Below are 113,743 nucleotides of genomic sequence, written 5' to 3' on the forward strand. Positions count from 1 at the left end.
CCGGGCTTTTCTGGCGTACCGCCACGAGCATTGGCTAGCCTGGTTTACGGCCGCATTGCAGCGTCACGGCGGCGCGAGCACTGGCTTGGCCGCGCTGGTCCCCACGCTGGCCGAATGGCTGGGCAGTGCTGATTATCGCGGTTGTGCCTTTATCAACACGGTAGTGGAACTGGGCGGCAGCTTGCCCGATGCAGTAGATATCGCGCGTGAACACAAAGCGGCGATGACGCTGGCGATTGCCGCTTTGCTGCCGGATACACCATCGCGTCTGGCCGATGCCCAAGCCGCTGCCCAAGCGGTTGATGGTGCCATTGTGCGGGCCCAGATTGATGCCGCGCCGGATGACGCGCTCAATGCTCTGGCACGGTTGTTAGCCGGTTTGGGCAACTAGCCGGGTACGGTTTGGTTGCTGACAAAAGTGTTGCAAAATCAGCAACTTCTCTCCGGTTTTTGCCGCCATCGGTAGCCGATATTCGGCACACCAAACCCAAGTGGTTCTATTGCTCGGCAATTCAGTCATTTTCGGTCACGTTGGTATGTTTGTATCGGCCCGTGTCTGAATGCGGGTTGCCGATTCTATGGCGTAGCAACGCGCAATTCCTCCATCTGCATGTGGTCTGCTTGCCCCCAAAAAGCCCTGTCATGGCTGGCATTGACGCCGTCCGGTGGGTCGCGGTTAATGGCAGCACGCCGAATTTCTTACAAACCCGGCGCATATCTGTCAACCGCATGGAACCTGCCTGCGAGCAGGCAGCATTTCGCGACCCAGAGACGCAAAAGCGTCCGTTCGATAGCAAATACCAACTAACTGGATGGAGATTTTCATGCTACGCATCAACCGGATGGCCTTGGCCGTCCTGCCTGCCGTATTGGCAACCTCATTTGCATTTTCTGCGACCCCGGCTTGTTCGACTGCCTGGAATGCCACTACCGCTTATGTTGGCGGTAACAAAGCCAGCTTCGCCGGGGTGAATTACACCGCCAACTGGTGGACTCAGAACCAGGAGCCGGATACCAACAACGGCGGTAGCGGTACCGGCCAACCGTGGACCTCGAACGGTGCGTGTACCAGCGGGACGCCGACGCCGACGCCGACGCCGACACCGACGCCCACACCCACACCCACACCCACACCCACACCCACACCCACACCCACACCCACACCCACACCCACACCCACACCCACACCGACGCCAACGCCAACGCCAACGCCAACGCCAACGCCAACGCCCGCACCGACACCAAGCGGTACAGCGCCCAAGTTCATCGATAGCCCGTACAAAGACGTCACCGTCAATACAGACTGGAACACCGATGGCATGCGTAGCAAGAATGCAGCTGGCACGGTTGTGAATGTCACCAGCGCCATGCCGTCCAACTTGTCGACACTGACCTGGGCCTTTGTGACTGGCGAGTGCGGTTCCACTTCGCCAAGCCCGGTCGGTGAAAACCTGGCCGGTATGCTGCCAGCCACCTTCTCTGCCACCAACGTGCCGATGTTTACCGGCGCGGGCAAGAAGTATGTGGTGTCCACCGGCGGTGCTGCAGGCGTCTTCAGCTGCGCCACGGATGCAGGCTTTACCACCTTCATCAACAACTACTACTCGGCCAACATGATCGGCGTGGACTTCGATATTGAAGCCGGTCAAACCCAAGCCCAAATCAACGCCCTGGTTCAACGCGTGATTACCGCGCAAAAGACGTGGCCTGGCCTGCGCTTCAGCTTCACCATCGCTACCTTGGCAACCAGCCCGTCCGGTGCCACCGTTGCGACGGATATGGGTGCCAGCTCGCCTAATCCGCTGGGTGACGAAGGCATCATGGTCATGAACGCCATCAAGAACCTGGGCCTGACCAACTACACGGTCAACCTGATGGTGATGGATTACGGCAATCCGGCATCCAATGGCGTATGTGTGGTGAGCGGGGGCAAGTGCGAAATGGGTCAGTCTGCGATCCAGGCCGCAATGGATCTGCATAACTTCTACAAGTTGCCGTACAACCAGATTGAACTGACACCAATGATTGCCGCGAACGACACATCGGGCGAAACCTTCACCCTGGCTGATACTGACGTGATGTCGACCTTCGTGATTCAGAACGGTCTGGCCGGTGTGCATTACTGGTCGTTTGATCGCGATGTGGCCGGTACCAACGGTCAGAGCAATCTGTCGTTTACCAATCGCTTTGTGAGCGATCTGGGTCAGTAATCTGGCGATCCAGGTTATTCATGTTCCAAATAAAATCCGGCGGACATTCCGCCGGATTTTTTATTGATGTTTGCGGATAAACGCCCAACGACTGACACACCGGTTTTTCTTCAACCGTATAACTCTCTAGAATGACGGCAACATAAAACAAAGGTGTGCCATGTCGGAAAACCCTCTCAGCACCAACATGACACGCGCCGGCACGGTTGCCGCTAGTGACGATGCCGAAATGTTTGAACTGGCGCCGGTTTCGCTGTGGCTGGAAGACTACAGCGACTTGCGTGCGCTGTTTGCCCGCTGGCGCGAAGAGGGCGTAACTGACCTGCGCGAATTCTTTCGTGAAGACTCGAGCCGCGTTGCGCAATGCTCGGTGTGCATTCGGGTGGTCAAGGTCAACCGCAAAACGCTGACTTTGTTTGAGGCAGAAAACGTTGAACAACTGATCGGCGGGCTGGATCGGGTGTTTCGCGACGACATGCTCAAAGAACACCTGGAAGAACTGATCCAGCTCTGGTCCGGCCAGTTGCAGTTCTTGAGCCAGACGGTCAATTACACGCTCAGCGGACGGCGGCTGGACGTATTGCTGCGCGGCACGGTATTGCCCGGCCACGAACAAAATTGGGATCGGGTGCTGGTCGCGGTGGAAGACATCACCGAACTGGAGCGCGCGCGGCATCGGGTCGCGGTCGGCGCGCAATACGCTCGCGGCTTGTTTGAGCACTCCCCGGTATCGCTGTGGGTAGAAGATTTCAGCTCGGTCAAAACGCTGATCGATGAAATCCGCGCTCAAGGCATTTCGGATTTGCGGGTATTCACCGACGTACACCCGGAATTTGTCGAGCGCTGCATGGAAGAAATCCATGTGATCGATGTTAACCAACACACCTTGCAAATGTTCTGCGCGCCGGACAAAAAGACCTTGTTGAGCCGTCTGCGCGATGTGTTTCGCGATGACATGCGCCCGCATTTTCGCGAGCAATTGATTGATTTGTGGGACAACAAACTGTTTCAGCAGCGCGAAGTCATCAATTACTCGCTGGAAGGCAACGTGGTGAACGTGCATCTGCAGTTTTCCGTGCTGCCTGGCCACGAGCAGAATTGGGATTTGGTGTTGGTGGCGCTGACCGACATCACCGCCCGCAAAAAAGCCGAAGCGTATCTGGAGTTCCTCGGCAAACACGACGTGCTGACCAAACTGCGCAATCGCTCTTTCTACATTGATGAGCTGAACCGGCTGGAGCGCAAAGGCCCGTTCCCGGTTACGGTGATCATTGCTGATCTGAACGGCCTGAAAAGCATTAACGACCAGCTAGGCCATGCCAGTGGCGATGCCATTTTGCGCCGGGCGGGCGAGGTGTTTGCCAAAGCGGTGGAGGCGCCGCAATACGCTGCGCGCATCGGCGGCGATGAATTCGCCTTGCTGTTGCCCGGCGTGGATGAGCGCGGCGGCGCGGCAATGGTAGAAAGCATCCGGCATTTGATCGATATGAATAACCAGTTTTATCCGGGCGCGCAACTGAGCTTCTCGATCGGCGTGGCCACTTGTCATAGAGGTGAACGGCTGGAAGCTACCGTGCAGCACGCCGACTTGTTGATGTACGAAGAAAAACGCGCCTTTTACGCCAACACGCCTGAAGACCGGCGCGGCAACAAGCATGTGGATTGATGCGCTTTAGCCAGACAGGAAGGGTGGAAAAGATGGCTCAGGCCAATGAACAGCAACTGCCGCAATTGCGCCAGCGCATCGACGCAATCGATCAGCAACTGGTGAGTTTGCTGGCGGAGCGCTTTGCGATTACCCATAACGTGGGGCTGATCAAGAAAACGCAGGGTTTGCCTGCGGTCGACGCTGAGCGAGAAGCCCGACAAACCGAGCGCATCGTGCAACTGGCGCGGGATAACGGCCTGGACGAGGCGTTCGCCATCAAGTTCTTGCGCACCATCATTGATGAAGTAGTGAGCAATCACCAGAAATTGTGACTGGTTTCAGGCGTGGTGTATTTGAACGGAGATATGCATGCCGAAGTATCGATTGGCGCAACTGAATATCGCCAGCATGAAAGCGCCGCTGGAGTCCCCGGTCATGGCCGATTTTGTGGGGAACCTGGAGCGCATCAATGCACTGGCGGAGTGTTCTCCTGGTTTTGTCTGGCGGCTCAAAGATGAAGAGGGCGATGCCACTGCCGTTCGGGCATTGGGGGATAACGTGCTGGTCAATATGTCGGTGTGGGAAGACGTAGCGTCACTGGCCCAATACGCTTTCAAATCCGCTCATGTCGAGATCATGCGCCGGCGCAATGAATGGTTTGAGCGCCTGGATCGGGCTTATATGGTGTTGTGGTGGGTGGATCACGACCACATTCCGACATTGGCCGAGGCAGCCGAGCGGCTGGCTTATCTGCAAAAGTCCGGCCCGACCGCACACGCGTTTGTCTTCAAGAACGCCTTCCCCGCACCGGATGGACAAGGGCTGGCAGGGGCGGCTGAAGAGACCCGCGACTTAGCCTGCCCCGGCACCTGACGCTCGCCTTCGGGCCGTGGTGCGGGTGCCCAAGCGTTCAAATGTTTAATTCAAATCCTTGGCCTTTTTCTGCGCCTGATCTTTCACATCGCCCAGATCGTCAAAGAAATGATCGGTAGGCTGGCTCGGCAATAACCTTGTTGGCAGCAGTTGCAGGTTGGCGTTGTACTCCACATCGGTGGTGAAGGTGTGTGCATCGCGGTAGTTGGTGGTCAGCAAAATCAGGCAAAGCACGGCTACGCCGACACCCAGCATTGTGCACAGCTTGCTGCGACTGAGCGCGGTGGCCAGCTTCAGATGCAGATAGCCCAAACCAAATACCAGCACCAGCCACAACAGGCTCGTCACCGCACCCACAGAAAGCGTGTCGGGCCAGAGGTAATCCAGCCGGATATCAATGGCTTCGGTTATGACGCCCAGAATGGTCATGATGGATGCGAGCGAGATGTACTCGAACAGCACGGCACGGTGATTGAGTAATCTGGCCAGCAAGGCCCAGGCGCTGGCCCACAGCAGGGCGGCGAAGCCAACGCTGGCTGCGGTGACGATCAGGTCGGAGGTTTTGACCAGATTGGCCTGATCCAGAAAACTGCTCCAGGTTAGCAGTCCGATATTGATGGCCAGCAAGGCCAGCATGATCCACAGATTGCCCAGCAACTCCATCAGCCGCCACAAAAAGCCGCCATGCAAGACTGTTGGCGCGACTGCGGATGCAATACTGCGAAACTGCAAAATGGTGCGGCCTACCCGCAAACGCTGATCTGCGGCGATGGTGGATTCCTGGAAACGCGCACCGGCATTGCCGGTGAAACTGCCGTTTTCGCTACCCAGATCCACCACATGCCAGCCGTTATCGGCCGCTTCAATTTGCAGATGACGTGGCGATACCGCGTCATCGTCGAGGATCAACTCATTGCTGTAATCGCGACCAATGCGAATGGGGAAATCCGTGAATTTCTGCCGATGGGTGACTTTGCCCCGGCGATCCAGGATTTCCAGGATTAGTGGTTCGCCCATGCCGTTGCACCCAGAAATTTGCGGGCCAGTTTGACCGCGTTGTTATAACTGATGCCACCCACCACCAGGCGATTGATCAGACCATTTTGCGATTGGTCCAGCGTGGCGCTCATCATTACCGCATCGTACAAACCCGGCAATTTACGATAAGCGCGCAGGCAAAACACATTCTTCAGCGGCAAGCCGTCTGGCTGATGCACAAACGCGGTCTTGCAACTGAAGTTGCCGACGTCCTCGCGGGTGGCGTCTGGCAAGGGTGGATCAACGCTGAACAGCCCGCCGTATAAATGGGCAAACTGCTGATCATTCAGCCCTTTGCTTTGCACATAACTGCTGCTGTAGTACACCGTGCCGGTTTCGTATTCTTCGGTCAGAAAGATCGAACTTTGCGAGCCGCAACGCATGGTCTGCGCCGTATAACGTTTGTCGTCGCCGCGTATCTCGTTGCCCCAGCAGCGAAAGAAATCCGACCAGTCACGGGCTGTGCGGTAATGACCCACGCTATCCAGTTTTAGCGGCGCTGCCAGCAGGCGCGCGACCACGGCATCTTGCGAGGCCAGCAATTGCTGGTCGACCAGTTTGAGCATCTGGGTGGAGGTGGTCATCGGCGGGTTGGTGCTTTGCTGCAACAGCGCGACCGCATATTTGGCGGGGACCAGAAAGCCGACATCGTTGCCTGAAGTGGCAACGTTAATGCCAATGACCCGACCGGCTTCGGTCACCGTGGGGCCACCGCTCATGCCGGGGTTGATAGCACCGGTAAAGTGGATTTGCTCACGCAGGCTTTTGTCGATCAGCCCGTTATACAGGCCGCGAACGATGGTGAAATCCAGATCCAGCGGAATGCCGAACGAGTACAGCGTGGTGCCTTTATCCAGCGGCCCGGCATCCAGCTCCAGGTGAGTGGGCAACGGCGTGGCAATCTTCAGCAACGATAGATCGTGCACCACGTCAAAGCCGATTACAGCCAGCGGTACCACGCTGCCGTTGGCACGGACGGCCTCAGCGCGGAACCATTCCGGGTGCCACGCCAGTGACGAGATCACGTGAAAGTTGGAAATGATGTGGCCCGCATCATCCACTGCAAAACCGGTTCCCAGCGCTGAACGATTGTTGCTGCGCTTATCCATGATGCGCACTTGCACCACGGCATCTTTGTACTGGCGGAACACTTGCGAGGTATCGGGCGAGACGGTCTCGGCGCGGCTGACCGACGCGACCACCACGGTGAGCAGGAACAGGCAAACGGCAAGCAGGTTCGGGAATTTATTCAAGATATAGGCAGGCATTTGAGAGGACGCACAAAGGCGCCGGGCGCGGGCCATATTACCCGCGTGTCATCGGTTACGCGACGCGTCTTTCACGCGTTGTCACCAAACCACAACGGCTGTCTGACAGTAACCACTGCCTGATAGCCAGGAAGCGCAATACGTGAGTTGAGACCGCCATGCTGGCAATGCGTTCAAAGCTACACAATTGAGCCTCCAGGCTTGGGAAAACCGAGGTTTCATGCGGGCTTGCCGCAACACAGCGGCGCTTGGGCACACGGCAGTGGACGCGCATGTTACGCAACGGCTAGAGTGGCGGTCTTGCCGAATCCTCCACGAGAGCATCATGCAATCGAGTTTTTCTTTTACCTGTCGCGTGTGCGGACAAACCCATGTCGGCCAGCCAGGTTTTGAATTTGCCGTGCCGTATCACTACTTCAACCTGAGCGATGAACAAAAGAGCAGCATCGCGCAGATTGACTCTGATTTTTGCAAGATCGACCACGGCCATCAGGTTGATCATTTCGTTCGCGGCGTGCTGGAAGTGCCAGTGCAGGGCACCGAACTGATGTTCAGCTGGCTAGTCTGGGTGGCCGTCGATGCGCAAACCTTTGCCGAACACCAGACACGCTTGACCGCGCCGGGCGTGGACGTAGTGCGTTCGGGCTGGTTAAGCAACCAGTTGCCCGGTTATCCGGATACCTTGGGTCTGCTGCTCAATGTGCATCCGCGCCCGCACGGTTTGCGTCCGGCGCTGATCTTGCAGCGCACTGCCACCCAGGCCACGCACCCGCTGCTGCACGATCAATACGGCGGCTTCAGTCAGGACCGCGCCCAGACCATCGCCGAGCATCTGGTACATGGCACCGGCCAGGTCGCACCGGCTGACGGCGCGCAATAAATCTGACCACGCCAGGGGCCGATCTACGCACAGCTGCGGGTCGGCCATATTGGCCCCGATATCGCCGCTGGCGCTACGCCGGATGCACCAAAGCTCGCGATTATGCGATGCCGTCCCAGGCTGACCGCATATCGGTGGGCGAGCGGCAACTGGTTGTTGCAGGGCCGATACCCGATTGCATGCAGTTCCCACGTGCACTGCAGAAACTGGCAGCATGTGTTTGCAAGCCGCAAATAAAAATGACGCTAATCTGCCAGGCTGGGGACCGCAAGAATGGGGCAGCAAGAAAAACGCAGCGCGCGACGAATACCAATCAATTGCGAAGTCAAACTACGCTTTCACGATCACTCGCCGTCGCAATATGGCACCTGCACCGACCTCAGTGTCGGCGGCCTGACCGTGCGCACCAGTTACGTACCGCAGCTGGATGAAGTGTTCGATATTGTGGTGATGCCGCCACCAGTGGGCGGCGGTTCGCGCACGCCATTCGCCGCTACCGTCAAGGTGCGGCGCTGCCATGAGATCGAGCGCGGCAAGGAATACGAACTGGGGCTGGAGATTACGCAGGTGCTGCAGTAATCAGGTTTTACCAAACCCGCAGCCGTCGCCGTGTAGCCCGGATGAAGCCCTGGCGAGAATCCGGGGTGTCCATGCATAAAGGGGCTGCGGACTCTGGCATTTGCCATCATTGCATCCCGGATTCTCGCTGCGCTGCATCCGGGCTACGACTTCTTTAATCACTATGAGGATGGCTGTTCAGTGTGCCGAATTGTCGGAGGCACGTTCGGCACATTCACGAGCGCGTGCCAGTAACAACACTTGCTCGCGACTATTGCGGGTGAGTTCTGCGGCGCGTTTGAACTCAGCGCTGGCTTCGGCAAATCGCCCCAGTTTGCAGAGAAAGTCTGCACGAACGCTGGGCAACAAGTGATAACTGCGTAACGACGGTTCATCCAGCAAGGTGTCGACCAGTGCCAAGCTTGCCTCTGGCCCGAAGGCCATGCACAGCGCCACGGCCCGGTTCAGCTCAACCACCGGTGAAGGAGAAACCTGGGCCAGCGCGTCGTACAAGGCGGCAATGCGTTCCCAATTGGTTTCGTCTGCGGTGAGCGCCCGCGCATGACAGGCGGCAATGGCGGCCTGCAAGGTGTACGGGCCGAGCATGCCGCCGAGTATTTCCGCTTGCCCCAACGCGGCCAGCCCGCGCCGGATCAGCAATTGGTCCCACCTTGCGCGGTTTTGCTCCAGCAGCAAGATTGGCGCGCCATCAGGCCCGATGCGGGCGCGCGAGCGTGAAGCCTGAATTTCCATCAAGGCGACCAGCCCATGCACCTCGGCTTGCATCGGTGCCAGCCCGGCCAGAATGCGCCCCAAGCGTAGCGCTTCGTCACACAGCGCCGGGCGCATCCAGTCGGCACCGGCGGTGGCGGCATAGCCTTCATTGAAAATGAGATAAATCACCGCCAAGACCGACGCCAGGCGCTCGGGCAGGGCTTCGGCAGTGGGCACTTCAAATGGCACGCGTGCGGCGGTGAGGGTGCGTTTAGCCCGGACAATGCGCTGAGCGATAGTGGGTTCGGGTACCAGGAATGCACGGGCGATTTCGTCGGTGGTCAAACCGCCCAGTAACCTGAGCGTGAGCGCGACGCGCGCTTCGGGCGATAACACCGGATGGCAGGCAGTGAACACCAGCCGCAGCAGATCATCGCCAATGTGATCATCGAGTGCGTCAGCGGCATCGGCGCGCAGTAATTCCTGTTCAATCTCGAGTTCGCGGCCGAACTCTTCATGCTTGCGTTCCAACAGCTTGTGGTGGCGCAGCCGGTCCAGCGCGCGGTGTTTGGCCGTGGTCATCAGCCACGCGCCGGGGTTGTCCGGCACACCGCTTTGCGGCCATTGTTCCAGCGCAGTGACGAGCGCATCCTGGGCCAGTTCTTCGGCCAGGCCCACGTCACGCAGCATGCGCGCCAAGGCGGCGATGATGCGGGCAGACTCAATCCGCCACACCGCCTCGATGGCGCGATGCGTTGTTACCACTGTGCTCAAGCGTGGGCCTCAGCGGCTGCGGCAAAGTTCTCCATGGGCGACGTGTCATACATCAGCCGGATATCGCAGCGACCTGGTCCGGCCAGTTCCATAAAGCGTCGATTCCAGTACAAGGCCTCGTCTTTGGTAGCGACCTGAATAATGGCGAAGCCGGCAATCAACTCTTTGGTTTCGGCAAATGGGCCATCAACCACCGAAAGTTTGCCGTTGTGATAGTGCATCTGTGCATCTTCGGCAGAGTTTGGCAACAAGCCGTCGGTGGCCAGCATCACGCCCGCTTTAACCATTTCGTCAATTAATGCGCCCATGCGGACATTGTCTTCGTCGCAAGGGACGTCGCCTGCCTGCGGTTGCTGGTCTGGGGTGTAAACCGAGAGATAACGCATTTCAGTACTCCTTCAGAGTGCGAAGAGTGTGGCGGGGCGCTTTGAGACCCAGCCGCGTTTACTTTTCTGCTGCTGCCTTCAGATTGGCCAGACCCGTTTCAAAGTCAGCGCCAATCATCTTGTCCATATTGAAAAACACCCCCATGACTTTGGCGATAAACTGCATTGCTCCGCTCATCGCCCAGGTCACTTCGGTGCTGTCGCCTTGGGTTTTCAGGGAAAATTCAGCCTGGTTATGGGCTTCAAAAGGTTTTAGAAAATCCAGCTTGATGACGATTTGTTGTGTCGGAGTCGCGGTGGTGATTTCCATCCGCCCAGCGCCTGCCTTGCCTTTACCGTCCCACTCGTAGACTGAACCCACGCCACTGGGCGCACCGCTGAAAGTACGCTTCATGTCCGGGTCCAGATGTTCAAAGGGTGACCATGCACTCCAGCTATGAAAGTCATTGATCAGCGCGAAAATTCGCTCTGGCGGCGCTTTAATGGTGACTGTGCGCGCTATCCGGAACGAATCGGGCTGGCGGACGGCGAGCACGAGGACGAACACGACGATCAGCAGAATCAGAACCAGAATGCCTTTGAACATGTTTTCTCCGGGGGAATGTTTGATTTTGTAATGATGTTTAGCGGGCGGGCGCTTAGCCGTTTTTGGCCGACTCGGCACGTAACCGCACTTCTGCTTCTTGCAGTTCGGGCGTAAAGGCTTCGCCGAAATCTTGCGGATCGAACACCTGGCGGATTTCGATTTCCGAATCGCCTGGCATCGGGTTCGGACAGCGTTTGATCCACTCGATGGCTTCTTCTCTGGACTTCACCTCCCACAGCCAGAATCCGGCAATCAGCTCTTTGGTTTCGGTAAACGGGCCGTCAACCACTGTGCGCTTGTCGCCAGAAAACAGCACTCGTGCGCCTTTGGAGCTGGGATGCAGACCTTCTCCCGCCAGCATCACGCCCGCTTTGACCAGTTCCTCGTTGTATTTGGTCATGGCCGTGAGCAACTCGGTATCTGGCATCACGCCGGCTTCAGAATCCTTGGTGGCTTTAACAATCACCATAAATCGCATGTTGTTTCTCCTGATTTGAAAGAAAAGGGGTAACGAGCAGCTTCATGTGGTTTGAAAACACCTTGTTTTGGCCGCTGTTATAAGTACGACGAACCAGCGCCACGCAAATCGACACGACTGCGGTTTTTTTTTTCGTGGGCAGGTCATTCGGGGCATTTAAATCTCTGATTTATAGCGTGATGTAACTACATCTGCCTGGTCGGCTGCATACGGAATGGCTGGTTTTACGCTGCTGGTTCTTGCGCTTTGCGGCACCGTTTCTCATGCGGATGCATTTTTTTATCGTGTCTGGTCGTGGGTGGCGGTCGCGGCGAAGCCAGACAAACTGCGGTTGACTACCCCATTCATGCTGCTGATGTTGAAAACAAAGAACCGGTCGAAAAGCAAGCAGGAAAAAAAGACGACAAGTCGGTAATCAACGTGGTGAAGGCGCCAGCCAACCCGGCTTTGGGGCAAAAGAAAACGGGCGCAGTTGCGCCCGTTTTCTTTGAGCTGCATATCAGGTACGCCAGCAAAAGCGATTCGAAATTGGTTATATGAGCCTTCCGAGTCCTCACGCGCATCTCGCTTCCCTGTTTAGAGATCGATGCGCAACTCGCTGTGCCAACGGCTGGCATAGGGGAGCATGAACAAGTACAGACCCGTGAGCAAAAGCAAGGCGAGCGAAAGCAACGGCGAATAGGTGATCCAGGCCGCTGGTTGCCCTTGCGTTCTCACCGCGAAATTGGCGACGACAGTCAAAGTAAAGGCAATCGATAACCAACGGGGAATCTGCCGGATCAGGCTGCTTGACCAGTTGGCCAGTTGCTTCGCCGCCGGTGTCATTGACGCACCTCGATCATTTTCCAGCCGTTACCGGACGGGTCGCGAAAGCCGGCGTCCACGGTGCCATAGCGATCCATGGGCTCCTGCGTAAACTCGACGCCCTGGGTTAGCATCCGGTCATAAGCGGCGCGGCAATTGTCCACGGCCAGCACCAGAGAGGGCATTGCACCTTTGGCCACCATTGCGCGCAACGTCTGTTCTGTCGCGGCATCGTGCATGGGCGAACCTGGCGCAAACAAACCGAGCTGAAATGTTGGCTGATCTGCCGCTTGTATCGTTAGCCAGCGAAAATCACCGTTGCGCACGTCCGTATGTACGCGAAACCCCAGCTTGTCTACATAGAACGCGAGCGCTTCATCCTGATCTCGCACGTATATACCCACCATCTGGATCCACTGACTCATTTTGCACCTCCGTTGGTTGAGGTTCTTTTATACGTCCGGCTGGGCGGCGTCGCTTCTCCAAAACTGAGATTGTGAGGTTGGGCCGGTGTGCCGCGCTGAGAATGCAGAAGGGCACGCTGCCAAGTTCGCGTGCTGCAGCGCGTGCGCGGGCGCGGATTGTGCTCGGCTTTTCGTCGGTGATATCACGGAAAACGCGCCCGAACGTGCCCAGACTTTGCCAGCCAGTCTGAAAAGCGATCTCGGTAATCGACAGGTCACTATCGCGCAGTAACGTCACAGCCCGTTCAATGCGCCGGGTGAGCAAATAGCGGTGTGGCGGCACACCAAAGGCGTCTTTGAACGATCGCGCGAAGTGGGCTTCACAAACATGGCTCACGCTGGCTAATCGCCTGATTGGCCAGGCCTCGTGCGAGGCAGCATCCATACGGTCTTTCGCCCGCAACAATCGACGCAATAACTCGGGGTCCTGGCTCGCAGTCTCTGTACCCATGCTGTCTTCCGGTTCTCCAATAACAGATATTTGAACCGCTTGTACTGGCCCGGTCAATGCGCCGGAGTGAAGCGCTTCTGCCCGACGTGAACAGGTGTGGTTTAACGTTGATCTTCTTTGCATTCCTCATAAATTGATAGCTGGAGCGGTAAAGAAATGCCGGGTTAGCGCACGTACGAGCGGCCCCTGTTCGCTTGCTGCTTGACCTTGCATGATATTTCCATAATTATGGAAATATGGAAAATAAAACCGCTGTCCAATCTCTCGCTGCGCTGGCACAGGAAACCCGTCTGACCATCTTTCGCCTGCTGGTGGGCGCGGGCCCGGACGGGTTGGCGGCAGGGCGCATAGCCGAAACGCTAGGTCTGGCTGGAGCGACGCTTTCTTTTCACCTGAAAGAACTGTCACGGGCCGGGTTGATCTCCAGCCGCCAGGAAAGCCGCTTCGTGTACTACTCGGCCAACTACGCTGCCATGAACGAGTTGCTGGCATTTCTGACCGAAAACTGCTGCGGTGGCGCGCCTTGTGGCATTGAGGCAAGCCTTGCAACGGGTAGTGGTTGCTGCTGATTCCTGCTCAAAATCCCTGGTTTATTGTCTGGAGTAATTGAATGTCCGCCCAATGTGAAGTCATCGGCAAGCAAGCTGCCGGTGCACCGCTCAGTGTATTCGAGCGCTATCTGACCTTATGGGTTGCCATCTGTATCGTGGTCGGGATTGCACTGGGGCAAGGTTTGCCTGGCGTGTTCAAGGCCGTGGGCGCAATGGAAATCGCCAAGGTCAATCTGCCGGTGGGCTTGCTGATCTGGGTGATGATTATCCCCATGCTGCTGAAAATTGATTTCAGCGCATTGCATCAGGTGCGCGGTCACCTCAAAGGCATAGGCGTCACGCTGTTTATCAATTGGTGCGTCAAGCCGTTCTCGATGGCGTTTCTGGGCTGGCTGTTTATCCGCGTGCTGTTTGCCAGATGGCTACCCGCTGGCCAGATCGACAGCTACGTTGCCGGTTTGATCCTGCTGGCTGCTGCGCCGTGTACCGCAATGGTGTTTGTATGGAGCCGCTTAACCGGTGGTGATCCGTATTTCACGCTGTCGCAAGTCGCGCTCAATGATCTGATCATGGTTTTCGCCTTTGCGCCGCTGGTGGGGCTGTTGCTGGGCGTATCCAGCATCACCGTGCCGTGGGCCACGTTGCTGACTTCCGTCGTGCTGTACATCGTGATTCCGGTACTGCTGGCTCAGGTGATCCGCAAAGTGCTGCTGGCTAAAGGTCAGGCAAGTTTTGATGCTGCCATGAGCACGATCCAGCCGTGGTCGATCAGCGCCTTGCTGGTCACATTGGTTTTGCTGTTCGCCTTCCAGGGCAATGCCATCATCCAGCAACCGCTGGTCATTGCACTGCTGGCTGTGCCAATTCTGGTCCAGGTGTTTTTCAATTCTGCGCTGGCGTACTGGCTGAACCGCAAAGTGGGCGAGAAACATTCTGTGGCGTGCCCGTCGGCATTGATTGGCGCATCCAACTTCTTCGAACTGGCCGTCGCTGCGGCGATCAGCCTGTTCGGCTTTGAATCCGGCGCAGCGCTGGCTACGGTGGTCGGCGTGCTGATTGAAGTGCCCGTCATGCTGCTGGTGGTCCGCATCGTGAACGGCAGCAAACCCTGGTATGAGCGCGGCCTGCGCGCTGCCCGCTAAACCCGCAATTTCAACGGAAAAAGCACCATGAGCAACATCACCATTTATCACAACCCGGCCTGCGGCACCTCGCGCAACACGCTGGAACTGATTCGTAATAGTGGCGAAGAACCCCAAGTCATTCTCTACCTGGAAACCCCGCCGAGCCGGGAGAAACTGGTTGAGCTGATCGCGGCCATGGGGATTAGCGTGCGTTCTTTGCTGCGCAAACAAGGCACGCCATATGAAGAACTCGGGCTGGATGATGCCAAATGGACTGATGATCAATTGATCGACTTCATGTTGGCGCACCCGATTCTGATCAACCGCCCGATTGTGGTCACGCCGCTGGGCACCAGACTGTGTCGACCTTCCGAACTGGTGCTGGATATTCTGCCAGGCCCGCAACGAGCCGCTTTCAACAAGGAAGATGGCGAAGCGGTGGTTGATGCTCAAGGCAATCGGGTCAGCAAATCTTCCTGAGGTAGCATCGCCGGACTTTCGGTTGGCCATTGCCACTTGATTGGGGTGAAACCGATTTCGATCAGACAAGGCCGGTGCGAGGGGGCAAGGATGGTTCTTTGTCCTGTCCCCGCCACGGCCCTTTCGCCTGATGGATGACATGGCGGAAAGCGGAAATTTTTCCAATACTGCATTGGACGCTTGGGCTTATTGATGCATTTTTGCTTGTGTCGCGAGAACGGGTCCCACGTTCCGGGCAAGAGGAGCTACAAGCATTGCCAAGAGTCCGAAACGAGCCCGCTATATTGTTCCAGGGATATTTACAACGATGTGTGTAGTTTACACCTGTGTTGGGTGCGGCCCTGCCAGCTGCCGGATCATGGGTGCAACAATGAGTATTGAATATGGATTTTTGCTAACCGGTTAATTGCAAGATCTGCAGTTTTATTTCATTCCGAATACAGATTCCACCGGAGAATTTCGATATGAAATATAGGCGGGAAATAGACGGACTTAGAGCGCTAGCCGTTGTTCCAGTCATCCTTTTTCACGCAGGTTTTCAGTTTTTCAGCGGTGGCTTCATCGGAGTTGATATATTCTTTGTTATTAGTGGTTATCTTATTACCACCATTATCATCGCCGAGCTCGATACCAAAAGTTTTTCCATCATCAAATTCTATGAACGCAGAGCCAGGCGCATCTTGCCAGCTCTGTTTCTTGTGCTTTTCACTTGTATTCCGTTTGCGTGGTTGTGGCTTTTTCCACCAGACATGAAAAAGTTTTCTCAAAGCCTGATTGCAGTCTCCACTTTTTCATCCAACATTTTTTTCGGTTTTACCGGCGGGTATTTTGACCCGGCCGCAGAACTAAACCCGTTACTGCACACCTGGAGCTTGGCCGTAGAAGAACAGTTCTACGTTTTTTTTCCCGTTTTTCTTCTGTTAACCTGGGGTTTGGGTAAACGTAATATTCTAATTCTTTTGTCTCTTGTGTTTGTTGTCAGTTTGGTTCTGGCGCAAATTTATGTTTTCAAGCAGCCAGTGGCTGCTTTTTATTTGCTGCCAAGCAGAGGTTGGGAGCTGTTGGTTGGAGCGTTCGTTGCATTCTATCTGGCCCATCCCAAAAACGCAGCCAATGAAACAAATGAAACGTTCGTCAGCCATGTCGGGAGCCTGGCAGGGCTGGCTCTTATTGTGTTTTCAATATTCTATTTCGACAAGACCACTCCTTTTCCGAGCATATATACGCTTGTACCCACAGTGGGTGCCGCGCTTATCATTTTGTACAGCACACCAAAGACTTGGGCTGGCAAGATATTGGGAACCCCTTTGTTTGTCGGGATTGGCTTGATCAGTTATAGCGCCTATCTCTGGCATCAACCCATATTTGCGTTTGCCAGATATATTTTTCTAGACAGGCCCAGTGCTGGCGTGATGTTATTCCTTACTTGCATCTCATTTTTCCTCGCTTATTTTGGATGGCGGTTTGTTGAAGCGCCTTTCAGGAACAAGCAAAGAGTCAAACGTAAAACAATTTTTACCTATGGAATTGTTTTAAGTGTGAGTTTGATTGTATTTGGCTCATTGGGTAGTTTCAGTAAAGGGTTTGAAGGCCGTCTTCCTTATAGCAGCAGGGATCTGATGGTCTTCGGAAAGCCCGTCACATTTTTGGCGATTCATAGCTCCGACAGTAGCTGCCGGGACCTGCTGGGACTGTCCGCTTTGCCAGAGGAAGTTTGCGTGGCTAACTCAAAGAGTCCGCAAATCATGTTCGCAGGCGATAGCCATGCTATGGCACTTTATTCTTCCATATATGGCAAACAGTTTGATTTGAATTCCGTGTTGATATCCGGATATTCCTGCCCATTGTATCCAAATTTAACCTACATTCCCTCGTTTAAAAATTCTTTTGGCAACACCTGCACGGGTATTGCCAATGAAGTATTAAATGCAGCAAAAAAAATAGACTCGATAAAAGTAGTTGTTCTGGTTAACTACCATGTTGATGGGCAGGACGCGAGGTTTTCTTACTATCTGCACGGCAAGCACATATCCAGCGATGAGGCCTTTATCGCCGGAAATGATTTTCTTGTAAATGAACTCCTGAAGCTGGGGAAGAAGGTTGTGTACTTTATTGACGTTCCCCATTTGAAGATTGATCCGAGGTTTTGCCTGCAAAAACTCCCATATTCCTTCAGATTGGCCTCGGACTCTGGCTTGTCCAGAGAGTGTTCAATTACCAAAGAAGAAAATGAACAGGTCCGAAAGGAATACGTAGGCGAGGTGTTGAAGGTCAAGAGTGAGAATCCAAAGATGTTGATCTTCGACCCGGCTTCCTATTTTTGCACGGGCCACTATTGTAATTTCAGGGACGGTTATAAATCACTCTACAGCGATACTCATCATGTCAGCCTGTTGGGCTCAATGGACATCCTTAACGTCATGAGGTCCGATGGTTTGATCGATCACTAGGCTATCCTCACGGTTCACGGTCAGTCCGACCGCACGGTGGTCGTCGGGCATCCCGCCCATGGATGCCGCCAATGTTTCAATTGTTAACAAAACCCGCAATATCGAAATTTCCGGTTAACAAGCACACGGTTCAATGGCTGCGGTTCGTTCAAACCAAGAAACACATCGAAACCGAGACGAGGAGTCACCATGAAGACCAAGTTGAGCTTGATTGCGTTGGCGACGTTGCTGGCTGCTGGCGGTGCTAACGCCGCGCTGCTGCGTATTGCTTGTGGTTCTACCGGCGGTGAGCTGGAGCTGTGCAAGACATCCGTGAATGAGTGGGCCAAGAAAACCGGCAACGAAGTGCTGGTGGTTACACCGCCTAACGATTCCAACGAGCGCCTGGCTCTGTACCAGCAGATTCTGGGCAGCGGTTCGGACAAAATCGACATTCTGCAGATTGACGTGGTGTGGCCTGGCTTGCTGGCCAGCCATCTGGTCGATCTGAAGCCTTATTCCAAAGGCGCGGAAAAAGAGCATTTCCCCAGCATGATTGCCAACAATACGGTCAACGGCAAACTGATGGCGATGCCCTGGTTTACCGATGCGGGCCTGTTGTACTACCGCAAGGATTTGCTGGAAAAATACAACCTCAAACCGCCCGTTACCTGGGATGACATGGCTGCTGAGGCCAAAAAAATCCAGGACGGTGAACGCGCTGCCGGTAACGACAAGATGTGGGGTTACGTGTGGCAAGGTCGTGCTTATGAAGGCCTGACTTGTGATGCTGTGGAATGGGTGTCCAGCTACGGCGGCGGCAATATCGTTGAGCCAAACGGCAAGGTATCCATCAACAACCCGCAAGCAATCAAAGCCATTGATAGCGCGGCAAAATGGGTTGGCACCATCTCGCCGAAAGCTGTGCTGAACTACGGTGAAGAAGAAGCCCGCGGCGTGTTCCAGTCGGGTAACTCTGTGTTTATGCGCAACTGGCCATACGCCTGGGCGCTGTCGCAAAAAGACGAAAGCCCGGTCAAGGGCAAGGTCGGTGTGATGGCTCTGCCTAAGGGTGGCGCCAATGGCCGCAACGCCGCAGCACTAGGTGGCTGGCAACTGGCCGTTTCCAAGTACTCCAAGAACGCCAAACTCGCGGCCGATCTGGTGATGTATCTGACCAGCCCGGAAGTGCAGAAGATGCGCGCGGTGAGCAACGGTTATAACCCGACCATTGCGTCACTCTACAAAGATCCGGATGTGCTTAAGGCCAACCCGTTCATGGGCGACCTGTTCAGCACCTTTACCAGTGCTGTGGCACGGCCTTCTTCAGTCACCGCATCCAAGTACAACCAGGTTAGCAACCAGTTCTGGAATGCTACCCACGACGTGCTGTCCGGCAACTCCAATGCGACCGACGCACTGGGCCGTCTGGATGCGTCGCTCAAGCATATGGGCCCCTGGAAGTAAGCACGCCCAGCGTGCGGTGAGGGGCGAAGTGTGAGAGGTGAGGGAAAGGCTGCAGTGTGTATCGCACGCTGTGGTCAGCGCCCAAGCCTTGCACACGGCGATTTCAGCGTTCCCGTGATCGGCACTGCCATGCTGATGACGGGGAGGTGACCCCTCACTCCATTTATCCCGATTTATCGGGGCACACCTCTCTCTTCACAGGTGACCTATGGATGATTCGCTCATCGCCCGTGCCCGACGGCGGCAAGCTTACTGGCTGGTGCTGCCCACGGTGATCGTGTTGGCGGCCATTGCTGGCTGGCCGTTGCTGCGCACCATCTGGTTCAGTCTGACCAACGCCCAGTTGTCCGACATGAGCGCCCGCGAGTTTGTCGGCCTGGCCAACTATATCGGCGAAGCGGGCGTATTGCGCGATGGCGAGTGGTGGCATTCGGTATCCAATACGCTGTTCTTCGCCATTATCTCGGTCGTCCTGGAAAGCCTGCTGGGTCTGGGCGTGGCTCTGCTGCTCAATACACCATCGCGTATTCAGGCGCTTTTGCGCGCTGCTGTGCTGGTGCCGTGGGCGATTCCAACAGTTGTTTCGGCCAAGATGTGGTCGTGGATGCTCAATGACCAGTTTGGTGTCGTTAACGCCGCGCTGCAAAGCATGCATTTGATCTCGACACCATTGGCTTTTACTGCTGATCCGCATCTGGCTTTCCCGACCATCATCATGGTTGATGTCTGGAAAACCACGCCATTCATGGCCTTGCTGATTCTGGCCGCGCTGCAACTGGTGCCCGAAGACTGTTACGAAGCCGCCAAAGTTGACGGCGTGCCGCGCTGGCGCGTGTTCCGCTACATCACCTTGCCGCTGATCATGCCCGGCATTCTGGTGGCGATGATTTTCCGCACGCTCGATGCCTTGCGCGTGTTCGATCTGATCTACGTGATGACCTCCAACAGCCACGTCACCAAGAGCATGTCGGTTTACGTGCGTGAACAACTGATCGACTTCCAGCAAGTGGGTTACGGCTCTGCCTCGGCCACGCTGTTGTTCCTGATCATTGCGCTATCCACCACGATTTACATGGTGGGCACCCGCCGCCGCATGGAGAACGCAGCATGAAGAAAAATCCATTGATGGTGCTGGGGTTCTATCTGGCTTCGGCGCTGGTGCTGTTCTTTTCGTTGTTCCCGTTTTACTACGCCATTGTCTCGTCCCTAAAAAACGGTAGCGCCTTGTTTTCCACCTCGCTGTGGCCCGCGCATCCTTCACTGGCCAACTACATTGCCATTTTCAAAGAGCAGTCATTTGGCGCCAATTTATCCAATTCGCTGTTCGTCGCGACGGGCGTGGTGGTGTTCTCGCTGCTGTTATCCATGCTGGCCGCCTATGCATTGGGCCGCGTGTCGTTTCGTGGTCGCGGTACTTTGATGATGTGCATTTTGAGCGTCTCGATGTTCCCGCAAGTGGCGCTGTTGTCTGGCCTGTTCGAGCTGATCCGCACGCTGGGCTTGTACGACAGCCTGTGGGCGCTGATGCTGGCCGATCTGATCTTTACGTTGCCGTTTACCGTGTGGGTGCTGGTGACGTTCATGCGCGATCTACCCAAAGAAATTGAAGAAGCCGCGGTGATGGATGGCGTTGGCATCTTTACGCTGATCTTCCGTATCTTTTTGCCGCTGCTATGGCCCGCGTTGGTGGCAACCGGTTTGTTGGCCTTTATTGCGGCGTGGAATGAGTTTCTGTTTGCGCTGACGTTTACCTTGTCCAACGAAGAACGCACGGTGCCGGTGGCGATTGCATTGATCTCGGGCGGCAGCAGTTTCGAATTGCCGTGGGGATTGCTGATGGCAGCTTCGGTGATCGTGACTGTGCCGTTGATTGCGCTGGTGTTGATTTTCCAGCGGCACATTGTGAGCGGGCTGACGGCGGGGGCGGTGAAGGGGTAGGGCGAGTGCTACCGACCTTCGGGTTTCGACTTCAAAGCATGTAATGCATTCCCGTAGCCCGGATGAAACGAAGTGAGAATCCGCGGTTGCGAGGCATCAACAATCCACAGACATCTGAATGCGTGGATATGGCCACCCCGGATTGCTACGCGAACCCGGGCTACAAAAGTGCCGTATCCGCAGGCACTCAAGATTCAGTAGTGACTGACCAAACAGCAAAAACGCAGCTACCAGGAGAAAACAACATGTCTCAAGCAACATTGTCCCAAACCGCAACCAACTGGTGGCGCGGTGCGGTCATTTATCAGGTTTACCCACGCAGTTTTCAAGACAGCAACGGCGATGGCATTGGTGACTTGCCGGGCGTAACGGCCCGTATGGATCACATTGCCAATCTGGGCGCGCAAGCGGTGTGGCTGTCGCCGTTCTTCACCAGTCCGATGCTGGATTTTGGCTACGACGTATCCAATTACTGCGATGTCGATCCCATCTTCGGCACGCTGGCCGACTTCGACCAACTGGTGGCCAAAGCGCACAGCCTGGGTCTGAAAGTGTTGATTGATCTGGTGCTGAGTCATACCTCCGATCAACACCCCTGGTTCAAAGACAGCCGTAGTAGCCACGATAATGCGCATGCCGATTGGTATGTGTGGGCAGAGGCCAAAGAAGACGGCACGCCGCCCAATAACTGGCTGTCGATTTTTGGTGGTTCGGCGTGGCAATGGGATACCCGCCGCCAGCAGTATTACATGCACAACTTTCTGACCAGCCAGCCCGATCTGAACTTCCATTGCCCGGCGGTACAAGACGCGCTGCTGGATGTCGCAAAGTTCTGGCTGGATCGAGGTGTCGACGGTTTCCGGCTGGATACGGTCAATTTCTACGTGCACGATCAGCAACTACGCAACAACCCGCCAATGCCGCGCAGCACCATCTCCAACACCGCGCCCATGGTCAATCCGTACACCCGCCAGCAGCATGTGTACGACAAAACGCAGCCAGAGAATCTGTTGTTCCTGCAACGCCTGCGCGCATTGACGGACCAGTACGACGACATCACCACCATTGGTGAAATTGGCGACGATCATCAATACGAAACGCTGGCCAGCTACACCGAGGGCAATAACCGCCTGCACATGGCGTATGTGTTCGCGCTGCTGACTGATATGTGCAAACCGACGTATCTGCATGGCGTGCTGGCCGAATATTTGCGTGACGCTGGCAATGCCTATGTCTGCTGGTCACTGGGCAATCATGATGTGCCACGGCTGGTGTCGCGCTGGGCCGCGTTGGGTGGCGATGAACGCCAACGCGCGCATTTGCTGGCAGCGTTCTTGCTGTCGTTGCCAGGCGCTGTGTGTATTTATGAAGGCGAAGAGCTGGGCCTGACCGACGTCGATGTGCCATTTGAACTGCTGCAAGATCCATACGGCATCACCATGTGGCCCGAGTTCAAAGGCCGCGACGGTTGCCGTACGCCAATGCCGTGGGATCACTCGGCCAATCTGGGTTTCACCACCGGCAAGCCGTGGCTGCCGCTGGGCGAGGATCACACTCATCGAGTGGCGAGTGACCAGCAGGCCGACGCACAATCGGTGCTCAACGATTACCGCCGCTTTATTGCCTGGCGCAAGACTCAGGGGGCGCTATGCCAAGGCAATCTGACCTTGCTGCCTGCGCATGAACAAGTACTGGCCTTTGTGCGGCAAGCGGGCGATGAACGCCTGCTGTGTGCGCTCAATTTGTCAGACAAGCCAGCCAGCTACGCTTTGCCTGCAGGCGTGCAAGCAACGGACTTGATCGGCCACGGCTTCACCGGCCAGATCAGCAATGGTCAGATCGAACTGGCACCGTTGCAAGCCTGCTTCGCCTCGGTGCCCGCGAACGCGTCACTTCAAGGACAAACAGCATGAGCCATATCCAGCTAAAAGGTCTGCAAAAACGCTTTGGTGATACCGCGGTGTTGGCGGATGTGGATCTGGATATCAAACACGGTGAATTCTGCGTATTTATCGGGCCGTCCGGCTGCGGCAAATCCACGCTGTTGCGGATTATTGCCGGGCTGGAGGCACCCAGCGGTGGCGACATTTTTATTGGCGATGTGCGGGTGAACGATGTATTGCCCGCCAAGCGCGATATCGCCATGGTGTTCCAGAGTTATGCGCTGTATCCGCATATGACCGTGGAAGAGAACATGGCCTTTGGTTTGCGCCATCTGAAGTTGCCCGAAGGCGAGATCGAACAGCGCCTGACCACGGCTGCGCAGGCGCTTAACCTGACCAATCTGCTCAAGCGCAAACCCAAAGAGTTGTCTGGTGGGCAACGCCAGCGCGTCGCCATTGGCCGCGCCATCGTGCGTAAACCCAAGGTGTTTTTGTTCGACGAGCCGCTGTCGAATCTGGATGCCGCACTGCGCGTGAAAACCCGCGTGGGCATTGCCAAGCTGCACCAGGATTTACCGGACGTCAGCATGATCTACGTGACGCATGATCAGGTCGAAGCCATGACTTTGGGCGACAAAATCGTGCTGCTACGCCCGCTGTCGGGCAAGGATGACTTGCCCAGCATCGCGCAGGTGGGGCATCCGCTTGAGCTGTACCACCATCCGGCCAATTTGTTTGTCGCCGCGTTTATTGGTTCGCCCTCGATGAATTTTATGGAAGGCGTGGTGCGCGGCATCAATCTGTCCAGCGTGGAAGTCACCGTTGCCGGGCAGGAATTGTCTGCGGCAGTAGAAGGCGGCGGTTTGGGCGTGGGCACCAAGGTGACGTTGGGCATTCGCCCGGAACATATCCAGGTGGGCAGCGGCGCGCTGAGTGGCAAGGTGGTACACGTGGAGCCGCTGGGAGAGCACACCTATCTACACCTGGAAACCGCGCTCAGTGGCCAGTCGTTTATTGCCAAAACGGCGCGGGAAGATGTCAAAGTCGGCGATGTTTTGCCATTTACCTTGCCCGCCCATGCCATGCATTTATTCGATGCCAAAGGCGATGCGCGCACGCGGATTGCGCAGCCGGAAATGGCCGTGTGATATCACGTGGCTGGACAGGATTGGACGTGACGATCAGACAGCACCTGCGGGTGCTGTTTTTTTGGACGGGAGAGAGCCCAGTGCGGCGGACAAGAAAGGAGCAGTGATCAACAGCTTTGAACGGCAGGCGGCACAGCCTGTGACTGCCGGTCGTCCCCGTTGGAGGTTCGAGCCCGGGACAGGCTGTTGATCACTGCGAAAGCGCAATCGGCTTTCAGACAATTTGCGAATGACGCGTTGCCAGTGCTACAGCCAGACCAGCCTGGCAACGCGGTTCCCGGCTGGTCCTTGGTGCCCTTGTCGCGTGGTTTGCAGCGGGCACTGAATAGTGCAGGGTGGATGGTGCTGGATATCCCGATTCAACGAGATGATTCCACCCTGCAGTCACGCTAAAACCCGCTTATTTGCACAGATTGAAAAATACTTCGTTCCACTTCAGTTCGTTCTTGAATGCGCCAATCTCGGTCTTGGCACCGATCTGCAGATACTCAATGCCGGTGATTTCGGCAAACAGGCGCAATTGTTCTTGCGACACCGCTTGCGTGTACACGGCGTGGTGCGCGCCACCGGCATAAATCCAGGCGGCAGCAGAGGTGGCCAGGTCTGGCAATGCTTTCCACACGGCGCGGGCGACGGGCAGGGCGGGCAGCGGCTTGGGTTGTTCCACGGTTTCCAGATCGCTGGCAATCAGGCGGAAGCGGTTGCCCATGTCGATCAGCGTGACGTTGATGGCCGGACCAGGTTTGGCGCTGAACACCAGGCGTGCCGGATCGGCTTTTTTGCCGATGGACAACGGTTGCACGTCCAGCAACGGTTTTTCTTCTTTGGCAATGGATGGGCACACTTCCAGCATGTGCGCGCCAATCACCAGTTCGTTGCCAGGCGTGAAGTCGTAGGTGTAGTCCTCCATGAACGAGGCGCCACCGGGTTGACCTGCGCCCATCACCTTGAGTGCACGCAGCAGCGCGGCGGTTTTCCAGTCGCCTTCGGCACCAAAGCCATAGCCTTGTTGCATCAGACGTTGCACCGCCAGACCCGGCAGTTGTGTCAGGCCGTAGAGGTTTTCAAAGGTGGTGGTAAAGGCATGGAAACCACCTTTATCCAGGAAGTGCTTGATACCCAGTTCAATGCGCGCGGCATCCAGCAGATGCTGGCGCTTGTCGCCGCTGTTTTTGACCGCGTCAGACAAGGTGTAGCTGGATTCATATTCCGCGATCAGCGCGTTCAGTTCTTCTTCGGTGACGGCTTCGACCGATTTGACCAGATCGCCCAGACCATAGGCGTGCACCGCGTAGCCAAACTGGATTTGCGCAGCAACCTTGTCACCCTCAGTCACCGCCACTTCGCGCATATTGTCGCCAAAGCGGGCCACTTTCAGGTTCTTGCTGTCGTACACCGCAGCGGCAACGCGTATCCAGTCACCCAGCTTGGCAGCGACCGTCGGGTCTTGCCAGTGGCCAACCACGACGTTGTATTGCTTGCGCATGCGCGCGCCGATGAAGCCGAATTCGCGGCCGCCGTGGGCGGTCTGGTTCAGGTTCATGAAGTCCATGTCCATGGTGTTCCATGGCACCACGGAGTTGAACTGGGTGTGTAGTTGCATCATTGGTTTTTCGAGCACCGACAAACCGGCGATCCACATCTTGGCCGGGCTGAAAGTGTGCAGCCACGTCACCATACCGATACAGTTTTTGGCGTAATTGGCATCGCGGCAGATTTGCAGAATGCCTTCTTGCGAGGTCACTGTGTCTTTGAGTACCAGCTTGATCGGCAGATTGCCTTCTGCGTTCAAACCTTTAACGATGCGCTCGGCATTGGCGGCCACTTCTGCCAGAGTTTTCTTGCCATACAAATGCTGGCTGCCGACGACAAACCAGACTTCCAGTTCTTTGAAGAATTCCATTACATGTTTCCTTGAAGATAAACGGTGGCGTCAGGCAGCGCGCCGGGGGAGTTGTTCGGGAGCCGGGGTTACTGGCGCGTCGGTTGCTGGTGTGGCTTCGGTTTTGCTCTGGCCGTAATACGCACCGGCGCCGTGTTTGCGCAGATAGTGTTTGTCCAGCAGGTGATCCGGAATGGCGTGCTGGCTGGCGTTCAGCATCAGCGTGAACAGCGCCATGCGGGCGACTTCTTCCAGCACCACGGCGTTATGTACGGCGGCATTGGCGTCTTTGCCCCAGGCAAACGGCGCGTGTTCGCTGACCAGAATGCCGGGAATGGCCATTACATCGCCGTCGCCAATGGTCTCGATAATGACGCTGCCGGTATTGGCCTCGTAGGCTTGTTCAATCTCCGCCGGGGTGAGCGGCCGGGTGCAGCGAATCGCGCCGTAGAAATAATCGGCATGCGTGGTGCCCAGCGCTGGAATTTCCCGGCAGGCTTGCGCCCAGGAGGTGGCGTGCGTGGAGTGCGTGTGCACGATGCCGCCAATCTGCGGATAGCGGTTGTACAGCGCCAGATGCGTAGGGGTATCGGATGACGGGCGCAAACTGCCTTCAATGCGATTGCCCGCCAGGTCCAGCACCACAATGTCATCCACCGTCATGGCGTCATAACTCACGCCGCTGGGCTTGATCGCCACCAGGCCAAGCTCGCGATCAATACCGCTGACATTGCCCCAGGTAAACGTCACCAGGCCATGCTTGGGCAGCGCCAGATTGGCCTGCAGAACCTGTTGTTTGAGGGCGGTGAGGCGATCCATCTCAGACCTCCCCGGCGGCTGGGGCATATAGCGGCTCGGTGGCCGCGCCCCATTGCAGATAGCGTTGATACAGTTTTTCGTATTTGGGTACGTTGAGCGGATTGGGCGTGTAGGTTCGCTCGATCTTGCTGGCCATTGCCGCTTGCGCTGTCGCGACATCCGGGTGAATGCCAGCTGCAACGGCACCAAAAATCGCTGCGCCCAGAGCACAGCACTGGTCCGAGCCGACCACATCCACGTTGCGGTTCATGACGTCCGCACATACCTGCATGATGGTGGGCGATTTGCGGGCAATGCCGCCCAAGGTCAGCACGCTATTTACCGCGACTTGCTGCTCGGTAAAACACTCCATGATCGCCCGTGCGCCAAAGGCGGTAGAGGCGATAAAACCGCCAAACAGGGCCGGTGCATCGGTGCCCAGATTGACGCCACTGACCACACCCTTGAGGCGCTGGTTGGCAAATGGCGTGCGGCGGCCATTGAACCAGTCCAGCACCAGCGGCAGATGATCCAGATTCTGCTGTGCGGCCCAGGCTTCGGTCAGTGCGGGCAGCAAGGAGGATTGCACTTTGGCCAGTGGTTCTGCCAGTTCGGGCTGTTGCTTGGCGGCCAGTTGCAGCGGCCACGACAACAGGTTGCCAAACCAGGCGTACATATCGCCAAATGCCGATTGGCCCGCTTCCAGCCCGATCTTGCTTGGCAAGACGCTGCCATCCACCTGACCACAAATCCCGGCAACGGCGCGCTCGCCAATTACGCTGTCATCCGCAATCAGGATGTCACAGGTGGAAGTGCCAATGACTTTCACCAGCGTATGCTCGCCTGCACCGGCACCGACTGCGCCCATATGGCAGTCAAATGCGCCGCCAGAGATGATCACGTGCTCTGGCAGTTCCAGTTTGCGCGCCCATTCGGCGGTGATGCGGCCAACTGGCACATCTGCGGTCCAGGTATCAGTAAACAGCGGGTAATCCAGCTCTTCGACCAGCAGCGGGTCGAGTTCCTTGAGGAAACTCTTCAGTGGCAAGCCGCCCCATTGTGGGTGCCACAGCGATTTATGCCCCGCTGAACAACGCCCGCGCTTGATATCGGCGGGGCGGGTGGTGCCACTGAGCAAGGCAGGCACCCAATCGGCCAGTTCGATCCAGTTTTGCGCCGCTTTGGCGACCGCAGCGTCTGCCCGCGACACATGCAAAATCTTGGCCCAGAACCATTCAGACGAATAAATCCCGCCGATGTAGCGCGTGTAATCCGGATACACGCCGCGCTCCGGACCACTTTGCGCCAGCGCGGTAATGGCTTCAGCTTCGGCAATGGCGGTGTGGTCTTTCCACAGCACGAACATGGCGTTGGGGTTGTCGGCGAATTCAGGCGTAAGTGCCAGAACATCGCCCGCCGCGTTGATTGGCGCGGGTGTGGAGCCGGTAGTGTCTACGCCCAGCCCGACAATGCCAAGCCGTTGCGCGGGGCTGAGTTGGGCCACCACGCCTTTCACCGCAGCCTGCATTGATTCGATGTAGTCGAGCGGGTGATGCCGAAACTGGTTGTCGGTCGGGCTGCAAAACTCGCCCCTGGACCAGCGCGGGTAGTACGCGACCTCGGTAGCCAGCTCGGCACCACTGTGGCAATCCACCGCCAGCGCGCGTACTGAATCACTACCAAAGTCCAGACCTATGGATATATCAACTGACATGTTGGATTGCGCCTTTCGGGGTCGTATTTCAGGTTTTCCCGAAGAATAGGGCGCTGGCGGTTCAGCTCATAAGGAAACGCTGGTCGAGAATATGGACTAATCGCCTTAGTGTGGTTTGCCTGTTGAATCGACATGGACAAACCCGAACAATCTTGCCGAATGCATGGATTTATCGGCTAATGTGTAGTATCGAATGAATCGCTACGAAATAGTCGGCCATATAATCCGTCCAGCTTGAGCCTGCAGCCCGGTTTTTGACTCTGCAACCCAATAAATGCTGCGTTGCAAGGCTTGATGGCTGGAGTTTGTAAGTACGGTATTCCAGGTACGACACATAGCGAAACGCAAATATAACGGAGTCTGATATGAACAAAATGGTCAAATTGCTCACACTGAGCTGTGTAATGTTCGGCGCGATCGGCAGTGCATATGCAGCAGAAAAACTCGGCTATCTGGTCAAGCAGCCAGAAGAGCCCTGGTTCCAGACCGAATGGGCCTTTGCCGAGAAAGCTGGCAAAGATATGGGCTTCGATGTCATCAAGATTGCCGTACCTGATGGCGAAAAAACCCTGAACGCCATTGATACCCTGGCTGCCAGCGGCGCCAAGGGCTTCGTGATCTGTACGCCTGATCCAAAGCTTGGCCCGGCGATCATGGCCAAGGCCAATTCCCTGGGTCTGAAAGTGGTGACCGTGGATGACCAGTTCGTGAACGCCAAAGGCCAGCCAATGACCGAAGTACCGCTGCTGATGATGGCCGCCACCAAAGTGGGTGAGCGTCAGGGTCAGGAACTGTACAAGGAAATGAAAAAGCGGAACTGGAACGTCAAGGATACCGCCGTACTGGCGATTACCGCCAACGAACTGGATACCGCGCGCCGCCGTACTGATGGCTCAATGAACGCTCTGAAGGCAGCGGGTTTCCCGGCAGGCCAGATCTTCACCGTGCCAACCAAATCCAATGACATTCCTGGCGCGCTGGATGCAGCCAACTCCATGCTGGTGCAACACCCCAACGTGAAGAACTGGCTGGTGATCGGCATGAACGACAACACCGTGCTGGGTGGCGTGCGCGCTACTGAAGGCCAGGGCTTCAAGGCGGCCAACGTGATCGGTGTCGGTATCAACGGTGTGGATGCCAAGACCGAACTGGGCAAGTCTGCTGCGACCGGTTTCTACGGCTCCTTGCTGCCAAGCCCGGACGTGCACGGTTATCAATCCATCAAGATGCTGCATGAGTGGACTGCCAACGGTAAGGCTCCGACCAAGTTCACTGAAGTGAGCGACGTGGTGCTGATTACCCGCGACAACTACAAAGAAGAACTGAAGAAGAAGGGCCTGTAACAAGTGTGAGGTGCAGGGCGTAGGGTTTGCGGGCTTTGCCTGCGAACGCGGATATTGCGTGCGCATGAATGCGCACCCTACGGGCCTGGGTTCCCGCCTGCGCGGGAATGACGAAATGAAAAGGTTTGTCTGGCGTAGGGTGGATTCGCCGCGTGGCGGCAATCCACCGTTGCCGTGATGGGTTGCCGTTTCCGAAAGGCCGGAATATCAAATCTACCCAACCCGTCCGCCGGATCACGGGTTTGCATCTTGTAATGACTTTGCCCTGATTCTTTGAAAAGAGCTGTCCCATGACCGATCTTCCCGATTCATACCTGGTATTTCGCAATATCAGCAAGGTGTTCCCCGGCGTGAAAGCGCTGCAGGATATTTCTTTTGGCTGCGAGCCCGGTTCGGTCCACGCGCTGATGGGCGAAAACGGCGCGGGCAAGTCCACGCTGCTCAAGATCCTTTCCGGCATGTACCAGCCCAGCGGCGGACATCTGGAAATCGCCGGGCAACCTGTCGCCTTCAATGGTGCGATGGACGCATTGCGCGCGGGCGTGGCGATCATTTATCAAGAATTGCATCTGGCACCGGATATGTCGGTGGCAGAAAACATTTATCTGGGCCAGTTGCCGCATCGCTTTGGCGTGGTGGACCAGCAACGGCTGCATGCCATGGCGGCAGAAAAACTGCGCTATCTGGGCATGGATATCGACCCCGCGACCCCGTTGCGGCACTTGTCGATTGCGCAATGGCAGATGGTGGAAATCGCCAAGGCGCTGACCCGCAACGCCAAGATCATTGCGTTTGATGAGCCAACCAGTTCGCTCTCGGCGCGTGAAATAGAACAACTGTTCCGCGTCATCAACGAACTCAAGGCCGAAGGCCGGGTGATTCTGTACGTCTCGCACCGCATGGAGGAAATCTTCCGCATGTGCGACGCGGTCACCATTTTCAAAGACGGCCGCTACGTAAACACCTGGAAGGACATGGCCAACGTGACGCACGACCAACTGGTACAAGCCATGGTTGGGCGCGACATCGGCGACATCTACGGTTATCGCCCACGCGAACATGGCGAAGTGCGGCTGGAAGTGCGTGACCTGCTGGCGCCGGGCCTGCGCGCGCCCGCGTCGCTCAATGTCAAACGCGGTGAAATCGTCGGCCTGTTTGGTTTGGTGGGAGCAGGGCGTTCCGAGTTGATGAAAGGGATTTTCGGCGGTTCGCCGGTGTTCAGCGGCCAAGTGCTGCTTGACGGCCAGCCGGTGAAAATTCGCCGCCCGGGTGACGCGATTGCCGCTGGCATCATGCTATGCCCTGAAGACCGTAAAGCCGAAGGCATCGTGCCGGTACATTCGGTGCGCGACAACATCAATATCAGCGCCCGCCGTGGCACCGTGCGCGCCGGCTGCCTGGTGAACGAAAGCTGGGAGCGCAGCAACTCGGCCAAGATGGTCAAAGAGTTGAACGTCAAAACCCCCAGCGACGAACAACTGATCATGAATTTGTCGGGTGGCAATCAGCAAAAAGCCATTCTCGGGCGCTGGTTATCCGAAGACATGAAAGTGATGCTGCTGGACGAACCCACGCGCGGGATCGACGTGGGCGCCAAGCACGAAATCTACCGCGTGATATACGACCTGGCCGAGCACGGCATCTCGATTCTGTTTGCCTCCAGCGACTTGCCCGAAGCGCTGGGCTTGGCGGACCGCATCATCGTGATGCGCGAAGGCCATATCGTGGGCGAACTGGATCACGACACCGCCACAGAACAAAAAGCGCTGGCGCTGGCCATGTTGCGTCAGCCCGAAACCTTGCCAGGCCACAGCGCCGGGCAGGATGCCAACCCGATTCAAGTACCGGTTTGAAAGGTTTAAAGGAAAGCAAAATGTCCAAAGCAACGATTAATCCTGTCAGTCCTGGCGTGGCCGTGCCGGAGATTACCCTGGCGCCTGGCCGCACCGTGTTTGCCAAAGTGTGGGACAAATACGGCATGTTGCTGGTGTTCCTGGTGCTGTTTATTGCATGTTCGGCGCTGGTGCCCAATTTCCTGAGTTTTCAGAACATGCGTGGTCTGGGACTGGCTGTGTCACTAGCTGGCATGGTGGGCTGCGGCATGTTGTTCTGCCTGGCTGCCGGTGACTTTGACCTGTCGGTCGGGTCCGTGGTGGCGTGCGCCGGTGTGGCCTGTGCCACGATCATCAACATGACCAACAGCGTGACGATGGGGATTCTGGCAGGTCTGGCGACCGGGTTGGTGTTCGGCTTGCTCAACGGCATTATCGTGGCGTGGTTGGGCATCAACGCCCTGATTACCACGTTGGCCAGCATGCAGATCGCCCGTGGTATGGCGTACATCATCTCCGACGGCAAAGCGGTGGGCGTTTCGGAGGAAAGCTTCTTTACTCTGGGCAATACCAACTGGCTTGGCCTGCCAGCGCCGGTGTGGATCACCATCGCCTGCTTTGCCGTGTTTGGCTTCGTCATGCGCCGCACGTTGTTTGGCCGCAACACGCTGTCGATTGGCGGCAACGAAGAAGCTGCGCGACTGGCAGGTGTGAACGTGGTGCGCAACAAGATCGCCATCTTTACCTTGTCTGGCGTGATCTCCGCCTTTGCCGGTGTGGTGCTTGCTTCGCGTATGACTTCCGGTCAGCCGATGACGTCGCTGGGGCTGGAACTGACAGTGATCTCGGCTTGCGTGCTGGGTGGTGTTTCGCTCAAAGGCGGCGTGGGCAAGATCAGCTATGTGGTGGCTGGCGTGCTGATTCTGGGCACCGTAGAAAACGCCATGAATCTGCTGAATATCTCGCCGTTTGCCCAATATGTGGTGCGTGGTCTGATCTTGCTGGCGGCGGTGATTTTTGACCGCTACAAACAAAAATCCAGGTCTCGCGTCTGATGCGTTGTTTGCTTCACCGGTTGCAGTTGATCTGACGCAGCCCGGCAGGCCAGAGCCTTTGTATTCTGGTTCGCGTTCTGGCCGCCGGGCTGTGTTACCGCAAATAGACGAAATAACAATCCAGACGGCGCAAGCGGGCGCGTCACGAAGCCGGGCCACCGTGCCACAACGGTGATTCGATCAAATCAGAGAATGGCAGCGCTTGCCGCCACAAAAACAGGCTCGCCCGATGCAACCACAACATCTGGAAAAACCGGCAGAGAAGCAAAGCCTTGACCCGCTCATGCCGGGGTATTCGTTCAACTTGTATCTGGTGGCTGGCATCACGCCGATCATCGAAAACGGCCCGCTGGATTTCATCATTGATCGGCCCAAAGGCATGCAGGGCTTCATCATCAATCTCACTGTGGCCGGGCAGGGCAAGGTGTTTGATGGCGACGACGCGTTCTTTGTGAACCCCGGCGACATGCTGATGTTCTCGCCCGAAACCGTGCATTACTACGGCCGCGCGCCCAGCAGCCCCAACTGGTATCACCGCTGGATTTACTTTCGGCCGCGCGCCTACTGGGCACCTTGGCTCAAATGGCAAGACCAGATTCGCAACGTCGGGCGCTTGTGCCTGCCAGACAAAACGCTATACGCCGAGTTTGATGAGTTATTCCAGCAAATTGACCGCACTCATCGTGAAGGTCGGGTGACCAGCGAGGAACTGGCGATCAACCTGCTGGAGCGCTTGTTGATTCGCGCCTACGAAATTTCGCCGGAAAACCTGCCCAAACCGCTGGATAACCGCGTGCAGGAAGCTTGCCAGTACATCACCCGCAATCTGGGGCAGGAAATCGGGCTGGATGAAATTGCCCGGCATGTGTGCTTGTCGCCATCGCGGCTGGCACATTTGTTCCGCGACCAGATTGGCGTGAACATCCTGCGCTGGCGTGAAGACCAACGCATTATTCTGGCCAAACACCTGCTGCACAGCACGCGCACGCCGATTGCGCGCATTGCTGGCACCGTAGGTTATGAAGACCAGTTGTATTTCTCCCGCGTGTTCCGCAAACGGGTCGGCGTCAGCCCGAGCGAGTTTCGCAAGACCAGCGGCGAGCCGCTTTACCCGTACCAGAATCCCAATATGGACTGGCCGCATATTGACGTAGATGTCCCTGATAACGGCATGGAGTTTTACTTGTGACCTATCGACTGCTGGCGTTTGATCTGGATGGCACTTTGCTGGGCAACGATCTGCAAATCCGCCCGGCTTCCATCGCCGCCATTCAGACTGCGCGCGAGCTGGGTTACAAGGTGGTGATGGTCACCGGGCGGCATCACATCATGGCGTGGCCGTATCATCATCAACTCAATCTGGATACGCCGCTGCTGGCTTGCAACGGCACCTACGCCTGGGATTTCGCCCGTGGCGAAGCGCTGTTTGCCAAGCCACTGACCAAGGCCGAGGCCACCGCGCTCTTGGGATTGATTCGCCTGCATGATGTCCACGCGTTGCTGTATTTGCGGGACGCTCAAGCCTACGAAACGCTGGAACCGCATCTCACACACCTGCTGCATTGGGCCGAAGTATTACCCGCCGAAGTACGGCCAAATATGGTGCAAGTAGCGGATTTTGAATCATTGCTGCGCGCGGCTGATCTGGTCTGGAAATACGCGGTATCGAGCGTGAGTGACGGCAAAATCGAACCATTCATTGCCCAAGTCGAAGCAGAGCTTGGTCTGGCGTGTGAGCGTTCTGGCCATAACCGCGTGGATGTCGCCAGCGCAGGTAACAGCAAAGGGGCGTTGTTGCTGGAGTGGATCGCCACTCAGGGTATTACGCCAGCCGAAGTGGTGGCGTTTGGCGATAACTACAATGATTTGTCGATGCTGCAAGGGGTGGGATTGGGCGTGGCGATGGGTAATGCTGAGGCACCAGTGCGCGAACAAGCGGCACGGGTGATAGGCAAGAATGATACGGATGCGATTGCGGATTTTTTGCGGGATGAGATTTTTGCGAATGCCGTGGTTTAACGCTCAGTAACCCTTGCTAACTGCCTTTGTTCGCGCATTCAGTTCTGTCCACTTTTTTGCCATTACGCCCGCTACCATCCACCGCAAAGCCCAAAACGCATTGATAGCGGTTGCTCCCGATCACTAATGTCGCCGTGCTGCAATTGCCTGCGCTGGTTACGCCGATTAATTGGCGAGTTGCGGCCCCTTCGGACAAGATGAAATGGCGCTGTCCGGGAGCCAGGATAGGCACGATGGTTTTGCCCGGAGCGGGGTTCTGCTGTGCGTCGCGGCAATCCCAGTTATAGCGTGGGTCCGCGTGAGCAACGGCGCTGGCCAGCACCAGCAAGCCACAGGCAACAAGGTGTTTCATGGCAAATCCACAAGATGGTTATGCCACCATGTTAGCGGCTGGCCCGCTATTGTGGGCGATTCGCCCGGACGGATATTACTGAGCGGCCGTGCGTTGCCGCTGCAAGGTGAGCACGCTGTGGCCGCAAGTGAGCAGCACTGCCAGCCAGATCGGCACGTAGGTGCCCAGACCCGCCATGGTGAATGGCTCGCCCAAAAACAGGATGGAGATAAAAAACAGCAGGGCGGGTTCGACGTAACCCAGAATCCCCAGCACGCCCATGGGCAGCAATTTGCTGGCGGCCAGATACAGCGCAAATGCCGCCGCGCTCATGATGCCCAACAAGGGCAGCATTGCCCACAGCATGGGTTTGACGCTAAGTGCTTGGGTCGCCGGATGATGGGTAAACAGATAAAACGCCACAAACGGCAAGATAAACAGGATTTCCAGCAAGAAGCCCGCGACCGGGTCCAGTTTGATCCAGCGTCGCAGCATCAAGTAGGGCGGATAGCCGACAGAAGTCACCAGCGTGACCCATGAAAACGCCTGGGTCAGCCAGATTTCATGCGCCACGCCGACCATGGCGCAGGCCACCGCCAGCCACTGCAAACGGCTGGGTCGTTCGTGATAAAACAGGAATCCGGTCAGCACCATCACCAGCGGCAGCAGAAAATAGCCGAGCGAAACCTCCATCAGGCGGCCCACTTGCGGTGCCCACATGAAGATCCATTGCTGGATAAACAGCAGGGAAGCGGTGACTGGCAGCACCAGCCATAGTCTGGGTTCGGTGCGCAAACGCATGCATAGCGCCCGAAAACGACCCGTCTGCCCCAACAACACCAATGCCACCGCCATCGCGGGCACCGTCCAGACGACGCGCCACGCCACAATGCCCATGCCATCCAGTGGGCGCAACAAGGCGGCAAACCAGCCAATGGTGGCGAAGATGACAGAAGCGGTAACTGATAGGGCAACGCCCCGGCCGGATAACATGGAACACCTCTTTAGCGAGTGCGCATGCTAGCAGGCCGGTGAGTGCTGCGGCTATCAAGGCTTTCGAGAATGCCCAAGGCAAAACCAGAAACATCCCACAGAAACTGTGGCGGCTTTGCGTTAACATCGCGCGCCGTTTGCCGGGCAAAGGTGACCGCTGCCTCGCATTGGTACAGCGCAGCCACTATGCTCAACCGAGACTTCAGGTCGATTCGTTCGGCAATTCGTTCGACCACTAATTGCGCCGGATACCCCGGTTCAATACCCAATAAGAAAATCGCACAGGAGCAAATCATGCGTTGGAACGACATGCGCGAAAGCCAGAATGTGGACGACCGCGAAGGCCAAAGTGGCGGGGGTGGTGGCGGTGGATTTGGCGGAGGCGGACTGCGCCTGGGAGTAGGCGGGATTGTGGCGGTGGTGGTAGTTGGTTTGCTGTTTGGCAAAAGCCCTATGGAAATGCTCGGGCTGATCTCGCAATTGTCTGGCGGTGGCGCGCCGCAAGCGCAGCAGCAGCGCCCGCAAACCCCGGCAACCACAACTGCCAACGCCAATGATCCCAACAAATTGATGGTCAAAAAGGTGTTGGGCGATACCGAAGATACCTGGGGTCGTATTTTCAAAGCGTCCGGGCGCACTTACACGGCACCCACGCTGGTGTTGTTTCAAGGTTCAGTTGCATCTGGTTGTGGCCAGACCAGTTCGGCTGTTGGCCCGTTTTATTGCCCGACTGACCAAAAGCTGTATATCGATCGCGGTTTTTTTGACGAATTACGCAATCGTTTTGGCGCGCCCGGTGAATTTGCCGAAGCCTACGTAGTGGCACACGAGGTCGGCCATCACGTGCAGAATCTGTTGGGTATCTCGGAAAAAGTCAGCCAGCGCGAACGGCAGGTGAGCAAGGCGCAGGCGAACGCGTTATCAGTGCGGCTGGAGTTGCAGGCCGATTGTTTTGCTGGCGTGTGGGGCCACGATGCGGAGCAGCGGCAACTGGTGAATGGTCAGGACATGGATCAAGCCTTGGTCGCGGCCAACGCCATTGGCGACGATACATTGCAGCGCAATGCCGGGCGCAATGTCACCCCGGATTCGTTTACTCACGGCACGTCCGATCAGCGCCAGCGCTGGTTCCGTAAAGGCTTTGATAGCGGCAGTGTAGACGAATGCAATACGTTTACCGCCAAGCAGCTTTGACGCTGGCACGTTTGTCCGTACGATGGCGGCTCGATATTTGATCCAATTGATCTGGCAGCAGAATCCAGCGTTGGCGCTGGCCAGATCAATCACCCACCAGGACAATGTGAAATGAGTGTACTTCGAGCTGGATTGATCGCTGGCGTAGCACTGTGTCTGCTTGCCGCTTGTGGCCCGTCACCAGACGCACCCAAAATCGCGCCCGAGGCGCGCAAGGCGCTCGACGCGGCCAAAGGGGTAGAGCAAACGGTGCAGCAACAAGACGATGCCACGCGTAAACAGATTGATGACGCCAGCAAGTAATCATGGCCGTTGAAATGCTGGAAATCACCGCGCGCGTGGCGATTTCATTCGACGAATTCACCTTGACCGCCATCCGGGCCCAAGGCGCGGGCGGGCAGAACGTCAACAAGACCTCCACCGCAATTCACCTGCGCTTTGATATCAACGCGTCCAGCTTGCCAGAGCGCTACAAAACGGCGCTGCTGGCAATGAGCCACCATCTGATTACCCAGGAAGGCGTGGTGATCATCAAGGCGCAGGAACATCGCAGCCAGGAAATGAATCGTGTGTCCGCCATTGCCCGGCTGCAAAGCCTGATTCATGACGCCGGTGTGGTGCAAAAAGCCCGTTTTGCCACCAAGCCCAGCCGCAGCGCCAAACGTAAACGTACCGATCAAAAAGTACAGCGCGGGCAAATCAAAGCCATGCGCGGCAAAGTGGATTTCTAGACCCTCACGTGCCTGAATGCCGCTATCTGGCCGTCAGACGGCTGCCGCTGGTGTCGTCATGACATCGGGGTAATATCGACGCAAAGTCAACCGTAGATCAAAACCAGACGTTTCATCCAAGACCTGTCGGGTTTTTGTCAAAAAACTGACGGACAGTATCAATTTGTCATTTATTAGTTGAGTCGCTTACCGACTAAGAGGAATTTGATCATGGGTATTCTGGATACGATTGGTGAAATCGCCGGTGCGGTGGCTGCAGTTGAAGCTACTGAAAAAGTGGACCCGGATGCGGGTTTGCTGACCAAAGGCATTGCTGCAGTTGCCGGCTTCAAAGGCGCCGGTGCGCTGGAAGAAATGCTGGAAAAAAAGAAAGACGAAGCGCAAGACCAGGACGATAGCAGCACACCCGCCTGAGATTCTCTCGCGCGGCACCAGCCAGCCCGGCCCCAAAGCCCGGCTGGCTTTTTTGTCGTCGTAATCCGCCCATCTGCGCTTATCCACTTGTTCAGGCTGCGATGGCAACCGCATACTCGCTATCCCGCCAGCCCTCAGCCCATGATTCATAGAAAAAAAATGGAAAACCTGTTTGTTGCCCTGGTCTTGTTCTCGGCCATTTTGCATGCCAGCTGGAACGCCCTGCTGCATCTAAGCGCAGACCGGCTGTGGCAATGGGGCATGATGGCGGTGCCCTATGCAGTGATTTCCGGCATTGCCGTTACGGTGCTGCCACTGCCTGCGCAGGCGAGTTGGCCGTATATAGCGGCTTCCACCTTGCTGCAATTTGCCTACGCCTTTGCCTTGATCAAGGCCTACCGGGCGGGTGATTTCGGACAGATTTACCCGATTGCCCGGGGCCTTTCACCGTTGCTGATCGCTGGCGGCGCGTTTCTTTTCGCGGGCGAATCGTTGCACCCGCTGGCGCTGGGCGGCATCGGCCTGGTGTCGGTCGGCATCATTTCGTTATCGTTCAAAAACGGCTTGCGCTTTTCTGCCCAGAGCGTGCCCGCTGCATTACTGACCGGCGTGTTCATTGCCGGTTACACCGTGGTCGATGGCATGGGCGTGCGCCTGGCTGGCAATGCGTTTAGCTATATCGCATGGGTGTACTTGCTGTGGAGCATTCCGTTACTGCTGACGGTATACCGCTTGCGCGGTGGCTGGAATGGCCTGTTCTGGCAGCGAGTCATGGCGGCCAAAGGCATGGCCGCGGGATTGGTATCACTAACGGCCTACGGCATTGTGATTAACGCGCTGCAATACCTGCCAATGGGCATGGTGTCAGCGCTGCGCGAACTCAGTTCGATTTTTGCCGTGGCGATGGGCTGGCTGTTCATGCAGGAAAAACTCACGCTGCGGCGCCTGCTGGCTTGCGCGCTGGTGAGTATCGGTGCGGTGTTGATCCGGATCTGAACCGGCAAATACGTCGTAGGGCGGGCGCAGGGTGAATTTGCGTTGCAATCCACCCTGGCGAACCACTTCTCTGCCTTCTCCCGACGTATCGGGCTCGCCTCACAGCCGGAAATTGCCCACCAGCCGTTCCAGATTGGCCGCCAGCGTATTCAGTTGCTGCACGGCGGCCGCCATTTCTCCCACCACATGGCCGTTGCTTTGCGCCATGGTGCTGATGCGTTCCACATTGCGGGCGATATCCAGACTGGCCGACGACTGCTCGCGCGTGGCGGCAGCGATATCCACCATGCGGGTGACCAGTTCGCCGGTATGGCTGCGGACCTGGCCCATGGTGCTGTTGGCTTCGTCCGTCACACTCACACTGCCCACTACCTGATCCCGCGTGTGGGCGACGTCGGTAATGGCGTCTTGGGTATCCTGGCGAATGGCGTGCACGATGCGGGTGATCTCATGGGTAGCCTCGCCAGTGCGGGCGGCCAGTTTGCGGACTTCATCGGCCACCACCGCAAACCCACGACCCATTTCGCCAGCGCGGGCGGCCTCAATGGCTGCGTTCAGGGCCAGCAAATTGGTCTGCTCGGCGATGTCGGTAATCACTTTGACGATGGTGCTGACTTCTTGTGAGCGTGCGCCCAACTGACTCATACGCTCGGTCAGCGCATGCATGGTCTGCGTTACCCCGGCAATACTGGTCGCCACTTGCTGGACGGTTTGCGTGCTGTTTTCGGTGAGCTGGCCGGTTTCGCGTGCCAGGTCTTCGGCCTGATTGGCGGTGTCGGCAATGTGCTGAATGCTGACCGTGACTTGTTCCACTCCGGCGGCAGTTGCACTGGAGGCTTCGGACTGTTGCTGGGACGAACCTTTGACCGACTCGGCAGAACTGGCCAACTGGCTGGCTGATTGCGTTACCGCCTGGCTTTGCTGGCGCACTTCGACAAACATGCTGTGCAAACTGGCGATAAAGCGGTTGAACGCATCGGCGGTCTGGCCAATTTCATCGCGGTTGGTAATGGCAATGCGCGCGGTCAAATCGCCTTTACCCGAGGCCAGCCCTTCCATGGTGCCAGCCAGCCGGATCAATGGGCGGGTGAGGGCGCTGACCACGGCGTAAATCACCAGCAAAATCACCACCAGCGACACCACGGCGATGGCAATTGCGATGTTGCGCAAACGCACGGCAGGCGCGGTGATCGCCGCAGTCGGCACGCTCACGCCCAATGACCAATACTGGCCGGTGTCGCCAATTTTGATGGCGTGAAAGAAATGGGTGTATTCCTTGCCTTCCAGTTGAAAGTCTTCTCCGCTTTTGATCTTGCCCACAGCGTCGGCCAGGGGCGTGCCGCTTTCCACTGGTTTGCCTAACAGGCTGGCGTCTTTGGCCGCTACATACAGGCCGCCTTCAGATAACAGCGTGACGTAGCCGGTGTCATACGGATGCAGCGTGGATAACTGCTTTTGCAGATCATCCAGCGTCAAATCTGCCGCAGCAACGCCGAGGAACTTGCCGCTGTCGTCCTTGATGACCGATACCAGCGAGCTTTCCAGCACTTTGGCGTTGGCCACTTCATAAGGGAATGGCTCGGTAATGGTGTCGCGCTGGCGTTGTTTGGGGACGTAATAGAAATCACCCCAGCCTGGTTTCTCGTAATCCGGGACGTAGGTTTCCGGGTGATCGTGATATTTGGGGAAGTCCTTGATGCGCGAGGATTCCATCATGGTGTCGACGGTGGCTTTGCCATCTTTGCCACGCGTCATGTAGGGCGTATAACGGCCGCTCGGATCTTGCTTGGGCCAGTCCAGCCTGAAGGCATCATCATTGCCGTCAAACGCGTTGGGTTCCCACACCATCCACAAACCGGTTACGCCGGGTGCGTCGTCCAGCATGCGCAAAATGACGGTGTCGACCAGTTTGCGGTCGGTCTTGCCGATGGCCTTGATGCCACTCACCGCGCGCGCCAGATGGCGTGGCAACAAGAAGGTGCGGTCGAGCTGGTTTTGTACGGTTTGGGCGTAACTGACGGCTTGCTCTCGCGCCAGTTCAAAGCCTGCTTCTTCGGCGCGGTCGTAACTCATTTTGACCAGCAACCCGACCATGACGGCAAAGCCGATAAAAATGGCTGCTCCGGCAACCAGGACGATGCGTGTGCGTAAGTGGCCCCACTGCGTTTTCTGGCTCATGTTGTATCCCTTTGGCTCGCGTGCAAGCGGATTCCTGCCTCTGGCGGGCGCTATCCGTGTTATTGGCCGTTTTTACGGTCAGACCAGCGTTCTTGCCGGCCTGCCGCTGCAGTTGTTCGCGGCTCTGGCTGATTTTGTGTTGATGCTGGTTACGGCTATGCAATGAAGCTGGTTAACGAATGCATCGACCAGCGTGCTTATTACTTTAGCGATGAATTTGCAGATGTTCTTCTATTACCCGTGCCAGCGTGGCGAAGTGTCTGGCAATGTCATCGTCCTGAACACAGGCGTAGCCCAACAGCAAACCGCGCTCGGGCGCATTGGCCTGGCTGTAGTAACTGGAGAGCGGGCGAGTGGCGATACCGGCGGCGAGGGCATCTTGTGCAATCTGCCGATCATCCACGTGGCCGGGCAGGGTAGCGACCAGATGCAGGCCCGCTTCATCGCCACGCACGCTGACGGCATCGCCAAAGTGCCGCGAAATCTCTTGCATCAGTATTTCGCGGCGCGAGCCGTAGACATTGCGCATGCGGCGAATATGCGAGCTGAAATGGCCCTCGGCGATAAAGTCCGACAACACCGCTTGTTGCAGCAACTGGCCTTCGCGATACAACTCGGCCAGCGCCACGGCGAAAGGTTCGGCCAGCGCCGGCGGCACCACCAGATAACCAATGCGCAAACCGGGGTAAAGAATCTTGCCGAAGCTGCCAACGTAGATCACCCGGTCGGCATCATCCATGCCTTGTAGCGACATCAGCGGGCGGTTGGCGTAACGGAACTCGCTGTCGTAATCGTCTTCGATAATCCAGCAGTCACGCTGGCGGGCGAACTCCAGCAGCATGCGTCGCCGCGCCAGGCTCATCACCATACCTAACGGATACTGATGCGACGGTGTCACCAGCATCATGCGCGGCGGTGTGGCCAGGTCTTCAGGCGAAGGGTTGATGCCCTCGGCATCGACCGCGATGGGTTTCAATTGCAGACCAGAAGCCTGCATCACACTGCGCACGCCCCAGTAACACGGGTCTTCGGTCCACACCGCATCACCCGGATCGCACAGCAAACGTACGGCCAGATCAACCGACTGGTGAATACCGGTGGTGATGATGATTTGTTCGGGCTCGCAGCGCACCGACCGGGCATTACGCAGGTAATCGGCCAGCGCCTCGCGCAATGGCGCGTGGCCACCGGGTGGCGCGTAACTGAGTAACTCTGGACGCGGGTTGCGCATATGCCGCGCTTGCAACCGGCTCCAGATTGCGGCCGGAAAGCGCGTCACATCCGCCACGCCCGGCACAAATGCACCCCATTGCCGCCGTGACACACCGGCTGATGCAATCAAGCGCTGGCCACGTTGCGACAAATGTTCGCCGGAGTCGCTACTCGCCGGGGCGGCTGCGGCACTGCCCAGCATTTGTTGATCGGGCGAGCTATCGGCCACAAATGTGCCACTACCGGTACCCGCCAGCAGATAACCCTCAACCGCCAGTTGTTCGTACACCTGGATCACCGTGTTGCGGGCAATGCCCAGCTCGGTGGCCAGCATGCGTGACGACGGCAGTTTGCGCCCGGCCGGCAACTCGTGCGCCAGGATGGCTTCACGCAGCAATCGTTGTAACTGGCGATAGGAAGGCTCGACGCTGGCCTTGTCCAGGCGCTGGGCTAACCAGTCTGATAACAAGCTTGTTCGCAAAGTGGTTCCATTGTTTTAAAAAAAATGGCTCTTCTTGAGGGGGCCGAAGCTCACTATATTCGAGGCATTCCAAAGCGTCTACTCCGTTTTGCGCGGAGTAAGACTGCCAGACCAAACCACTTTTACAGGAAGCGATATCGTGTCCAATGCTGATTTGTTTGCCCGCAAAAATGCTGCCACCCCGCGCGGTGTGGGCGTTATGGCGCAGTTCTTTGTGGAACGCGCGCTGAACTCCGAGTTGTGGGATGTGGAAGGCAATCGCTTTATCGACTTTGCCGGTGGCATTGCCGTGCTTAACACCGGCCACTGTCACCCCAAAGTGACCGCCGCGGTGCGCGCACAACTGGATGCCTTTACCCACAGCTGTTATCAAGTGGTGCCATACGAATCCTACGTAAAACTGGCCGAACGCCTGAACGCGTTGACGCCCGGTGATTACGCCAAGAAAACCGCATTCTTTTCTACCGGTGCCGAAGCCGTGGAAAACGCCATCAAGATCGCCCGCGCCGCCACCGGCCGCCCTGGCGTGATCGCCTTCAACGGCGGTTTTCATGGCCGCACCATGATGGGCATGGCGCTGACCGGCAAAGTGGTTCCCTACAAGGTGGGCTTTGGCCCGTTCCCATCAGAAATCCACCATGCGCCGTTCCCGTGTGAGCTGCACGGCATTACCACCGCCATGTCGCTCAAGGCGCTGAACGACCTGTTCAAAGCCGATATTGATCCGAAGCGCGTGGCAGCGATCATTCTGGAACCAGTGCAAGGCGAGGGCGGTTTCTACGTGGCTCCGGCGGATTTCATGCAGGCATTGCGCAAGTTGTGCGATCAACACGGCATCTTGCTGATTGCCGACGAAATCCAGACCGGCTTTGCCCGCACCGGCAAGCTGTTTGCCATGAACCACTACGACGTGGTGCCAGATTTGATGACTATGGCCAAATCGCTGGCTGGTGGTTATCCGCTCTCCGCCGTGACCGGTCGCGCCGAAATCATGGACGCGCCGAACCCGGGCGGTTTGGGTGGTACCTACGCCGGTAACCCGCTGGCGATTGCCGCTGCGCACGCCGTGCTGGATGTGATTGGAAGCGAGAAATTGGCGGAACGTGCCAACCAACTCGGTGACAAACTCAAAGCAACCCTGAATGAGTTGCGCGGTGTGGTACCCCAAATTGCCGATATTCGCGGCCCGGGCGCAATGGTTGCCGCCGAGTTTATCGACCCGAATACCGGTGAGCCGGATGCCGACTTTGCCAAACGCGTGCAGACGCTGGCGCTGGCGGACGGGCTGATCTTGTTGTCTTGCGGGGTGTACTCCAACGTATTGCGATTCTTGTTCCCGCTGACGATTGAAAATGCGGTGTTTGAGGAAGGGCTGGCGAAATTGGGGAAGGCCTTGCAGGCGGCTTGAAGAAGGATGTTGCTTGCTGTGGTTTTGTAGCCCGGAAGGAGCCGGAGGCGGGAATCCGGGGTAGCAATGTTTCAACGAAGTGCTGGGGTTTGAATGCCTGCTTTGGTTAGTGCCTTCGGCACGGGTTTTAAAGGCGTTTGATACCCGGTGGTGACCGGGAGCACGTTACTTTCTTTTGCGTCGCCAAAAGAAAGTAACCAAAGAAAAGGCGACCCTGCTGCCGCAAGGGGGCCCAAGGTCAAAAGCCGAAGCAAACCGTCTGTTTGCCAGGAGGTCTGCGCAGGGCCTGCGTTCCCTCGGTAGCCCTGGTTTGCAGAGTTGTGGGCTGGTGACTACAGCAACGTAGCCCGGATGAAACGAAGTGGGAATCCGGGGTGGCAACATATGAACAGAACGCGGGCGCTGGATTTTGCTGATATCGCCCCCGGATTGCTGCGCGAATCCGGGCTACAACAAACAAATCCAGGCCAGAGCAAAGCAACGTAGCCCGGATGAAACGAAGTGGGCATCCGGGGTGGCAACATATGCACAGAACGCGGGCGCTGGATTTTGCCGATACCGCCCCCGGATTGCTGCGTGAATCCGGGTTGTAGCGGGCAAATCCAGACCATGGCAAAGAATGAACACGGAGAACACCGCAATGAACCTCAAAGACCCATCCCTGTTACGCCAACAGTGTTACATCGACGGCCAATGGCAAGACGCGGATAACAAAGAAACCATCCCGGTTAACAACCCGGCCACGGGCGAGATCATTGCCACCATTCCAAAAATGGGCGCAGCCGAAACCCGTCGGGCGATTGAGGCTGCCAATGCGGCGTGGCCTGCCTGGCGCAAAAAAACCGCCAAAGAGCGCTCGGTCATCCTGCGCCGCTGGAACGACTTGATGCTGGCCAATGTCGACGATCTGGCCACTATCCTCACCGCAGAACAAGGCAAACCGCTGGCTGAGGCCAAGGGTGAAATCGCCTATGCCGCGAGTTATCTGGAATGGTTTGCCGAAGAAGCACGGCGTATTGATGGCGAGATCATTCCGGCACCGGCCAATGACCGCCGCTTTCTGGTCATCAAACAACCGGTGGGCGTAACTGCGGCGATTACGCCGTGGAACTTCCCGTCCGCCATGATCACCCGCAAGGTTGGCCCGGCGCTGGCGGCAGGGTGTCCGATGGTGCTCAAGCCGGCTACCCAGACGCCGTTGTCCGCTTTGGCGTTGGCGGTGCTGGCAGAACGTGCGGGCGTACCGGCGGGGATTTTCAGTGTGGTCACGGGATCGGCCAATGCCATTGGTGGTGAACTGACCGCCAGCCCGATCGTACGCAAACTGTCGTTTACCGGCTCGACCGAAATTGGCCGCATGCTGATTGCCCAATCGGCCGATACCGTCAAAAAATTGTCGATGGAACTGGGCGGCAACGCGCCGTTTATTGTGTTTGACGACGCCGATCTGGATGCTGCGGTCGAAGGTGCCATTGCTTCCAAATATCGCAATGCGGGTCAGACTTGCGTTTGCGCCAACCGCTTGCTGGTGCAGGCCGGGGTTTACGACGCGTTTGCCGAAAAACTCGCCGCCGCAGTGAGCAAACTCAAGGTCGGCAATGGCTTTGAAGCGGGCGTCACCCAGGGACCGCTAATTGATGGCAAAGCCGTGGCCAAGGTCGAAGAACACATCGCCGATGCGGTGAGCCACGGCGCCAAAGTATTGTTGGGTGGCAAGCGCCACGCGCTCGGTCAGTCGTTCTTTGAGCCGACTATTTTGACCGGCGTAACCACCAGCATGAAGGTCGCCAAAGAAGAAACTTTTGGCCCGATGGCGCCGTTGTTCAAGTTTGAAACCGAAGAAGAAGCCATATCCATGGCTAACGATACCGAGTTCGGTTTGGCCAGTTATTTCTATTCTCGCGACATTGGTCGCATTTTCCGCGTCGGTGAAGCACTGGAATACGGCATGGTGGGGATTAACGCCGGAATTATTTCATCTGAAGTGGCACCGTTTGGTGGCGTGAAACAGTCTGGTCTGGGCCGCGAAGGCTCGCATCATGGCATCGATGATTATCTGGAATTGAAGTACCTATGCCTGGCCGGCCTGTAAGCTAACTAGCCGATAGCAAAGACAAAAAGAGCGGCGCGTCCGCTCTTTTTGCGTATTTGCAAGACACCCATCGCGCGATCAAGCCGTCAGGCGTTTACAGGTTGTTTGCATGATTGTGGTGCAATTATTGAAACGGCATGCACCAGAAAGTGCTTAATTAATCAGGTATATAGCGGTTTCACCTGACATCCCGGGGCTAGCGTTCAGTGGCATGCTTCTTGCCATACATTGCTGTATGAGTTTGCTCGGTGAGGTCGCCTTTGGTCCGGTTTTGTCCGACAAAATCTGCCAGTGGCACAGAGTACTCACTTGTGCATGCCGGACTGGTTTTGTGGCGGCAGGTCGCATAAGGTTAGAACACAGAATCATTAAAAGCCGGATCGCCTTACGGTGATCAAGCAAGAGGGCTTCTACTGGCCGCCTCAGCGCACCGACTGCTCTGGTAGATCAACAGCCCCGCAATCTCAACCGCACAAGCACGATCTTGTTATTCAAACGTGCCAGTAGAAAACGCAGCAAACCCGCCAAGGGGAACCTCTGAACAAGCCCTTTGGGAGTAGCGTTTAGGCCAAATCGGGATGATCTGTTGACCCGCAGTGGTGTCCCAAGGCCGGGGCCTTTGGATACCACTGCGGGGCGGCAGGCGCCCGATTTCGCCTAAACCCTTCGGGACGGTGCTTTGCGGGCGGCTCGCTGTGTTGCAGCCCTTGAACAGGCAATAAGCCTGTCCTGCGGGCTGACGTCGTGCGATCCATCCCGCAAAGCGTCGTCGCTGCCCCAAAGGTCTTGTTCAGAGGTTCCTCAGTGTTGTTGCACGGACGAGAGCAAAGTAAAGAGTAATTCACAGGAAATACAACATGAAACGCTCGGGCTCATGTGTACAGGCATCCGCCACGCTGGTGCCGTCGACGCTACAAACCATTTCAACCATTGCGCGGCTCACTGGGCGGCGCGATATTCCGCCAGACCGTGTTCTGGCCGGCTGCGGGGTCAGCGCTGCTGACCTGCAAGACACCACCATGATGGTGACCCACGCGCAGGAATTGATTGTTTCGGCCAACGCCCGTGCGCTTACCGGTGACGAATCGCTCGGCTTGCAAATTGGCAACGCCTTGCGGGTATCCAGTTTTGGTCTGCTGGGTTACGCCATGCTGGTCAGCCCAACGCTGGCCGATGCGCTGCAATGCATTTTTGATTTCCCGCTGCTGTTTGGCTCGTATTTCGACGTGACCTTGCGGGTAGATGGCTATGCCGCCGCGCTGGGCGTCGAGGGTTACCGTTATCGGCCAGATCTGGAAGTCTGGAACACCGACATGTGCCTGGCCGCATTGTGGGCCGTGGTCTGTGATGTGATGGCCGACAAGATCAGTCCGGATTGCGTGGCTTTGAGTCATGGCAAACCGGAACATGCGTCGGCTTATCGCCAGGTGTTCGGCTGTTCGACCTATTTTGACCGGCAAGAAAGCGCGGTGTTTTTCCCCTCCGAATTGCTAAGCAGCCCGTTGCCGCTGGCTGATCCGTTCAGTTATGAGGTGATGCGTCAGCAATGTGCGCAATTGCAACGGACCTGGCAAAACAACGGCAACCTGGATGTGATTGCCAAGGCGCTGCGGCTGATGTCGGCTGACCCGCTCAAGTACAACCAGCTCAACAATGTGGCGAGCGAGTTGTTTATGTCGGAGCGCACTTTGCGCCGGCGGCTGGATGAGCGCGGTGTGAAATTCCAGACCTTGCTGGATCAAGTCTTGCGCGACAAAGCGCTGGAATATCTATCCCGTACTGCCATGCCGGTGGCCGATATTGCCGAGAAGCTGGGCTATAGCGAAACCGCCAGCTTTCGTCATGCTTTCCGCCGCTGGACTGGCCAATGCCCCAGTGAGTACCGCGCCACCCCGGTGGAAAAAACGGCCAGAGCACACCGTGCAAGTTGGCCGGAATTATCCCCCGGCTGACCGGTTTTTCTCTCTTACTCCCCTCATACACCCAGGCAGAATGGGTTCATCGAAATGTGAATACGCACAACGATTAACGGCAAACAAATTGACCGTTATCAATGCGAATCACTCTCGGTGGCCTGTTCTGGTTGTGGTCTGCGCCTGAAGTAAACGCTCAACCGCAAGGATCAACCGGACTGGATAAGGGCTCACTGGCGTCATGGCAATACGCGAGGCGCAGTGTCCCAGACATCACTAGAACATATGAAGATTGCAGGCGTTTGACAGTAACCGGCCAGCAGGTCGGCAAACTACAGATGTTCAGCAATACTCAAATTGATTGTGTTGATGGTGAAAGTGCAGGACTGGAACAAAGGTGGGCTTCGCCCGCCGCCAGCAAACGCGCAAGCAGCCGCAATGGCGTGGCTGCCCGCCGGAACAGACATGGTGATCCCATGAGTAAACCGAACCAGGCATCAAGTAACAAACCGGTTGTAGGCGTTATCGCCGACCTCAAAATGCTCGGCCACCACCCGTTTCACTGTGCTGGCAACAAGTATGTTGTTGCCGCTGTGGATGGTGCCGATACCTTCGCAATTTTGCTGCCCGCCATGGCTGGCCAGCAATCCATCGAACAAACGCTCGATCTGGTGGATGGTCTGATGTTCACCGGCAGCCCCTCCAATGTGGAGCCCCGTCATTACGGCGGCCCCTCCAGTGCCCAGGGCACTTTGCATGATCCCGCCCGTGATGCCACCAGCCTGCCGCTGATTCGCGCTGCCATTGCAGCGGGCGTGCCGGTGTTTGGCATCTGTCGCGGCTTTCAGGAAATCAACGTTGCGCTCGGCGGCACGCTGCATCAGAAGGTGCACGAGGTGCCCGGCATGTTGCTGCACCGCGAACGTGAAGAAGACCCGCTGGAAATCCAGTATGGCCCGGCGCATCAAATTGCAGTGGTGCCAGGCGGCAAGCTGGAAAGCTGGTACGGCAAGCCAGAGGCCACCGTTAATTCATTACACAACCAGGGCGTAGAAACACTGGCGCCCGGTGCACGGGTAGAAGCAGTTGCGCCCGATGGCCTGGTTGAAGCATTCAGCGTGAAAGATGCAAGCAGTTTTGCATTTGCAGTGCAGTGGCACCCGGAATGGCAATTTGCCGATAACCCGCTTTCAGTTGCTTTATTTGCGGCGTTTGGCGCGGCCTGCCGGGATCAACAAGCAAGAAAACAAGGGGGACAAACGCGGGGGTAGGCCGCGACTGACAACAGAGCCGGGAAGATCAGATTGTGGCAACCGCCACAGTCAAAAGAGTCGATTTCCGTGGTTTAGAGTCGCACACAAAACCGTTCTGACTGCGTTATCAGGCCTTGCCGTACTACTTGTACTGTCTGCGGCCAGATGCCTTGCCAGAACAATTTTGTGAGCGACTCTCAAGATCGTTAGCAGCGCTGTAGAAACGGCATGTTAACGGTTTCAGGCAATAGGCTGATCAACGAATCAGCGGTGCTTAACTACCGAAATGGGCCCTGCAAACGGGACTGAACCAGATGGACAAGATCGCAGAGTTTTTGAAAGAACATCGCATTACCGAAGTTGAATGTGTAGTGCCGGACATGACCGGCATTGCTCGCGGCAAGATCATTCCGCGTAGCAAGTTTGAATCTGGCGAAAACATGCGCCTGCCTGCTGCCGTGTTGTTCCAGACAGTGAACGGCGAATATCCGGATGATGAAACCATCTCCGGCGTGACCGACCCGGACATGATCTGCGTCCCTGATCCTGATGCCATCCGCCTGGTGCCTTGGGCCGTTGACCCAACCTGCCAGGTGATTCACGACTGCGTGCACTTTGATGGCTCGCCCGTCGAATACTCACCGCGTTACGTGCTCAAGCGCGTGCTCAATCTGTACAAAGAACGCGGCTGGAAGCCAGTCGTGGCGCCAGAGCTTGAGTTCTATCTGGTTGACGTAAACAAGAACCCGGATATTCCGCTGCAGCCGCCCGTTGGCCGCTCTGGCCGCGCCGAAGTAGGTCACCAGGCTTACTCGATCGAAGCGGTGAACGAGTTCGATCCGCTGTTTGAAGATATCTACGATTACTGCGAAGCGCAGGATCTGGAAGTCGATACGCTGATCCACGAAGTGGGCGCGGCGCAGATGGAAATCAACTTCCTGCATGGTGATCCGCTCGATCTGGCTGACCGCGTGTTCCTGTTCAAGCGCACGGTGCGTGAAGTGGCATTGCGCCACAACATGTACGCCACTTTCATGGCCAAGCCGATGGAAAACGAACCCGGTTCGGCCATGCACATCCACCAAAGCATTGTGGATGCCAAAACTGGCGAAAACCTGTTCAGTACCGCCGATGGCAAAGAATCCGAGTTGTTCTATCACTACATCGCCGGTCTGCAAGCGTATGTGCCCGCACTGATGCCCATCTTTGCGCCATTCGTGAACAGCTATCGTCGCCTGTCACGCTTTACCGCTGCGCCGATCAACATCCAGTGGGGTTACGACAACCGCACCGTGGGTCTGCGGGTGCCGATGTCTGGCCCGGTGGCCAAGCGCGTTGAGAACCGCATCGCCGGTGTCGACAGCAACCCATATCTGGCTATCGCGGCCACGCTGGCTGCCGGTTATCTGGGCATGGTGCAAAAGCTCAATCCAACCGAGCCGGTCGCCACTGACGCCTACAACATGCCGTACGAACTGCCACGCAATCTGGAGTCTGCCATTGCGCTGATGCGCAGTAGCACGGCGATTCCGGAAGTGCTGGGGCCCGCGTTCGTTCAGGCGTACACCAGCGTGAAAGAAACCGAATATGAAGCGTTTTTCCGCGTGATCAGCTCGTGGGAGCGTCGGCACTTGCTGCTGTACGTTTAAGGTTTGCACGCGAGGCGTGCGAACGCGTTCAGTGGCGGTGCGCATTCATGCGCACCCTACTGATGCCGGTGGATTATTTCGCGAATCCACCCTACGAAACCATCCGGAAAACGACGTGAAATACAGGATGCAAGAATCATGATGACTCAGACCCTGACTCAACGGACTACCCAGGAATGGCAACAACTGGATGCCGCCCACCACATTCATCCGTTTTCGGACATGGGCTCGCTCAACCGCGCCGGTAGCCGGGTGATTACCCACGCCAAGGGCGTGTATCTGTGGGATTCCGAAGGCAACAAAATCCTCGATGGCATGGCCGGGCTGTGGTGTGTGAATGTCGGGTATGGCCGCGAAGAACTGGCCGATGCCGCTCGCAACCAAATGCTGGAACTGCCGTACTACAACACCTTTTTCAAAACCACCCATCCACCAGTGATTGAACTGTCGCGCCAACTGGCTGAACTCACACCGGATGGTTTCAATCACTTTTTCTACTGTAATTCGGGTTCGGAAGGTAACGACACCGTACTGCGCCTGGTGCATCAGTACTGGGCCGCGCAAAGCAAGCCAGAACGCAAGATCGTGATCAGCCGTATCAATGGTTATCACGGTTCCACCATTGCCGGTGCTTCGCTTGGTGGCATGGGTTACATGCATGAACAGATGCCGTCCAAGGTCGGCAACATCGTGCATATCCACCAGCCGTACTGGTACGGCGAAGCCGCCGAAGGCGTTACCGCACAGGCGTTTGGACTGGCGCGCGCTGCCGAACTGGAAGCCAGGATTCTTGAGGTCGGTGCTGAAAACGTCGCCGCCTTTATTGGCGAACCGTTCCAGGGCGCGGGCGGGGTGATCTTTCCGCCAGACAACTACTGGCCAGAAATCCAGCGCATCTGCGACAAGTACGACATCTTGCTGGTGGCGGACGAAGTCATTGGCGGCTTTGGTCGCACCGGCGAATGGTTTGCGCACCAGCACTTTGGTTTCAAGCCAGACATCATGACCCTGGCCAAGGGTTTGACCAGCGGTTACATCCCGATGGGCGCGGTGGCGATTCATGACCGCGTGGCTAATCCGATCATCGCGGCGGGCGATTTCAATCACGGCATGACTTATTCCGGTCACCCAGTAGCGGCGGCAGTGGCGCTGGCCAATATCGCCATTCTGCGTGATGGCGGCGTGGTGAATCAGGTCAAGACAGAAACCGGTCCGTATTTCCAGAAATCGCTGCGTGAAGCACTGACCAACAGCCCGATCGTAGGCGAAATCCACGGCGCGGGTCTGGTGGCCGGCATGCAGCTTTGTGAACAGAAATCATCACGTAAACGTTTTGAGAATGGTGGCGATGTGGGCTTGATCTGCCGTGATCATTGTTTTTCCAACAACCTGATCATGCGCGCCACTGGTGACCGGATGTTGCTGTCGCCACCGCTGGTGATCAGCCGCTCGGAAATTGACGAACTGGTCGAGAAAGCCGCGCGCTGTATTGATCTGACGGCCAAAGACCTTGGGTATTGAAACGCGTAGGGTTTGCAGGCAGCGCCTGCGAACGTGGTCAGTAAACGTGCGCATGAATGCACACCCTACGAATCTACAAATCTACGAATCTACGGATTTACAGATTAAGCAGTGTTTTGAAGCGTAGCACCCGCAGGCGGCGCCAGATCGCTGCGGCAGTAACACCAAAGACCAATAAAAACCGACCGACACGGCCGGGCGACTCGACAGATTAGTAGTTTTGTTTCAGGCACTGCACGCAGTAATCAAGCTGTTTGTCGTAGCGACCCGGCCCGCTCTTAACGCCGGACTATTCGAGCGTCATTTTGATTGGAGAGAGATAAGATGAAGTGCAAGATTTTGAGCAGTCTGGCCCTGGCCAGTATCTGTGCAGCGGCGGCGGGTTCGGCGTTTGCGGCAGATACCGAGTTGAATGTGTACAACTGGTCCGATTACATCGCCAAAGATACGATTCCCAACTTCACCAAGGAAACCGGCATCAAGGTGAAATACGACGTCTACGACAGTGACGACACCTTGCAAGCCAAATTGCTGACCGGCAAAGCGGGTTACGACATCGTTGTGCCAACCAGCAACTTTGCTGCCAAGCAGATTCAGGCCGGCATTTACATGAAGCTGGATAAATCCAAGCTGCCAAATCTGAAAAACCTGGACCCAACCCTGATGGCGCAAGTGGCCGGTGCCGATCCTGGTAACCAGTACCTGATTCCCTGGGCCTACGGTACCGATGGTCTGGGTTACAACGTGACCAAAGTCAAAGCCATCCTCGGTAAAGATGTTGATCTGGCCAACTGGGACATCCTGATGAAGCCGGAGAACCTCTCCAAGCTCAAGGGTTGCGGTGTTTCGATGCTGGATCAGGCTAACGATGTGTTTGCCATGGCCCTGCACTATGTCGGCAAAGATCCTAACAGTACCAATCCTGCCGATTACCAACTGGCGTATGACGCCCTCAAGAAAATCCGCCCGTACATTGGTCAGTTCAACTCTTCGGGTTACATCAATGACCTGGCAGGCGGCGATATCTGTATCGCATTTGGCTGGTCGGGCGACGTAACCATTGCCAAGCAACGCGCCAAGGAAGCGGGCAAGGCCTATGAAATCCAGTATTTCATTCCTAAGGGTGGCGCTCCAGTGTGGTTTGACACCATGGCGATTCCGAAAGATGCCCCGCATCCAGAAGCTGCGCTGAAATGGATCAACTACATCGAAACCCCGCAAGTTCACGCCGAAATTACCAACCAGGTGTTCTATCCGAACGCCAACGCCGAAGCCCGCAAGTTCGTGAAGCCTGAAGTGGCCAATGATCCGGTGGTTTACCCACCGCCAGAAGTCGCCAAGACCCTGTTCTTGCTCAAGCCGCTGCCATCAGAAATTCTGCGGCTGGAAAACCGGTTGTGGGCGCAATACAAGTCGGGCCGCTGATTCCAGCCGTGTCTGATTAGTTAACCAACACAGTTAAACAACGCATTGCCAATGACGCAGGTTGGGCCGATTCAGGCTCCGCTCGGCCCCTCCTGCGTCTTGAAGTTGTCAACAAAAGCGCCCTGATTCCTGGCTTTTGCGTCGTAGGGTGCGCATTCATGCGCACCGCCAGCAATGTTCGCGTTCGCATGCCAAGGCCTGCAAACCCTACGTTCTGGTGCCTTGTATATGAGGCTGGACAAGTATTCAGAACGATTTTGTTAGCGACTCTCAACCATCCTCTTCGCAACAGGTAACCAGAATCATGAATGCCCACGAGAGTGCACAAAGCAAACCAGCCACGACGGACGAGAACTTTGTCCGCGTGATTGATGTGGTCAAGAAGTTTGATGAATCCACCGCCGTTGACGGCGTGAATCTGTCGGTCGCCAAGAATGAATTGTTTGCCCTGCTGGGTAGCTCGGGCTGTGGCAAGTCCACGCTGCTGCGCATGCTGGCGGGTTTTGAAACCGTCACTTCCGGCAAGATTTTGATTGATGGCGAAGACATGTCCAAGCTGCCGCCGTACAAGCGGCCGGTGAACATGATGTTCCAGTCTTACGCGCTGTTTCCGCACATGACGGTGGAAAGCAATATCGCGTTTGGCCTGAAGCAAGAAGGTGTAGGCAAAGGCGAGATCGCTGAACGCGTGGCCGACGTGCTGAATCTGGTGCAGATGACCAAGTATGCCAAGCGCAAGCCGTTCCAGTTGTCGGGCGGTCAGCAACAACGCGCTGCGCTGGCTCGTAGCCTGGTCAAACGCCCGAAGGTGTTGCTGCTGGATGAACCGATGTCGGCGCTGGACAAGCAAATCCGCCAGCGCACGCAGATCGAGCTGGTCAACATTCTCTACAAGGTCGGCGTGACCTGCATCATGGTGACGCACGATCAGGAAGAGGCCATGACCATGGCCGACCGCCTGGCGGTGATGTCGGAAGGGCGCATCGTGCAGCTGGGCGCACCGAATGAAGTTTACGAATATCCCAACAGCAAGTTCGCCGCGTCTTTCATCGGTTCCACCAACCTGTTTGAGGGCGTGATCGTTGAAGACCAGCCGGACCACATCTACGTGGAAAGCGCCGACATGAAACAACGGCTGTTTATCAGCCACGGTGTGACTGGTCCGCTGGGCATGCCGGTGACGATTTCGGTCCGTCCGGAGCGTGTCTTGTTGTCTCGCGCCAAACCTGCACAAGAGGCGAATGCCTCCGTCGGCAAGGTGGTGAACATCGGCTATATGGGCAGCTATACGCTGTACCACATCAAACTCGAAAGCGGCAAAACGGTGATGGCCAACGTCTCTACGCTGGATTTCGACAATATGGAACCGCCTGCGTACGAAGAAGAAGTCTACGTGTCCTGGGGCCCAACGGCCGGTGTCGTGCTGACCAAATGAGAATGACATCATGACACTCAAAGCCAAACTCAAACGCTGGCTGCCTTCCGGGCAAAGGCTGGTGATCGCTGCGCCCTATATCTGGCTGGCGATGTTCTTCCTGGTGCCGTTTTTGCTGGTGGTGAAGATCAGCTTTGCTGATCAGGTACTGGGTGTGCCGCCGTACACCGAACTGGCCGTCATCAAAGACAACATGGTGCAGATGGCGCTGCAACTGGGCCACTACAAGTTCTTGCTGACCGACAGCTTGTACTTCGCCACGTATCTGAGCTCACTGAAGATGGCGGCGATTTCCACCTTCTTCTGTCTGATCATCGGCTACCCCATCGCCTATTACATTGCGCGCTCCAATCCGGCCACGCGCAACGTGCTGATGATGGCGGTGATGCTGCCGTTCTGGACTTCTTTCCTGATCCGCGTTTATGCCTGGATCGGCATCTTGAAGAACAACGGTCTGCTGAACCAGTTTCTGATGTGGGCACACCTGGTACGTGATCCGGTCGAGCTGTATCACACCAACACCGCGGTCTACATCGGCATGGTTTATTCCTACCTGCCATTCCTGGTCATGCCGCTGTACGCCCACCTGGTGAAGATGGACCTGCGCTTGCTGGAAGCCGCCTACGACCTGGGCGCCAAACCCTGGAAAGTGTTTGTGCAGATCACTTTGCCGCTGTCCAAAAACGGGATTATCGCCGGATGTTTGCTGGTGTTCATTCCGGCGGTGGGTGAGTACGTGATTCCGGAACTACTGGGTGGTTCAGACACCTTGATGATCGGCCGCGTGATGTGGGACGAATTCTTTAATAACGCGGACTGGCCAATGGCTTCTGCAGTGACGTGCGCCATGGTGGTGTTGCTGCTGGTACCAATGGCGGTGTTCCAGCACTACCAAGCCAAAGAGCTGGAGGAGATCTGACATGATCAAACCCAATAAAAACCTGCAGGTTACGGTGCTGTCGCTGGGATTCTTCTTTCTCTACGCACCAATTCTCAGCCTGATTATTTACTCGTTCAACGATTCGCAACTGGTGACGGTCTGGTCGAAATTCTCGTTCCGCTGGTATGGCGAACTCTTGCATGACGACGAGCTCATCAACGCCGCATGGCTGTCGCTGAAAATTGGTTTGATGACAGCGTTTGCTTCGGTGCTCATCGGTACCTGGGCGGGGTTTGTGCTGGCCCGCATGGGGCGGTTCCGCGGTTTTGCGCTGTACACCGCCATGATCAACGCGCCGCTGGTGATTCCGGAAGTGATCCAGGGTATCTCGCTGCTGCTGCTGTTTGTGGAAATGGCCAAGTACATTGGCTGGCCCGCAGAACGTGGCGTGCTGACGATCTGGATCGGTCACGTGATGCTGTGTATTTCGTACGTCGCCATCATCGTGCAATCGCGGATTCGTGAGCTGGATACCTCGCTGGAAGACGCAGCGATGGACCTTGGCGCGACACCGTTCAAAGTGTTCTTTGTGATTACGCTGCCCCTGATTTCGCAAGCGCTGATTTCGGGCTGGCTGCTGTCTTTCACGCTGTCGATTGATGATCTGGTGCTGTCCGCGTTCTTGTCCGGTCCTGGTTCAACCACGCTGCCGCTGGTGGTGTTCAGCCGGGTGCGGTTGGGTTTGAACCCTGAAATGAACGCGCTGGCGACGATCTTTATCACGCTGGTCACGATTGGCGTGCTGACGGCGAACCACTTCATGCAAAAGGCAGAGCGCAAACGCATGGCGCTGGCCGCGTAAACGGGCAACAAGCGGATGACTGACCATCAGTCGGGGTGGCCATCCGCAATAACAACGACAACGACCTGCAAACAAACAGTTTTGAAAGTGCATTGCGTATTAACAGCAGTAGATGTTCAAGCAAGAAACAATGTTGTTTCGGGGTGCAGATTCAATCACTTGGGATGAGGAAAATGCGCAAGAAAATCTTATGTACTTTGCTGGCCGGTCTGACCGTGTCCGGCGCGGCGCTGGCAGCGCCAAAACAAAGCGAGCTCGATGAGCTCAAGGCCGAGCTGCAGCAATTGCAGGCCGAAGTCAAACAGCTCAAAGCCCAGCAAACGACGACGCAGGCACAGGTTCAGCAACAACAGGCCGCTGTGCCTGCTGCTGCGGCTTCGACTACGCCGGCGATGACGCAGGACGATGTTGACGGCATGAAGCAATCCATCGCTTCGCTGCAACTGAAGACTGACAGCATCGATAAAACCGTGAACGAAGGCGGCATTGCCGGTCTGTCGGTCACTGGTTATCTCGATCCGGTTTACGTCTACAACTTCGGGCAAAAGTCGGGTGGCTTCCAGTTTGTAAACCACAACGGTACCTATAACTACGACGGCAGTACCTTCGGCGATGTCTATCTGGATATCAAGAAGACCTTCGGTGCCGGTGCGCTGGCGCCGAGTGCGGAAATCAGCATCATGCCTAACCGGGGTAACGGGGCGACATTGCTGGCGACCGATGATGGTTCAAACAGCTTCATGAACATCATCAACACCGCTGTCATCAACATGCCGATCGACATGAGCACCACGTTTGTCGCCGGTTTGATGTCCAGCTTTGGCGGCTATGAGTACCAGCTGTCGACGCTGATGCCGACACTGACTCACAACCTGCTGTATGACTTCTCTGATCCGGGTAGCTACGTTGGCGCAGGCATCAATTACTCCACCGGCAACTGGTCGTGGAAGTTCATGCTGGCCAACGAGCAATATCGCACCAAGGGCGCTACTACCCAGGTCGATACCAATGCGACTACCGGTCAGGCCAAGTTTGAAACCAACAACACACCGACGTTCACGACTCGCCTGGACTACACCTGGTCGAGCTCGATAGATCTTGGCTGGTCCGGCAACATTGGCCGTCAATCGCTGGCAACAGCGAGCACGTGTGCGTCTGGTTTCGGCTATCAATGCGGCTCGAACGATCCGTACAGCAATTACTACTTCACCGAAGCTGATCTGACCTATACCTGGGCAGATACCACAATCAATGCCGAAGTCGACCTTGGCAAGCAGCAGAACGCAGCCTTCAATGGCGGCAATGCGCAATGGTGGGGCGTTTCTGTGTTGGGTCTGCAGAAGTGGCATGCTGAGTCTGGCCAGTTTGGCACCGCAGCCCGGATTGACTACATGAACGACCAGAAGAACGGCGGCGGTGGTGGTGGTGTAGTGCTGAGTGATTCCGGTATTGATGGGCACAACGGCTTTGGTATCAGCCAGAACTGCCTGGCCAATTCGACCTCGGCTGGTGCTGATTGCAAAGGCGCAAACCGCGCCGACATCGCGCTGGACTTCATCTGGTACGTAACCGATCAGGCCACACTGAAGATCGAATACCGCCACGATTGGTCCTCTGAAGACACCTTCATCAAGAGCGATGGCACTTACGCCAAGAGCAACGATATGTTGGGTACGCAGTTCATCTATGCCTTCTAAGAGCCGGTTCACCATCTTTTCACGACAGCGTTCGGGGTAGTACCGGATGCGATGCAAGGCGCGAAGCACGCCGCAGTACAAGTACTGGCAGTGCTTCGCAACACAGCAGCGCGCCGGTAATGCCCCGAACCCGAAGGGCTGGGCCAATAAAGGGTCATCCACTGTGTTATGTGATTGGCTAATAACCAGTTATTAGCTGCATCCCATGTCTTGTGGCTAACCCTTTATTGGCACAGCGCTGACGAGTAAAGATGATGAACAGGCTCTAAGACATAGCCTGAAAGGGGGCGACACTGGCTAGTCTGGTGTCGCCACCCACCCGCAGAACAACAATCAAAAATACGGATTGCGTCCCAGACGGCGGAACAGGCCGGGGCTTTTTGCGCCCCTGGCGAGCCAGAATCAGGATGTAGTCAGAAGCTGTTTATGGGTACGCCAGCCATTGCGAACGCATAAACAACTTCTCGGCACTTTGCCCAGACAACGAAAGCTAGCGGGATATCGCACCATGAGCATGAATATCGCCAACGCTGAACACATTGATTCGTACTACGCCGCCACGGCCAACGATCACACGCGTTATCCGCGCCTGACTGGCCGCCTGGATGCCGACGTCGTGGTCGTCGGTGGTGGGCTGACCGGCATCAGCGCCGCGCTCAATCTGGCTGAACGCGGGTTCTCGGTGGTGGTGCTGGAAGCAGGCCGCATCGGCTGGGCCGCCAGCGGGCGCAACGGCGGGCAGATGATTGCCGGTTTTGCCTGCGGCATGGATACCTTCGCCGCTGACTTGCCCGCAGATGACGTCAAACGCGTGTGGGATATGGGCATCGAATCGATCAACATCATTCGCGAGCGCGTGGCCAAACACAATATCAAATGTGATCTGGCCGACGGTTACCTCACCGCTGCCAACAAACCCAAGCATGTGACTGAACTGAAAGCCTGGCGCGACGAAGCCGCGAGTCGTTTCGGCTTTCATGATTTTGAATACGTTGAACCGCGAGACATGCACCGGTTTATTGCGTCAGACCGCTACCTGGGCGGCCTGAACGACAAAATCAGCGGGCATTTGCATCCACTCAATTACAACCTTGGCCTGGCGCGAGCCGCCGTGACCGCCGGTGTGCGCATCTTTGAAAGCAACTGCGCCACCAGCTTGCAACAAGGCCAGAGCAATATCGTCAAAACCGAACAGGGCGAAGTGCACGCCAAATTCGTGGTGCTGGCCTGCAACGCGTTTATCCACACGCTCTCCCCGGCACTGGATCGCAAGATCATGCCGGTGGGCACTTATGTGATTACCACTGAGCCTATCGAACAAGAGCGTTTTGCCAAACTGATGCCCGCCAACGCGGCCATTTGCGACAGCCGCTTTGCCCTGGATTATTTCCGCCCGACCGCAGACCGGCGCATTTTGTGGGGTGGCAAGGTCAGCTATTCCAAACTGGCGCCGCCCAACCTGGCGCAAGCCATGCGTGCCGACATGCTCAAGACCTTCCCGCAACTGGCAGACGTCAAGGTCAGCCATGCATGGGGCGGTTTTGTGGATATCACCATGACCCGCGCACCGCATTTCGGGCGCTTGTCCAATACCGTTTATTTCGCCCAGGGTTTCTCGGGGCACGGCGTCAACGTGACGGGTCTGGCTGGCAAGTTAATGGCTGAAGCCATCGCCGGCCAAGCCGAACGTTTCGACATCTTCACCCGCTTGAAGCACCGCGATTTTCCGGGTGGTTCGCTATTGCGCATGCCGTCACTGGTGCTGGCAATGGCCTGGTTCAGATTGAAAGATCTTGTGTGACAGGGCTGGTGTGAGGTGGGTTTCATACAACCCAATCCGCAGCATCACTTTTCCCGATCGCACCTAACACTTCACGTTTCACAAGGAACTACATCATGACTCTGCAAAAAGACCTCGCGTACTGGCAACAGAAAGCGGCCAGTCTGACCATTGAAGGTCGCGCGTTTATTGATGGCGAACTGTCCGATGCCGCTAGCGGTAAAACATTCGACTGCGTCAGCCCCATCGACGGCAAGGTGCTGACTCAGGTGGCATATTGCGGTGAAGCGGACGTTGAGCGCGCCGTGTCTGCCGCGCGTCGCAGCTTTGAAGCAGGCGTCTGGTCCGGGCTCAATCCGCGCCAACGCAAAGAGATTTTGCTGCGCTGGTCCGCGCTGATTACCGAACACATGGAAGAAATCGCACTGCTGGAAACGCTGGATGCGGGCAAGCCGATTGGCGATACCACTACCGTGGACGTACCTGGCGCGGCATATTGCGTGCAGTGGTTTGCCGAAGCCATCGACAAGGTCGGCGGCGAAATCGCTCCGGTCGACCATCACCTGGTCGGCATGGTCACGCGTGAAGCGATTGGCGTGGTCGCGGCGGTGGTGCCCTGGAACTTCCCGATCCTGATGGCCGCCTGGAAGTTTGGCCCGGCGCTGGCTGCCGGTAATAGCGTGATCCTCAAACCATCGGAAAAATCTCCGCTATCGGCCATTCGCGTGGCGCAACTGGCGTTTGAAGCGGGTATTCCGGCGGGCGTATTCAACGTGCTGCCAGGTTTTGGTGATGCCGGTAAACAACTGGCGTTGCATATGGATGTGGATTGCCTGGCATTCACCGGTTCTACTTACGTCGGCAAGCAGTTGATGCAGCACAGCGGCCAATCCAACCTCAAGCGCGTGTGGCTGGAACTGGGTGGCAAGTCCGCCAATATCATCATGCCCGACTGCCCGGACATGGACCGCGCCGCACGCTCTGCCGCTGGTGGCATCTTCTACAACATGGGCGAAATGTGTACCGCTGGCTCGCGCCTGTTGGTGCATCGCTCAATCAAAGACGACTTCATCAAACGCGTGACTGCCGAGGCTGCGGCCTACAAGCCGGGCAACCCGCTTGATCCCAAAACCAGCATGGGCGCGATTGTCGACAACATCCAGCTGGACCGGGTGATGTCATACATCGAAACCGGCAAAGGCGAAGCGCGCCTGGTAACGGGCGGCAACCGGGTACTCAAGGAAACTGGCGGTTATTACATCGAACCGACGGTGTTTGAAGTGGACAGCCAGGAAGCCCGCATCGCCGCTGAAGAAATCTTTGGGCCGGTGCTGTCGGTGATTACCTTCGACACCCTGGATGAGGCGATTGCTTTGGCGAATGCCAGCGAATACGGCCTTGCTGCGGCGTTGTGGACGTCTGATTTGACGACTGCCCACGAAGGCGCCCGCCGTCTGCGCGCGGGGACGGTGTGGGTGAATTGCTATGACGAAGGCGGGGATATGAATTTCCCGTTTGGCGGCTACAAGCAATCGGGGAATGGGCGCGATAAGTCGCTGCATGCGTTGGAGAAATATACGGAGTTGATGTCGACGTTGGTGAGGTTGCGGTAAGCGGGCTGGTAGGGCGGGTGTAACCCGCCGCAATAATCTGTGTAGCCCGGATGAAGCGGAGCGGGAATCCGGGGTGGCAATGCTTCAATGGACTGGTGCGCTTGAATGGCTGTTTGGGTAGTGCCTTTGGCACGTTTGTAAAAGGCGTTTGATACCCCGGGTGCCGGGGAGCACGTTACCTTTCTTTGCGTCGCCAAAGAAAGGTAACCCAAAGTCCCACAGAGCGGGATAGCAAAAGGCGACCCCGCTGCCGCAAGGGGGCCCGAAGTCAAAAGCCGTGCCCCTCGGGGGTACCCCCACAACGATGCTGAATGTTCGGGATGCAAGTTGCTGTGGGGAAACGAACCGTCTGTTTGCCTGAGGTCTTTATGCGCATCCTGCGTCCCCTCGGTCGGCGTGGCTAAGCAAGGATGGTGAATCTGGAATTAACCGCGATACCAGTTCCCCTCTTTTCCAAAGAGAGGTTAGGGGGGGATTGGTTTTTGGGTGGATTTGGCCGCGGTGGTGAATGCCACATTGCAGCCATCTCCCCCTGCCCCTCTTCCAGAAGAGGGGAGCTAAAAGCAACAGCAACAGCAACAGCAACAGCAACAGTTCCGTAGCCCGGATGAAACGAAGTGAGAATCCGGGGCTGCAATGTATCAATGAACAACGGCGGCTGGCTTCTCGCCGTCCTGGCATCCCAGTTTGCATGCTTGAGCCGGGTATTTATAACGTTTGATTTTGTCACAGTACATAGTCAACAGAGGGTGTGTTTCTAAATCCCCTAACGCCACTGCCGAAGGAGTGTCGGGAGACCCGAGGCTCCCGACCGACTGATGGAACCCCGGAGGGGCATCAGCGTGGGGTTGCCTTCTTTTTGGTTATTTATCCCGGTTTACCGGGACACCTTCTTGGTGAAGCAAGTTGCACGATAAGGCTGTACGGCCACACTAACGTGTCCCCGGCCACCGCCGGGTATGTAAACAAACCGTGCCGAGGGCACTCAAACTCTTGGCAGAAAAACCAGCTTCAAAAGAAACGAAACCCACAGAGCAAACCCATAAATTTGCCACCCCATAACCAGCACCACCCCGGAGCAACAGAAATGAAATCCACCCCGGTCAAAACATGCTCGCCGGGCCGTATCGAAGAAGTCTGGCGCCGCGAGGTGGCGCGCTTCAACGAGCTGCATCCGGAATCGCTACGTCAGCATCGGCTGGCGGGGCAGCATTTTTTGTTTGGCGTGCCACTGCACTGGATGCAAGACTGGCCGAGCCCGTCGCCCTTGTTTTTGCGAGAGGCGCAAGGCTCGCGCATTACCTGTGTGGATGGTCTGGAATACGACGACTTCTGCCTGGGCGATACCGGGGCGATGTTCGGGCATACCCCTGCACCGTTGGCGAACATGCTGGCTGGCACCAGTAAAACCGGCCTGACTGCCATGCTACCATCGGTATCGACCGCCAGCGTGGGCGAGCGGCTGGCGTGCATGTTTGGTTTGCCATTCTGGCAACTGGCCACCACCGCCAGCGATGCCAATCGCTTTGTCATCCGCTGGGCACGGGCCATGACCGGGCGCAGCAAGATACTGGTGTTTGATGGTTGTTATCACGGTACTGTGGACGATACGCTGGTCGATCTGGTCGATGGCAAAACTACGGCGCGCGCCAGTTTGCTGGGGCAGGTATATGACCTCACCCAGCATTCGGTGAGCGTGCCGTTCAATGATATCGCGGCGGTAAAAGCGGTTTTGGCAACGGGCGAGATTGCCTGCGTGCTGACCGAACCGGCATTGACCAATTGCGGCATGGTGTTGCCGCAGCCGGGTTTTCTGGAAGCGCTGTCCGCCGCGTGCAAAGAGCACGGCACGCTGCTGGCACTGGACGAAACCCACACGCTATCGACCGCGTGGGGCGGTTACGCCAAAGCCTATGGTCTGAGCCCGGATTTTCTGATTGTCGGCAAAGCCATCGCTGGCGGCGTGCCATGCGCGGTTTATGGTTTTACCGGCGCGGCCGCCCAACGTATGCGCGATGCCAAGCAAGCTGCGGCGCCGGGACATTCCGGCATCGGCACCACGTTGGCGGGCAGCCAACTGGCCATGCAGGCGCTGGCGGCGAGTCTGGAGCAGATCATCACCCCGGTGGCCTATGAACAGGCCATTGGTGTTGCCAACGGTTTGGCGCAAGGTCTGGAAGAACTGATTCACGGCCATGGTCTGCCGTGGAGTGTGACTCGACTGGGCGCGCGGCTGGAGTTGCAGTTCTGTGCCACCGCGCCAACAACGGCGGCGCAAGCGGCGGCGGCAGAGAACGATGCGCTCACGGCGGTGCTGCATCTGGGCTTGCTGAACCGGGGTACACTGCTGACCCCGTTTCACAACATGATGCTGGCCGGTCCGGCCACCGGCCACGGACAAGTGGCGCGGCTGCTGGCGAATCTGGCCGAAATGCTCACCGAACTTGGAGCCTGAAATGACTACCGCGCCCACTCACTCCAACCGACTACCTGCACTGGTGATCCAGTTTGCAGGTGACGATCAGCCCGCGTATCTGGGCGCCTGGCTGGACCGCATCGGGCAGCCTTGGCAACTGGCGGATACGGACAACGGCTTTGTGTTGCCCGCCACACTGGATGGTTTTGGTGGCGTGGCTTTGCTGGGTGGCGTAATGGGCGCCAATGACGACCTGCCCGCGTTGCGCCAGGCCGAAGCGCTGGTGCGCGATGCGTATGCAAAGGGGATCCCGGTAATCGGCCACTGTCTGGGCGGCCAGCTTATGGCGCGCGCGCTGGGTGCAACGGTCAGTCAGGGTAAAACGCCCGAAATCGGCTGGACTCCGGTGGTAATGAATGAAATGCCGCTGGCGCAATACTGGTTTGGCGATGTGACCGAGGCGCACGTCATGCAGTGGCATTACGACACTTTTGCCATTCCGGAGATCGCGACTCGGCTGGCCGCGAGTGCGGGCTGCGCCAATCAGGTGTTTGCGCTGGGTGAGTTGCACCTGGCCATGCAGTTTCACGTTGAGGTCGATCCCGCCAAGATTGCGGCCTGGCTGCAAGCCAGTGCGGCCGAAGTAATCGCTGAAGCAGGGCAACCCTTTGTGCAAAACGTGGGGCAGATTCACGCGTCCACACGGCATTGCATAGAAGCGAGCCAGCGCCTGGCCGACCATATTTATCAACGCTGGCACAGTCGATTTGTGCTGGCCTGAGCGACGTCTCTATCGCCAAACGCTTTCATGAGCGCCTCGCCGATGCGGGCGCATCAAACCCACTGAATATCCGGTCATTACGAGAACGATCATGTCTGACTACGGCTTTGCTTATCTTTCTTCTTCCACTTTTCTGGGCGTACCGCCGCTGCGCGATGCGCCTGAGCGGCCGCTAGGCATCGCCGGTGTCGCCTACGACGGCGCAGTGACCAATCGCCCCGGCGCACGCTTTGGGCCAGAAGCTATCCGCCGCGCCAGCCTGATGCTGTGCGATGGCATTCACCCGCACTTCAATGTGTCGCCGGTGGATTTGCTGGCCGATGCAGGCGATCTGCGTACGCCCAATACGTCCATTGAGACCATGCGCGCCGCGCTGGAGCCGCAAGTCGAGGCACTGATCGCCCAGCGCCGCATGTGCTGGATTGGGGGTGATCATTCGATCACGCTGCCTATCCTGCGTGCCTATCGCAAACACTATGGCCGCCCGCTGGCGCTGCTGCACTTTGATGCGCATTGCGATACCTGGACTGATCACTTTGGTGAGCCTTCCGGCCACGGCACCTGGGTGTACGAAGCGATCACCGAAGGGCTGGTTGACCCCAAAGCCACTGTGCAGATTGGTATTCGCTCGGCTGGCGTGCGCGAAGCGCGTGAGTATGTGGATGACATGGGCGGCAAGGTCTGGACAGCCCGTATGTTGCGCGGTCTGGAAAAACCGTCCGATCTGCAACCGGTGCTGACCGATATCCGCCAGCGCATCATGGCGCAGGGCAATCTGCCGCTGTATCTGAGCTGTGATATCGATTGTCTTGATCCGGCGTTTGCACCGGGCACCGGCACGCCAGAACCGGGCGGCTTGAGTTCCAACCAGGTGTTGACCATCCTCGAAGAACTGGCCGATCTGCCGTGGGCGGGCATGGACTGTGTGGAAGTCGCCCCGGCGTATGACCACGCTGAACTCACCACCAACATGGCTTCCAATATTGTCTGGACCTGGTTGTGCGGGCAGGCCGCGCGGATCAATCAGGTTTGAGGTGCGGCTGGTAGTCATAACACTGTAGCCCGGATGAGGCCCCGCCAGCGGGGCGGGAATGCGGGGAGCGCCACGGCAGGTTCACATCACTTTGGGCTCATGCATGCGTTGCCCCGGATTCCCACTTTTTTCATCCGGACTACAGGCTGCAAATGATTTTCGCAAAACTCGCATAACAAAAGGGCCGCCGCATGGATCAACGTGAAGCCGCAATGGTGCAAAATTCCTGGTACGAGGCCAGCGTCACGCGCGAGCCCGACGACCACGCGTTGCAAGGCAATATTGACGCCGATGTGTGCATTATTGGCGGCGGCTTCACGGGCCTTTCTACTGCCATTGCCCTGCGCCAGCGCGGTTTGTCAGCCGTAGTACTGGAGGCCGAGCGCGTGGGGTGGGGCGCTTCCGGGCGCAATGGCGGGCAGGTGCTGGTCGGCTTTGCCAAAGACGAACCGGTGATCAACCAGTTAGGTCCGGCTGACGCTCGCCGCGCCTGGGATATCTCGGTCGAAGGTGTGAAGTTGCTGCACCGGCGCGTTGAACAATACGGCATCGACTGTGATCTGGTGCGTGGTTATTTGCACGTGGCTACCTCGCCGCGTAAAGCTCGGGCGCTGGACGCTTGGGTCGAGCAACTGCGAGGTGAATTTGGCTACGAGGCGATCGACAGTATTGCGCCTGCTGCGGTGCCCAAATGGATTGCCAGCCCGCGCTATGTCGGCGCAGCCAATGACCGGCTTTCCGGGCATATTCACCCGCTCAAGTATTGCCTTGGGTTGGCCCGGGCAGCGCGTGCTGTGGGAGCGCGCATCTACGCTCACAGCAAGGTCATCAAGGTGGAGCGTGGCCCGCAGCCGGTTGTGCACACCAGCCAGGGTCAGGTGCGTTGCAAGTTTGTGGTCGCCGCTGGCAATGCGTGGCTGGGTGATCTGCTGCCCAAAGTCACCGCTCGCATCATGCCCGTGCGCTCATTCATCATTGCGACCGTGCCGATTGCGCCAGAACTGGCTGACAGCCTGATCCACAATCGCTGCGCGGTGTGCGATACCAATTTCATGATCGATTATTTCCGGCTTTCGGCGGACAACCGCATGTTGTTTGGCGGGCGTATCAGCAACGGCAAAGCCGACCCGATGGCGCTGATCCCGCAAATGCGCGAACGGCTGGCGGCGGTGTTCCCGCAACTGGCGCAAACCCGTGTCGAATATGCGTGGGGCGGTTTTGTGGATGTCAGCATGAATCGCGCGCCGGATTTTGGCCGGGTAGATGCCAACTTCTACTATCTGCAAGGCTTCTCCGGCCATGGCGTGGCATTGACCGGCATTGCCGGAGAGATGGTGGCGGATGCCATCGCTGGCCAGGCCGAGCGCTTTGATTTGTTTGCGCGACTAAAGCACCACGCTTATCCGGGTGGCCCGGCAATGCACGGTGCCTTGTTGCGCCTGGGCGTGTTGTATCACCAGATGAAAGAACTGGTTTGAATTGCCAGTTTGGGTGCCGGGCGAGGGTTGGCTGCCGCTGACCTCAACCCAGCCGCACATGCGCTGCCCGATGCAGACGATCTTGCACCGCCAGCCAGGCGGCAGTGTGCGGTGGCAGTTCCAGATAGATGTGTTGATAACCCTGGCGATCCAGCTGGCGTAAGGCATCGTAAATCTGCCGGGCATAGCCTTCCGGTTCAGCGGCCAGCGTCAGCACGTCAATGCCGCACACGCCATGATCACGCGGACCGCAAGTCACCAGCACGGCTCGCTCGCCGCGTTCAAAGGCCAGATAGGCTTCGTTATCTACTGCAGCAGCCGGGCCGGTAATCAGCGGGGTGCGGGGTGAGTAATGCGAATCCAGCAAACCCGAGACCCGCACTTTGGCGCTATCGGATTTCTGGTGATGTTCCAGCGTCAGCCCCAGCAGCGATTCAATCGACTCGCGCGGTACGCCGCCGGGGCGCAACAGTGTTGGGTGCTCGCTGACCAGGCCGACAATGGTTGATTCCACACCCACTTCGCACGGCCCACCATCCAGCACCAGCGGCAGGGCGTCGCCAAACTCATCGCGCACATGTTGGGCAGTAGTGGGGCTAACGTGACCAAAACGATTGGCCGAAGGTGCTGCCAGTCCGCCACCAAACTGCTTCAGCAACTCATGCGCCAGGGGATGCGACGGCGCGCGCAAACCAACGGTATCCTGGCCACCGGTGACGGCGTCGGGCACATGCGGCTGGCGTTGCAAAATCAGCGTGAGTGGGCCGGGCCAGAAGGCTTCAGCCAGTTTGAATGCGGCGTCCGGGATGTCTTGTGCCCAATCGCTCAGTTGCGCGGCACCGGCGATATGCACAATCACCGGGTGATCGGCGGGGCGGCCTTTCAATTCAAAAATGCTGCGCACGGCCTGCGGGTTGTCCGCATCTGCTGCCAGGCCGTAAACCGTCTCGGTAGGGATGCCAACCAGCCCGCCAGCCCGCAACTGGGCGATGGCGTTATCAATCAAGGTTTGCTGGGCGGCGGTAACGGACATGGCGAGGGGCGGCCTGGTTCAAAGAAGCCGCCCATTATACCGCCTCAGCGGCCGAGCCTGGTCTTGAGCCAGCCGTCCATCGATAACAGGCCCATGCCGTGGGTGACCAGAAACAGTAACAGGGTGCCCCACAGGATGTGGTCTTTGACTCCGGCCGCGTCCAGCGAGGCATGATAAGAGATCAGCGCCACGGCATTGACCACAAACAGACCTGCCGCCGAAAAGCGCCCGGCCAGCCCGATAATCAACAGCGATGACAAGCCCAGTTCCGCCGTAGTCGACATCACCGCCGCCACTGCGGGTGGCAATACCGGCACTTTGTATTCGTCGGCAAACAAGGCCAGCGTGATGTGCCAGTCATGCAACTTGGTCAATCCCGACAAGATGAATACCCGCGCCACGTACAAGCGCACGGCCAGATCAAATACCGGCGCCAGGGTTGCCGCAAGCCAGGTACCCAACGCGTACAGGCGTCCGAGCGGCGACTGAGCGCAGCTAGCGATAATGCTTTTCATGATGGAATCCTTCTACGAGGGGTGGTGCAGCGCTGTGACCAGACCGCAGCCGAACAACTGGGCCAGCGCGGGGCTGGGGTCAAAATCAGCGTGGTTTTGCCAGGCCCTTTCACAGGCCTGATCGATGGATGATCCCGTTAACAATGCTTGCAAAAAGCTTTGGGTGGCAACATCCACCAGCAGCAGGTCATCGCGCCAGACCAGCACGCTTTCGCCGCCTGCGCTCAAGTTGGCCGGGGCCGCGCCGTGATGCATGGCGTATATGGCATGAATCGGCCAGTCTGCTGACACCACCAGACTCACGGCAGGATGGAAATCAACCCGTATCTGGCCAAAACCAGCCGGGTCCAGCGTTTGCAAGGGCGTTAAATCTGCCGGGAGGATATCGGCAGCGAAATGGGCGCTATGTATGGCCCAATCCAGCCGGGCGACGTCGGGTAAATACGGCAATTCGGCTGCGGGTGCAAAGCTGCTGATAAAGCCCGGCAGCGCAGTGCCATCATCATGCAAATTGCCGGAGATGGAAGGCGTTGCGCGAATATAAGCTTCAGTCAGCGCAACAAAGTATGTTTCTCCAACCAGATCATGCACGGAGGGAAACGCCGATGCCAACGCGCTGCTGCGGTTGGCAATCACGTTGCCACGGTAATAGCCCAGATTGGTGCGGGTGGCGTCGGTTACGGGTACTTGCTCATCGTCGCCCACTTGTAACGCAGCCGCGAACAGGGCGATGGCCTCGTCGTATTTCATGCCGTCACCTCAGCAGGTTGGCTGGCGCGAGCCAGGTGCTGGCTGGCCGTGGCATATTCCAGCAGCAATTCGGTCAGTGGCGGGATATGCGTATCGCGTTCCAGTAACACCGGGCGCGGGCCGATCTGTGCCAGCGTTTGTGCCAGCAATTGCCAGACCTGGTCGCTCACGCTGGCGCCGTGCGTATCGATGACCACGCCATCAAACATTTCGTGCCCAGCGATATGGATTTCGCCAATCGCGTGCGTCGGTAGCCGGGCGATTTCAGCTAAAGGATCAATGCCGTGATTAAGCGCATTGACCACCATATTGTTGATATCCAGCAAAATGCCGCAGCCGGTGCGCTGCACCAGTTCGGCCAGCAATTCGGCTTCGGTGATGGTTTCTTCGGCAAACACCACGTAACTGGAGACGTTCTCCAGCAGAACCGGTCGTTTCAGCCGTTGTTGCAATTGATCAATATTGGCGCACAGATTATCCAGCACACCTGCCAGTCGTGGCACCGGCAACAGGTCGTTAAAACACTGGCCGTTGTAGCGGTTCCATGCCAGATGTTCTGACACAGCGGCGGGTTCAATTGCGGCAACCAGCGTAGCCAGTTGCTCCAGATGTCGGGCATCGAGCGGGCCAGGGCTACCCAGCCCCAACCCGACCCCATGCAAGCTGACAGGATAATCTCGGCGAATCTGCGCCAGCACTGCCAACGGCGCGCCCCCACCAAAATGGTTTTCACTATGCACTTCCCACCAGGCAACAGCCTGAGGTTGGGCTAGCACGGTCTGGATATGCGGTGAGCGCAATCCCAGTCCGGCTGCCAGCGGCAAAGTGGTGAGGGCGGGGTGATTCACAACGATCTCCGGTTGATGATTCTGGGCGCGGGTGGAGCAGTGCGGCGCATTGATCCACCCCGTGTAATTACATGGCCTTGGCTTTGGTCATGCCGCCCATTTTTTCGCAGGTGCCTGCCGGTACATACTTCCAGTCACCAGCATCTTTGTCTTTGCTGGCCTGCCCGGCACACGCATGGCCGTTACCGGCGCAATCGTTCTGGCCAGCCTTGGCCACGCCGTAACATTTTTCGTTGCCATCGGCTTTGTTGTCAGCAGCGTGGGCAGACAGGGCAATACCGCAGGTCATGACAGCAGCGAGGGCGGAAGCGATGAAGCGTTGTTTTTGATCCATGGTGTATCTCCTGAAGTTGGTTGAGGTGCTTTAAACAGGCCAGTAAGTGGGGCCTTGCAACTTTGGTCGGGGCCATTTTTGATTCATTACAGCATGATCGAAAATTTTTTTAATGACAGCGCAAACTGCTGGATAGCGGCCCTTGCTCAGGTGTGCCCGGCAGCGTACTCTCAATTGTTCCGATCGTTCGATACACAAGCCGCCGCCATGACCACCCAGATCACCTCGCGCGAAGAAGTTGTTGATACCTTGATGCAGGTATTTCGCGATCACGGTTACGACGGCACCAGTCTGTCTATCTTGTCTGAAGCCACTGGCCTGGGGCGTTCCAGTCTTTACCACTATTTTCCTAACGGTAAAGCCGATATGGGTGCGGCGGTGCTGGCGCGGGCCGGGGAGTTCGTGCGCGAGCATGTGGTGGGGCCGCTCAAAGCTGCGGGTGCGCCGCGTGAACGGGTAGAGCGCTTTGCCTTGGGGCTGGATCGTTTTTATATGGGTGGCAGCAACGCGTGTCTGACCAATGTATTTGCCATTGGCGAGGCCGCAGATTTGTTTGGCGACAAGCTGCAAGAACGCTTGCGCTTGCTGATTGCCACGTTGGCCAATGTGGCGCAAGAAGATGGTCAATCGCCTGCTGATGCCGCGCGCCACGCCGAAGATGTCGTCATCGCCTTTCAAGGAGCGCTGGTCGTGAGCCATGCGTTGCGCACCACCGATACTTTCCGCCGCATTCTCAGTGAATTGCCTGATCGCTTGCTGCGCCAGGCCGCTGATTAGTTCTTCAACAGGCAATTCATGAATCCCGATCTTTATTCGCTGAGCGTGCCCACTTTTCGGCGCTATCTAAACACATTGTCACAACTCGTCCAGGCGGCCGAACAGCATGCGTTGCAAGTGCCGCAGGCCGATCTGCTGGATGCCCGCCTGGCGCCAGACATGTTGCCGTTTGGCACGCAGGTGGAAATCGCCTGCAATTTTGTGGCTCGCACCTGCCTGCCGTTGGCTGGACACCCGCTGCCACCTTATCCGGTTATGGCGCCGGGCTATGAGGGTTTGCAGTTGCGCGTGGCCGCAGCGCAGGCATTGCTCGATACGCTGACGCCTGCCGAGTTTGATGCACAGCGAGTCATTTGCGACCAGGCCGGTACCGCACAAGTGCAACTGCCGGCCGCCGCATTTTTGCAGGAATATGCGCTGCCAAATTTCATGTTCCACCTGGTAACCGCATATCTGATCTTGCGTAGCAGGGGAGTGCCGTTGGGCAAGTCGCAGTTTGACGGCTTTCATGCCTATCCGGGTGCTTGAACGGTGTCTCTGCGTATCGATTGAACGGGCAGAACATTGCTCTGCCTGTGGCGCACACCGGCATCTGTTGAGCTAAATACCCATTTGCGTGATGCGATTATTTTTTCTGCCCATTTGTTTTTTCTTGATTGTACCGAACGTTCGGTATATAACTTGGCACATGGAATCACTTCCGATTCCAGTCCTATCCAGCAGGGAGCCCAGGTTATGTCTACGCAGCCACAACAACCCATTCGCTTTTATCGCCATCCTTTGTCTGGCCACTGCCACCGTGTGCAACTGCTGTTGTCCATGCTGCAATTGCCGTATGAAGTAATTGAGGTCGATCTGGCGCATGGCGAGCATAAAAGCCCGGCGTTCCTGAAGTTGAATCCGTTCGGTTTGCTGCCGGTAATCGATGATGGCGGCACGGTGGTGGCGGATTCTGCCGCCATTCTGGTTTATCTGAACCAACGCTATGGCTCGACCCGATATTTGCCTGAATCTCCGGCAGGGCAGGCTGCGGTACAACGTTGGCTGGCCATTGCTGCCGGACCGTTGACTGCCGGACCTGCCACAGCGCGCATCGCTAACGTGTTTGGCAAACCGCTGGATAGACAGCAGGCGATCCTGTCAGCGCACGAATTATTCAAGGTGATTGAAGGCTGGCTGACCGAGCGCGACTTCCTTGCCGCCGACCACGAAACGCTGGCCGATATCGCGCTGTACGCCTATGTGGCACATGCGCCGGAAGGGGATATATCGCTGGAGCCATATCCACATATCCGCGCCTGGCTAAATCGCATTGAGGCATTACCAGGCTTTGTGCCCATGCAACGCACAGCAGTTGGCCTGGCGGCCTGAAACGGCAGATGTCTAGAGATCGCAGACTAGGGGTATGAGCATGGCTGAGCTTGATCCAGGTTGGCAGCACGATGAATCACCTTTTCACAGCGTGTCGTGGCAGATTCAGGCGCGCTTGGGGATGGGCGACAAAATGGCGCAGATTGGCCAGCGCACCATTCGTGGTTTTTTGCCGCAGCAGCATCGTGACTTCTACCCGCAGTTGCCGTTCTTGCTGGTGGGGAGCGTGGATGGGGCAGGCCAGCCATGGGCTTCTATCGTGTGCGGGCAACCTGGCTTTCTGACTACGCCTTCCTCAGAACAGTTATCGATCAGTGCCCGGCCATTGGCAGGTGATTTACTGATGGAAAACCTCCATCTGAATGCACCGTTGGGTGTGCTGGGGATTGAGTTGCCAACACGGCGGCGTAATCGTTTGAATGGCAAGGTGTCGGCACTGGACGAACATGGTTTTGCCATTGCCGTGGATCAGGCTTTTGGCAATTGTCCCAAGTACATTCAAAGCCGGGAACCGACATTCATCGCATCAGCAGACCTGCATCCTGGCTTGCCTGTTCTGGCCGATCGGCTGGATGCAAAGAGCCTCGCCATCATTGCCAGCGCCGATACGCTATTCATTGCCACCAGTTGCCTCATCGTCCCGGAAAGTGAACGACCGTGGCAGGGCGTGGATATCTCGCACCGGGGCGGCCAGCCAGGTTTTGTGGCGATCAATAACGATGACTCGCTGACCTTGCCCGATTACCTGGGTAATTTTCATTTCCGCACGCTCGGCAATATCCAGCTGGAGCCGCGCGCGGGTTTATTGTTTGTGGATTTTGAAACCGGCGATATCTTGCAGGTGGCCGTACGTGGGTCGATAGTCTGGGATGGTCCGCGCCTGGATTCGTTTGCCGGAGCCCAACGACTGGTGGATTTGCAGGTAACGCAGACGCGGCTTTTGCCCGGCGCATTGCCGCTGCGATTTACCCCGCCGCAATATTCGCCCGTGCTACCGGTCTGAAACGGTTCAAAGGTGGGCCGTTTTTAGGTACAGTCCACGCTCTCGTTTCACGCTGCAGCAGGTAGCCCCATGTCCACGCCTCCCAATACCATTCGTAATCTGGTCGTCCATAAACTCGTCAAAGACGCGAATGGCCCGGCCAGCGTGGCCTTGCGCCAGTCCGAGCAAGCCATTACCCCCGCCGCGCAGCGGTTGGTGGACCATCTGTGTCAGCAATATGTGGCGCGGCTGGGCAAAGGTTTTGGCAAGTTTGAAGAAGATGAAGTGAGCTTTCCGGTGCCGCGCCTGGTGCGCCAGCATGTGCAGGAACAAGCCATCGACTTCATCACACTGACCGGCCAGATGATGCAGCACCTGCAACTGCGCGCCGAGCAAGAAGCGCTGGCCACGGGTGGCTACGTGTTGTTTGCGCGTGCGCAGGGCGAAGAGAATGACTTTCTGCTGGTGGCTTTGGTGACTGAAGTGGTCGGCACCGCCATCAACGACGGCATGGAGATTCTGGATTCCGTCCATCTGGATATGACCAATTTGCGCGTGGCGGGCAAGGTGGATCTGACTGCGTGGCAAAAAGGCGAAGATCGCTATCTGAGCTTTTTGAAAGGGCGGGGCGATGTGGCCGCGTACTTCAAACTGTTCCTCGGTTGTAACGACGTGGTGACCGCACTCAAAGAAACCCAGAAGCTGGTGCAAGGGCTGGAAAACTTTGTGGCCAAGACGCAACTGGGGCACGAAGCACGCGATGTGCTGTTTGAACGCGCACACGGCTATCTGGATGAACTGGGTGACGACAGCCGCCCGGTGAGTCTGGACGAAGTCGCCGCCCGCGTTTGGCCAGACGCCCCAGCGCAAATGCGCGAAGCGCTGGCGGATGAAAGCCTGGATCTGAATGGCGGCTTTGTGCCGGATCGTCGCGCCATCAAGCCGCTGATGCGTTTCAAAACTACCGCACCGGGCTGGAAGCTGGAATTTGATCGCGGCGCCATCCGCACGGGCGACGTGATCTACAACAAGAGCAATGACACCATCGTGCTCTACAACGTGCCGGAGCAGTTGCGTCGCGATTTGCTGGGTGATAACGAATAATCGCCAGTTTTGCCAGACGATAAAGAAAAAGCCCGCACGAATTGCGGGCTTTTTTCTTGGCCAACGGCTGGCTTATTGCAGCAACGAGCGCAACATCCAGGCGGTTTTCTCATGCAACTGCAGGCGCTGAGTCAACAGATCATCCGTAGCCTGATCGTTCACCGCGCCCACGGTATCAATCAAACCGCGCGCAGTGCGCACCACCGTTTCCTGGTCCTTGAGCAAAATGCGGATCATCTCTGTGGCTTCCGGTGTGCCTTCCGTTGGCGTAATGCTGGTCAGCTTGGCAAAGGCCGCGTAGGTGCCGGGAGCCGGAAAACCCAGCGCGCGAATGCGTTCGGCGATCAAATCCACCGCCAATGCCAGTTCGGTGTACTGCCCCTCGAACATCAAATGCAGCGTGTTGAACATCGGCCCGGTGACGTTCCAGTGAAAATTGTGCGTTTGCAGATACAGCGTGTAGGTGTCCGCCAGCAACCGCGACAAACCTTCAGCAATCGTCTTGCGGTCTTTCTCGGGAATACCCAGATGAATGTCCATTTTGATCTCCTGTTGATGCGGTTGAATGGCTGAACCGGGAGGAAGCCGGCTCGATATGTGTTTATTATTGGCTTGGTGCGCGCATTGGGGAAATGAAAAATTCCCGCCCAAGCCAATAGAACTGGGCTATTGCAAGCCAGTTTGCACAGTCACTGGAACACTTACGAAAAAAATGCTTGCAGCATTGGGGGAAGCTGGTTAAGAATACGTAGAACGATTGTTCTACATGAGGACTGAGCCATGCAAACCCGTACCCGTTTTCGTATGACCGACTCTGCCACCATCCACAAACAAGTGCTGCGTGTGCCAGCCGCCATTATTGAACATCTGGTCCAACAAGCAAGGGAAGATGCGGCTTTCGGCATCCGCTGGCTGCATTATGCTGACTTGGCCGCCATGGATTCATCTCTCCATGCGGATGGTGAGCGCCTCTTGGGCATGTTTGTGCGCATGGACGACGATGGCATGGTGGTCGACATCGGTATGCGCAAACGCCTGCACTAAGCGCCGCGCATATTGCTCATTATTAGCGATATCGTCTGACGTCAGTGTTTATGCGTCCGCGTTGGCTGGCGTGGCAATCAGGCCGTCCCAGGCGCCCATAGCGGCTTCGGCGATAGCTTGTAACAATGCACGGCTGGCGCCGTCGCGGGCCTGAATCGACATGCCGTTGCGCACGCTGCCATAAAACGCGGCCATTTTTTCGACGTCGGCACAGGCCGGAATATCACCCTCGGCGACTGCCCGCGCCAGGCGTTGCTGCAAGATATCCAGCGAGTGTTTGCGCCGCTCGCTCATGTATTGCCAGACGCTGGCATTCTCCGGCGTACAGTTTGTCGCCGCCAGCAACACCATGCAGCCTGCCGGTTTGTCTGGATCAGAAAAACACGTGGCGCTGGTCTGTAGCATGTTGGATATCGCCGTGCGCACGTGTGGCGAGCTTTCCAGCGCGGCCTGGATTTCCGCCCCTTCCTGCAAGTCGTACTGATCCACCGCTTCTTTGAACAGTGCCTCTTTCGAGCCGAAGGTGGCGTACAGGCTGGGCGAGTTGATGCCCATGGCCTCGGTCAGGTGCGCCAGCGACGACCCTTCGTAGCCATTGCGCCAGAACACGTCCATTGCCTTGGTTAATGCCTGTTCACGATCAAAACAACGCGGTCGGCCTCTTTCTGCCATTTCCATTCATCCTGAATTTGTATCGATCAATACAAAAATTGATTGACAGGGGCATTTGTAATCTTCAATCATATTTGTGTCGATCACTACAAAAATATGACGCCGATGGTACCGGCTTTCAATCCTGCTGGTAAAACCACCAGACCATCGGCTTGATGCCCATTTCCAGGAGAACTACATGGATCAGACTGCACAACATCCTCACGGTAAATGGCTGGTGCTCGCTGCCGTTTGCCTGGCGGGAATGATGATGCCGCTGGCGTTTACCGCGCCCGGCATCGCCATTCCCGCCATCAGTCACGACCTGGGTGGCAGCGCGCTGGCGCTGGCCTGGGTGGTGAATGGTTTTATTCTGGCCTTCGGCAGCGCGGTGATGGCTGCCGGAGCACTGGCAGACCGTTTTGGTCGCAAACGCATGTTCACCATTGGCGTGATCGCCTTTGGTTTGATCTCGTTGGCGCAGGTGTTTGTGCCTGATCTGCTCACGCTCAATATTTTGCGAGCGCTGCAGGGCATGGCGGCAGCGATGGCGATGGCGGGTGGTTCGGCCTCGCTGGCCCACGAGTTCGATGGCACGGCGCGCACGCATGCCTATTCGCTGCTGGGCACCAGCTTTGGTGCCGGGTTGGCCATCGGGCCGTTGTGGTCCGGTTTTGTGATCGAGCATTTTGGCTGGCGTTCGATCTTTCTGACTTGCGTGGTGCTTAGCGTAATGGTGCTGATCTTTGGTGTGCCGCGCATGCGTGAATCGCGTGACCCGCAAGCCAAGGGCGTGGATATTTGGGGCACCATCACTTTCACCGCCACCTTGTTGTTGCTGACGCTAGGCATTTTGCAGGGGCCGCAAAGTGGCTGGGCTAGCTTGCCCACATTGGCGATGCTGGTTGGGTCTGCCATCGCTTTGGCAATCTTCATCCAGGTCGAACGTACTCATCCGCGCTCGATGCTTGATTTGCAGTTGTTCCGCAACTGGCGCTTTATTGGCGCGCAGGCATTGCCATCGGGCACCGCATTCAGCTTTGTGGTGCCACTGGTGATTCTGCCAATCCGCTTTATCGGTATCGAAGGCTACGACCCGGTCCATGCCGGGATGATGATGGTGCCGCTGTCTTTGCCCATGCTCATCGTGCCGCTGCTGGCGGCGTTGTCTACCCGGTGGATCGCTGCCAGTACCTTGTGTCTGATCGGCTTTGTGATCTCCTCCGTGGGGCTGTTGTGGCTGGGCACCGTGCCACCTGGCGCAGCGCAAACGGACTTCGTCTGGCCGATGTTGCTGATTGGCGTGGGTGCCAGCTTGCCTTGGGGTCTGATGGATGATCTGGCCATCAGCGTTGTCGCCAAAGAACGTGCAGGGATGGCGGCGGGGTTCTTTGCCACCGTGCGGCTGGCAAGTGAATCGCTGGCACTGGCGATCGTGGCTGCAGTGCTGGCGGGTTTGTTGCAGGTGATCATGCTGCGCGAACTCGGTAGCAATGTCCCGGCTGTAGCTTTGGGCAATGCACTGGCGGCGGGTGATCTGGCTCAAGCCCATGGCCTGCTGCCACAAACCAGCCATGCGACTTGGCTACATGTTTACGGCTCGGCCTTCCAGACTATGACGCTCTTGCTCGCCGGACTGACTTTGGCAACGGGTTTATTGGCGTTCTTTACGCTGCGGCGGGCCCCGGCGCGGCAAGCGGAGCCGGTCCTGGTGCCGGTAACAGCAGCCGTGCAATCGGGCAGTTGCCCGCAGTGAGCGGCAGTTGAAGGGGAGGGGCAACAACTGGCCCGAACCTGGATGCTGCCGGGGACCCGATTTGCTTACCTGATCGCCCGGCGGCCTTTGATTAATCGCCACACACTGCTTACCACCAGCGCGCCGACTCCCAGTGCCACACCCAGCAGCACAATTGAACTCATGTGGTCGCGTATCAGCGGCACGTTGCCAAAGAAGTATCCGCCGACCACCAGTACGCCCACCCACAACGCCGCACCCAGCGTCACGAACCACAGAAAACGCGCGAATGTCATGGCTGAGAGACCACCGACAAAGGGAGCCAGCGTGCGGATCACGGCAATAAAAGGGGAGAGCAGAAAAGTCATGCCGCCGCGCTGCTCGTAAAACGCATGGGTTTTCTGCAGCGCGTTGCGGTCCAGCCAGCGGTGTTCTCGTGCCAGCACGCGCTGGCCAATACCACGGGCGATCCAGTAATTGACTACGCTACCGGCCACCGTGGCCACAAATAACAGCGGGATCAGCACCCAGATATCGATCGCCCCGCGAGCGCAGAACGCGCCGCAGATAAACAGCAGCGGATCGCCCGGCAAAAAGAACAGCGGCAAAAAGGCGATCTCGCAGAACACGATGGCGAACAACATGACATAAACGGTGGTGCCGTACTGCGCAATCAGACCGCCCAGATGCTGATCAAAATGCAAACTCAGTTGCAGCAGTTGCGTCCAGTCCATGGGCTTTTCGGCTAATAAAAGATCATTGGATATTAGCCTGCATTTCAGTTGTGACGGGATATAAAGCCGGTACATAATGGTCAAGCGTATTACCCTAACTTGCCAAGGTCAGCCAGCATGCAGGAAAGCCAGATCCGGTTCATAGAGCAGCAATTGGCCGAAGCCGCAAAGCGCTTCGAGCTGGTGCTGGTGCCCGGATTGAAGGATAGCGGGACAGAGCATTGGCAAAGCTGCTGGCAACGCCAGTTTCCGGCATGGCACCGGGTGACCCAGCGTAACTGGAGTGTCCCTGATATTGACGGCTGGGGTGATGCCATCAAACGCACGCTGGCCACCTGCCAACGCCCCGCGATATTGATTGGCCATAGCCTGGGTGCGCTGGCTAGCTGCGCGTTGCTGGCAAGCGAGCCGGTGGCCGTGGCGGGTCTGATGCTGGTGGCACCGGCGGAACCTGCCAAATTTGAACTGGATGATCGCGTGCCGGATACACGCTTGCCGGTGCCCAGCGTGGTCGTGGCCAGCCACGACGACCCGTTGATGCGCTTTGACCGGGCCGAATACTGGGCCAATGCCTGGGGCAGCCGGTTGATTGATCTGGGCGACGCCCAGCATATCAATGCCGAGGCTGGCTTTGGCCCGTGGCCTTATGGCCTGTCGATTCTGGCCGAATTCGTTAGCGCATTGCCCGCCGGTCGAGATTGAGTTTGAGGCTGGTTATTCGCAAATACGGCTGGTCGTTTCCCGGATTGGCCGCATTGCAGGTCGCTGGGGATGCGTGTTTAACGGGAGGAATTACGTGCTGGCAGGCCGGCCAAAAAGCAAGTTACAGCCAACAGGTCCGCGCTGCCTCCCGGACTGAGATTGCGTCGGATCATTTCGTCATCCAGATTCGCCAGTTTTTGCTCGCCATCCTCAGCGAGTGCGCCACCTTCCCGCAATAACGCCTGCGCTGCCGTCTTTACCCAATTCAAGCCTTCAGGGCCGCCACGCGCAAGCAGGTTGGTGTCGGAGTTAGTGGCCATCAACTGCAACAATGCTTGCAATAAAGCAGTATCGTTTGGAACCCCATTTTGGCGCAGGGAGAGATAAACCGGTAACGCGTATTGGCGCACAGTGGCATAGCCCGAGGCTGCTTCGCCACGGACCCCGGTGACACCGTAAAGCTGGAACAGGCGTTCACCGGCCGTTGACGTGGTCGGCCGATTTGCCAATTCCTGTTCCAGTCCGCTACAGATATCGGCAACTTCCTGGCAAACGCTCTCGGGATTGGGTTGCAGGCAGCGGCCGAGCAAGCGACCCACTGCAGTACACATCAACCCAAGCGAAAAAATGGCCCCTTTATGAGTGTTAACGCCATGTGTTGCTGCAAACATGGCTTGCTCACAGGCGATGCCTATTGGGCGAATTTGCGGTAATACCCCCGTGGCGTGAGCAAAAGGCTGCAAGTAACCCATTTCTACAAACCGGCCAAACCAGGGGCTGATTGTCCGGGCGCTGAGCACAAACAAGGGCAAATCCATGTCCTCATGCGCGCCATCGTTGCGCTGGTCTACCAGTCCTGGCTTGGGTGTCAACAGCACTTCGCTTAACAATGCATCGTGCGCCAGGCGGGCAATCAGTTCGCCTGCGGTTTGACTACTTGCTGTCTCGATGGCCTGCAGTGGCATGGCTTCGTTCAAATGCATGGACTTGTTCCTCAATGGCTGTCAGCAGCTCTGATAAAGGGTGTGTACGGGCCCGGGCACAGGCGTGAGCTGGCTCACCGCAAACCAGGCAGCGCCGCACAGGCAGTTGTAATGCCCGCCGGGATAACGGGCCGGCGGGGCCGATGACATCCATATCCCAGAGCCGGCCCAGCGGATGCCGGCTTTCCAGATCAATCAATAGCCGTTTGAGCGGTTCTGCTTCGGTCTGAACAACGAAAAAAGCCTCTGGGCCGGTCACCGGCCAGATCGTCTCGCGCACCAGAACTGCCCATTGCGTTTGTTGCAAGCACTCATCGAGCGTGGCGAGCGCTTGCTGCATCACGTAATGCTGCAGTGGCCCGTTCTTGTTGGCGCCTGGGCTGACTAGCGTGAGCGAGATAAGCGGCCAGCCAAAGCGGGCGCGCAACGCCGCTTGCCGTTGCACACGTGCATCGCGCGCCGCCAGCACCTGCGCCAGATCTACGGCGTTGCTGCTGGTAGTCATTCTTTAACCTGGCGCACCACGTCGATAACGCTGCCATCGCGGTACCGGATCACGCCCACAATTCGATCCGTAAACTCGATGGCTTGCGGTTTGCCGGTGAGGGCGATGGTTTTGGCGTAAAGCTCGGTAATGGAAAACACTGGCAAGCCTGCTGCGCGCAAGCGCTCGGCGACCTCTGGTCGCGCCGGATTGACCGCAATGCCATGATCGGTGACCAGCACATCAATGGATTCGCCCGGCGTAACCACGGTCGTTACATGCTGCACCACGGTAGGAATGCGGCTACGTACCAGCGGGGCGACCACAATGGTCAAATTGGCCGCAGTGGCCACGTCACAATGCCCGCCCGAAGCCCCGCGCATGACGCCATCCGAGCCGGTAATCACGTTCACGTTGAAATTCACGTCGATTTCCAGTGCACTCAGAATCACCACATCGACCAGATCGCAATAAGTGCCCTTGGACGACGGGTTGGCGTATTCGTTGGTTGAGACTTCAAGGTGGCGCGGTGATTCGGCCAGCGACTGCGCGGCCACGGTGTCGAATGACTGCGTGTCGATCAGCGTTTCGATCAGCCCCTTTTTGTGCAGCTCGACGATGCCGCCGGTAATGCCACCCAGCGCATAACTGGCCGTGATGCCCTGCCGGGTCATGCGATCTTCAAGGAAGCGGGTGGCGGCGGTGGACGATGCACCGGAGCCGGTTTGCAGCGAGAAGCCCTGACGAAAATATCCTGAATGTTCGATCACGTCGGCGGCCAGCCGGGCAATTAGCAATTCGCGCGGGTTGTTGGTCATGCGTGCCGCGCCCACGCTGATGCGGGACGGGTCGCCCACTTCTTCAACCTGCACAATGTAGTCCACGCGGTCCTGCGAAATACTCACCGGCACGTTGGGGAACGGTACGATTTCGTCGGTCAACAACACCACCTGGCGCGCGAATTGGGCGTCCACTTTGGCGTAGCCGAGTGAACCGCAACGGGATTTGCCGTGCGAACCGTTGGCGTTGCCCAGTACGTCACTACACGGCACGCCCAGGAAGGCCACGTCGATTTTGATCTCGCCACTTTGCAGGAGATGGACCCGGCCGCCATGCGAATGAATCTGCACCGGGTTTTGCATCAATCCGTGCGAAATGGCATCTGCCAGTTTGCCGCGCATGCCGGAGGTGTAGATCTGCGTGATGACGCCGTTGCGGATATGTTCAATCAAGGGGGCGTTCACCGACAGCAGCGAGCTGGTTGCCAGCGTCAGATTGCGCAAGCCCATGCGGGCCAGTGTGTCGACCACCAGATTGATGACCTTGTCCCCCTCGCGAAATGCGTGGTGAAAGGAGATGGTCATGCCATCTTTCAGGCCGGAGCGGGTAATGGCGTCTTCCAGCGAAGCACACAGTTTGCGTTCGCGCTTTTGCTGCGGATCGGCCAGATACGGTGTGGTGGCATTGGCGCCCGCAAATGGGCGCAACGGGCGCAATAAACCTGCTTGAGCCGACCATTGTTCAAGTTGTTCACTCGGTTTCATGTTCTGTTTGCCTTGCGTTATTTGCGGGTGCCGGAGGCGGCGACCATTTGCAGCGTGCGACGGGCATGGTTGACGATCGGGGCGTCAATCATCTTGCCGTTCAGTGCAATCACGCCCAGCCCGTTGGCTTCTGCCGCCTCTGCCGCAGCAATCACGCGCCGGGCGTAGCTGGCATCTTCTTCGGTGGGGGCGTAGGCGTTGTGCAGCAATTCAATCTGCCGCGGATTAATCAATGATTTGCCGTTGAAGCCCAAGCGGCGGATCAGGTCTACTTCCTTGAGAAAGCCTGCTTCGTCATTGATGTCGGAATACACCACGTCGAATGCGTCAATCCCGGCGGCGCGCGCGGCATGCAGCACGGCGCAACGGGCGTAGAACAGCTCGGTGCCGTCACCCCGTTCGGTCTGCATGTCGATCACATAGTCAAACCCGGCCAGGGCGATGCCGATCAGGCGAGGGGAGGACGTGGCAATGCTCAGTGCGTTGACCACGCCGCTGGCCGATTCGATCGCGGCCATGAGCTGCGTGCTGCCAATCTCGCGTCCACACTCGGCCTCGATGCGTGCCACCTGGGTTTCCAGTTCCCGGACATCGTTCGCGCTATCGGTCTTGGGTAGACGGACCACATCGACCCCGCCGCGCACCGCCGCTTCCAGATCCTTGAGGCCGAAAGGGGTGTTCAGCGGGTTGATGCGCACCACAGTTTCAATATCCTCGTACATCGGGTTTTGCAGGGCATGAAACACCAGCAGCCGCGCGGCGTCTTTTTCGCGCAGGGAAACGGCGTCTTCCAGATCAAACATGATGGAATCCGGCCGGTAGATGTACGCGGTGGAAAGCATGGCGGCATTGGCGCCCGGTAAAAACAGCATGCTGCGACGCAATTTCATGACAGTTGCTCCCAATTCAGATTTTCACAGTCGCAGGCTCGTAGCACGGCCGCCTGCAGCCGGGCGCGGATGACGCAATCCAGCGCGCCTTTGTCCTCAATAATGAAACTGCCGGTTGTTACGCCCAGTTGCGCCAGGGTCTGATCAATCACCTGGCGGATTTGCGCGCCAAACTGCTTGATGACTTCGCTGTGCAGAACGATTTCCAGATCATCGTTGGCAGCTGGGGCAACCTTTACCAGCAGGTCGCTGGATTCCAGCGTTCCGGCAATGGCTTGCTTGATGATTTTCATGATGCGTTTCCATATCCTGAATAAATGGCAAATGGTGATAAAACGGGAGCGGTGTCAGGGGCACCATCACCCGTTTGTTATCCGTTAGCTGTAATGGTCCAGTTGGCACAATTGACCGGTGTATTCCTGCTGCAGGAAATGCAGCGTTGCGTCCGGGACCAGCATTCTGATGCGCTCAAAATTGCCAGCTTCCAGCAACTGGCGTACTGCAGAAGCAGAAATCGGCGAGCCTGCCTTGAGTACGCGGGGGACCTCGACCACCTCCACCGGAGTGCTTGCCGTAGGGGCATGCTGCAGCCAATACTTCATGTCTTCGTTGTATTTGCGGGTGACCTGGCAGAAGGGCTCGGTGCCGACAAAGCGGTGGGTGATGTTCAGTGCGGGGGCGATATAGTCCCGGAACAACAGCAGATCGATGGCGGTATGGCAGCGATCGATAATGCCTTGGTCCTTGAGGAAATAGCCGGGAAAGGTTGCACGGGAGATCATGTAATCCGAGCCATGATGCACGGTGAGATTGCTGATGCCGCGCAACCCTTCTGCCACCAGGTTGAAGCGGTCGGCATAACGAAACAGCGAGGCGTCTTCGCGTACGACAAACACATGTAACCAGTCGCAGGCTTGTGCGGCTTGCTGAGCCAGCGCCTTGTGCCCTAGCGTGAACGGGTTGGCATTCATCACAATGCAGCCAGTTTTGGCTCCCGGCTGGCGTTGTTGCTGCAAGCCCTGGCAATAACGCTGAATGGCGACCGGGCTGTTTTCCATTAGCACGATGGTGTCGGGTACTTCAACTAGCGGATAAAACCCGCAGGCGCTAAAAAACGGAACGTTGCAGGGGCGGGCGTAGAGGAATAGATGAAACTGGTTGCGCTCGGCCGCCAGCTGCACGATTTCGCTAACCAGTTGCAGGCTGAGTGATTCGCCACGCCAGTCCGGGCTGATGGCCACGCATTTGATGACATTGGTGGATAGCCCGGCACAGGCAACCAGCCGCTGCGCCTGGCGGGCAACGACAAAGATGTCGATATCGCTATCTATTTCCAGCTGGCAACTGGCCAGAAAACTCCGGATCTCGGCGGCTTCTAAGCTATTGCCAGCAGGAAATACTGTATAAAAATCAAATTCGCCAGACATGGCTTGTTACCATAGAAGCGATTGAATCAGGGCAACAACCGGTTGGTTGTTATTTGCCCTGATTTTCACCGCATATATTTTATGGACATTGTTTTATCGCATCGCTGCTTGGGTAATTTTGCGATTTTTGCGATAGCAATTAATTGCCTGACAGATGGAGCTTTTTTTAAATGACGCCGGGTATATAGCTACGCATCAGAATCAGTAAAATCGGCAATGTAATAATTGACAATGCGGTTGATGCCATATACAGACTGGACGCTTCTTCTTCCTGCACGCTCCATTGATACGCCAGAATGGTCGCCGTCGTAGCGGTAGGCATGGCAAGTAAAAAGATCATCTCTTCAGCATGCTGGCCGGTCAGGCCAAACATCATGACCAGCGCCCAGACAATGGCCGGGTTAAGCAGGCACTTGAGCGCAAGGTTGACCGACAAACCTTTGCTGAATGCCAGCTTGGTGCCGTGAATAGCTACACCAACGGCAAACAGGGAAACAAAATTGCAGGACTTGGCGGTGATTTCCAGGCTGGAAATGACAAACTTGGGCAGGTAAGCGCTGATGCCCGTGGTGCTGCAGACCAGGCCAAGGATCACCGCCATCACCATGGGCTTCTTCAATGACTTGATCACGGCGTGGGTGAAAATTTGCCAGCCACTCACGCTTTTATCGGTCTCGCCCGCCAATGCACTGCCCAGTTCCAGCAGGAACAAAGTGGCAGGGATCACGGTAACCGCAACGATGACGTTGCCAACGGCTACAGAAATGGCTGAACTGGCACCAATCAACAAGGCCAGGAACGGAATGCCCATGCCGCCCATATTCGGGAAGCTGCTGAGCATGGCCTGCATGGCGCTTTGACGGATATCCTTACGCAGCACTACTTTGTTGATCAGGTACGCCACTACCCACATCGAGCACATGGCCAGGCAAAAAGCCAGCATCCAGGTCAGGTCGAAAACCTCGGAGGGTTTGGCTTTGTAGGTGTTTTCGAACAAGAGTGCCGGAAACACGAAATCCGATACCAGGGTTGAACAAACTTTCTTGGCTGATTTGTCAACGATGCCTTTTTGTACCGCCAGCCAGCCCAGATAAATGAGCAGGAAAACGGGCGCCATCGAATTGAAAATCTGTAGTGCGATCTTGTAGTTCATTATGGACTCCTCCACGCATGGACAATGTATGGGATATGGGTTTTGCAAGTCTTTGCGTGACTTGAATATCAGGATTTTGCCGGGCAATGTGCCTGATATTTATCAAATTTCCACAGTGGTTTTTATGAATTTAATTGCGTCATTAAACTTTATTGGATTTGTGTTGGACTTATTCGTGGTTTTTATGAATTAAAAGATTTTAAAGATTGAATGGCTTTGAATTTTTGCCAACAAGGAAAATAATGCAGCCCCAAAACCGGCAATAAATACAAAGCCAATCCAGCATGTCCGGCATGGATATTGGCAGGGCCGCAGATATGGTCAGGAGAACCAGCGAAGCATGGGCGGCATGTACATCAGGCTGAAGCCCCACGATGTGTCAGCACCAGTGGTGATCCGCAACATTGGCGGAGACCGGCGGCAGCAAGACCCACCCATCTCATCTCGAATTGTCAGCTGGAGAGCTATATGGCCCAGAACAAAACCCAATCCGGCAAACCTGCATTAGTCCGGGCATGCGCCCCCCATGGCGGGACCGGTGTAAACGTGTTGACTGACCCGTTACTGAATAAGGGCACGGCCTTCACCCTGGAAGAGCGTGACACCTTCCAGTTGCATGGCTTGCTGCCGCCTTCGGTACAAACACTGGAGGAACAGGTCATGCGGCGGCATGACGCGCTACGCGCCTTGTCCACTGACCTGGACCGTTATGTCATGCTGCGCGAACTGCAAGACAGTAATGAAACGTTGTTTTATGCCTTGCTGACCCAGCATATTGAAGAACTGCTGCCGCTGATTTATACGCCCACGGTGGGCGCCGGTTGCCGCCAGTTCAGCCACTTGTATCGCCGCCCGCGTGGGCTGTTTCTGAGCTATCCGCACAAGCATCTGATCCGGGACATTCTGGCTCATCCACGCTTTGACAAAGTTGAAGTCATTGTCGTGACCGATGGCGAACGCATTCTGGGGCTGGGTGACCAGGGCGCGGGCGGCATGGGGATTCCCATTGGCAAACTGGCGCTCTACTCGGGCTGCGGCGGGCTGCATCCGGCCACAACGCTGCCGATTACGCTCGACGTGGGCACCGACAATAAAGATTGCCTGAGCGACCCGCTGTATGTGGGCTGGCGGCATCAGCGCATACGGGGGCAGGAGTATGACGACTTCATCGAAGCATTTGTCGAGGCAGTGACAGAACGCTGGCCGCATGTCCTGCTGCAGTGGGAAGACTTTGCCAAGCACAATGCCAGCCGTTTGCTGGAACGCTATCGCGACCGGCTGTGTACCTTCAATGACGATGTACAAGGCACCGCCGCTGTCGCGACAGGGACGTTGCTATCGGCCATCAACGTCACCGGTACGCCGTTGACCCAGCAGCGTGTCGCCGTACTGGGGGCGGGTTCGGCCGGGTGTGGCATCTCCGCGCTGATCCATCGGGCGATGGTCGAAGCAGGACTATCCGCTGAAGAAGCGTCCAGCCGGTTCTATCTGGTCGACCGCCATGGCTTGATGGTCGAGGGCAAGGTCGATACGACTACGCTGGAACCGTTCCAGCGTCGTTTCGTGCAACCTGGCGCTGCCATTGCAGGCTGGCAGCTGAACAGTGACGGCACCGCCGGGCTGATGGAAGTGATGAAAAATGCCAGGCCGACGGTATTGATCGGTGTGTCAGGGCAGGCGGGGGCGTTTTCCGAGGCCATCGTGCGGGAAATGGCCCAACATTGCGCCAGACCGGTGATTTTTCCGCTGTCCAATCCCACCAGTAGTTGCGAAGCCACTCCGGCTGACCTGCTGCGCTGGACCGACGGCCGCGCCATTCTCGGCACGGGCAGCCCGTTCCCTGCTGTGGAACGCAACGGCCAGATGTTCAAGATTGACCAGACCAATAACTCGTATATTTTCCCTGGTCTTGGTCTCGCGGCGATTGCGCTCAAGATACCGAGTTTGTCCGATAGCCTGTTTATGGCTGCCGCCAAAGCGCTGGCCTCAATTTCGCCCGCACGCAGCAACCCCTCCGCCAACCTGTTGCCGCCAGTCAGTATGCTGCGCCACGTCTCTTATACAATAGCGTTGGCGGTGGGTTTGCAGGCGTACCACGAGGGTTTGTTGCAAGACCGGGTGGCTATTGATGAAATCGAGCCATTGATCCGGGCCAAAATCTGGGCCCCGCGTTATCCGGCGTTAATCCCGGCCGGAACCTTGCCGGAACGCAGCGCAGCTTGACTGGCGCTCGCTCCGCCTGGGGCCAGAGGGCAACCTCCGGCCAATTTGCGGATCAATAGCGACATCTGGGCGGGTAGATCTTGAAACCGGTTTTTGGTAGATATCTTGTGATTGCCCGTTCAGTCTCGTTCCAGACACGCGCTTTTCTGCTGCTGTTTACGGTTTCTTTCGTTGTCTCGCTGGTGATCGGGCAGTACGTCTATAGCCGGATGCAGGCCAGTCTGTATGAACAGATCGGCATCCGGGCGCGGGTGCAGGCGCAGCAGATCGCCGGCCTGCCTGGCGTTGCGTCTGCGGTTGCCCGACGCGATACCGGCGCCCTGCATGATTTGATCATGCCGCTCAAGGCGGAGTCTGACGCCAGTTACATCGTGATCGGCGATGAACATGCGCTGCACCTGATGCATACCGAGCCAGACGTCGCGTTGGGTAGCCCCATGCAAGGCGGCGATAATGACGAAGTGCTGCATCAAGGCAAAAGCACCATCTCGCTCAAACTGGGTATGCACGGGATGTCATGGCGCGGCAAGGCGCCCATTCGTGATGCGCACGGCAAAATTATCGGCGTGGTTTCGGTGGGGTATTTCCAGTCGCACATCGAAAACTGGAACCGTTCGCAATTCATGCCCTTGCTGGCCCTGCTCGGCGGGATATTATTGGCGCTGTTTTGCTGTGCATGGGTCTTTGCGCAAAGTATCAAACGGCAGATGTTTGGGCTGGAGCCGCTGGAGATCGCGCAGATGGTGCGCCAGCGTGAAGCAGTGTTTGAATCCATTTATGAAGGCGTGCTCTCCATTGACGCGCAGCGCCGCATCACGGCTGTTAACCGGGCCGCACGTGAAATGCTGGAGCTGCCGCAGTCGTCCGAGGAACTGGTCAATATTTCGCTTGATGAACTGGTGCTGAACTGCCCGTTTCTGCAGGTCGGTCCAAACGATGCAGATCAGAAAGACGAGATTTGTCTGTTCAACAGCCTGCAGGTGATCGCAAGCCGCGTTGCCATTCGTGTCGACAAACAGGTGCGCGGATGGGTGATCAGCTTTCGGCGCAAGGACGATATCAGCACGCTCAGCCTGCAATTAAGTGAGGTAAAGCGGTACGCTGATAATTTGCGGGTAGTCCGCCATGAGCATGTGAACTGGGTGTCCACCCTGGCCGGGCTGCTGCACATCAAAGCCTATGACGAGGCTCTGAAACTGGCGCAGGCGCACTCTGAGGTACAGCAGCAGGTGCTCGACTATATTTCCCGAACCTTTGGCAATTACCGCGTTTGTGGCTTGCTGATTGGCAAATATTATCGCGCACGCGAACTGGGGTTATCGCTCGGGTTCGAATCGGGTTGTGCGCTCGAAACCTTGCCCGATGCACTGGACGATGTGGAGTGGATGTCCATCATCGGCAATTTGCTGGATAACGCCTTCGATGCGACGATTGCAGCGGATCACCCCGAAAAAAAAATCGTGCTGTATATCTCCGATATGGGTGAAGAATTGATTATCGAGGTGGCCGACTTCGGTTGCGGCATTGCGCCAGCGTTGCGTGACCATGTGTTTGAACGTGGAGTAAGCAGTCATGCCGGGTCGGAGCATGGCATTGGCTTGTACCTGGTTAATAGCTATGTGAAGCAGGCGGCGGGCATGATTACCATTGAAGACAACATTCCATATGGCACGATTTTCTCCGTCTTCGTGCCCAAGAAAAGGCCTGGCCATGCAGAACATTGATGCATTGATCGTCGAAGACGAAGAGCGGTTGGCCGATATCCATGCCGATTTTGTACGCAAGAATTCGCGCTTTCGGGCTGTGAACCAGGCCCACAACCTGGCCGATGCACGCAAGCTGGTGCATGTGCTCAAACCGCACCTGTTGTTGCTGGATAACTATCTGCCCGATGGCAGGGGGATAGAACTGCTGGAAGACCTGGTCGCCGGGGATTTTTCGACCCGGATCATCTTCATCACGGCGGCCAGCGATATGGAAAGCTGCAGCAAGGCTATCCGCTATGGCGCTTTTGATTACCTGATCAAACCGGTGTCTTATGACCGGCTGCAAATGTCACTGGAACGCTTTGTGCGGTTTTTTGATTCGCAAAAAACCAATGCGCCGATCAGCCAGAACCATGTCGACGAGCTCTACAATCTGCAATCGAAGGATTTTCGCGGAGACAAACATACCAAGGGTATCGAAGCATTAACGCTGGAGCGGATCAAACAGGTTTTTGTATCCCCGGATGACGTATACACCACGGAAAGCATAGCCCAGGCCTTGGGTATCAGCAAAACTACGGCGCGACGTTATCTTGAGTTTTGTGTTGAGAGCCGTTTGCTGCGGGCAGAAATATCGTATGGTCATGTAGGTCGGCCAGAGCGGATATATCGAAAGCGCGATGGCAGTACATGAAAAAAACCGGGTAATTACCCGGTTTTTTTCATTCCTCAAAGGGCCAGTGTGGCGTTTTGATTCAGTTTTAGAAATCAGTACGGACACCGGTTAAAGCAGTGTAAGACGTTTGGTCGTTTTTGGCGGTAATCGATTTGGAGTTATTCTGGAAGGTATAGTTGTCAGCACTGATTTTGGATATGTCGCCGCCATTTTTCAGGCCAACAATCGAGGTATACCAACGGGTTCGTTTGCTCAGTGAATACACTGCACTCAATGAGCCTTGTTGCCCGGTCAGGCCGGAAATACCCAGCACGCTATTGGAGCGGCTGTACAGACCACGAACCTGAAGTTTCGGATTGAACCAGTAGTCGCCGCTGAACACGTAGTTATTCCAGCTGCTGTCACCCGTTGGGGTATTGTTGGAGATATGTTCCCAACCCGCACCCAAACCCAGACCGAACCCGAACTTGTAACTTGCAGCTAACTGATACCCTGCAACGTTGGCACCACCGGTGGTGTTGCTGCCGTTATTGTCCGCGGTGGAAATACCGCTGACCTGCTGGAAGGTCCGGTTTTTGGCGTATTGGTAGGCCAGCGAAGCGTTGAAGCCGCCATTGTTATATAGCCCTGACACATCGTAGATTGGAGCATGGCCTTTGGAATCCGGTGTGCCGTCCAGACCCGTATCAGCGCGAACCTGGAAGCCACTCCATACTGCGGAATCCCAGGACAAGCTGTCATTCAGGCGCGTTGATAATTGACTGAACGTACCGTGGCTGCCTTTGAAGTCGATTGAATCGAGCAAATCGTCGAACATTGGTGTCAATTTGGAAATGGTCAGCGCATTTTTGTAGGCACTGTCGTAGTTACCAGCGCGAAAGGTGCCGAATTCCGGGCTACTGAATCCGATGAAGCTATTGCGATTACCCCAAACCCCGCCACCCATTTGTTTTGGGTTGCTGCCGTTGGTTGAGGCAGGAGCGGGATTGGCAGCGGCCCCGATGCCATTTTCGATTTGCCAGACGGTGCTCCAGCCATTATCCCATTTATCTGTGCCGCGAAAGCCAATGCGCGAGGATGAATCGACCAGACGCGCTTCGCCACTTACAGTTCCAGTCGGCAGGGAATGACCAATATCCCCAAAGTGATCATATTCAACATCTTCACGCAGGGAACCATAAATGGTGACGTCTGCCATTACACATGGCGCAAGAAACGCAACTGCCAATGTGGCAGCCATTACAGCTTTGTCTTTTTTCATCTCGACTCTCTGATTTGTTTGTAAAAACAGATGCTCCAGTATCTGCAGTGCGTGAATCAATGCGTAACGCTGCATGCCACTTGGTCGCGCGCGCGTAAGATTGAATCACGCTTGATGGGCTGGCTTTATTGAAATGTGCATATCAATAGGGCCAGTTCTTTCTTTTAAATTTATATGTAGTTGGGGAATGCTGGATGTTGTTCTTTTTGAAAAACAGCTTATGTACCTGTTTTGTATTGTGAGTTTTAACTGTTGCGGCTTTTAGAGGCGTGATTTAGATCAAAAGACTTATGTGGTTTTTAAGAACTAAATGTTGTTTTTGGTTTTATTGGTAATCCACAGGCAGGGTGGGTTGACTGAGGCGTTATTGCATGAATTTGCCAGTCATTGCACGTAACCACCCGCTTGGCACACCACAGCCCTGAGTAAACCAGTACCTGCACGCGATAAAGCAACCAATCGGATGGCGTATAACGCCGCCGTCAGGTACCTGCGCTATTTGTGATCCTGGTTCGATAAAGACATGCGACGGCTTGTACGGTGCCTCCCGGAAATTAATAGTGATGGATTCAACCGGTCAGTGATAACGGGATTGACGTGACGGCGAGCGTTGCGTGAATCGGCGCGGGGCCGGGGGTATGTCGTCTTCAGATCGGTTTATCAAGCAAAGCCGTTTGCTGTTGATTTTCTTTTAAGTTAATTAATCAAATTAACGCCATAAAAACCTCAATCGGCAATTGACTTCCATCAAATTAAAAATGATTTACTTCGATACATTTACATTTGCAAATGAATTCAATATTTATGAATTGTGAATGGCATTGACTTATTAAAGCCATGTCCAATTGAAGGAAAGATAACTCCGTTTCAAGTAATGGCTGTCATTAGAGATTTATCAAATTCCTGCGTCCGGATAGCAGGTGAGGTTGAAGTTTTCATCGCGAAAAAAACTGGGAGACCCGTGATCAGCTGTAACTGCATTCTTGGTCAGATTATTGATCCGGCGTGGTGAAACATAATTTGGGGAGTTGAGAGATGCTGTTCAAGAGAAAATTGTTCTATATAACGATGCTTGGCTGTTTTTATGCTTCGGCACCAGCTTTTGCCGATCAGATTTCCGATTTGAAAGCTGAAATTGCCGCGCAAAAGAAACAGTCGGCTGATCAGCAGGCCAAACTGGACGCGCTGGAAAAGAAACTGGATGCCACCATTCAGTCACAGCAGCAAGCTGCTCCGGCTGTTTCCCAGAGAAGCCAGGACAAGCCTTCGTTAGCCCTGACAACCGACCAGGAAGGGGTAAAGATCAAGTCCGATGATTCCGCACTGATGCTTTACAACAATGGCACCTCCAGTCTGCGTATTTATGGATTGGTTGAAGGTACGCTGAGCTATGCCAATCACCAGACTGAATCAGGTGGCAACGCAACGGGGTATCAAACGGCGTGGTTCAGTGGTAACCGGCTGGGCTTTGATGCCAGTCACGCTTTGGGTTTTGGCGAAAGTCTGGGCATGCCGGATTTGAAAGTCATCTCCAAACTTGAAACCGAATTCGAACTCCCAACCGGTAATATGGATACGGAGAACGTGCTGTTTAATCGCGACGCGTGGATGGGGGTGTATAGCGATAGTCTGGGTAAGATCACATTGGGTCGGCAAAATACTTTGACCCGCGACTTTACCCAGAACTGGGGCGATCCATATGGCTCAGCCAGCACGACGCTGAAAGAAGGCGGCTATAGTAACGTCAATAATTTCAAACAATTGATTTTCTATTCCGGCGGCCCAGACGGTACGCGTTCGAATAGCGCCATTGAATGGAAAAAGCGCTTTGGTGATCATATTGTTGCCGGCCTGGGTTATACCTTTGGTTCGGGCGGTTCCGGCGGCAGCGGGGATGTTGGAAACGGTGGTTCAACACCGGGCGATTTTACCAAGGGTACCGGTCAGGCCGCCTCCATTGCATATAACAAATTGCAACTGGGCGATGCCGTTGTCAACGCCAACGTCTCCTATGATCGGGCCAATATCAACGAATTGATTCATCAATCCGAACTGGTCGGGGGCAATATTGCCTATGGTCGTTTCCGCGTAAACGCTGGTTACCTTCACTACACCGCGCAGCAAGGTGATAACAATAGTGCCGGGACGCGTTCTGATAACGCCTGGACAATTTCGGGTACTTACACCTTTGGCCCGACAGAATATGCACTGGGCTACCAGCAAACCCGTGGCACGCATTCCGGCCTGAATGCAGCTGGTAAGGTCATTAACCCGTACGGTAATACCGAAGGGGTGACTGCGACGGCCGATGGTGGCAAGAACGCCGTTTATGGCTCAATCATGTACCACGCCGACAAACAGTTTGATCTCTATGTGGCGGCGGATTACTTCACCACCACGGGCGATTGGGTTCTGGGCGATGCACAGGGCAACGGCATGTTGTACGGAACCGGGCAGGCATATAAAGGCACTGTAGAAGTGGCAACCGGTGCTCGTTACAAGTTCTAGACCTGCCTTGGCATTCGGTGTTCGCAGAGCACTGGAACAGTAATAGTTGGTTAAGGCCGGCATCCGTTATCAATATCAATATCAATAGAAGCCCTGATTTATCAGGGCTTCTTCTCTTCATTTTTCTTTTCAGCGTTTCCAGGTTGCCAATGCCAGCTGGCGCCCACTTGCGTCTGCTGTATCTGTCCAGACAGTCGCTGCTGCCAGATTGCTGGACTATTCCAGGCTAACCCAAGAACACTTGGCTAGAGCGTGCCCAAGCCTGGCAAAGCTGTTGCTGCACGCCCAGGCCATCAATACCCAGGCGCATGCTGTCGCCCGGTCTGAGATACCAAGGCATTGGCTTTTGCCCCAGACCTACGCCGGGCGGCGTGCCGGTGCTGATGACGTCTCCAGGATAGAGCGTCATGAACTGGCTGATGTACGACACCAGTTTGGGAATGCCAAAAATGAACTGGTTGGTGCTGCTGTTTTGCACACGTTTGCCATTGACCTCTAGCCACAACGGTAACGCATGCGGATCGGAAATCTCATCTCGCGTCACCAGCCACGGGCCGATGGGCGAAAAGGTGTCGCAACCCTTGCCTTTATCCCACTGACCAGCGCGTTCCAGCTGGAATTCGCGTTCAGAGACATCATTGATCACCACATAGCCCGCTACGTAGCCGAGCGCGTCGACTTCTTCGACGTAGCTGGTGGTGCTGCCAATGACCACGCCCAGTTCCACTTCCCAATCGGTTTTGACTGAGCCGCGTGGAATTACCACGTTGTCGTTGGGGCCGATGATGGAACTGGACGGCTTCATAAACAGCACTGGTTCTGGCGGCGGTTCCAACCCCGATTCGCGGGCGTGGTCGGCGTAGTTCAAGCCTACGCAAATAATCTTGCCAACACCGTTCACCGGGCAACCGATGCGCACATCCGCCGGGACTGACGGCAAACGCGTCAAGTCAATCGCCGTCAGCGCGTTCAAGGTGACGGCGTCCAGTTGCTTGCCGGTGAGGTCGGGCAACAGCATGGATAGATCGCGAATAACACCTTGCGCATCCAGTGCGGCGGGTTTTTCCTGGCCGATTGGGCCGTAACGCAGCAATTTCATGAGGGCTTCTCTGTTCAGGTTGGCGGATTATTTGATGACGAAGTGGGCCACGCTGCGCGCTTCAATGGCGGTCCAATCCCAGCGGATACCTAATCCTGCATCTTCGGGCGGCAGTGCGTGGCCTTGCTCGATAGCGATGGCTGAGGTGGTCAGGTCTTCCAGTTGCGGAATGTATTCCAGCCAGGTGGCATTAGGCACGGCACAACACAGGCTCACATGCAGTTCCATCAAGAAATGCGGGCAAACGGCGATGTTGTGGCATTCGGCCATATGCGCGACTTTCAGCCAGGGTGTAATGCCGCCCACGCGGGCAACATCGACCTGAATGATGGAACATGCATCGTGGCGCACATAGTCGGCAAACTGGCCCGGGCTATAGAGCGATTCGCCCACCGCGATAGGAATTCGGCTGTGGGCATTCAAGCGGGTATGACCAGCAATATCGTCGGCGGGTAAAGGTTCTTCCAGCCAGGCCAAGCCGATGGGTGCGAGGGCATCCGCCCGGCGCAAAGCTTCGGATAAATGAAACGCCTGGTTGGCATCGACCATCAACTCAAACGCCGCGCCAACGGCTTCGCGTACGGCGGTGAGGCGGGCGACGTCTTCCGATAAATGCGGTTTACCCACTTTGACTTTGGCGCCCTTGAAGCCCGCTTCCTGCGCAGCAACGGTTTGTTCAACCAACGCCTCGGTGGGCAGCTGCAACCAGCCGCCTTCGGTGGTGTACACGGGGATGTTCGGCTTGGCTCCGCCCAGAAATCGCCACAGCGGCAAGCTGCTTTGTTTGGCGCGCCAATCCCACAATGCGGTATCGATAGCGGCCAGTGCCAGACTGGTGATTGCGCCGACCGCCGTGGCGTGAGTATGAAAGAACAGATCACGCCATATGGATTCGATTTCTACCGGGCTTTTGCCAATTAGCCGCGGGCCCAAGTGATCTTTCAGTAGCGCCATCACCGATGACCCACCTGTGCCTATCGTATAGCTGTAGCCAATGCCCTCGCTGCCGTCATCGCACACGATGCGCACGATGGGGGTTTCCTGCGTGACGAAGGACTGGATGGCGTCACTGCGGGTGGTTTTGGGGGGGAGGTTGACTTGGTGGAGGTGGATTTGGGTGATTTTTGGCATTTTTCCAATCCGGTTTTTTTAAGTGCCTACGGCACGTTTGTGAAAAGCATTTCAAGAAATTCGTAGCCCGGATGAAGCGTTAGCGGGAATCCGGGGGCAATCTTGGGCTTTGCTAATCCCGGAGGCTCATTGATGTATTGCAACCCCGGATTCTCGCTGCGCTTCATCCGGGCTACCAAACAACCAACAGCGGCAACATCAAACAGACCCACATGGCCAACAGACGGTGGTGTTTCTCCTCCCCTGGAGGCACTCATGCCTTTCAAATCAACCCAGCTGGTTACTCATTCGCGACTGCTAACGCCACCAACCCGAAACACAACACCTCTAATCCATATGAAACACCATCTCCGCCATCGCCCAATGCTCCCCATCCGCTCGACTGGCTAAAGGCACCTGGCACGGCGCGCACAAGGCCCACCAGCGCCGCGTCACTTCCTGATCAGCAATCGTCTGCATATCCGCAGCAAAATCCGTCCCGTGGTATTCCCAATAACCAAACAGCAAATTCTCCGGCTCGCGCAAAAAGATGCTGTAGTTCTTCACATTGGCGGCTGTTAGTCCGGCGATGATTTCGGGCCAGACTTCAGCGTGCAGCTGTTTGTATTCGGCAATCTTGTCCGGTTTGATGCCAATCACCATTCCCATGCGTTGCATTGGTTTGTTCCTCAAGCTGGCCGTTAACCCTTCACCCCGCCAAACGTCAGCCCGGCGATCAGATGCTTTTGCACGATAAAGGTCAGGATCAACGCGGGGATGATGATGACCACCGCCAGCGCGCACATGCCCGCCCAGTTGATGGTGAATTGCGAGGTGAAGTCCATCAGCCCCACCGGCAAGGTTTTGGTGTCGGTGGTGCGTGTCAGTTGCGAGGCCAGCGCGAATTCGTTCCAGGAGGTGAGAAAGGCAAAGATGGCAGCGGAGGCGATGCCGGATTTGGCCATGGGGAACTCCACCTGCCAGAACGCTTGCCAGCGGGTGCAACCGTCAATCTCGGCGGCTTCGGCCAGTTCGCGCGGAATCTGGCGGAAGAAGCCATCAATCAGCCAAACCGAGAACGGTACGTTCATGGCCACGTACACCAGAATCGTACCGACTTTGGTGTCGATCAGCCCCAGCCAGGACCAGATGATGAACACGGGCAATGACAACGCAATGCCCGGCACGGCACGGCTGAGCATCAGGCCGACAAACAGGTATTTCTTGTAGCGGAATTTGTAGCGGGCAAAGGCGTAACCACCGGCCAGCCCGATCATGATGGCGATGACAGTGCTGGTCACCGAGATAATCACCGAGTTCATGAAATACGCTTTGACCGGGATTTCCGTTACATCGCCCAGGCCGAAGATATTGCGAAAGTTATCCAGCGTGTAGCTCGATGCCAGAAACAAACTGTCCCGCGCCAGAATTGCGCCGTTGGTGCGAAAGGCGTTCAGCATCACCCACAGCCCAGGCAGCAGGATCATGCACATGGCGATGAACACGCCGATCCGCACGCTCCAGCGCAACGCCAAAGCAGCGGGGAACCAGGGTTCGGGCAGATCGCCTTCATCTTGCAAAGGCGCAAACTGGCCAGCTGGTGATGCTGTTTTCAGGCTACGGCCAAGTGGATGCTGGTTTTCCATGGTGTGCGCAATTTGGGTCATTTCAGGCATCCACTTCGTTCAGGTACTGCCGCGAGGCGTTGAGCTTGCGGAAAAAATGCACGGTAAACAGGATCGATAACAACACGGCCACGTAGGACATCGCATTGGCGTAACCCATGCGCGCATCTTCATAACCGGCGCGGGCGGAGAGGGTCCAGATCAGCTCGGTACGCCCGGCCGGGCCGCCATTGGTCATGATCTTGACGATATCAAACGCGCGCCCGACATCTAGCGAGCGGATGGTCATGGCGATATACACAAACGGCATCAGAAACGGCAGCGTCACGTGGCGGAAGGCCTGGATGGGCGTGCAGCCATCTACGCGCGCGGCTTCGAGTGGGTCTTGCGGCATCGCCATCAAACCGGCCAGCAGCAAAATCGCAAACACGGCCGTGGAGTTCCAGATTTCTGCCACCGCCAGCGAGAAAAACGCCAGCTTGGCATCGACCAGCCAGCCGATGGCCTGCGTGACGCCGAACCAATCCTGCAGAATGTGATTCACGATGCCGATGTTGTCGTTGAACATGAACTTGAATTGAAAGCCCACCAGGATCGGCGAGAACATCATCGGAAACATCATGATGGTGCGCAGCAAACGCTGCCCGCGCGTGACCTGGTTGATGAGCAACGCCAAGCCCAGCCCGAACAGCATTTCCAGATTCAGCACCACCGTCAGAAACAGCACCGTGCGCCCGAATGCCCACCAGAAATCGGCGGATTCAAACAACCGGATGTAGTTCTTGAACCAGATGAAGTTCCAGATGGTTTCCGGACGCACCAGCCGGTAAGCGGTGAAGCTGGTGTAGAGCGAGAACACCAGTGGCAGCGCCACGACCAGGCCGATCACCAGGAAGGAAGGGATCAGCAAGCGCGCTTCAGGAGGTAGTTTTCGCAATGACATCATCGAGTGGCTCGTTTTCTGGCGATATGTAGGGTTTGCAGGCTTTGCCTGCGAACGCGTTCAATGGTTGTTTCCGTTTCAACTTCAACTTCAACTTCAAAAGCTTGAGTGCCTTCGGCACGGGTTTTAAAGGCGTTTAATACCCGGCGGTGGCCGGGAGCACGTTTCATATGAAAAAGAGACTTATCGTGCAACTTGCGTCGCCAAAAGAAAGAAACCAAAGAAAAGGCGACCCCGCTGCCGCAAGGGGGCCCGAAGTCAAAAACCAAAACAAACCGTCTGTTGGCCGGTGTTCTCTGGTCGATCGGTATGTTCAATTCCGTAGCCCGGATGGAGCGTTAGCGGGAATCCGGGAATCGATGCTTGCCAAAATCAAGGCACGCGGTCTGTTGATGCATTGCAACCCCGGATTCCCGCGAAGTTTATGCCGAGAATCGGCCTCCATCCGGGCTACAACATCGGGATTGGTAAGGCGTGAGGTATTTATTCCTCGCACCTCACCTTTCACCACTCACTCAATCACTTGTAATACCCGGCGTCATCCATCAACGCTTCAACCTTCTTGGCTGCATCGTCCAGCGCCTGCTTGCTGGTCTTGTCGCCCACAATCGCTTTCTGCAATTCAGGCCAGATCACGTTAGAGGCTTCGATCCATTCCGGGATCAGCGGCGGAGTGAACGAGTCTTCACGCATGCCGGCCGAGAACGTGTTGAACACATCCAGCAGATAGGTTTCGTTCTTGGCTTTGAACTCGGCTGCAGCGGCTTGCTGCGCGTCCAGTCGGGTTGGCATCAAGCCGCGGCGGGCTTCGAGCATCTGGGCGTCAAGGCTGGTCAGGAACATCAGGAAGTCCGCAGCCGCTTTCGGGTTGTCGCAAGAATTGGTCAGAGAGAACGAATGCGAGCCAGACCAGCCGGTGCGTTTGCCGCTGCTGCCTTTAGGTGCGCGAACGATGCCGACATCGCCAGCAATCTTGCTGCTCTTGGGGTCGTTAAAGAAGCTGGCCCAGCCGCCCCAGTCCAGATCCAGCGCGACGGTGCCGCTGGCAAAACCGTTGCCCAGGTCGTCCCATACATAGTTGGGTGAACCCTTAGGGACGGCGCCGGATTTATACATGTCGACAAACCAGTTCAGCGATTTCACGCCAGCCGGGCTGTTGAAAGTGGGCTTCATGTTTTTGTCGAACAACTGGCCGCCATTGGCCACCAGCATTTCGTAAAAACGCCCGGTAATGGCTTCGTCTTTACCGGCAAACTGGGTGCCGTAAAATGCTGGCGGTTTGGCAAAGAATTTGGCCTGTTGAGCCACTTCGTCCCAGGTTTGCGGCGGGGCGAGGTCTTTGCCGAACTTGGCCTTGTACGCGGCTTTGTTGGCCGGATCGTCATAGGCCTTCTTGTTGTAATACAGCTCGCTGATATCCGAATGGCGCGGAATCTCCAGCAGCTTGCCCTTGATGGTGGATTGCTGGATCACCCGTGGCGAGAATTTGGCGATGAAGTCCGGTGGCACCAGGCCTTTCAGATCGCGCGTGATGCTGGTGTATTGCGCGGCAAAGTTGGTGTGGCTGGAATACAAACAGTAATCGATCTTGCCCGAGGCAATATCCTGTTTGAGTTCGCGATCCAGTTCAAAGTGGCTTTTGCTGGAAAGAATCTGCACCTTGGCGCCGGTTTTCTTTTCCCATTCCGGAATCAGGGTGTATAGCGGTTCGTATTGCTCGCCGCCAATCAGTTTGACGCGCAATGTGTAGCCGTCGTACGGGCCAGCTTGCGCCGGTAAAGCAAATGCCAGTGCCACCAGCGAAACAAGGGTCAGCGACGGCATGAAACGATAGTTCTTCATCTTGGCCTCCAGAGTCGTTATCACGGAGCTGTGTGTTGACGTTCCGTTTGTGTCATTGCAGGAATATCCAACCGGTAAAAGGCGATGGCGTTCTCGCCGAGAATGGCTGCTTGCTCTGAGGGCGTCAGGTGCGCGAGCAGCTCATCCGTGGTGCTGCACCAGCTGGCGTAATCGCCCGCCAGCCGCAACACCGGCCAATCGCTGCCCCAGATCAGCCTGGAAGGGCCAAACGTGGACAGCAGATGCTTCACATAAGGTTGCAGTGTTTCGGTATGCCAATCGGGCGCAGCTTCGGTGGCCAGCCCGGACAACTTGCAGTGCACATTGGGCAGATCGGCCAGCCCGGCGATCAGATCGGCCCACGGCTCAAATTGCTGATCGCGAATGGCGGGTTTGGCCGCGTGATCCACCACCACGCGCAGTTCCGGGTAGTGGCGAGCCAGCGTGAGGATGTGCGGGATATGGCGCGGCAAGATCAGCGCATCGAACGCCAGATCGTGCTTGATGAGGGCGCGGATGGCCGGTTCTAGCTTGGGCTGCAGAATCCAGGTGTCATCTGACATGCTTTGCAGCATGGGTCGCACACCTTTGAATTTCGGCTGCGTCGCCCATTTGGCGATGCGGATGGGCGCATCGCGCTCGGCCAGGTCCATCCAGCCGACCACGCCTTTAACAAAGTCATAGCGCTGGGCCAGGTCGGTCAGATACAGGTTTTCGATGACCGAAGCGCGGGTCTGGATCAGCACGGTGCCGTCGATATGGTTGGCCGCCAGCAGGGGTTGCAGGTCAATCGGGCGGAAGGTGCGATAGATCGCGCCCAAATCTGGCGTGGGCCAGTCGTAGCCCGGTAAAGACAAGTCCCAAAAGTGCTGGTGGGCATCGATCCGCATGGCGTTACGCTCCCCCTGGCACTGGCGCAGCGGCGGCGATCAAACCACTTGCTTTGAGTACGGTCCAGAATTCGCCAGGAATGGCTTGTTCAAACCAGGCACAGTTCTGCTGCAATTGCGCCAGGGTTTTGCCGCCGGGAATACAAGTCGCCACCGCTGGGTGGGCCAGCGGAAATTGCAGCGCGGCAGCGGGCAGCGGCACGGCATATTCATCGCACACGCTTTGCAGCGCATCGACGCGAGCGAGTACAGCTGCAGGCGCATCGGTGTAGTTGTATTTGCGGTTGCCGGTGAGCACGCCCGAGTTGAATGGCCCACCGAGGATGATCCCCACGCCGCGCGCCACACAGTCATCCAGAAACGGCGACAGCGTTTGTTGTTCGAGCAAGGTGTAACGGCCCGCCAGCAGGCAGCAATCCAGATCAAATACCTGCATCACGTCGTGCACCACTTGCCACTCGTTCACGCCCAGCCCGACTGCGGCAATCTGACCGCCGCTGCGCAATTCATCCAGCGCCTGCAAACCCCCACCGGCAGTCAGTTGCGCGAAGTAATGATCGTGCTGGTCACCGTGGGTATCGCGGCCAATGTCGTGCACCAGCAGAATGTCGATGCGATCCATGCCCAGGCGTTGCTGGCTGTCTTCAAACGAGCGCATCACGCCGCTGTAGGAATAATCGTAATGGGGCAAGAACGGCAGCGGATTCACCCAGCCGTTTTCGTCACTCACCGCTTTGCCAGGCTTCAGTAAACGGCCGACTTTGGTTGAGAGCACAAACTGGTCACGCGGGCGCTGGCGCAGCATCTGGCCAAAACGATGTTCGGATTTCGTATAACCGTAGTAGGGCGCTGTATCGAAGTAACGCAAACCGGCATCCCACGCGCCGTTGATGGCGGCGAACGCTTCTTCGTCGCTCACATCGCGATACAGCCCTGCCAGCGGCGCACCGCCCAAGCCAAGGGCAGTCACCTTCAGGGCGCTACGGCCAAGCGCGCGTTGGTCGGTGATCTTCATTGCGCCACCTCAGCGGTTTGGGTGGTGGTGGCGAGGGTAATGCGCGCTTCACTTTGTCGATCAAACAAATAGATTTTGCCGGGCGCCGCAGTCAGCAGCAGTGCGTCGCCGGGTTGGGCGTTGATCCGCTCATGCAGCGTGGCGCAGATTTCGGTCTCGGCCAGGCGCATGATCAAATGTGTATCGGCGCCGGTCGGCTCCACCACCCGCACCTTGGCGCTCAGGCCCGACTGCGCACTCAGGCGCAAATCTTCTGGCCGCAAGCCCAGCCATACAGTCTGACTGGTTTCGCCAACTTGCGTGGTGGCCACCTGAATGGTCTGGCCGTCATCCAGATTCACCCAACTGCTCTGCCCGTCGTGGCGCAAAGTGCCGGGCAAGAAATTCATGGCGGGTGAGCCGATAAAACCGGCGACAAACTTGTTGGCCGGGTTGTCGTACAGCTCCAGCGGCGTGCCCACTTGTTCGATCAAACCATCGTGCAGCACCACAATGCGATCAGCCATGGTCATGGCTTCGATCTGGTCGTGGGTCACATACACGGAAGTGGTTTTCAGTTGCTGATGTAGTGCCTTGATATCGGCGCGCATCTGCACACGTAACTTGGCATCCAGGTTAGACAGCGGCTCATCGAACAAAAACACCTGCGGATCGCGCACGATGGCGCGGCCCATAGCAACACGTTGACGCTGGCCACCGGACAAAGCGCGAGGGAAGCGCTCCAGCAAGTGGGACAGCCCCAGCATCTGCGCTGCGTGATCCAGCCGACGCTTGATTTCGTCTTCCGGTTGTTTCTTGAGACGCAGCGCGAAGGTCATGTTTTCGCCCACGGTCATATGCGGATAAAGCGCGTAGTTCTGAAACACCATGGCGATATCGCGATCACGCGGCGGCAGTTTGTTGACCACTCGGTTGCCAATGCGAATCTGCCCTTCGGTGATGTCTTCCAGCCCCGCCAACATGCGCAACAGCGTGGACTTGCCGCAGCCCGACGGCCCCACCAGCACCACGAATTCGCCGTCAGCAATGGCCAGATCCACGCCGTGGATGATGTGCGTATCGCCGTAGCTTTTCTTCACTTGCGTAAGGGTTACTGATGCCATTTGCTTCGTGATCCTTGGCTGTAGGGTGCGCATTGATGCGCACCGTGACCGCTGAACGCGTTCGCATGCAGGGCATGCAAACCCTACGGTTATCTTCTAAATCGTTACGCCGCCATCAACCGACACTGCGGTGCCGGTAACAAAACGTGATTCGTCGCTGGCCAGGTAGACCAGCAACGGCGAGATATCGTCCACCGTCGCCAGTCGCCCCATGGGTTGGCGGGCGATGAAGTCTTTTTCGGCCTGCACCGGGTCTGCTGCACTGGCGATGCGATTGCGCAGCGAAGGCGTATCCACCGTGCCAGGGCAGATGCAATTGCTGCGGATACCTTGTTTCACGAAATCGGCCGCGACCGCCTTGGTAAAGCCGATGACGCCCGCCTTGGTGGTGCCGTAAACAAAGCGGTTGGGAAAACCCTTCAGACTGGACGCCATCGACGCCATGTTGATGATCGAACCACCGCCGTTTTCCAGCATGGCGGGCAAAAACGCCCGCGTAACCCGGAACATGCTGGTCAGGTTCAAGTTAATGCTGAATTCCCAGTCCGCTTCGCTACACGCCAGAATCGAGCCGTTGTGTACGAAGCCGGCACAGTTGAACAACACGTCAATGGTGCCGATTTCGACTGCGATCTCGCTCACGGCAAGGCTGTTGCAGACATCCAGCACGCGGGTGGTGATGTTGGCGTGGTCCAGTGTGGCCAGCGCATCGGCGTTCAAGTCTGTCGCCCACACCTTGGCGCCTTCAGCGGCGAAAGCCAGCGCTGCGGCCCGGCCCATGCCTTGGCCTGCAGCGGTGATGAAGGCGGTTTTGCCGGTAAGACGGTTGGACATGCTGTTTCATCCTTCAAAAGCTTGTTTTGTTAGTGCCTTACGGCACCCATGAAAAGCGTTTGATACCCGGCGGTGGCCGGGAACACGTTACTTTTTCTTGCTTCGCCAAGAAAAAGTAACCAAAAAGAAGGCGACCCCGCTGCAACCCACTCCCCGTTAACTTCGCATCATTGGGGGGGTACCCCCAAGGGGCACCCCGCTGCCGCAAGGGGCCCAGATCAAAAGCCGTGCCCCTCGGGGGTACCCCCACAATGCTGTTACGCGCATCGGATGCAAGTTGCAGGGGGAAACGAACCGTTTGTTTGCCGGGCACCTTTACGCGCATCCTGCGTTCCCTCGGTCGGCCGGAGCCTAAGGTCTCCGGCTCTCGGTCGGCGTGTTCAGTTGCTTTGTTTGTCCACCAAAAAACATCGGGCCGTAGGCTGGATTCGGCGTAGCCAATCCACCATTTGCAAACCCAGACCCGTCTATTCGTAGCCCCGTAGCCCGGATGAAGGCCGATGCTCGGCCTAAACGTGAGCGAGAATCCGGGGTTGCAACGCATCAACCGGCCACTGACCTTTGCTTTGGCCGACCATGCTCCCGGATTCCTACTTCGTTTCATCCGGGCTACACGATCACACCCGCCGGATCGGCAAACATGACGGCCCGATCGGCTCAAAACTTTTGTAGGTCAGAATGAATTCCTGATGGCCCAGCGATTCGGACTTGCTGGCCTGGCCGTTAGCCACCCGGCCTACCAGATCAACAATCTCGCCACCCAGTTCATCGAGCGTGGCTTCGCCGTTAAGCAAGCGCCCGGCGTTGATATCCATGTCTTCAGCCAGCCGCTCGTAGGTCTGCGGATTGGCGCAAATCTTGATCACCGGCGAGACCGCCGAACCCACTACCGAGCCGCGGCCAGTGGTGAACAGCGTGATATGCGCGCCGCAGGCGATCAGTTCCACGATCTCGGCGTTGTCGGAGATATTGGGAAAGCCAAAACGCACTTCGCCATCGGGCACCACATCCAGCAGATACAAGCCGCCGGTAGGTGGCACGTCACCAGGTTTAATCAGGCCAGCGATGGGCGAATCGCCACTCTTGGCATAAGCGCCGAGCGATTTTTCTTCCTGCGTGGTCAGGCCACCGTCGGCGTTGCCAGGCGCAAAACTGCCGTGGCCGAGCGTGGCGTAGTATTTGGCGGCTTTGGCAACGGCGTTGACGATTTCATTGCCCAGTTCCGGCGTGGCGGCGCGGCGCTGCATGTGAAATTCACAGCCGACCAGTTCACCGGTTTCTTCAAAAATACAGGCCGAGCCGTTGGCGATCAGCGTATCGAAAGCGCGCCCGACAGCCGGGTTGGCGGTAATGCCGCTGGTGCCGTCCGAGCCACCGCAAATGGTGGCAACCACCAGTTCATCCCAAGCCATCGGCACTTGGGTTTGCGTGTTGAGTTGATCAAGCGCCCATTGCACCCACTCAACGCCTTGCGCGATGGTGCTGCGGGTGCCGCCTTTTTCCTGGATGGTGAGCGTATGCACCGGGCGGTCGCTGGCAGCGATGTGGCTATCCAGCCCGCGCTTGTCAAAGCTCTCGCAACCGAGCGACACCAGCAACACCGCACCGACGTTAGGGTGCGTACCCAGCTGGCGCATGATCTTGTCGGCGTAGCCATTGGGATAACAGCCAGGAAAGCCAATCAGATGCACTTCTTGCCCGCGAAAATGTTGGACGATTTCGCTGGCGACAAAGTGCGCGCACTCCACCAGATAGGCCACCGCCACCACATTGCGGATGCCTTTGCGGCCATCGCTGCGCGGCCAGCCTTTGAGCGCAGGCAGGACGGTTTCAGTGTTGGTGGACATAGCTGTGCCCCTCTTCGAGCGTGTAAGTGGGCAAATAATCGCTGGTCAGATTGTGCGTGTGGATATGTTCACCGCGCGCAATGGCCTGGGTGGCGCTGCCGATAATGGCGCCGTAGCGCAGTATTTTTTCGCCTTGGCCGATATCATGCCGCGCCAGTTTGTGGCCGATGGCAATTGCATGCGGAATGCGTACGGTGACGCTTTCCACCAATACTGTTTCGCCCGCTGCCAATGGCGCGCAGACAATCAGACAATTGTCTTGAGGCCCGATCAGCAACAAGCGGCGATCGGTCAGCAAAGTTTCAGAATTTGCCATGTTGCAGATACGCCTGTTGTGGATCGACACCCGCCAGAATGGCCGTTCGCACTTTGTTTTCTTTGCCGATGGCGGTTTCCGCCTCGCGCACAATTTCGTCCGCCAGCGCGCCGGGTAACACAATCGCCCCGTCACGATCCGCGCACAGGTAATCGCCGGTATGCAGCGTGACCTCGCCAATGACGACCGGTTGGCCGAAGTGTTCCGGCAGCCAGTAACCAACTACATCGACCGGCGTGGTGTGACGGCACCACACCGGGAATCCCAGCTCCAGAATGAACGCGGTGTCACGGCAACCACCATCGACCAGCGCGCCAGTCAGTCCTTTGTATTGCAGCGTCTCGGCAGATAACTCGCCCATGAACGCCGCGTGATGATCGTTAGGCTGGATCACCAGCACATGGCCACTTGGCGCACGGGATAACAGGTTGGTCCAGGCCCGCAGCGTGTCATGCGCCGGGGCCGGGGTAGGCTGACCTTCAACAGTAAACACCGGCCCGGCCAGCCGCGTGGTGGCATCCAGTGGGTGTATCTGCCGCGGCAACACAAAGTTGCGCATCCCGGCGGCACGCATGACGTCATGCAGCACGCCGGTATAACAGGCGGCGAGGCGCTGGCTGAGTGGATCAGGCTGCTGCTTGGTCACTGCGCGGTATCTCCGGTTGTTGCACCAGCTGCTGGAAGTTGCGGTCGATTTGCCTGTTTGCAGTAAATCAACTACACCCGTTGTATACTTGGCTCGAAGGTCCATTGGTCTGACCATTGAGCCAAAGATTAGGTAGCATGGTGGGCGGATGTCAAGCGTTTTGTAGCGATTTTTTAATGACTACAAAATGCTGCATCGCAATGATTTGACAACAAAAAACAGCAAAACCAAGCGAGTGGAATATGGCGCATCGCCTGCCGCAGATTGAATCCAGAAGACTGTATCGCCAGATCGCCGAATTGATCGGACGCCATATTGATAGCGGCCAGTTTCCGCCGGGCAGCCTGCTGCCAGCCGAGCGTGAACTGGCGCAACAACTGGGCGTGAGCCGGGCCTCGGTGCGTGAAGCGCTGATCGCGCTGGAGGTAGAAGGGCGTGTCACCGTCAAGGTGGGAAACGGCGTGACCGTGCTGGAGAAAACGGTTCAGACTGGGGCCTCGGCGGAGAACAACAAAGCGCTGGAAGCGGTGCAACAAAACGGCTGGCCAGATGTGGGTCCGCTGGAGTTGCTGGAGGCCCGTATCCTGGTGGAATCTGAATCCGCCGCACTCGCTGCCAAACGCGCCACCCAATCGGATATCAATTTGCTGGAGCAATATCTGGTGGAACTGGCGGACGAACACCGCCGTTTGCACCACATTCAGCCTGCCGACCGTCGGTTTCATATGAAGATTGCCGAGATGAGCGGCAACCAGGCGCTGGTGCATCTCACCGAGCAATTGTGGGATCAACGCGGCAGCCCGGTGTTTGCCCGGTTTGAAGATCACTTTGTGACGCATCGGCTGTTTGAAGATACCAGCCAGGATCACCGGCGCATTCTGGATGCCATTATCAGCCGCGACAGCACGGCAGCGCGCACGGCCATGCGGCGGCATTTGAGTGACGTGCGCAAAGCTTTTTTGCGCGGATTATCGGGCAACAAGACTGAAGAACAAGCTTAGTCCGGATAGATGAACTGGCGCATCAGCGCCGGGACTGCTGAACAGATGCAGCGCCGTTTTACTCGCGCTATGCTGCGGCTTCTTGTCGATTTTCTGGTCGCCCGACCCGTCACGCTGATGTCCGCTTTGCCTGCTACTACCTCGCAACCGATTTACGTCGTCACTCTCGCGGTGATTCGCCACCAGCAATTGCTGTGTGTGCGCAAACGCGGCACCACGCGCTTCATGTTGCCCGGCGGCAAGCCGGAAAGCGGTGAAACCGCCGTTGCCTGCGTCAGCCGTGAAGTGCAGGAAGAACTGGGTTGTTTGGTGCTCACCGATACCTTGCACTACGTGGGCGAGTTTGCCAGTGCTGCCGCCAATGAGTCGGGGCGCCTGGTGCAGGCGCAGGTTTACAACGGGGAAATCGTCGGTGATATTCAGTTGGCGGCAGAAATTGAAGAATATCGCTGGTTGCCACTTAATGGGCCTTGGCCGGTGCCCATGGCGCCATTGCTGCAAGAGCAGGTACTGCTGGCGCTGCAGCAAGTTTGAAGCAACTGTTGGCCGGTCTTTGAATCAAGTGTGATGAGCGGGCCTGGTGAACCGGTGTGGTGGCAATTGTCCGCAGACAGCCTGGTTGGCCACCTGACAAACTCACTGCTTTGTCATTGGCGATGAGCGAGAGCAGATCATGCAGGTTCTTTTGATTGGCACCAATCACATGCAGCAGGCCGACAGTTTGATGTACCGCCAACTGCGTGGCGTGCTGCAGCAGCTCCAGCCAGATCATCTGTTGCTCGAAATGCGCCAGGAAGATATCCAGCATGACCCCGCAATGCTGGCGCCGTTTTACGGGCCGGAAATGATCCTGCTGGCGCAACAGTTCCGCAATATCGCTCACGGTTTCGACTGGTTAGGCGATGCCATTGTTGGCAAAGCGATTCCGCCTGGCCACATGGATGAACAACAGGCGTTGTCGGCCGATTTGGGCGGCGATGATCTCGCTCCCGCCGGGCGCGAGTTTTACAGCGCTTTCAATGCTGAGCTGGAACCGTTTCTGCGCGATGATGATTTGTTCATCATGAATCAGCCCAATGCGGTGGCCGTGGCGGGACGGTGGATCAATTTCTACAATTGGTGCACCGGTCGCTTTGCCCCGCTGGCGGCTTTCTATCGCAAACGCGTGTTGCGGATCGACGCCAATATCGCTGATTTTGTCCAAGGCAAAGTGCACCAGCCGGGCAGCATTTGCGTGGTGATTGGCTTGTCGCATTTGCCGCGGGTCAAGGCCGCTTTGCAGCAACGCTTGCCTGGCGTGCAGACGCGTTTACTGGGTGAGGTTGCCCCGCCATCCGTAGTGCTCTGAGTCGTTTGCGACCGTAGCGTTAATCAGGACAAAACAGCATGAAAGCACTGGTGTTTGAACAATTTGGTGGCCCGGAGGTTTTGCAGTACCGGGAGATTCCCGATCCGGTGGCAAAAGACGATGAAGTGATCGTGCAGATGAAAGCAATCGGCCTGAATTTTGCAGATATCTATCGCCGTAAAGGCAATTACCATCTCGCTGGCCAGCCGCCTTATATCCTGGGTTATGAAGGCGCCGGTGTGGTGGTTGCTCGCGGCAAAAACGTGCAAGGGCTGCAGATTGGCCAGCGCATTGGCTTTGCCGACGTGCCACATGCCAACGCTGAATTGGTGGCGGTGCCGCAAGACAAGGCGATTCCTTTACCCGAAGGCACCGGCTTTGAACGGGCGGCGTCTGTGCTGTTGCAAGGGCTGACTGCGCAGTATCTGGTGAATGATAGCTATCCGGTAAAACCAGGCGACGTGGCGCTGGTTCATGCGGCAGCGGGTGGCGTGGGGCAATTGCTGACGCAAATGATTATTGCCTTGGGTGGTTCGGTGATCGGCCTGACTTCATCGCCCGAAAAAGCCGTCGTGGTGCAGGCGCTGGGTGCCAGCAATGTCTTGCTTTATAAGGATGACTGGCCGCAGCAAGTGCTGGCACTGTGCGGCGGCGTAAACGTGGCTTATGAGTCGGTCGGGTCGACGCTGATGCAAAGCTTTGCCGCCACCCGTAAACGCGGCACTGTGGTGTTCTTTGGCATGGCTGGTGCAGACCCCGCGCCGATTGATCCGCGCATGTTGATGGATACTTCGCAGACCCTCACCGGCGGAGATTTGTGGAACGTGCTGACCAGTTACACCGAACGCACACAACGCGCCGCCCGGCTGTTTGAGTTGATTGGCAGTGGCAAGATCAAGGTAAGTCCGCCCGCAGTATTTGCGCTGCAAGATGGCGCTGCTGCACATCAACTGCTGGAAAGCCGTAAAAGCACTGGCAAGATACTGCTTATTCCTTAAGCGGGCGGGGCGGATTGTTGTTGCGATTCGCCCTCACAACAGTGCTTTCACCTGCTGGCAAGTCTCGCCAATTCCCGCTTGAACAATCACATCAAAAAACCGGTCCAGCCGCGTGTCGCTCAGGTTGATCAAACCGCAGGGCACGCCCGCGCGGGCGGCCTCAACCGGAATCAGATTGACCGGGCCAACCTCCAGCGAAGAACCCATGACCAGCAGTAAATCGGCGTTAACGGCCAGATCAAACGCCGGGTCGATCAATGGTACCGCTTCGCCGTAAAGCACCACATCCGGCTTGAGCGCGGCATCGCATTCGCGGCAAAGTGGTAGCGGATTAGCCTGCACATAAGCCAGATCGTGCGTCGTCTGGCAGTTCAGGCAGGTCGCGCCCATCAAGGTGCCGTGCATTTCCAGCACTTCGCGGCTGCCGGCTTTGTGATGCAGGCCGTCGATATTCTGGGTCAGCACGCTGATCCGTTTGCCTTGTTCTTCCAGCCACGCCAGAAACTCGTGTCCGGCGTTAGGCGAATATTGGCCAGCCAGCTTTAGTTTGAAAATCTCGCGAAACGCATCCCAGAACCCGGCAGGGTCGGCGTAGAAGTAATCGATCGACACCACGTCGGCAAAGCTGCGGTTCTGTGTGAACAAACCGTTGGCCGAGCGAAAATCCGGAATGCCCGACTCGGTACTCATTCCCGCACCGGACAGTACGGCAATATGGTTGGCGTTGGCGATCAACGTGGCAAGGCGGGAGAGGTTGTCCATGGCAGTCAACAGGCGTGGGCTAAAGTGGCAGTTTAGCCAAAGCGGGCGATATGGTGTGGGGCAATCCGGCGGCTTGACTGGCAGTTTAAAACGCTGCGCTAAGGCCGGCCCCCAATTGGTTTGCAGGTATGCCTCATGTGATGCTGCGGGCAGCCCGGCTCGTTCAGCCTTGTTCAACCTCAACCCGGAATACCCATGGCCCGTTCTCCCGCACTGCTGCAGATGTGGCAACGCTGTTCCAGACTGCCTGCGGGCAACTGGCTGTTTTCGTGGCTGGTGTGCCTGAAAGCACCGTACTTTGGTTCGATCTCGCCGCGTTTTGATGTACTGGAGCCGGGCAAAGCCCAGGTTTCGATCAAGAAACGGCG

108 protein-coding genes and 1 pseudogene (2 of these 109 only partly in view) are annotated in these 113,743 nt (G+C 56.8%); 61 read left to right on the forward strand and 48 right to left on the reverse strand.

All coding sequences use genetic code 11. From position 1 onward, the window contains the following. From P4L78_RS03305 to P4L78_RS03325, 5 genes are all read left to right on the forward strand, one after another. Window positions 1–391: the 3' portion of a helix-turn-helix domain-containing protein gene (locus P4L78_RS03305; RefSeq protein ID WP_309326942.1), read on the forward strand. The gene continues 185 nt to the left of window position 1, outside the view; the window shows 391 of its 576 coding nt (coding positions 186–576); its start codon lies off the left edge, out of view; the stop codon is at window positions 389–391. Window positions 392–824: 433 nt separating this feature from the next. Then, complete coding sequence (locus P4L78_RS03310; protein WP_309326943.1) at window positions 825–2,210, forward strand: carbohydrate-binding protein; 1,386 nt, start codon at window positions 825–827, stop codon at window positions 2,208–2,210. Between the two features lie 160 nt (window positions 2,211–2,370). Further along, window positions 2,371–3,876 (forward strand): sensor domain-containing diguanylate cyclase, encoded by a 1,506-nt coding sequence (locus tag P4L78_RS03315; protein WP_309326944.1) that lies wholly within the window; start codon window positions 2,371–2,373, stop codon window positions 3,874–3,876. Window positions 3,877–3,908: 32 nt separating this feature from the next. Further along, window positions 3,909–4,190 (forward strand): chorismate mutase, encoded by a 282-nt coding sequence (locus P4L78_RS03320; RefSeq protein WP_283148754.1) that lies wholly within the window; start codon window positions 3,909–3,911, stop codon window positions 4,188–4,190. Between the two features lie 37 nt (window positions 4,191–4,227). After that, window positions 4,228–4,731 (forward strand): DUF3291 domain-containing protein, encoded by a 504-nt coding sequence (locus P4L78_RS03325; RefSeq protein ID WP_309326945.1) that lies wholly within the window; start codon window positions 4,228–4,230, stop codon window positions 4,729–4,731. Between the two features lie 45 nt (window positions 4,732–4,776). Here the strand turns inward: P4L78_RS03325 and P4L78_RS03330 are convergent, their stop codons facing one another. Continuing rightward, window positions 4,777–5,748, reverse strand: coding sequence for an FHA domain-containing protein (locus tag P4L78_RS03330; RefSeq protein ID WP_309326946.1), 972 nt, complete (start codon window positions 5,746–5,748; stop codon window positions 4,777–4,779). Then, entirely contained in the window at window positions 5,733–7,037 is a 1,305-nt protein-coding gene (locus P4L78_RS03335) for a S1C family serine protease (RefSeq protein WP_283148757.1), read from the reverse strand. The genes P4L78_RS03330 and P4L78_RS03335 overlap by 16 nt, the downstream gene beginning before the upstream one ends. Window positions 7,038–7,362: 325 nt before the next feature. On the opposite strand from P4L78_RS03335, the gene P4L78_RS03340 reads away from it, so the two are divergent. Both P4L78_RS03340 and P4L78_RS03345 read left to right on the forward strand, forming a co-directional pair. Continuing rightward, on the forward strand, window positions 7,363–7,917 hold the full coding sequence (locus tag P4L78_RS03340) for a DUF2199 domain-containing protein (protein WP_283148758.1): 555 nt from the start codon (window positions 7,363–7,365) through the stop codon (window positions 7,915–7,917). A gap of 273 nt (window positions 7,918–8,190) precedes the next feature. Further along, window positions 8,191–8,496, forward strand: a complete 306-nt coding sequence (locus P4L78_RS03345; protein ID WP_283148759.1) for a PilZ domain-containing protein — start codon at window positions 8,191–8,193, stop codon at window positions 8,494–8,496. 177 nt (window positions 8,497–8,673) lie between these two features. Here P4L78_RS03345 and P4L78_RS03350 read toward each other — a convergent pair whose 3' ends face one another. Genes P4L78_RS03350 through P4L78_RS03365 form a run of 4 tightly spaced genes read right to left on the reverse strand, consistent with a single transcriptional unit; the run spans window position 8,674 to window position 11,413 of the window. Further along, window positions 8,674–9,954, reverse strand: coding sequence for an RNA polymerase sigma factor (locus tag P4L78_RS03350; RefSeq protein ID WP_309327096.1), 1,281 nt, complete (start codon window positions 9,952–9,954; stop codon window positions 8,674–8,676). Between the two features lie 5 nt (window positions 9,955–9,959). Further along, window positions 9,960–10,349 carry a YciI family protein gene (locus P4L78_RS03355; RefSeq protein ID WP_309326947.1) on the reverse strand — a complete coding sequence of 130 codons (390 nt, stop codon included), beginning with the start codon at window positions 10,347–10,349 and terminating at the stop codon, window positions 9,960–9,962. A gap of 58 nt (window positions 10,350–10,407) precedes the next feature. Continuing rightward, window positions 10,408–10,935: an SRPBCC family protein gene (locus P4L78_RS03360; protein WP_309326948.1), complete on the reverse strand. Its 528-nt coding sequence runs from the start codon at window positions 10,933–10,935 to the stop codon at window positions 10,408–10,410. A 52-nt stretch (window positions 10,936–10,987) separates the two neighbouring features. Further along, window positions 10,988–11,413 (reverse strand): YciI family protein, encoded by a 426-nt coding sequence (locus tag P4L78_RS03365; RefSeq protein WP_309326949.1) that lies wholly within the window; start codon window positions 11,411–11,413, stop codon window positions 10,988–10,990. Window positions 11,414–11,707: 294 nt separating this feature from the next. Here P4L78_RS03365 and P4L78_RS03370 point away from each other — a divergent pair, with 294 nt between their 5' ends. Beyond that, window positions 11,708–11,953, forward strand: coding sequence for a hypothetical protein (locus P4L78_RS03370; RefSeq protein ID WP_309326950.1), 246 nt, complete (start codon window positions 11,708–11,710; stop codon window positions 11,951–11,953). Window positions 11,954–11,989: 36 nt separating this feature from the next. Here P4L78_RS03370 and P4L78_RS03375 read toward each other — a convergent pair whose 3' ends face one another. The 3 genes from P4L78_RS03375 to P4L78_RS03385 are packed head-to-tail and all read right to left on the reverse strand — an operon-like array spanning window position 11,990 to window position 13,132. Further along, window positions 11,990–12,238: a hypothetical protein gene (locus P4L78_RS03375; RefSeq protein ID WP_309326951.1), complete on the reverse strand. Its 249-nt coding sequence runs from the start codon at window positions 12,236–12,238 to the stop codon at window positions 11,990–11,992. After that, window positions 12,235–12,642, reverse strand: coding sequence for a VOC family protein (locus P4L78_RS03380; RefSeq protein ID WP_283148765.1), 408 nt, complete (start codon window positions 12,640–12,642; stop codon window positions 12,235–12,237). The genes P4L78_RS03375 and P4L78_RS03380 overlap by 4 nt, the downstream gene beginning before the upstream one ends. Next, window positions 12,593–13,132: an AraC family transcriptional regulator gene (locus P4L78_RS03385; protein ID WP_309326952.1), complete on the reverse strand. Its 540-nt coding sequence runs from the start codon at window positions 13,130–13,132 to the stop codon at window positions 12,593–12,595. Before P4L78_RS03385 ends, P4L78_RS03380 begins: the two co-directional genes overlap by 50 nt. Window positions 13,133–13,368: 236 nt before the next feature. Here P4L78_RS03385 and P4L78_RS03390 point away from each other — a divergent pair, with 236 nt between their 5' ends. From P4L78_RS03390 to P4L78_RS03430, 9 genes are all read left to right on the forward strand, one after another. Next, window positions 13,369–13,701, forward strand: a complete 333-nt coding sequence (locus tag P4L78_RS03390) for a helix-turn-helix transcriptional regulator (RefSeq protein WP_283148766.1) — start codon at window positions 13,369–13,371, stop codon at window positions 13,699–13,701. A gap of 41 nt (window positions 13,702–13,742) precedes the next feature. Continuing rightward, on the forward strand, window positions 13,743–14,825 hold the full coding sequence (gene arsB / locus P4L78_RS03395; RefSeq protein WP_309326953.1) for an ACR3 family arsenite efflux transporter: 1,083 nt from the start codon (window positions 13,743–13,745) through the stop codon (window positions 14,823–14,825). A gap of 27 nt (window positions 14,826–14,852) precedes the next feature. Beyond that, window positions 14,853–15,287: a glutaredoxin-dependent arsenate reductase gene (gene arsC / locus P4L78_RS03400; protein ID WP_283148768.1), complete on the forward strand. Its 435-nt coding sequence runs from the start codon at window positions 14,853–14,855 to the stop codon at window positions 15,285–15,287. Between the two features lie 464 nt (window positions 15,288–15,751). Beyond that, window positions 15,752–17,737: an acyltransferase family protein gene (locus P4L78_RS03405; protein ID WP_309326954.1), complete on the forward strand. Its 1,986-nt coding sequence runs from the start codon at window positions 15,752–15,754 to the stop codon at window positions 17,735–17,737. 189 nt (window positions 17,738–17,926) lie between these two features. Continuing rightward, the gene (locus P4L78_RS03410) at window positions 17,927–19,183 is read left to right on the forward strand and encodes an ABC transporter substrate-binding protein (RefSeq protein ID WP_309326955.1); all 1,257 of its coding nucleotides are present in this window, start codon (window positions 17,927–17,929) and stop codon (window positions 19,181–19,183) included. Between the two features lie 208 nt (window positions 19,184–19,391). Then, window positions 19,392–20,294, forward strand: coding sequence for a carbohydrate ABC transporter permease (locus P4L78_RS03415; protein WP_283148771.1), 903 nt, complete (start codon window positions 19,392–19,394; stop codon window positions 20,292–20,294). Next, window positions 20,291–21,121: a carbohydrate ABC transporter permease gene (locus P4L78_RS03420; protein ID WP_283148772.1), complete on the forward strand. Its 831-nt coding sequence runs from the start codon at window positions 20,291–20,293 to the stop codon at window positions 21,119–21,121. Before P4L78_RS03415 ends, P4L78_RS03420 begins: the two co-directional genes overlap by 4 nt. A gap of 245 nt (window positions 21,122–21,366) precedes the next feature. Beyond that, on the forward strand, window positions 21,367–23,034 hold the full coding sequence (locus tag P4L78_RS03425; protein WP_309326956.1) for an alpha-glucosidase family protein: 1,668 nt from the start codon (window positions 21,367–21,369) through the stop codon (window positions 23,032–23,034). Next, complete coding sequence (locus tag P4L78_RS03430; RefSeq protein ID WP_283148774.1) at window positions 23,031–24,152, forward strand: ABC transporter ATP-binding protein; 1,122 nt, start codon at window positions 23,031–23,033, stop codon at window positions 24,150–24,152. The genes P4L78_RS03425 and P4L78_RS03430 overlap by 4 nt, the downstream gene beginning before the upstream one ends. Before the next feature lie 400 nt (window positions 24,153–24,552). On the opposite strand, the gene araA is transcribed toward P4L78_RS03430, so the two are convergent. Genes araA through P4L78_RS03445 form a run of 3 tightly spaced genes read right to left on the reverse strand, consistent with a single transcriptional unit; the run spans window position 24,553 to window position 28,546 of the window. Next, window positions 24,553–26,055, reverse strand: a complete 1,503-nt coding sequence (gene araA / locus P4L78_RS03435) for an L-arabinose isomerase (RefSeq protein WP_283148775.1) — start codon at window positions 26,053–26,055, stop codon at window positions 24,553–24,555. Window positions 26,056–26,085: 30 nt separating this feature from the next. Then, window positions 26,086–26,853, reverse strand: a complete 768-nt coding sequence (locus P4L78_RS03440) for an L-ribulose-5-phosphate 4-epimerase (RefSeq protein ID WP_309326957.1) — start codon at window positions 26,851–26,853, stop codon at window positions 26,086–26,088. 1 nt (window position 26,854) lies between these two features. Further along, window positions 26,855–28,546 (reverse strand): ribulokinase, encoded by a 1,692-nt coding sequence (locus P4L78_RS03445; RefSeq protein ID WP_309326958.1) that lies wholly within the window; start codon window positions 28,544–28,546, stop codon window positions 26,855–26,857. 365 nt (window positions 28,547–28,911) lie between these two features. Between P4L78_RS03445 and P4L78_RS03450 the strand changes: the two genes are divergently transcribed. The 5 genes and pseudogenes from P4L78_RS03450 to P4L78_RS03470 all read left to right on the forward strand — a co-directional run bounded on the left by P4L78_RS03450 (window position 28,912) and on the right by P4L78_RS03470 (window position 34,795). Then, window positions 28,912–29,889, forward strand: a complete 978-nt coding sequence (locus tag P4L78_RS03450; RefSeq protein ID WP_283148778.1) for an arabinose ABC transporter substrate-binding protein — start codon at window positions 28,912–28,914, stop codon at window positions 29,887–29,889. Between the two features lie 290 nt (window positions 29,890–30,179). Further along, window positions 30,180–31,742, forward strand: coding sequence for an L-arabinose ABC transporter ATP-binding protein AraG (gene araG, locus P4L78_RS03455; protein ID WP_283148779.1), 1,563 nt, complete (start codon window positions 30,180–30,182; stop codon window positions 31,740–31,742). A gap of 20 nt (window positions 31,743–31,762) precedes the next feature. Then, window positions 31,763–32,776: an L-arabinose ABC transporter permease AraH gene (araH, locus tag P4L78_RS03460; RefSeq protein ID WP_309326959.1), complete on the forward strand. Its 1,014-nt coding sequence runs from the start codon at window positions 31,763–31,765 to the stop codon at window positions 32,774–32,776. A 229-nt stretch (window positions 32,777–33,005) separates the two neighbouring features. Beyond that, window positions 33,006–33,863: pseudogene (gene araC, locus P4L78_RS03465) on the forward strand (arabinose operon transcriptional regulator AraC); the annotation flags it as partial. 98 nt (window positions 33,864–33,961) lie between these two features. Further along, the gene (locus P4L78_RS03470; protein WP_309326960.1) at window positions 33,962–34,795 is read left to right on the forward strand and encodes a pyridoxal phosphatase; all 834 of its coding nucleotides are present in this window, start codon (window positions 33,962–33,964) and stop codon (window positions 34,793–34,795) included. Window positions 34,796–34,811: 16 nt separating this feature from the next. On the opposite strand, the gene P4L78_RS03475 is transcribed toward P4L78_RS03470, so the two are convergent. From P4L78_RS03475 to P4L78_RS03485, 3 genes are all read right to left on the reverse strand, one after another. After that, window positions 34,812–35,147 carry a hypothetical protein gene (locus tag P4L78_RS03475; RefSeq protein WP_309326961.1) on the reverse strand — a complete coding sequence of 112 codons (336 nt, stop codon included), beginning with the start codon at window positions 35,145–35,147 and terminating at the stop codon, window positions 34,812–34,814. Window positions 35,148–35,222: 75 nt separating this feature from the next. Then, window positions 35,223–36,119, reverse strand: a complete 897-nt coding sequence (gene rarD / locus P4L78_RS03480; protein WP_283148784.1) for an EamA family transporter RarD — start codon at window positions 36,117–36,119, stop codon at window positions 35,223–35,225. 11 nt (window positions 36,120–36,130) lie between these two features. Further along, complete coding sequence (locus P4L78_RS03485; protein WP_283148785.1) at window positions 36,131–36,430, reverse strand: hypothetical protein; 300 nt, start codon at window positions 36,428–36,430, stop codon at window positions 36,131–36,133. Between P4L78_RS03485 and P4L78_RS03490 the strand changes: the two genes are divergently transcribed. The 5 genes from P4L78_RS03490 (at window position 36,414) to P4L78_RS03510 (ending at window position 39,454) form a co-directional block, all read left to right on the forward strand. Beyond that, the gene (locus P4L78_RS03490; protein ID WP_309326962.1) at window positions 36,414–37,313 is read left to right on the forward strand and encodes a neutral zinc metallopeptidase; all 900 of its coding nucleotides are present in this window, start codon (window positions 36,414–36,416) and stop codon (window positions 37,311–37,313) included. The two genes, P4L78_RS03485 and P4L78_RS03490, sit on opposite strands and share 17 nt — an antisense overlap. A gap of 111 nt (window positions 37,314–37,424) precedes the next feature. Further along, entirely contained in the window at window positions 37,425–37,616 is a 192-nt protein-coding gene (locus P4L78_RS03495) for a hypothetical protein (RefSeq protein ID WP_283148787.1), read from the forward strand. 14 nt (window positions 37,617–37,630) lie between these two features. Next, window positions 37,631–38,044: an alternative ribosome rescue aminoacyl-tRNA hydrolase ArfB gene (arfB, locus tag P4L78_RS03500; protein WP_390901588.1), complete on the forward strand. Its 414-nt coding sequence runs from the start codon at window positions 37,631–37,633 to the stop codon at window positions 38,042–38,044. A 210-nt stretch (window positions 38,045–38,254) separates the two neighbouring features. Next, the gene (locus P4L78_RS03505) at window positions 38,255–38,458 is read left to right on the forward strand and encodes a hypothetical protein (RefSeq protein ID WP_283148789.1); all 204 of its coding nucleotides are present in this window, start codon (window positions 38,255–38,257) and stop codon (window positions 38,456–38,458) included. A gap of 159 nt (window positions 38,459–38,617) precedes the next feature. After that, window positions 38,618–39,454 carry a DMT family transporter gene (locus tag P4L78_RS03510; RefSeq protein WP_309326963.1) on the forward strand — a complete coding sequence of 279 codons (837 nt, stop codon included), beginning with the start codon at window positions 38,618–38,620 and terminating at the stop codon, window positions 39,452–39,454. Window positions 39,455–39,553: 99 nt separating this feature from the next. On the opposite strand, the gene P4L78_RS03515 is transcribed toward P4L78_RS03510, so the two are convergent. Continuing rightward, window positions 39,554–41,632, reverse strand: coding sequence for a methyl-accepting chemotaxis protein (locus P4L78_RS03515; protein WP_309326964.1), 2,079 nt, complete (start codon window positions 41,630–41,632; stop codon window positions 39,554–39,556). A gap of 205 nt (window positions 41,633–41,837) precedes the next feature. Continuing rightward, window positions 41,838–43,325 carry a PLP-dependent aminotransferase family protein gene (locus P4L78_RS03520; RefSeq protein WP_309326965.1) on the reverse strand — a complete coding sequence of 496 codons (1,488 nt, stop codon included), beginning with the start codon at window positions 43,323–43,325 and terminating at the stop codon, window positions 41,838–41,840. Window positions 43,326–43,464: 139 nt separating this feature from the next. On the opposite strand from P4L78_RS03520, the gene P4L78_RS03525 reads away from it, so the two are divergent. The 17 genes from P4L78_RS03525 to P4L78_RS03605 all read left to right on the forward strand — a co-directional run bounded on the left by P4L78_RS03525 (window position 43,465) and on the right by P4L78_RS03605 (window position 68,561). Beyond that, window positions 43,465–44,733, forward strand: coding sequence for a 4-aminobutyrate--2-oxoglutarate transaminase (locus P4L78_RS03525; RefSeq protein WP_309326966.1), 1,269 nt, complete (start codon window positions 43,465–43,467; stop codon window positions 44,731–44,733). 640 nt (window positions 44,734–45,373) lie between these two features. After that, window positions 45,374–46,825 (forward strand): NADP-dependent succinate-semialdehyde dehydrogenase, encoded by a 1,452-nt coding sequence (gene gabD / locus P4L78_RS03530; RefSeq protein WP_309326967.1) that lies wholly within the window; start codon window positions 45,374–45,376, stop codon window positions 46,823–46,825. Between the two features lie 857 nt (window positions 46,826–47,682). Further along, on the forward strand, window positions 47,683–48,777 hold the full coding sequence (locus P4L78_RS03535) for an AraC family transcriptional regulator (protein WP_309326968.1): 1,095 nt from the start codon (window positions 47,683–47,685) through the stop codon (window positions 48,775–48,777). Window positions 48,778–49,214: 437 nt separating this feature from the next. Continuing rightward, entirely contained in the window at window positions 49,215–50,009 is a 795-nt protein-coding gene (locus P4L78_RS03540) for a gamma-glutamyl-gamma-aminobutyrate hydrolase family protein (RefSeq protein WP_283148796.1), read from the forward strand. A 296-nt stretch (window positions 50,010–50,305) separates the two neighbouring features. Further along, window positions 50,306–51,640, forward strand: a complete 1,335-nt coding sequence (locus P4L78_RS03545) for a glutamine synthetase family protein (protein ID WP_309326969.1) — start codon at window positions 50,306–50,308, stop codon at window positions 51,638–51,640. Window positions 51,641–51,781: 141 nt separating this feature from the next. Further along, entirely contained in the window at window positions 51,782–53,161 is a 1,380-nt protein-coding gene (locus P4L78_RS03550) for an aspartate aminotransferase family protein (protein ID WP_283151452.1), read from the forward strand. Between the two features lie 324 nt (window positions 53,162–53,485). Continuing rightward, window positions 53,486–54,586: a polyamine ABC transporter substrate-binding protein gene (locus tag P4L78_RS03555; RefSeq protein WP_283148798.1), complete on the forward strand. Its 1,101-nt coding sequence runs from the start codon at window positions 53,486–53,488 to the stop codon at window positions 54,584–54,586. 304 nt (window positions 54,587–54,890) lie between these two features. Continuing rightward, the gene (locus P4L78_RS03560; RefSeq protein ID WP_283148799.1) at window positions 54,891–56,021 is read left to right on the forward strand and encodes an ABC transporter ATP-binding protein; all 1,131 of its coding nucleotides are present in this window, start codon (window positions 54,891–54,893) and stop codon (window positions 56,019–56,021) included. A gap of 10 nt (window positions 56,022–56,031) precedes the next feature. After that, window positions 56,032–56,940, forward strand: coding sequence for an ABC transporter permease subunit (locus P4L78_RS03565; RefSeq protein WP_283148800.1), 909 nt, complete (start codon window positions 56,032–56,034; stop codon window positions 56,938–56,940). A gap of 1 nt (window position 56,941) precedes the next feature. Then, complete coding sequence (locus P4L78_RS03570) at window positions 56,942–57,763, forward strand: ABC transporter permease subunit (protein ID WP_283148801.1); 822 nt, start codon at window positions 56,942–56,944, stop codon at window positions 57,761–57,763. Window positions 57,764–57,936: 173 nt separating this feature from the next. Beyond that, window positions 57,937–59,460: a DUF3138 family protein gene (locus P4L78_RS03575; RefSeq protein WP_283148802.1), complete on the forward strand. Its 1,524-nt coding sequence runs from the start codon at window positions 57,937–57,939 to the stop codon at window positions 59,458–59,460. A 508-nt stretch (window positions 59,461–59,968) separates the two neighbouring features. Next, window positions 59,969–61,261 carry an FAD-binding oxidoreductase gene (locus P4L78_RS03580; protein ID WP_309326970.1) on the forward strand — a complete coding sequence of 431 codons (1,293 nt, stop codon included), beginning with the start codon at window positions 59,969–59,971 and terminating at the stop codon, window positions 61,259–61,261. Window positions 61,262–61,356: 95 nt separating this feature from the next. Further along, window positions 61,357–62,853: an aldehyde dehydrogenase gene (locus tag P4L78_RS03585; RefSeq protein ID WP_309326971.1), complete on the forward strand. Its 1,497-nt coding sequence runs from the start codon at window positions 61,357–61,359 to the stop codon at window positions 62,851–62,853. A 1,087-nt stretch (window positions 62,854–63,940) separates the two neighbouring features. Then, window positions 63,941–65,308, forward strand: coding sequence for an aspartate aminotransferase family protein (locus P4L78_RS03590; protein ID WP_309326972.1), 1,368 nt, complete (start codon window positions 63,941–63,943; stop codon window positions 65,306–65,308). A gap of 1 nt (window position 65,309) precedes the next feature. After that, the gene (locus P4L78_RS03595; RefSeq protein WP_309326973.1) at window positions 65,310–66,050 is read left to right on the forward strand and encodes a type 1 glutamine amidotransferase; all 741 of its coding nucleotides are present in this window, start codon (window positions 65,310–65,312) and stop codon (window positions 66,048–66,050) included. A gap of 91 nt (window positions 66,051–66,141) precedes the next feature. Beyond that, the gene (gene speB / locus P4L78_RS03600; RefSeq protein WP_283148807.1) at window positions 66,142–67,083 is read left to right on the forward strand and encodes an agmatinase; all 942 of its coding nucleotides are present in this window, start codon (window positions 66,142–66,144) and stop codon (window positions 67,081–67,083) included. Window positions 67,084–67,274: 191 nt separating this feature from the next. Then, window positions 67,275–68,561 carry an FAD-binding oxidoreductase gene (locus P4L78_RS03605; protein WP_309326974.1) on the forward strand — a complete coding sequence of 429 codons (1,287 nt, stop codon included), beginning with the start codon at window positions 67,275–67,277 and terminating at the stop codon, window positions 68,559–68,561. 43 nt (window positions 68,562–68,604) lie between these two features. Here the strand turns inward: P4L78_RS03605 and P4L78_RS03610 are convergent, their stop codons facing one another. From P4L78_RS03610 to P4L78_RS03630, 5 genes are all read right to left on the reverse strand, one after another. Continuing rightward, window positions 68,605–69,594, reverse strand: a complete 990-nt coding sequence (locus P4L78_RS03610; protein ID WP_309326975.1) for an L-threonylcarbamoyladenylate synthase — start codon at window positions 69,592–69,594, stop codon at window positions 68,605–68,607. 44 nt (window positions 69,595–69,638) lie between these two features. Continuing rightward, window positions 69,639–70,109, reverse strand: a complete 471-nt coding sequence (locus P4L78_RS03615) for a DoxX family protein (protein WP_309326976.1) — start codon at window positions 70,107–70,109, stop codon at window positions 69,639–69,641. Window positions 70,110–70,121: 12 nt separating this feature from the next. After that, a complete protein-coding gene (locus P4L78_RS03620; protein WP_309326977.1) occupies window positions 70,122–70,859 on the reverse strand; it encodes a DNA-binding domain-containing protein in 738 nt (245 codons plus the stop codon). Beyond that, window positions 70,856–71,707, reverse strand: a complete 852-nt coding sequence (locus tag P4L78_RS03625; protein WP_309326978.1) for a DUF692 domain-containing protein — start codon at window positions 71,705–71,707, stop codon at window positions 70,856–70,858. Before P4L78_RS03625 ends, P4L78_RS03620 begins: the two co-directional genes overlap by 4 nt. A gap of 67 nt (window positions 71,708–71,774) precedes the next feature. Continuing rightward, window positions 71,775–72,041, reverse strand: a complete 267-nt coding sequence (locus tag P4L78_RS03630) for a DUF2282 domain-containing protein (RefSeq protein WP_283148813.1) — start codon at window positions 72,039–72,041, stop codon at window positions 71,775–71,777. Between the two features lie 207 nt (window positions 72,042–72,248). Here P4L78_RS03630 and P4L78_RS03635 point away from each other — a divergent pair, with 207 nt between their 5' ends. From P4L78_RS03635 to P4L78_RS03655, 5 genes are all read left to right on the forward strand, one after another. Continuing rightward, entirely contained in the window at window positions 72,249–72,818 is a 570-nt protein-coding gene (locus P4L78_RS03635; RefSeq protein WP_283148814.1) for a TetR/AcrR family transcriptional regulator, read from the forward strand. A gap of 18 nt (window positions 72,819–72,836) precedes the next feature. Continuing rightward, on the forward strand, window positions 72,837–73,346 hold the full coding sequence (locus P4L78_RS03640; RefSeq protein WP_283148815.1) for a DUF1993 domain-containing protein: 510 nt from the start codon (window positions 72,837–72,839) through the stop codon (window positions 73,344–73,346). A gap of 207 nt (window positions 73,347–73,553) precedes the next feature. After that, complete coding sequence (locus tag P4L78_RS03645; protein WP_309326979.1) at window positions 73,554–74,189, forward strand: glutathione S-transferase; 636 nt, start codon at window positions 73,554–73,556, stop codon at window positions 74,187–74,189. 40 nt (window positions 74,190–74,229) lie between these two features. Continuing rightward, complete coding sequence (locus P4L78_RS03650; RefSeq protein WP_309326980.1) at window positions 74,230–75,192, forward strand: pyridoxamine 5'-phosphate oxidase family protein; 963 nt, start codon at window positions 74,230–74,232, stop codon at window positions 75,190–75,192. A gap of 69 nt (window positions 75,193–75,261) precedes the next feature. Then, window positions 75,262–76,275: a nucleoid-associated protein gene (locus P4L78_RS03655; protein ID WP_309326981.1), complete on the forward strand. Its 1,014-nt coding sequence runs from the start codon at window positions 75,262–75,264 to the stop codon at window positions 76,273–76,275. A 72-nt stretch (window positions 76,276–76,347) separates the two neighbouring features. Here the strand turns inward: P4L78_RS03655 and P4L78_RS03660 are convergent, their stop codons facing one another. Continuing rightward, window positions 76,348–76,815 (reverse strand): Dps family protein, encoded by a 468-nt coding sequence (locus P4L78_RS03660; RefSeq protein WP_283148819.1) that lies wholly within the window; start codon window positions 76,813–76,815, stop codon window positions 76,348–76,350. Between the two features lie 240 nt (window positions 76,816–77,055). On the opposite strand from P4L78_RS03660, the gene P4L78_RS03665 reads away from it, so the two are divergent. Continuing rightward, the gene (locus P4L78_RS03665) at window positions 77,056–77,319 is read left to right on the forward strand and encodes a hypothetical protein (RefSeq protein ID WP_283148820.1); all 264 of its coding nucleotides are present in this window, start codon (window positions 77,056–77,058) and stop codon (window positions 77,317–77,319) included. Between the two features lie 48 nt (window positions 77,320–77,367). On the opposite strand, the gene P4L78_RS03670 is transcribed toward P4L78_RS03665, so the two are convergent. Continuing rightward, on the reverse strand, window positions 77,368–77,991 hold the full coding sequence (locus tag P4L78_RS03670) for a TetR/AcrR family transcriptional regulator (protein ID WP_283148821.1): 624 nt from the start codon (window positions 77,989–77,991) through the stop codon (window positions 77,368–77,370). 178 nt (window positions 77,992–78,169) lie between these two features. On the opposite strand from P4L78_RS03670, the gene P4L78_RS03675 reads away from it, so the two are divergent. After that, window positions 78,170–79,726 (forward strand): MFS transporter, encoded by a 1,557-nt coding sequence (locus tag P4L78_RS03675; RefSeq protein ID WP_309326982.1) that lies wholly within the window; start codon window positions 78,170–78,172, stop codon window positions 79,724–79,726. Between the two features lie 65 nt (window positions 79,727–79,791). Here P4L78_RS03675 and P4L78_RS03680 read toward each other — a convergent pair whose 3' ends face one another. Further along, window positions 79,792–80,439, reverse strand: a complete 648-nt coding sequence (locus P4L78_RS03680) for a VTT domain-containing protein (protein ID WP_309326983.1) — start codon at window positions 80,437–80,439, stop codon at window positions 79,792–79,794. Between the two features lie 117 nt (window positions 80,440–80,556). On the opposite strand from P4L78_RS03680, the gene P4L78_RS03685 reads away from it, so the two are divergent. Further along, window positions 80,557–81,141 (forward strand): alpha/beta hydrolase, encoded by a 585-nt coding sequence (locus P4L78_RS03685; protein ID WP_309326984.1) that lies wholly within the window; start codon window positions 80,557–80,559, stop codon window positions 81,139–81,141. 77 nt (window positions 81,142–81,218) lie between these two features. Here P4L78_RS03685 and citG read toward each other — a convergent pair whose 3' ends face one another. The 7 genes from citG to P4L78_RS03720 all read right to left on the reverse strand — a co-directional run bounded on the left by citG (window position 81,219) and on the right by P4L78_RS03720 (window position 87,622). Beyond that, window positions 81,219–82,124, reverse strand: a complete 906-nt coding sequence (gene citG / locus P4L78_RS03690) for a triphosphoribosyl-dephospho-CoA synthase CitG (RefSeq protein WP_309326985.1) — start codon at window positions 82,122–82,124, stop codon at window positions 81,219–81,221. After that, window positions 82,075–82,629 carry a citrate lyase holo-[acyl-carrier protein] synthase gene (gene citX, locus P4L78_RS03695; RefSeq protein WP_309326986.1) on the reverse strand — a complete coding sequence of 185 codons (555 nt, stop codon included), beginning with the start codon at window positions 82,627–82,629 and terminating at the stop codon, window positions 82,075–82,077. Before citX ends, citG begins: the two co-directional genes overlap by 50 nt. After that, complete coding sequence (gene citF, locus P4L78_RS03700) at window positions 82,626–84,152, reverse strand: citrate lyase subunit alpha (RefSeq protein ID WP_309326987.1); 1,527 nt, start codon at window positions 84,150–84,152, stop codon at window positions 82,626–82,628. The genes citX and citF overlap by 4 nt, the downstream gene beginning before the upstream one ends. 17 nt (window positions 84,153–84,169) lie before the next feature. Continuing rightward, entirely contained in the window at window positions 84,170–85,042 is an 873-nt protein-coding gene (gene citE, locus P4L78_RS03705; RefSeq protein WP_283148827.1) for a citrate (pro-3S)-lyase subunit beta, read from the reverse strand. After that, on the reverse strand, window positions 85,039–85,335 hold the full coding sequence (citD, locus tag P4L78_RS03710) for a citrate lyase acyl carrier protein (RefSeq protein ID WP_283148828.1): 297 nt from the start codon (window positions 85,333–85,335) through the stop codon (window positions 85,039–85,041). Before citD ends, citE begins: the two co-directional genes overlap by 4 nt. Before the next feature lie 84 nt (window positions 85,336–85,419). Beyond that, window positions 85,420–86,469, reverse strand: coding sequence for a [citrate (pro-3S)-lyase] ligase (gene citC, locus P4L78_RS03715; RefSeq protein WP_309326988.1), 1,050 nt, complete (start codon window positions 86,467–86,469; stop codon window positions 85,420–85,422). Window positions 86,470–86,635: 166 nt separating this feature from the next. After that, the gene (locus P4L78_RS03720; protein ID WP_309326989.1) at window positions 86,636–87,622 is read right to left on the reverse strand and encodes an AEC family transporter; all 987 of its coding nucleotides are present in this window, start codon (window positions 87,620–87,622) and stop codon (window positions 86,636–86,638) included. 468 nt (window positions 87,623–88,090) lie between these two features. Between P4L78_RS03720 and P4L78_RS03725 the strand changes: the two genes are divergently transcribed. The 3 genes from P4L78_RS03725 to P4L78_RS03735 all read left to right on the forward strand — a co-directional run bounded on the left by P4L78_RS03725 (window position 88,091) and on the right by P4L78_RS03735 (window position 92,245). Further along, window positions 88,091–89,845, forward strand: a complete 1,755-nt coding sequence (locus P4L78_RS03725; RefSeq protein WP_309326990.1) for an NAD-dependent malic enzyme — start codon at window positions 88,091–88,093, stop codon at window positions 89,843–89,845. Between the two features lie 107 nt (window positions 89,846–89,952). Next, window positions 89,953–91,569 carry a sensor histidine kinase gene (locus tag P4L78_RS03730; RefSeq protein WP_283148832.1) on the forward strand — a complete coding sequence of 539 codons (1,617 nt, stop codon included), beginning with the start codon at window positions 89,953–89,955 and terminating at the stop codon, window positions 91,567–91,569. Further along, window positions 91,556–92,245 (forward strand): response regulator, encoded by a 690-nt coding sequence (locus P4L78_RS03735; RefSeq protein ID WP_283148833.1) that lies wholly within the window; start codon window positions 91,556–91,558, stop codon window positions 92,243–92,245. The genes P4L78_RS03730 and P4L78_RS03735 overlap by 14 nt, the downstream gene beginning before the upstream one ends. A 67-nt stretch (window positions 92,246–92,312) precedes the next feature. On the opposite strand, the gene P4L78_RS03740 is transcribed toward P4L78_RS03735, so the two are convergent. After that, window positions 92,313–93,488 carry a porin gene (locus P4L78_RS03740; protein ID WP_309326991.1) on the reverse strand — a complete coding sequence of 392 codons (1,176 nt, stop codon included), beginning with the start codon at window positions 93,486–93,488 and terminating at the stop codon, window positions 92,313–92,315. A gap of 1,035 nt (window positions 93,489–94,523) precedes the next feature. On the opposite strand from P4L78_RS03740, the gene P4L78_RS03745 reads away from it, so the two are divergent. Then, entirely contained in the window at window positions 94,524–95,996 is a 1,473-nt protein-coding gene (locus P4L78_RS03745) for a porin (RefSeq protein WP_283148835.1), read from the forward strand. Between the two features lie 226 nt (window positions 95,997–96,222). On the opposite strand, the gene P4L78_RS03750 is transcribed toward P4L78_RS03745, so the two are convergent. The 14 genes from P4L78_RS03750 to P4L78_RS03815 all read right to left on the reverse strand — a co-directional run bounded on the left by P4L78_RS03750 (window position 96,223) and on the right by P4L78_RS03815 (window position 109,266). Continuing rightward, window positions 96,223–97,095 carry a fumarylacetoacetate hydrolase family protein gene (locus P4L78_RS03750; RefSeq protein WP_309326992.1) on the reverse strand — a complete coding sequence of 291 codons (873 nt, stop codon included), beginning with the start codon at window positions 97,093–97,095 and terminating at the stop codon, window positions 96,223–96,225. A gap of 27 nt (window positions 97,096–97,122) precedes the next feature. Further along, window positions 97,123–98,226 (reverse strand): mandelate racemase/muconate lactonizing enzyme family protein, encoded by a 1,104-nt coding sequence (locus tag P4L78_RS03755; protein ID WP_309326993.1) that lies wholly within the window; start codon window positions 98,224–98,226, stop codon window positions 97,123–97,125. Window positions 98,227–98,553: 327 nt separating this feature from the next. Beyond that, a complete protein-coding gene (locus P4L78_RS03760) occupies window positions 98,554–98,883 on the reverse strand; it encodes an L-rhamnose mutarotase (protein ID WP_309326994.1) in 330 nt (109 codons plus the stop codon). 23 nt (window positions 98,884–98,906) lie between these two features. Then, entirely contained in the window at window positions 98,907–99,872 is a 966-nt protein-coding gene (locus tag P4L78_RS03765) for a carbohydrate ABC transporter permease (protein WP_283148839.1), read from the reverse strand. A 1-nt stretch (window position 99,873) separates the two neighbouring features. Then, window positions 99,874–100,776, reverse strand: coding sequence for a sugar ABC transporter permease (locus tag P4L78_RS03770; protein WP_309326995.1), 903 nt, complete (start codon window positions 100,774–100,776; stop codon window positions 99,874–99,876). Beyond that, the gene (locus P4L78_RS03775) at window positions 100,773–101,090 is read right to left on the reverse strand and encodes a hypothetical protein (protein ID WP_309326996.1); all 318 of its coding nucleotides are present in this window, start codon (window positions 101,088–101,090) and stop codon (window positions 100,773–100,775) included. Before P4L78_RS03775 ends, P4L78_RS03770 begins: the two co-directional genes overlap by 4 nt. Window positions 101,091–101,292: 202 nt before the next feature. Next, window positions 101,293–102,615, reverse strand: coding sequence for a sugar ABC transporter substrate-binding protein (locus P4L78_RS03780; RefSeq protein ID WP_309326997.1), 1,323 nt, complete (start codon window positions 102,613–102,615; stop codon window positions 101,293–101,295). A 20-nt stretch (window positions 102,616–102,635) separates the two neighbouring features. Beyond that, window positions 102,636–103,505 (reverse strand): amidohydrolase family protein, encoded by an 870-nt coding sequence (locus tag P4L78_RS03785; RefSeq protein WP_309326998.1) that lies wholly within the window; start codon window positions 103,503–103,505, stop codon window positions 102,636–102,638. A 4-nt stretch (window positions 103,506–103,509) separates the two neighbouring features. Beyond that, window positions 103,510–104,520, reverse strand: a complete 1,011-nt coding sequence (locus P4L78_RS03790) for an aldo/keto reductase (RefSeq protein WP_283148843.1) — start codon at window positions 104,518–104,520, stop codon at window positions 103,510–103,512. Beyond that, window positions 104,517–105,623 carry a sn-glycerol-3-phosphate ABC transporter ATP-binding protein UgpC gene (locus P4L78_RS03795; protein WP_309326999.1) on the reverse strand — a complete coding sequence of 369 codons (1,107 nt, stop codon included), beginning with the start codon at window positions 105,621–105,623 and terminating at the stop codon, window positions 104,517–104,519. The genes P4L78_RS03790 and P4L78_RS03795 overlap by 4 nt, the downstream gene beginning before the upstream one ends. 96 nt (window positions 105,624–105,719) lie before the next feature. Next, window positions 105,720–106,457, reverse strand: coding sequence for an SDR family oxidoreductase (locus tag P4L78_RS03800; RefSeq protein WP_283148845.1), 738 nt, complete (start codon window positions 106,455–106,457; stop codon window positions 105,720–105,722). A gap of 617 nt (window positions 106,458–107,074) precedes the next feature. Next, window positions 107,075–108,304, reverse strand: coding sequence for a UxaA family hydrolase (locus tag P4L78_RS03805; RefSeq protein ID WP_309327000.1), 1,230 nt, complete (start codon window positions 108,302–108,304; stop codon window positions 107,075–107,077). Beyond that, a complete protein-coding gene (locus P4L78_RS03810) occupies window positions 108,288–108,620 on the reverse strand; it encodes a UxaA family hydrolase (RefSeq protein WP_309327001.1) in 333 nt (110 codons plus the stop codon). The genes P4L78_RS03805 and P4L78_RS03810 overlap by 17 nt, the downstream gene beginning before the upstream one ends. Beyond that, complete coding sequence (locus P4L78_RS03815) at window positions 108,607–109,266, reverse strand: RraA family protein (RefSeq protein WP_309327002.1); 660 nt, start codon at window positions 109,264–109,266, stop codon at window positions 108,607–108,609. Before P4L78_RS03815 ends, P4L78_RS03810 begins: the two co-directional genes overlap by 14 nt. 242 nt (window positions 109,267–109,508) lie before the next feature. Between P4L78_RS03815 and P4L78_RS03820 the strand changes: the two genes are divergently transcribed. The 4 genes from P4L78_RS03820 to P4L78_RS03835 all read left to right on the forward strand — a co-directional run bounded on the left by P4L78_RS03820 (window position 109,509) and on the right by P4L78_RS03835 (window position 112,613). Then, window positions 109,509–110,267, forward strand: a complete 759-nt coding sequence (locus P4L78_RS03820) for a FadR/GntR family transcriptional regulator (protein ID WP_309327003.1) — start codon at window positions 109,509–109,511, stop codon at window positions 110,265–110,267. 9 nt (window positions 110,268–110,276) lie between these two features. Continuing rightward, window positions 110,277–110,801 (forward strand): NUDIX domain-containing protein, encoded by a 525-nt coding sequence (locus tag P4L78_RS03825; protein WP_283148850.1) that lies wholly within the window; start codon window positions 110,277–110,279, stop codon window positions 110,799–110,801. Window positions 110,802–110,940: 139 nt separating this feature from the next. After that, entirely contained in the window at window positions 110,941–111,615 is a 675-nt protein-coding gene (locus P4L78_RS03830; RefSeq protein WP_309327004.1) for a hypothetical protein, read from the forward strand. Between the two features lie 38 nt (window positions 111,616–111,653). Further along, window positions 111,654–112,613 (forward strand): quinone oxidoreductase, encoded by a 960-nt coding sequence (locus P4L78_RS03835; protein WP_309327005.1) that lies wholly within the window; start codon window positions 111,654–111,656, stop codon window positions 112,611–112,613. Window positions 112,614–112,646: 33 nt separating this feature from the next. Here the strand turns inward: P4L78_RS03835 and P4L78_RS03840 are convergent, their stop codons facing one another. After that, window positions 112,647–113,375 carry an NAD-dependent protein deacylase gene (locus tag P4L78_RS03840; protein WP_309327006.1) on the reverse strand — a complete coding sequence of 243 codons (729 nt, stop codon included), beginning with the start codon at window positions 113,373–113,375 and terminating at the stop codon, window positions 112,647–112,649. Window positions 113,376–113,570: 195 nt separating this feature from the next. Between P4L78_RS03840 and P4L78_RS03845 the strand changes: the two genes are divergently transcribed. Then, window positions 113,571–113,743: the start of a hotdog fold domain-containing protein gene (locus P4L78_RS03845; protein ID WP_309327007.1), read on the forward strand. 301 nt of this gene lie beyond the right edge of the window; 173 of the gene's 474 nt are visible here — the first part of the coding sequence; the start codon lies at window positions 113,571–113,573; its stop codon lies beyond the right edge, outside the window.

It is taken from the genome of Silvimonas sp., assembly GCF_031291215.1.
Classification (GTDB): Bacteria; Pseudomonadota; Gammaproteobacteria; order Burkholderiales; family Chitinibacteraceae; genus Silvimonas; species Silvimonas soli.

What these genes read in the sequence shown, in the direction of transcription:
- P4L78_RS03430 (WP_283148774.1), top strand. Translation starts at nt 23,031, where the DNA reads ATGAGCCATATCCAGCTAAAAGGTCTGCAAAAACGCTTTGGTGATACC.
- P4L78_RS03765 (WP_283148839.1), bottom strand. Translation starts at nt 99,872, where the DNA reads ATGACCCAAATTGCGCACACCATGGAAAACCAGCATCCACTTGGCCGT.
- arfB (WP_390901588.1), top strand. Translation starts at nt 37,631, where the DNA reads ATGCTGGAAATCACCGCGCGCGTGGCGATTTCATTCGACGAATTCACC.
- P4L78_RS03510 (WP_309326963.1), top strand. Translation starts at nt 38,618, where the DNA reads ATGGAAAACCTGTTTGTTGCCCTGGTCTTGTTCTCGGCCATTTTGCAT.
- P4L78_RS03315 (WP_309326944.1), top strand. Translation starts at nt 2,371, where the DNA reads ATGTCGGAAAACCCTCTCAGCACCAACATGACACGCGCCGGCACGGTT.
- P4L78_RS03655 (WP_309326981.1), top strand. Translation starts at nt 75,262, where the DNA reads ATGTCCACGCCTCCCAATACCATTCGTAATCTGGTCGTCCATAAACTC.
- P4L78_RS03380 (WP_283148765.1), bottom strand. Translation starts at nt 12,642, where the DNA reads ATGAGTCAGTGGATCCAGATGGTGGGTATATACGTGCGAGATCAGGAT.
- P4L78_RS03650 (WP_309326980.1), top strand. Translation starts at nt 74,230, where the DNA reads ATGGCTGAGCTTGATCCAGGTTGGCAGCACGATGAATCACCTTTTCAC.
- P4L78_RS03605 (WP_309326974.1), top strand. Translation starts at nt 67,275, where the DNA reads ATGGATCAACGTGAAGCCGCAATGGTGCAAAATTCCTGGTACGAGGCC.
- P4L78_RS03355 (WP_309326947.1), bottom strand. Translation starts at nt 10,349, where the DNA reads ATGCGTTATCTCTCGGTTTACACCCCAGACCAGCAACCGCAGGCAGGC.
- P4L78_RS03745 (WP_283148835.1), top strand. Translation starts at nt 94,524, where the DNA reads ATGCTGTTCAAGAGAAAATTGTTCTATATAACGATGCTTGGCTGTTTT.
- P4L78_RS03425 (WP_309326956.1), top strand. Translation starts at nt 21,367, where the DNA reads ATGTCTCAAGCAACATTGTCCCAAACCGCAACCAACTGGTGGCGCGGT.
- P4L78_RS03495 (WP_283148787.1), top strand. Translation starts at nt 37,425, where the DNA reads ATGAGTGTACTTCGAGCTGGATTGATCGCTGGCGTAGCACTGTGTCTG.
- gabD (WP_309326967.1), top strand. Translation starts at nt 45,374, where the DNA reads ATGAACCTCAAAGACCCATCCCTGTTACGCCAACAGTGTTACATCGAC.
- P4L78_RS03795 (WP_309326999.1), bottom strand. Translation starts at nt 105,623, where the DNA reads ATGGCATCAGTAACCCTTACGCAAGTGAAGAAAAGCTACGGCGATACG.
- P4L78_RS03830 (WP_309327004.1), top strand. Translation starts at nt 110,941, where the DNA reads ATGCAGGTTCTTTTGATTGGCACCAATCACATGCAGCAGGCCGACAGT.
- P4L78_RS03505 (WP_283148789.1), top strand. Translation starts at nt 38,255, where the DNA reads ATGGGTATTCTGGATACGATTGGTGAAATCGCCGGTGCGGTGGCTGCA.
- P4L78_RS03820 (WP_309327003.1), top strand. Translation starts at nt 109,509, where the DNA reads ATGGCGCATCGCCTGCCGCAGATTGAATCCAGAAGACTGTATCGCCAG.
- P4L78_RS03330 (WP_309326946.1), bottom strand. Translation starts at nt 5,748, where the DNA reads ATGGGCGAACCACTAATCCTGGAAATCCTGGATCGCCGGGGCAAAGTC.
- P4L78_RS03445 (WP_309326958.1), bottom strand. Translation starts at nt 28,546, where the DNA reads ATGTCAGTTGATATATCCATAGGTCTGGACTTTGGTAGTGATTCAGTA.
- P4L78_RS03325 (WP_309326945.1), top strand. Translation starts at nt 4,228, where the DNA reads ATGCCGAAGTATCGATTGGCGCAACTGAATATCGCCAGCATGAAAGCG.
- P4L78_RS03420 (WP_283148772.1), top strand. Translation starts at nt 20,291, where the DNA reads ATGAAGAAAAATCCATTGATGGTGCTGGGGTTCTATCTGGCTTCGGCG.
- P4L78_RS03840 (WP_309327006.1), bottom strand. Translation starts at nt 113,375, where the DNA reads ATGGACAACCTCTCCCGCCTTGCCACGTTGATCGCCAACGCCAACCAT.
- P4L78_RS03725 (WP_309326990.1), top strand. Translation starts at nt 88,091, where the DNA reads ATGGCCCAGAACAAAACCCAATCCGGCAAACCTGCATTAGTCCGGGCA.
- P4L78_RS03335 (WP_283148757.1), bottom strand. Translation starts at nt 7,037, where the DNA reads ATGCCTGCCTATATCTTGAATAAATTCCCGAACCTGCTTGCCGTTTGC.
- P4L78_RS03440 (WP_309326957.1), bottom strand. Translation starts at nt 26,853, where the DNA reads ATGGATCGCCTCACCGCCCTCAAACAACAGGTTCTGCAGGCCAATCTG.
- citG (WP_309326985.1), bottom strand. Translation starts at nt 82,124, where the DNA reads ATGCATTTGAACGAAGCCATGCCACTGCAGGCCATCGAGACAGCAAGT.
- speB (WP_283148807.1), top strand. Translation starts at nt 66,142, where the DNA reads ATGTCTGACTACGGCTTTGCTTATCTTTCTTCTTCCACTTTTCTGGGC.
- P4L78_RS03610 (WP_309326975.1), bottom strand. Translation starts at nt 69,594, where the DNA reads ATGTCCGTTACCGCCGCCCAGCAAACCTTGATTGATAACGCCATCGCC.
- P4L78_RS03680 (WP_309326983.1), bottom strand. Translation starts at nt 80,439, where the DNA reads ATGGACTGGACGCAACTGCTGCAACTGAGTTTGCATTTTGATCAGCAT.
- araA (WP_283148775.1), bottom strand. Translation starts at nt 26,055, where the DNA reads ATGGAATTCTTCAAAGAACTGGAAGTCTGGTTTGTCGTCGGCAGCCAG.
- P4L78_RS03575 (WP_283148802.1), top strand. Translation starts at nt 57,937, where the DNA reads ATGCGCAAGAAAATCTTATGTACTTTGCTGGCCGGTCTGACCGTGTCC.
- P4L78_RS03825 (WP_283148850.1), top strand. Translation starts at nt 110,277, where the DNA reads ATGAACTGGCGCATCAGCGCCGGGACTGCTGAACAGATGCAGCGCCGT.
- citD (WP_283148828.1), bottom strand. Translation starts at nt 85,335, where the DNA reads ATGAAAATCATCAAGCAAGCCATTGCCGGAACGCTGGAATCCAGCGAC.
- araH (WP_309326959.1), top strand. Translation starts at nt 31,763, where the DNA reads ATGTCCAAAGCAACGATTAATCCTGTCAGTCCTGGCGTGGCCGTGCCG.
- P4L78_RS03345 (WP_283148759.1), top strand. Translation starts at nt 8,191, where the DNA reads ATGGGGCAGCAAGAAAAACGCAGCGCGCGACGAATACCAATCAATTGC.
- citE (WP_283148827.1), bottom strand. Translation starts at nt 85,042, where the DNA reads ATGAAATTGCGTCGCAGCATGCTGTTTTTACCGGGCGCCAATGCCGCC.
- P4L78_RS03810 (WP_309327001.1), bottom strand. Translation starts at nt 108,620, where the DNA reads ATGGCAAATTCTGAAACTTTGCTGACCGATCGCCGCTTGTTGCTGATC.
- P4L78_RS03785 (WP_309326998.1), bottom strand. Translation starts at nt 103,505, where the DNA reads ATGCGGATCGATGCCCACCAGCACTTTTGGGACTTGTCTTTACCGGGC.
- P4L78_RS03535 (WP_309326968.1), top strand. Translation starts at nt 47,683, where the DNA reads ATGAAACGCTCGGGCTCATGTGTACAGGCATCCGCCACGCTGGTGCCG.
- P4L78_RS03415 (WP_283148771.1), top strand. Translation starts at nt 19,392, where the DNA reads ATGGATGATTCGCTCATCGCCCGTGCCCGACGGCGGCAAGCTTACTGG.
- P4L78_RS03375 (WP_309326951.1), bottom strand. Translation starts at nt 12,238, where the DNA reads ATGACACCGGCGGCGAAGCAACTGGCCAACTGGTCAAGCAGCCTGATC.
- P4L78_RS03735 (WP_283148833.1), top strand. Translation starts at nt 91,556, where the DNA reads ATGCAGAACATTGATGCATTGATCGTCGAAGACGAAGAGCGGTTGGCC.
- P4L78_RS03585 (WP_309326971.1), top strand. Translation starts at nt 61,357, where the DNA reads ATGACTCTGCAAAAAGACCTCGCGTACTGGCAACAGAAAGCGGCCAGT.
- P4L78_RS03590 (WP_309326972.1), top strand. Translation starts at nt 63,941, where the DNA reads ATGAAATCCACCCCGGTCAAAACATGCTCGCCGGGCCGTATCGAAGAA.
- arsC (WP_283148768.1), top strand. Translation starts at nt 14,853, where the DNA reads ATGAGCAACATCACCATTTATCACAACCCGGCCTGCGGCACCTCGCGC.
- P4L78_RS03630 (WP_283148813.1), bottom strand. Translation starts at nt 72,041, where the DNA reads ATGGATCAAAAACAACGCTTCATCGCTTCCGCCCTCGCTGCTGTCATG.
- P4L78_RS03360 (WP_309326948.1), bottom strand. Translation starts at nt 10,935, where the DNA reads ATGTTCAAAGGCATTCTGGTTCTGATTCTGCTGATCGTCGTGTTCGTC.
- P4L78_RS03560 (WP_283148799.1), top strand. Translation starts at nt 54,891, where the DNA reads ATGAATGCCCACGAGAGTGCACAAAGCAAACCAGCCACGACGGACGAG.
- P4L78_RS03660 (WP_283148819.1), bottom strand. Translation starts at nt 76,815, where the DNA reads ATGGACATTCATCTGGGTATTCCCGAGAAAGACCGCAAGACGATTGCT.
- citF (WP_309326987.1), bottom strand. Translation starts at nt 84,152, where the DNA reads ATGAAACCGAGTGAACAACTTGAACAATGGTCGGCTCAAGCAGGTTTA.
- P4L78_RS03540 (WP_283148796.1), top strand. Translation starts at nt 49,215, where the DNA reads ATGAGTAAACCGAACCAGGCATCAAGTAACAAACCGGTTGTAGGCGTT.
- P4L78_RS03670 (WP_283148821.1), bottom strand. Translation starts at nt 77,991, where the DNA reads ATGGCAGAAAGAGGCCGACCGCGTTGTTTTGATCGTGAACAGGCATTA.
- P4L78_RS03475 (WP_309326961.1), bottom strand. Translation starts at nt 35,147, where the DNA reads ATGAAACACCTTGTTGCCTGTGGCTTGCTGGTGCTGGCCAGCGCCGTT.
- rarD (WP_283148784.1), bottom strand. Translation starts at nt 36,119, where the DNA reads ATGTTATCCGGCCGGGGCGTTGCCCTATCAGTTACCGCTTCTGTCATC.
- araG (WP_283148779.1), top strand. Translation starts at nt 30,180, where the DNA reads ATGACCGATCTTCCCGATTCATACCTGGTATTTCGCAATATCAGCAAG.
- P4L78_RS03805 (WP_309327000.1), bottom strand. Translation starts at nt 108,304, where the DNA reads ATGTCCACCAACACTGAAACCGTCCTGCCTGCGCTCAAAGGCTGGCCG.
- P4L78_RS03340 (WP_283148758.1), top strand. Translation starts at nt 7,363, where the DNA reads ATGCAATCGAGTTTTTCTTTTACCTGTCGCGTGTGCGGACAAACCCAT.
- P4L78_RS03790 (WP_283148843.1), bottom strand. Translation starts at nt 104,520, where the DNA reads ATGAAGATCACCGACCAACGCGCGCTTGGCCGTAGCGCCCTGAAGGTG.
- P4L78_RS03385 (WP_309326952.1), bottom strand. Translation starts at nt 13,132, where the DNA reads ATGGGTACAGAGACTGCGAGCCAGGACCCCGAGTTATTGCGTCGATTG.
- P4L78_RS03750 (WP_309326992.1), bottom strand. Translation starts at nt 97,095, where the DNA reads ATGAAATTGCTGCGTTACGGCCCAATCGGCCAGGAAAAACCCGCCGCA.
- P4L78_RS03545 (WP_309326969.1), top strand. Translation starts at nt 50,306, where the DNA reads ATGGACAAGATCGCAGAGTTTTTGAAAGAACATCGCATTACCGAAGTT.
- P4L78_RS03835 (WP_309327005.1), top strand. Translation starts at nt 111,654, where the DNA reads ATGAAAGCACTGGTGTTTGAACAATTTGGTGGCCCGGAGGTTTTGCAG.
- P4L78_RS03635 (WP_283148814.1), top strand. Translation starts at nt 72,249, where the DNA reads ATGACCACCCAGATCACCTCGCGCGAAGAAGTTGTTGATACCTTGATG.
- P4L78_RS03645 (WP_309326979.1), top strand. Translation starts at nt 73,554, where the DNA reads ATGTCTACGCAGCCACAACAACCCATTCGCTTTTATCGCCATCCTTTG.
- citX (WP_309326986.1), bottom strand. Translation starts at nt 82,629, where the DNA reads ATGACTACCAGCAGCAACGCCGTAGATCTGGCGCAGGTGCTGGCGGCG.
- P4L78_RS03595 (WP_309326973.1), top strand. Translation starts at nt 65,310, where the DNA reads ATGACTACCGCGCCCACTCACTCCAACCGACTACCTGCACTGGTGATC.
- P4L78_RS03640 (WP_283148815.1), top strand. Translation starts at nt 72,837, where the DNA reads ATGAATCCCGATCTTTATTCGCTGAGCGTGCCCACTTTTCGGCGCTAT.
- P4L78_RS03365 (WP_309326949.1), bottom strand. Translation starts at nt 11,413, where the DNA reads ATGCGATTTATGGTGATTGTTAAAGCCACCAAGGATTCTGAAGCCGGC.
- P4L78_RS03720 (WP_309326989.1), bottom strand. Translation starts at nt 87,622, where the DNA reads ATGAACTACAAGATCGCACTACAGATTTTCAATTCGATGGCGCCCGTT.
- P4L78_RS03310 (WP_309326943.1), top strand. Translation starts at nt 825, where the DNA reads ATGCTACGCATCAACCGGATGGCCTTGGCCGTCCTGCCTGCCGTATTG.
- P4L78_RS03740 (WP_309326991.1), bottom strand. Translation starts at nt 93,488, where the DNA reads ATGAAAAAAGACAAAGCTGTAATGGCTGCCACATTGGCAGTTGCGTTT.
- P4L78_RS03760 (WP_309326994.1), bottom strand. Translation starts at nt 98,883, where the DNA reads ATGCAACGCATGGGAATGGTGATTGGCATCAAACCGGACAAGATTGCC.
- P4L78_RS03450 (WP_283148778.1), top strand. Translation starts at nt 28,912, where the DNA reads ATGAACAAAATGGTCAAATTGCTCACACTGAGCTGTGTAATGTTCGGC.
- P4L78_RS03685 (WP_309326984.1), top strand. Translation starts at nt 80,557, where the DNA reads ATGCAGGAAAGCCAGATCCGGTTCATAGAGCAGCAATTGGCCGAAGCC.
- P4L78_RS03565 (WP_283148800.1), top strand. Translation starts at nt 56,032, where the DNA reads ATGACACTCAAAGCCAAACTCAAACGCTGGCTGCCTTCCGGGCAAAGG.
- P4L78_RS03770 (WP_309326995.1), bottom strand. Translation starts at nt 100,776, where the DNA reads ATGATGTCATTGCGAAAACTACCTCCTGAAGCGCGCTTGCTGATCCCT.
- P4L78_RS03555 (WP_283148798.1), top strand. Translation starts at nt 53,486, where the DNA reads ATGAAGTGCAAGATTTTGAGCAGTCTGGCCCTGGCCAGTATCTGTGCA.
- P4L78_RS03570 (WP_283148801.1), top strand. Translation starts at nt 56,942, where the DNA reads ATGATCAAACCCAATAAAAACCTGCAGGTTACGGTGCTGTCGCTGGGA.
- P4L78_RS03615 (WP_309326976.1), bottom strand. Translation starts at nt 70,109, where the DNA reads ATGAAAAGCATTATCGCTAGCTGCGCTCAGTCGCCGCTCGGACGCCTG.
- P4L78_RS03550 (WP_283151452.1), top strand. Translation starts at nt 51,782, where the DNA reads ATGACTCAGACCCTGACTCAACGGACTACCCAGGAATGGCAACAACTG.
- P4L78_RS03390 (WP_283148766.1), top strand. Translation starts at nt 13,369, where the DNA reads ATGGAAAATAAAACCGCTGTCCAATCTCTCGCTGCGCTGGCACAGGAA.
- P4L78_RS03780 (WP_309326997.1), bottom strand. Translation starts at nt 102,615, where the DNA reads ATGAAGAACTATCGTTTCATGCCGTCGCTGACCCTTGTTTCGCTGGTG.
- P4L78_RS03800 (WP_283148845.1), bottom strand. Translation starts at nt 106,457, where the DNA reads ATGTCCAACCGTCTTACCGGCAAAACCGCCTTCATCACCGCTGCAGGC.
- P4L78_RS03320 (WP_283148754.1), top strand. Translation starts at nt 3,909, where the DNA reads ATGGCTCAGGCCAATGAACAGCAACTGCCGCAATTGCGCCAGCGCATC.
- arsB (WP_309326953.1), top strand. Translation starts at nt 13,743, where the DNA reads ATGTCCGCCCAATGTGAAGTCATCGGCAAGCAAGCTGCCGGTGCACCG.
- P4L78_RS03515 (WP_309326964.1), bottom strand. Translation starts at nt 41,632, where the DNA reads ATGAGCCAGAAAACGCAGTGGGGCCACTTACGCACACGCATCGTCCTG.
- P4L78_RS03485 (WP_283148785.1), bottom strand. Translation starts at nt 36,430, where the DNA reads ATGTCGTTCCAACGCATGATTTGCTCCTGTGCGATTTTCTTATTGGGT.
- P4L78_RS03620 (WP_309326977.1), bottom strand. Translation starts at nt 70,859, where the DNA reads ATGAAATACGACGAGGCCATCGCCCTGTTCGCGGCTGCGTTACAAGTG.
- P4L78_RS03405 (WP_309326954.1), top strand. Translation starts at nt 15,752, where the DNA reads ATGAAATATAGGCGGGAAATAGACGGACTTAGAGCGCTAGCCGTTGTT.
- P4L78_RS03675 (WP_309326982.1), top strand. Translation starts at nt 78,170, where the DNA reads ATGGATCAGACTGCACAACATCCTCACGGTAAATGGCTGGTGCTCGCT.
- P4L78_RS03665 (WP_283148820.1), top strand. Translation starts at nt 77,056, where the DNA reads ATGCAAACCCGTACCCGTTTTCGTATGACCGACTCTGCCACCATCCAC.
- P4L78_RS03755 (WP_309326993.1), bottom strand. Translation starts at nt 98,226, where the DNA reads ATGCCAAAAATCACCCAAATCCACCTCCACCAAGTCAACCTCCCCCCC.
- citC (WP_309326988.1), bottom strand. Translation starts at nt 86,469, where the DNA reads ATGTCTGGCGAATTTGATTTTTATACAGTATTTCCTGCTGGCAATAGC.
- P4L78_RS03580 (WP_309326970.1), top strand. Translation starts at nt 59,969, where the DNA reads ATGAGCATGAATATCGCCAACGCTGAACACATTGATTCGTACTACGCC.
- P4L78_RS03490 (WP_309326962.1), top strand. Translation starts at nt 36,414, where the DNA reads ATGCGTTGGAACGACATGCGCGAAAGCCAGAATGTGGACGACCGCGAA.
- P4L78_RS03410 (WP_309326955.1), top strand. Translation starts at nt 17,927, where the DNA reads ATGAAGACCAAGTTGAGCTTGATTGCGTTGGCGACGTTGCTGGCTGCT.